Annotated in this window: 108 protein-coding genes, 4 tRNA genes and 1 pseudogene (2 of these 113 only partly in view); 53 read left to right on the top strand and 60 right to left on the bottom strand. The window is 58.9% G+C overall.

Annotation, left to right across the window (positions count from 1 at the left end):
* Both H8B20_RS25465 and H8B20_RS25460 read left to right on the top strand, forming a co-directional pair.
* Positions 1-2,673: the 3' portion of a DUF748 domain-containing protein gene (locus H8B20_RS25465; RefSeq protein ID WP_210624954.1), read on the top strand. It extends 279 nt beyond the left edge of the window; 2,673 of the gene's 2,952 nt are visible here — the last part of the coding sequence; its start codon lies off the left edge, out of view; its stop codon occupies positions 2,671-2,673.
* Positions 2,670-2,969: a DUF2845 domain-containing protein gene (locus tag H8B20_RS25460; protein ID WP_210624935.1), complete on the top strand. Its 300-nt coding sequence runs from the start codon at positions 2,670-2,672 to the stop codon at positions 2,967-2,969. The genes H8B20_RS25465 and H8B20_RS25460 overlap by 4 nt, the downstream gene beginning before the upstream one ends.
* 265 nt (positions 2,970-3,234) lie before the next feature.
* Here H8B20_RS25460 and H8B20_RS25455 read toward each other — a convergent pair whose 3' ends face one another.
* Both H8B20_RS25455 and H8B20_RS25450 read right to left on the bottom strand, forming a co-directional pair.
* Positions 3,235-3,591, bottom strand: a complete 357-nt coding sequence (locus H8B20_RS25455; protein ID WP_042561109.1) for a BON domain-containing protein — start codon at positions 3,589-3,591, stop codon at positions 3,235-3,237.
* 298 nt (positions 3,592-3,889) lie between these two features.
* Positions 3,890-4,330, bottom strand: coding sequence for a pilin (locus tag H8B20_RS25450; RefSeq protein WP_210624934.1), 441 nt, complete (start codon positions 4,328-4,330; stop codon positions 3,890-3,892).
* 226 nt (positions 4,331-4,556) lie between these two features.
* Here H8B20_RS25450 and pilB point away from each other — a divergent pair, with 226 nt between their 5' ends.
* The 5 genes from pilB to yacG are packed head-to-tail and all read left to right on the top strand — an operon-like array spanning position 4,557 to position 9,168.
* Complete coding sequence (pilB, locus tag H8B20_RS25445) at positions 4,557-6,257, top strand: type IV-A pilus assembly ATPase PilB (RefSeq protein ID WP_210624933.1); 1,701 nt, start codon at positions 4,557-4,559, stop codon at positions 6,255-6,257.
* 2 nt (positions 6,258-6,259) lie between these two features.
* The gene (locus tag H8B20_RS25440; RefSeq protein WP_115146559.1) at positions 6,260-7,477 is read left to right on the top strand and encodes a type II secretion system F family protein; all 1,218 of its coding nucleotides are present in this window, start codon (positions 6,260-6,262) and stop codon (positions 7,475-7,477) included.
* Position 7,478: 1 nt separating this feature from the next.
* A complete protein-coding gene (locus tag H8B20_RS25435; RefSeq protein ID WP_210624932.1) occupies positions 7,479-8,351 on the top strand; it encodes a prepilin peptidase in 873 nt (290 codons plus the stop codon).
* Positions 8,348-8,971 carry a dephospho-CoA kinase gene (coaE, locus tag H8B20_RS25430; RefSeq protein WP_210624931.1) on the top strand — a complete coding sequence of 208 codons (624 nt, stop codon included), beginning with the start codon at positions 8,348-8,350 and terminating at the stop codon, positions 8,969-8,971. Before H8B20_RS25435 ends, coaE begins: the two co-directional genes overlap by 4 nt.
* Entirely contained in the window at positions 8,968-9,168 is a 201-nt protein-coding gene (yacG, locus tag H8B20_RS25425) for a DNA gyrase inhibitor YacG (RefSeq protein ID WP_042561115.1), read from the top strand. Before coaE ends, yacG begins: the two co-directional genes overlap by 4 nt.
* Before the next feature lie 5 nt (positions 9,169-9,173).
* Here yacG and H8B20_RS25420 read toward each other — a convergent pair whose 3' ends face one another.
* Entirely contained in the window at positions 9,174-9,389 is a 216-nt protein-coding gene (locus H8B20_RS25420; RefSeq protein WP_042561116.1) for a hypothetical protein, read from the bottom strand.
* A 65-nt stretch (positions 9,390-9,454) separates the two neighbouring features.
* Positions 9,455-10,144 carry an energy-coupling factor ABC transporter permease gene (locus tag H8B20_RS25415; protein ID WP_042561117.1) on the bottom strand — a complete coding sequence of 230 codons (690 nt, stop codon included), beginning with the start codon at positions 10,142-10,144 and terminating at the stop codon, positions 9,455-9,457.
* A gap of 176 nt (positions 10,145-10,320) precedes the next feature.
* Between H8B20_RS25415 and H8B20_RS25410 the strand changes: the two are divergent.
* From H8B20_RS25410 to H8B20_RS25370, 9 genes and pseudogenes are all read left to right on the top strand, one after another.
* Positions 10,321-10,493: pseudogene (locus H8B20_RS25410) on the top strand (potassium transporter TrkH); the annotation flags it as partial.
* 107 nt (positions 10,494-10,600) lie between these two features.
* Entirely contained in the window at positions 10,601-11,596 is a 996-nt protein-coding gene (locus H8B20_RS25405; RefSeq protein WP_150597108.1) for a TRAP transporter substrate-binding protein, read from the top strand.
* Positions 11,597-11,669: 73 nt separating this feature from the next.
* Positions 11,670-12,302, top strand: coding sequence for a TRAP transporter small permease (locus H8B20_RS25400; protein ID WP_150602215.1), 633 nt, complete (start codon positions 11,670-11,672; stop codon positions 12,300-12,302).
* Complete coding sequence (gene dctM / locus H8B20_RS25395) at positions 12,299-13,582, top strand: C4-dicarboxylate TRAP transporter large permease protein DctM (protein WP_042561121.1); 1,284 nt, start codon at positions 12,299-12,301, stop codon at positions 13,580-13,582. The genes H8B20_RS25400 and dctM overlap by 4 nt, the downstream gene beginning before the upstream one ends.
* A gap of 58 nt (positions 13,583-13,640) precedes the next feature.
* Positions 13,641-14,267 carry a DUF1780 domain-containing protein gene (locus H8B20_RS25390; protein WP_007909887.1) on the top strand — a complete coding sequence of 209 codons (627 nt, stop codon included), beginning with the start codon at positions 13,641-13,643 and terminating at the stop codon, positions 14,265-14,267.
* Positions 14,264-14,791 (top strand): MOSC domain-containing protein, encoded by a 528-nt coding sequence (locus tag H8B20_RS25385; RefSeq protein WP_042561122.1) that lies wholly within the window; start codon positions 14,264-14,266, stop codon positions 14,789-14,791. Before H8B20_RS25390 ends, H8B20_RS25385 begins: the two co-directional genes overlap by 4 nt.
* A gap of 51 nt (positions 14,792-14,842) precedes the next feature.
* Positions 14,843-15,016, top strand: coding sequence for a DUF3094 family protein (locus tag H8B20_RS25380; protein WP_042561123.1), 174 nt, complete (start codon positions 14,843-14,845; stop codon positions 15,014-15,016).
* Positions 15,017-15,079: 63 nt separating this feature from the next.
* Complete coding sequence (locus H8B20_RS25375) at positions 15,080-16,378, top strand: NAD(P)/FAD-dependent oxidoreductase (protein WP_042561124.1); 1,299 nt, start codon at positions 15,080-15,082, stop codon at positions 16,376-16,378.
* A 294-nt stretch (positions 16,379-16,672) separates the two neighbouring features.
* Positions 16,673-17,080, top strand: a complete 408-nt coding sequence (locus tag H8B20_RS25370) for an HvfA family oxazolone/thioamide-modified RiPP metallophore (protein ID WP_042561125.1) — start codon at positions 16,673-16,675, stop codon at positions 17,078-17,080.
* Between the two features lie 136 nt (positions 17,081-17,216).
* On the opposite strand, the gene H8B20_RS25365 is transcribed toward H8B20_RS25370, so the two are convergent.
* From H8B20_RS25365 to rluD, 7 genes are all read right to left on the bottom strand, one after another.
* A tRNA-Pro gene (locus H8B20_RS25365) sits at positions 17,217-17,293 on the bottom strand.
* A 94-nt stretch (positions 17,294-17,387) separates the two neighbouring features.
* Positions 17,388-17,463, bottom strand: a tRNA-Lys gene (locus H8B20_RS25360).
* 5 nt (positions 17,464-17,468) lie between these two features.
* Positions 17,469-17,545 (bottom strand) — tRNA-Pro (locus H8B20_RS25355).
* A 9-nt stretch (positions 17,546-17,554) separates the two neighbouring features.
* Positions 17,555-17,630, bottom strand: a tRNA-Asn gene (locus tag H8B20_RS25350).
* Positions 17,631-17,926: 296 nt separating this feature from the next.
* Complete coding sequence (gene clpB / locus H8B20_RS25345; protein ID WP_042561126.1) at positions 17,927-20,491, bottom strand: ATP-dependent chaperone ClpB; 2,565 nt, start codon at positions 20,489-20,491, stop codon at positions 17,927-17,929.
* A gap of 130 nt (positions 20,492-20,621) precedes the next feature.
* Positions 20,622-21,344, bottom strand: a complete 723-nt coding sequence (gene pgeF / locus H8B20_RS25340) for a peptidoglycan editing factor PgeF (RefSeq protein WP_210624930.1) — start codon at positions 21,342-21,344, stop codon at positions 20,622-20,624.
* A complete protein-coding gene (gene rluD / locus H8B20_RS25335) occupies positions 21,341-22,303 on the bottom strand; it encodes a 23S rRNA pseudouridine(1911/1915/1917) synthase RluD (RefSeq protein WP_042561128.1) in 963 nt (320 codons plus the stop codon). Before rluD ends, pgeF begins: the two co-directional genes overlap by 4 nt.
* 151 nt (positions 22,304-22,454) lie before the next feature.
* Here rluD and H8B20_RS25330 point away from each other — a divergent pair, with 151 nt between their 5' ends.
* The 4 genes from H8B20_RS25330 (at position 22,455) to H8B20_RS25315 (ending at position 26,753) form a co-directional block, all read left to right on the top strand.
* Positions 22,455-23,471, top strand: a complete 1,017-nt coding sequence (locus H8B20_RS25330) for an outer membrane protein assembly factor BamD (RefSeq protein ID WP_042561129.1) — start codon at positions 22,455-22,457, stop codon at positions 23,469-23,471.
* 126 nt (positions 23,472-23,597) lie between these two features.
* Positions 23,598-23,831, top strand: coding sequence for a PP0621 family protein (locus tag H8B20_RS25325; protein ID WP_042561130.1), 234 nt, complete (start codon positions 23,598-23,600; stop codon positions 23,829-23,831).
* Complete coding sequence (locus tag H8B20_RS25320) at positions 23,821-25,410, top strand: sensor histidine kinase (protein WP_210624929.1); 1,590 nt, start codon at positions 23,821-23,823, stop codon at positions 25,408-25,410. Before H8B20_RS25325 ends, H8B20_RS25320 begins: the two co-directional genes overlap by 11 nt.
* Positions 25,407-26,753, top strand: coding sequence for a sigma-54-dependent transcriptional regulator (locus H8B20_RS25315; protein WP_210624928.1), 1,347 nt, complete (start codon positions 25,407-25,409; stop codon positions 26,751-26,753). The genes H8B20_RS25320 and H8B20_RS25315 overlap by 4 nt, the downstream gene beginning before the upstream one ends.
* A 91-nt stretch (positions 26,754-26,844) precedes the next feature.
* Here H8B20_RS25315 and thiO read toward each other — a convergent pair whose 3' ends face one another.
* The 7 genes from thiO to H8B20_RS25280 are packed head-to-tail and all read right to left on the bottom strand — an operon-like array spanning position 26,845 to position 33,616.
* Entirely contained in the window at positions 26,845-27,945 is a 1,101-nt protein-coding gene (gene thiO / locus H8B20_RS25310; RefSeq protein WP_210624927.1) for a glycine oxidase ThiO, read from the bottom strand.
* Between the two features lie 57 nt (positions 27,946-28,002).
* Positions 28,003-28,404, bottom strand: a complete 402-nt coding sequence (locus tag H8B20_RS25305) for a type IV pilin protein (RefSeq protein ID WP_210624926.1) — start codon at positions 28,402-28,404, stop codon at positions 28,003-28,005.
* Between the two features lie 18 nt (positions 28,405-28,422).
* Positions 28,423-31,509 (bottom strand): pilus assembly protein, encoded by a 3,087-nt coding sequence (locus H8B20_RS25300; protein ID WP_210624925.1) that lies wholly within the window; start codon positions 31,507-31,509, stop codon positions 28,423-28,425.
* Positions 31,496-31,975: a pilus assembly PilX family protein gene (locus H8B20_RS25295; protein ID WP_042561136.1), complete on the bottom strand. Its 480-nt coding sequence runs from the start codon at positions 31,973-31,975 to the stop codon at positions 31,496-31,498. Before H8B20_RS25295 ends, H8B20_RS25300 begins: the two co-directional genes overlap by 14 nt.
* 11 nt (positions 31,976-31,986) lie before the next feature.
* Positions 31,987-32,700 (bottom strand): PilW family protein, encoded by a 714-nt coding sequence (locus H8B20_RS25290; RefSeq protein WP_210624924.1) that lies wholly within the window; start codon positions 32,698-32,700, stop codon positions 31,987-31,989.
* The gene (gene pilV / locus H8B20_RS25285; protein WP_115146547.1) at positions 32,697-33,146 is read right to left on the bottom strand and encodes a type IV pilus modification protein PilV; all 450 of its coding nucleotides are present in this window, start codon (positions 33,144-33,146) and stop codon (positions 32,697-32,699) included. Before pilV ends, H8B20_RS25290 begins: the two co-directional genes overlap by 4 nt.
* Complete coding sequence (locus H8B20_RS25280) at positions 33,143-33,616, bottom strand: GspH/FimT family pseudopilin (protein ID WP_210624923.1); 474 nt, start codon at positions 33,614-33,616, stop codon at positions 33,143-33,145. The genes pilV and H8B20_RS25280 overlap by 4 nt, the downstream gene beginning before the upstream one ends.
* Before the next feature lie 130 nt (positions 33,617-33,746).
* Between H8B20_RS25280 and H8B20_RS25275 the strand changes: the two genes are divergently transcribed.
* A complete protein-coding gene (locus tag H8B20_RS25275; protein ID WP_210624922.1) occupies positions 33,747-34,301 on the top strand; it encodes a GspH/FimT family pseudopilin in 555 nt (184 codons plus the stop codon).
* On the opposite strand, the gene ispH is transcribed toward H8B20_RS25275, so the two are convergent.
* From ispH to murJ, 6 genes are all read right to left on the bottom strand, one after another.
* Complete coding sequence (ispH, locus tag H8B20_RS25270; protein WP_210624921.1) at positions 34,273-35,217, bottom strand: 4-hydroxy-3-methylbut-2-enyl diphosphate reductase; 945 nt, start codon at positions 35,215-35,217, stop codon at positions 34,273-34,275. The genes H8B20_RS25275 and ispH overlap by 29 nt on opposite strands.
* Before the next feature lie 138 nt (positions 35,218-35,355).
* Positions 35,356-35,793: an FKBP-type peptidyl-prolyl cis-trans isomerase gene (fkpB, locus tag H8B20_RS25265; protein WP_181818467.1), complete on the bottom strand. Its 438-nt coding sequence runs from the start codon at positions 35,791-35,793 to the stop codon at positions 35,356-35,358.
* A 7-nt stretch (positions 35,794-35,800) separates the two neighbouring features.
* A complete protein-coding gene (gene lspA, locus H8B20_RS25260; RefSeq protein ID WP_210624920.1) occupies positions 35,801-36,313 on the bottom strand; it encodes a signal peptidase II in 513 nt (170 codons plus the stop codon).
* Positions 36,306-39,137, bottom strand: coding sequence for an isoleucine--tRNA ligase (ileS, locus tag H8B20_RS25255; RefSeq protein ID WP_047303307.1), 2,832 nt, complete (start codon positions 39,135-39,137; stop codon positions 36,306-36,308). Before ileS ends, lspA begins: the two co-directional genes overlap by 8 nt.
* Before the next feature lie 13 nt (positions 39,138-39,150).
* Positions 39,151-40,089: a bifunctional riboflavin kinase/FAD synthetase gene (gene ribF / locus H8B20_RS25250; RefSeq protein WP_200613099.1), complete on the bottom strand. Its 939-nt coding sequence runs from the start codon at positions 40,087-40,089 to the stop codon at positions 39,151-39,153.
* A gap of 129 nt (positions 40,090-40,218) precedes the next feature.
* Complete coding sequence (gene murJ, locus H8B20_RS25245; protein ID WP_042561146.1) at positions 40,219-41,757, bottom strand: murein biosynthesis integral membrane protein MurJ; 1,539 nt, start codon at positions 41,755-41,757, stop codon at positions 40,219-40,221.
* Between the two features lie 252 nt (positions 41,758-42,009).
* Between murJ and rpsT the strand changes: the two genes are divergently transcribed.
* Entirely contained in the window at positions 42,010-42,282 is a 273-nt protein-coding gene (gene rpsT, locus H8B20_RS25240) for a 30S ribosomal protein S20 (RefSeq protein WP_003228351.1), read from the top strand.
* Between the two features lie 127 nt (positions 42,283-42,409).
* Here the strand turns inward: rpsT and H8B20_RS25235 are convergent, their stop codons facing one another.
* From H8B20_RS25235 to rplU, 6 genes are all read right to left on the bottom strand, one after another.
* Entirely contained in the window at positions 42,410-44,449 is a 2,040-nt protein-coding gene (locus H8B20_RS25235; RefSeq protein WP_210624919.1) for a toxin-antitoxin system YwqK family antitoxin, read from the bottom strand.
* Between the two features lie 129 nt (positions 44,450-44,578).
* Positions 44,579-45,046, bottom strand: coding sequence for a CreA family protein (locus H8B20_RS25230; protein ID WP_042561148.1), 468 nt, complete (start codon positions 45,044-45,046; stop codon positions 44,579-44,581).
* A 10-nt stretch (positions 45,047-45,056) separates the two neighbouring features.
* On the bottom strand, positions 45,057-46,175 hold the full coding sequence (proB, locus tag H8B20_RS25225) for a glutamate 5-kinase (RefSeq protein ID WP_042561149.1): 1,119 nt from the start codon (positions 46,173-46,175) through the stop codon (positions 45,057-45,059).
* Positions 46,176-46,312: 137 nt separating this feature from the next.
* On the bottom strand, positions 46,313-47,536 hold the full coding sequence (gene cgtA, locus H8B20_RS25220; protein ID WP_115146542.1) for an Obg family GTPase CgtA: 1,224 nt from the start codon (positions 47,534-47,536) through the stop codon (positions 46,313-46,315).
* Between the two features lie 193 nt (positions 47,537-47,729).
* Positions 47,730-47,987 (bottom strand): 50S ribosomal protein L27, encoded by a 258-nt coding sequence (gene rpmA, locus H8B20_RS25215; protein ID WP_003176049.1) that lies wholly within the window; start codon positions 47,985-47,987, stop codon positions 47,730-47,732.
* Positions 47,988-48,022: 35 nt separating this feature from the next.
* Positions 48,023-48,337 (bottom strand): 50S ribosomal protein L21, encoded by a 315-nt coding sequence (gene rplU / locus H8B20_RS25210; protein WP_003230856.1) that lies wholly within the window; start codon positions 48,335-48,337, stop codon positions 48,023-48,025.
* Between the two features lie 240 nt (positions 48,338-48,577).
* Here rplU and H8B20_RS25205 point away from each other — a divergent pair, with 240 nt between their 5' ends.
* From H8B20_RS25205 to H8B20_RS25195, 3 genes are all read left to right on the top strand, one after another.
* The gene (locus H8B20_RS25205) at positions 48,578-49,546 is read left to right on the top strand and encodes a polyprenyl synthetase family protein (RefSeq protein WP_007909817.1); all 969 of its coding nucleotides are present in this window, start codon (positions 48,578-48,580) and stop codon (positions 49,544-49,546) included.
* A 144-nt stretch (positions 49,547-49,690) separates the two neighbouring features.
* Complete coding sequence (locus H8B20_RS25200) at positions 49,691-50,032, top strand: zinc ribbon domain-containing protein YjdM (RefSeq protein WP_042561151.1); 342 nt, start codon at positions 49,691-49,693, stop codon at positions 50,030-50,032.
* Between the two features lie 206 nt (positions 50,033-50,238).
* Positions 50,239-50,496, top strand: coding sequence for a PA4570 family protein (locus H8B20_RS25195; RefSeq protein ID WP_150602192.1), 258 nt, complete (start codon positions 50,239-50,241; stop codon positions 50,494-50,496).
* A 130-nt stretch (positions 50,497-50,626) separates the two neighbouring features.
* Here H8B20_RS25195 and H8B20_RS25190 read toward each other — a convergent pair whose 3' ends face one another.
* From H8B20_RS25190 to H8B20_RS25180, 3 genes are all read right to left on the bottom strand, one after another.
* Entirely contained in the window at positions 50,627-51,244 is a 618-nt protein-coding gene (locus H8B20_RS25190; RefSeq protein ID WP_042561153.1) for a BamJ family beta-barrel-assembly machinery protein, read from the bottom strand.
* A gap of 123 nt (positions 51,245-51,367) precedes the next feature.
* Complete coding sequence (locus tag H8B20_RS25185; RefSeq protein ID WP_042561154.1) at positions 51,368-51,673, bottom strand: DUF6482 family protein; 306 nt, start codon at positions 51,671-51,673, stop codon at positions 51,368-51,370.
* A gap of 131 nt (positions 51,674-51,804) precedes the next feature.
* Complete coding sequence (locus tag H8B20_RS25180; protein WP_042561155.1) at positions 51,805-52,293, bottom strand: TIGR00645 family protein; 489 nt, start codon at positions 52,291-52,293, stop codon at positions 51,805-51,807.
* Positions 52,294-52,456: 163 nt separating this feature from the next.
* Here H8B20_RS25180 and H8B20_RS25175 point away from each other — a divergent pair, with 163 nt between their 5' ends.
* The gene (locus tag H8B20_RS25175) at positions 52,457-54,286 is read left to right on the top strand and encodes a hypothetical protein (protein ID WP_210624918.1); all 1,830 of its coding nucleotides are present in this window, start codon (positions 52,457-52,459) and stop codon (positions 54,284-54,286) included.
* On the opposite strand, the gene H8B20_RS25170 is transcribed toward H8B20_RS25175, so the two are convergent.
* Together H8B20_RS25170 and H8B20_RS25165 are read right to left on the bottom strand one after the other, a co-directional pair.
* Positions 54,283-54,603 carry a PA4575 family protein gene (locus tag H8B20_RS25170; protein ID WP_042561157.1) on the bottom strand — a complete coding sequence of 107 codons (321 nt, stop codon included), beginning with the start codon at positions 54,601-54,603 and terminating at the stop codon, positions 54,283-54,285. The two genes, H8B20_RS25175 and H8B20_RS25170, sit on opposite strands and share 4 nt — an antisense overlap.
* A 324-nt stretch (positions 54,604-54,927) precedes the next feature.
* The gene (locus H8B20_RS25165) at positions 54,928-57,366 is read right to left on the bottom strand and encodes a Lon protease family protein (protein WP_047303324.1); all 2,439 of its coding nucleotides are present in this window, start codon (positions 57,364-57,366) and stop codon (positions 54,928-54,930) included.
* A 277-nt stretch (positions 57,367-57,643) separates the two neighbouring features.
* Between H8B20_RS25165 and H8B20_RS25160 the strand changes: the two genes are divergently transcribed.
* From H8B20_RS25160 to H8B20_RS25145, 4 genes are all read left to right on the top strand, one after another.
* A complete protein-coding gene (locus H8B20_RS25160) occupies positions 57,644-58,132 on the top strand; it encodes a DUF3015 domain-containing protein (protein ID WP_042561159.1) in 489 nt (162 codons plus the stop codon).
* A gap of 96 nt (positions 58,133-58,228) precedes the next feature.
* Complete coding sequence (locus tag H8B20_RS25155; protein ID WP_210624917.1) at positions 58,229-60,082, top strand: Lnb N-terminal periplasmic domain-containing protein; 1,854 nt, start codon at positions 58,229-58,231, stop codon at positions 60,080-60,082.
* Positions 60,083-60,237: 155 nt separating this feature from the next.
* On the top strand, positions 60,238-60,594 hold the full coding sequence (locus H8B20_RS25150; protein ID WP_042561161.1) for a hypothetical protein: 357 nt from the start codon (positions 60,238-60,240) through the stop codon (positions 60,592-60,594).
* 70 nt (positions 60,595-60,664) lie between these two features.
* Complete coding sequence (locus H8B20_RS25145) at positions 60,665-61,171, top strand: GreA/GreB family elongation factor (protein ID WP_210624916.1); 507 nt, start codon at positions 60,665-60,667, stop codon at positions 61,169-61,171.
* Here the strand turns inward: H8B20_RS25145 and gdhA are convergent.
* Positions 61,156-62,493 carry an NADP-specific glutamate dehydrogenase gene (gene gdhA / locus H8B20_RS25140; RefSeq protein WP_210624915.1) on the bottom strand — a complete coding sequence of 446 codons (1,338 nt, stop codon included), beginning with the start codon at positions 62,491-62,493 and terminating at the stop codon, positions 61,156-61,158. The two genes, H8B20_RS25145 and gdhA, sit on opposite strands and share 16 nt — an antisense overlap.
* Positions 62,494-62,865: 372 nt before the next feature.
* The gene (gene ettA / locus H8B20_RS25135) at positions 62,866-64,530 is read right to left on the bottom strand and encodes an energy-dependent translational throttle protein EttA (RefSeq protein ID WP_042561164.1); all 1,665 of its coding nucleotides are present in this window, start codon (positions 64,528-64,530) and stop codon (positions 62,866-62,868) included.
* A 286-nt stretch (positions 64,531-64,816) separates the two neighbouring features.
* Between ettA and morA the strand changes: the two genes are divergently transcribed.
* The 5 genes from morA (at position 64,817) to H8B20_RS25110 (ending at position 73,282) form a co-directional block, all read left to right on the top strand.
* On the top strand, positions 64,817-68,665 hold the full coding sequence (gene morA, locus H8B20_RS25130) for a cyclic di-GMP receptor MorA (protein ID WP_115146539.1): 3,849 nt from the start codon (positions 64,817-64,819) through the stop codon (positions 68,663-68,665).
* A gap of 248 nt (positions 68,666-68,913) precedes the next feature.
* Positions 68,914-70,167 (top strand): serine hydroxymethyltransferase, encoded by a 1,254-nt coding sequence (gene glyA / locus H8B20_RS25125; protein ID WP_210624914.1) that lies wholly within the window; start codon positions 68,914-68,916, stop codon positions 70,165-70,167.
* Between the two features lie 277 nt (positions 70,168-70,444).
* The gene (locus H8B20_RS25120; protein WP_150602183.1) at positions 70,445-71,758 is read left to right on the top strand and encodes a C4-dicarboxylate transporter DctA; all 1,314 of its coding nucleotides are present in this window, start codon (positions 70,445-70,447) and stop codon (positions 71,756-71,758) included.
* 84 nt (positions 71,759-71,842) lie between these two features.
* Positions 71,843-72,547, top strand: a complete 705-nt coding sequence (locus H8B20_RS25115; RefSeq protein WP_150688161.1) for a FadR/GntR family transcriptional regulator — start codon at positions 71,843-71,845, stop codon at positions 72,545-72,547.
* A gap of 24 nt (positions 72,548-72,571) precedes the next feature.
* On the top strand, positions 72,572-73,282 hold the full coding sequence (locus tag H8B20_RS25110; RefSeq protein WP_210624913.1) for a GntR family transcriptional regulator: 711 nt from the start codon (positions 72,572-72,574) through the stop codon (positions 73,280-73,282).
* Between the two features lie 122 nt (positions 73,283-73,404).
* On the opposite strand, the gene yjiA is transcribed toward H8B20_RS25110, so the two are convergent.
* The 3 genes from yjiA to H8B20_RS25095 all read right to left on the bottom strand — a co-directional run bounded on the left by yjiA (position 73,405) and on the right by H8B20_RS25095 (position 76,819).
* Positions 73,405-74,376: a GTPase gene (gene yjiA / locus H8B20_RS25105; RefSeq protein ID WP_210624912.1), complete on the bottom strand. Its 972-nt coding sequence runs from the start codon at positions 74,374-74,376 to the stop codon at positions 73,405-73,407.
* A 163-nt stretch (positions 74,377-74,539) separates the two neighbouring features.
* Positions 74,540-74,737, bottom strand: coding sequence for a YbdD/YjiX family protein (locus tag H8B20_RS25100; RefSeq protein WP_042561171.1), 198 nt, complete (start codon positions 74,735-74,737; stop codon positions 74,540-74,542).
* 15 nt (positions 74,738-74,752) lie between these two features.
* On the bottom strand, positions 74,753-76,819 hold the full coding sequence (locus H8B20_RS25095) for a carbon starvation CstA family protein (RefSeq protein WP_042561172.1): 2,067 nt from the start codon (positions 76,817-76,819) through the stop codon (positions 74,753-74,755).
* Between the two features lie 159 nt (positions 76,820-76,978).
* Here H8B20_RS25095 and H8B20_RS25090 point away from each other — a divergent pair, with 159 nt between their 5' ends.
* Entirely contained in the window at positions 76,979-77,347 is a 369-nt protein-coding gene (locus H8B20_RS25090) for a PilZ domain-containing protein (RefSeq protein ID WP_115146536.1), read from the top strand.
* A gap of 53 nt (positions 77,348-77,400) precedes the next feature.
* Here H8B20_RS25090 and radA read toward each other — a convergent pair whose 3' ends face one another.
* From radA to H8B20_RS25075, 3 genes are read right to left on the bottom strand one after another with little or no spacing between them, the layout of a single operon-like run.
* On the bottom strand, positions 77,401-78,768 hold the full coding sequence (radA, locus tag H8B20_RS25085) for a DNA repair protein RadA (protein WP_008084632.1): 1,368 nt from the start codon (positions 78,766-78,768) through the stop codon (positions 77,401-77,403).
* Positions 78,769-78,813: 45 nt separating this feature from the next.
* Positions 78,814-79,359, bottom strand: coding sequence for an ankyrin repeat domain-containing protein (locus tag H8B20_RS25080; RefSeq protein ID WP_210624911.1), 546 nt, complete (start codon positions 79,357-79,359; stop codon positions 78,814-78,816).
* Between the two features lie 59 nt (positions 79,360-79,418).
* Positions 79,419-80,960 (bottom strand): catalase, encoded by a 1,542-nt coding sequence (locus H8B20_RS25075; RefSeq protein ID WP_210624910.1) that lies wholly within the window; start codon positions 80,958-80,960, stop codon positions 79,419-79,421.
* Positions 80,961-81,245: 285 nt separating this feature from the next.
* Between H8B20_RS25075 and mscL the strand changes: the two genes are divergently transcribed.
* Positions 81,246-81,659, top strand: a complete 414-nt coding sequence (gene mscL / locus H8B20_RS25070) for a large-conductance mechanosensitive channel protein MscL (protein ID WP_042561176.1) — start codon at positions 81,246-81,248, stop codon at positions 81,657-81,659.
* A gap of 45 nt (positions 81,660-81,704) precedes the next feature.
* On the opposite strand, the gene H8B20_RS25065 is transcribed toward mscL, so the two are convergent.
* Positions 81,705-82,481 (bottom strand): ferredoxin--NADP reductase, encoded by a 777-nt coding sequence (locus tag H8B20_RS25065; protein WP_210624909.1) that lies wholly within the window; start codon positions 82,479-82,481, stop codon positions 81,705-81,707.
* Positions 82,482-82,868: 387 nt separating this feature from the next.
* Between H8B20_RS25065 and H8B20_RS25060 the strand changes: the two genes are divergently transcribed.
* The gene (locus tag H8B20_RS25060; protein WP_342345724.1) at positions 82,869-83,432 is read left to right on the top strand and encodes a helix-turn-helix transcriptional regulator; all 564 of its coding nucleotides are present in this window, start codon (positions 82,869-82,871) and stop codon (positions 83,430-83,432) included.
* 174 nt (positions 83,433-83,606) lie between these two features.
* Positions 83,607-84,731 (top strand): methyltransferase, encoded by a 1,125-nt coding sequence (locus H8B20_RS25055; RefSeq protein ID WP_210624908.1) that lies wholly within the window; start codon positions 83,607-83,609, stop codon positions 84,729-84,731.
* Positions 84,732-84,799: 68 nt separating this feature from the next.
* Here the strand turns inward: H8B20_RS25055 and H8B20_RS25050 are convergent, their stop codons facing one another.
* The 3 genes from H8B20_RS25050 to H8B20_RS25040 form a co-directional block, all read right to left on the bottom strand.
* On the bottom strand, positions 84,800-84,967 hold the full coding sequence (locus H8B20_RS25050) for a DUF2474 domain-containing protein (protein ID WP_080896061.1): 168 nt from the start codon (positions 84,965-84,967) through the stop codon (positions 84,800-84,802).
* 81 nt (positions 84,968-85,048) lie between these two features.
* Positions 85,049-86,056 (bottom strand): cytochrome d ubiquinol oxidase subunit II, encoded by a 1,008-nt coding sequence (gene cydB, locus H8B20_RS25045; protein WP_210624907.1) that lies wholly within the window; start codon positions 86,054-86,056, stop codon positions 85,049-85,051.
* Positions 86,057-86,059: 3 nt separating this feature from the next.
* Positions 86,060-87,505 (bottom strand): cytochrome ubiquinol oxidase subunit I, encoded by a 1,446-nt coding sequence (locus H8B20_RS25040; protein WP_210624906.1) that lies wholly within the window; start codon positions 87,503-87,505, stop codon positions 86,060-86,062.
* 407 nt (positions 87,506-87,912) lie between these two features.
* On the opposite strand from H8B20_RS25040, the gene H8B20_RS25035 reads away from it, so the two are divergent.
* Together H8B20_RS25035 and H8B20_RS25030 are read left to right on the top strand one after the other, a co-directional pair.
* Positions 87,913-89,151, top strand: coding sequence for an MFS transporter (locus tag H8B20_RS25035; protein ID WP_210624905.1), 1,239 nt, complete (start codon positions 87,913-87,915; stop codon positions 89,149-89,151).
* A gap of 120 nt (positions 89,152-89,271) precedes the next feature.
* Entirely contained in the window at positions 89,272-89,559 is a 288-nt protein-coding gene (locus H8B20_RS25030; RefSeq protein WP_047303344.1) for a HigA family addiction module antitoxin, read from the top strand.
* Positions 89,560-89,564: 5 nt separating this feature from the next.
* Here H8B20_RS25030 and H8B20_RS25025 read toward each other — a convergent pair whose 3' ends face one another.
* Positions 89,565-90,116 carry a DJ-1 family glyoxalase III gene (locus H8B20_RS25025; protein ID WP_047303489.1) on the bottom strand — a complete coding sequence of 184 codons (552 nt, stop codon included), beginning with the start codon at positions 90,114-90,116 and terminating at the stop codon, positions 89,565-89,567.
* Positions 90,117-90,182: 66 nt separating this feature from the next.
* Complete coding sequence (locus tag H8B20_RS25020) at positions 90,183-90,632, bottom strand: DUF4879 domain-containing protein (RefSeq protein ID WP_210624953.1); 450 nt, start codon at positions 90,630-90,632, stop codon at positions 90,183-90,185.
* Positions 90,633-90,854: 222 nt separating this feature from the next.
* Between H8B20_RS25020 and H8B20_RS25015 the strand changes: the two genes are divergently transcribed.
* The 4 genes from H8B20_RS25015 to H8B20_RS25000 all read left to right on the top strand — a co-directional run bounded on the left by H8B20_RS25015 (position 90,855) and on the right by H8B20_RS25000 (position 94,796).
* On the top strand, positions 90,855-92,150 hold the full coding sequence (locus H8B20_RS25015) for an NCS2 family permease (protein WP_150597074.1): 1,296 nt from the start codon (positions 90,855-90,857) through the stop codon (positions 92,148-92,150).
* Positions 92,147-93,226 (top strand): tRNA (uridine(54)-C5)-methyltransferase TrmA, encoded by a 1,080-nt coding sequence (trmA, locus tag H8B20_RS25010; RefSeq protein WP_150595279.1) that lies wholly within the window; start codon positions 92,147-92,149, stop codon positions 93,224-93,226. The genes H8B20_RS25015 and trmA overlap by 4 nt, the downstream gene beginning before the upstream one ends.
* Positions 93,227-93,495: 269 nt before the next feature.
* A complete protein-coding gene (gene aroQ / locus H8B20_RS25005) occupies positions 93,496-93,945 on the top strand; it encodes a type II 3-dehydroquinate dehydratase (RefSeq protein ID WP_042561186.1) in 450 nt (149 codons plus the stop codon).
* Positions 93,942-94,796 (top strand): shikimate dehydrogenase, encoded by an 855-nt coding sequence (locus tag H8B20_RS25000; protein ID WP_210624904.1) that lies wholly within the window; start codon positions 93,942-93,944, stop codon positions 94,794-94,796. The genes aroQ and H8B20_RS25000 overlap by 4 nt, the downstream gene beginning before the upstream one ends.
* Before the next feature lie 77 nt (positions 94,797-94,873).
* Here the strand turns inward: H8B20_RS25000 and H8B20_RS24995 are convergent, their stop codons facing one another.
* Complete coding sequence (locus H8B20_RS24995) at positions 94,874-95,551, bottom strand: TetR/AcrR family transcriptional regulator (protein ID WP_042561187.1); 678 nt, start codon at positions 95,549-95,551, stop codon at positions 94,874-94,876.
* A 102-nt stretch (positions 95,552-95,653) separates the two neighbouring features.
* A complete protein-coding gene (gene quiC, locus H8B20_RS24990; protein WP_047303351.1) occupies positions 95,654-97,555 on the bottom strand; it encodes a 3-dehydroshikimate dehydratase QuiC in 1,902 nt (633 codons plus the stop codon).
* 269 nt (positions 97,556-97,824) lie between these two features.
* Between quiC and H8B20_RS24985 the strand changes: the two genes are divergently transcribed.
* The gene (locus tag H8B20_RS24985; protein ID WP_042561188.1) at positions 97,825-99,162 is read left to right on the top strand and encodes an MFS transporter; all 1,338 of its coding nucleotides are present in this window, start codon (positions 97,825-97,827) and stop codon (positions 99,160-99,162) included.
* Positions 99,163-99,263: 101 nt separating this feature from the next.
* Here the strand turns inward: H8B20_RS24985 and H8B20_RS24980 are convergent, their stop codons facing one another.
* On the bottom strand, positions 99,264-100,142 hold the full coding sequence (locus H8B20_RS24980) for a DMT family transporter (RefSeq protein ID WP_047303516.1): 879 nt from the start codon (positions 100,140-100,142) through the stop codon (positions 99,264-99,266).
* A gap of 294 nt (positions 100,143-100,436) precedes the next feature.
* Between H8B20_RS24980 and ypfJ the strand changes: the two genes are divergently transcribed.
* Positions 100,437-101,324: a KPN_02809 family neutral zinc metallopeptidase gene (ypfJ, locus tag H8B20_RS24975; protein WP_042561190.1), complete on the top strand. Its 888-nt coding sequence runs from the start codon at positions 100,437-100,439 to the stop codon at positions 101,322-101,324.
* On the top strand, positions 101,325-102,275 hold the full coding sequence (locus tag H8B20_RS24970) for an alpha/beta hydrolase family protein (RefSeq protein ID WP_210624903.1): 951 nt from the start codon (positions 101,325-101,327) through the stop codon (positions 102,273-102,275).
* Positions 102,276-102,412: 137 nt separating this feature from the next.
* Here the strand turns inward: H8B20_RS24970 and H8B20_RS24965 are convergent, their stop codons facing one another.
* The 3 genes from H8B20_RS24965 to H8B20_RS24955 all read right to left on the bottom strand — a co-directional run bounded on the left by H8B20_RS24965 (position 102,413) and on the right by H8B20_RS24955 (position 104,551).
* Positions 102,413-103,006 carry an HAD family hydrolase gene (locus H8B20_RS24965; protein WP_210624902.1) on the bottom strand — a complete coding sequence of 198 codons (594 nt, stop codon included), beginning with the start codon at positions 103,004-103,006 and terminating at the stop codon, positions 102,413-102,415.
* Positions 103,003-103,872: an acyl-CoA thioesterase II gene (gene tesB / locus H8B20_RS24960; RefSeq protein WP_047303520.1), complete on the bottom strand. Its 870-nt coding sequence runs from the start codon at positions 103,870-103,872 to the stop codon at positions 103,003-103,005. Before tesB ends, H8B20_RS24965 begins: the two co-directional genes overlap by 4 nt.
* 109 nt (positions 103,873-103,981) lie before the next feature.
* Positions 103,982-104,551 (bottom strand): GNAT family N-acetyltransferase, encoded by a 570-nt coding sequence (locus tag H8B20_RS24955; RefSeq protein WP_210624901.1) that lies wholly within the window; start codon positions 104,549-104,551, stop codon positions 103,982-103,984.
* 82 nt (positions 104,552-104,633) lie between these two features.
* Between H8B20_RS24955 and H8B20_RS24950 the strand changes: the two genes are divergently transcribed.
* Entirely contained in the window at positions 104,634-105,554 is a 921-nt protein-coding gene (locus tag H8B20_RS24950; protein WP_210624900.1) for a histone deacetylase family protein, read from the top strand.
* A gap of 295 nt (positions 105,555-105,849) precedes the next feature.
* Complete coding sequence (locus tag H8B20_RS24945) at positions 105,850-107,097, top strand: TIGR03862 family flavoprotein (protein ID WP_210624899.1); 1,248 nt, start codon at positions 105,850-105,852, stop codon at positions 107,095-107,097.
* Between the two features lie 69 nt (positions 107,098-107,166).
* Here H8B20_RS24945 and H8B20_RS24940 read toward each other — a convergent pair whose 3' ends face one another.
* A complete protein-coding gene (locus H8B20_RS24940; RefSeq protein WP_210624898.1) occupies positions 107,167-108,504 on the bottom strand; it encodes an RNA helicase RhlE1 in 1,338 nt (445 codons plus the stop codon).
* 65 nt (positions 108,505-108,569) lie between these two features.
* Positions 108,570-109,529 (bottom strand): drug/metabolite exporter YedA, encoded by a 960-nt coding sequence (yedA, locus tag H8B20_RS24935; protein ID WP_210624897.1) that lies wholly within the window; start codon positions 109,527-109,529, stop codon positions 108,570-108,572.
* Between the two features lie 163 nt (positions 109,530-109,692).
* Here yedA and H8B20_RS24930 point away from each other — a divergent pair, with 163 nt between their 5' ends.
* On the top strand, positions 109,693-110,145 hold the full coding sequence (locus H8B20_RS24930) for an Lrp/AsnC family transcriptional regulator (protein ID WP_042561199.1): 453 nt from the start codon (positions 109,693-109,695) through the stop codon (positions 110,143-110,145).
* A gap of 123 nt (positions 110,146-110,268) precedes the next feature.
* Here the strand turns inward: H8B20_RS24930 and H8B20_RS24925 are convergent, their stop codons facing one another.
* From H8B20_RS24925 to H8B20_RS24915, 3 genes are all read right to left on the bottom strand, one after another.
* Positions 110,269-110,874 (bottom strand): 3'-5' exonuclease, encoded by a 606-nt coding sequence (locus H8B20_RS24925; RefSeq protein ID WP_042561200.1) that lies wholly within the window; start codon positions 110,872-110,874, stop codon positions 110,269-110,271.
* Positions 110,875-110,915: 41 nt separating this feature from the next.
* The gene (locus tag H8B20_RS24920) at positions 110,916-111,395 is read right to left on the bottom strand and encodes a LabA-like NYN domain-containing protein (protein ID WP_042561201.1); all 480 of its coding nucleotides are present in this window, start codon (positions 111,393-111,395) and stop codon (positions 110,916-110,918) included.
* Between the two features lie 138 nt (positions 111,396-111,533).
* Complete coding sequence (locus tag H8B20_RS24915; protein WP_115146585.1) at positions 111,534-112,271, bottom strand: DUF2076 domain-containing protein; 738 nt, start codon at positions 112,269-112,271, stop codon at positions 111,534-111,536.
* 178 nt (positions 112,272-112,449) lie between these two features.
* Here H8B20_RS24915 and H8B20_RS24910 point away from each other — a divergent pair, with 178 nt between their 5' ends.
* Both H8B20_RS24910 and H8B20_RS24905 read left to right on the top strand, forming a co-directional pair.
* Positions 112,450-113,124, top strand: coding sequence for a YciC family protein (locus H8B20_RS24910; RefSeq protein ID WP_210624896.1), 675 nt, complete (start codon positions 112,450-112,452; stop codon positions 113,122-113,124).
* A 75-nt stretch (positions 113,125-113,199) separates the two neighbouring features.
* Positions 113,200-113,220, top strand: partial view of an endonuclease/exonuclease/phosphatase family protein gene (locus tag H8B20_RS24905; RefSeq protein ID WP_210624895.1) — the beginning only. Its footprint extends 1,059 nt past the window's final position; 21 of the gene's 1,080 nt are visible here — the first part of the coding sequence; it begins with the start codon at positions 113,200-113,202; its stop codon lies off the right edge, out of view.

Here is a 113,220-nt window from a genome sequence, read left to right as displayed (position 1 = left end):
CTTTGGACGAAAGCAGTCCATCTGTCCAACATCGAACTGGACAAACCGAAGACCGAAATCCTCTTCGCCAAAGACGGCAAGCTCAACCTGCTCGGTCTGTTCAACATACCCGCCAGTGAACCGACACCCGCCGATCCCGATGCCAAACCGTTTCCTCTGCGCATCGACCAGATCAAACTCGCCAACGGTGTCGTGCACTTTGAGGATGTGCGCCCGAGCGAACCCATCGAATTCCTCTACGACGATCTCAACTTCGAGCTGAAAAATCTCAGCACCCTGCCCGAAGACAGCGCCGACATGACGCTGGTCGCGATCGGTCCCAACGGTGGCCGAATCGACTGGAGCGGCAATTTCAGCCTGATCCCGATCACCTCCGAAGGCACGCTGAAAATCACCGACGGCAATATGAAAGCGTTTTGGCCTTACGTGCGAGACGCAGTGCCCCTGGTTCTTGAAAACGGCGTGATGAACCTCAGCACCGAATACAAACTCAATCTGTCGAAACAAACCGAGCTGCAACTGAACAACATTGCACTGAGCATCGCGCCGTTCGCGATCAAGGCACCCGACGGGCGCCCACTGGCGAAACTTGAACGCCTTGATGTCAGCGAGACCTCGGTGGACCTGGCGAAACAGCAAGTGGTGGTTGGCAAGATTCGTAGCCAGAAACTGGAAACCTGGGCCGCCCTTGAGGCTGACGGGCAACTGGACTGGCAGAAACTGTTCGCCAGCCAACCGTCGAAACCTGCCGCCAAAGCCGCCGCCGAACCGGCCAGCACGCCTGCGACCGCCGACTCGCCAAAACCTGAACCGAGTGCGCCGGACAAGCCATGGCAAGTACTGCTCAAAGATGTGCAGCTGCGCAACTACACCGTCCACGTGGCTGACCGGTCGGCCAATCCACCGGTGACACTGGATGTCACCCCGCTGAACGTCGACCTGCAGGATTTTGACAGCCTCAACGGATCACCCTTCAAGCTCAAACTCGATACCGGGTTAGGCAAGCAGGGCAAGATCCTCGCCGATGGCACGGTCAATCTGGCACCGGTCAACGCCCAGCTCAACGTTAAAACCCAGGACATCGACCTGCGTGTCGCGCAGTCCTACATCAATCCGTTCATTCGTCTCGAATTGCGTAGCGGCATGCTCGGCAGTGACCTCAAGGTCAACCTCAAGAGCACCGAACCGCTGGCGCTCAGCGTGACCGGCCGCGCGCAGATCGATCAACTGCACACCCTCGACACCCTGAAAACCCGCGACTTCCTCAAGTGGCAGCAAGTGGTCGTGGAAGGCCTGAACTACCAGCACGGCGACAGCCTGTCGATCGACAAGGTCAACCTGTTTCAGCCGTACGTGCGCTTCATGATCAACGATGACCGCACCACCAACATCGATGATCTGCTGATTCCGCAGCCTGCCGACAGCGGCACGAAAACCGCCGCCGCCAAACCGGCCAGCAAAGACAAACCATTGGGCATTCGCATCGGCGGTATCGCCATCAACGACGGCTCGGCCAACTTCGCCGATTTCAGCCTGACGCCGAATTTCGCCACCGCCGTCCAGCAACTCAACGGCCAGATCGGCACCATCGACAGTCGACAGTCGAAACCGGCCACTGTCGACATCAAAGGCAAGGTTGACCGCTATGCACCGGTGACCATCAAGGGCGCGGTCAATCCTTTCGACCCGATGGCCAGCCTCGACATCACCACCAGTTTCAAACGGGTCGAGCTGACCACCCTGACGCCCTACTCCGGCAAATTCGCCGGATACCGCATCCGCAAGGGCCGGCTCAACCTAGACCTGCATTACCTGATCACCAAGGGCCAACTGAAGGCCGAGAACAAAGTGGTGGTCGAGCAATTGCAGCTGGGTGAGAGAGTCGACAGTCCGGATGCGACAAGCCTGCCGTTGAAACTGGCGATCGCGTTGCTCAAGGACGTCGACGGCAAAATCTCCATCGAGTTACCCGTGACGGGCGACTTGAACAATCCGCAATTCAGCGTGATGCCGATTGTCTGGCAGACCCTGCGCAATCTGATCGTCAAAGCCGCTGCGGCACCATTCAAAATGATTGGCGGTTTGGTCAGCGGTGGCGGCTCCCAGGATCTCGGCACGGTGTCCTTCGCGCCGGGCTCCAGCGAGTTGAACAAGGATGCCGAGGGGGCGCTGATCAAGCTGTCCCAAGCACTCAAGGAGCGTCCGGCCCTGCGCCTGGAAATCGAGGGCGTCGCCGCCAAAAGCAGCGACGGCCCATTGCTTGCCGAACAGCGCCTGGAACGTGAATACCAATACAACTACTACAAGATGCTCCAGCGCCGCGGCGATAAAGTCCCGGCTCAGGCGTCCTTGATTGACGTGCCGGACAGCGAGAAAGGCCCACTGCTCGAAGGCATCTATCGCACTCGTCTGAAGACTCAGCCGCCGGCCGAATGGAAGGATCTGGGCAAGGAAGAACGCACAGCGAAAATGCGCGAAGGCGTGATCCAGTTCTGGAGTTCCAGCGATGTGCTGCTGCGTCAGTTGGGCCAGGACCGTGCCAGCAGCATCAAGGATTTTCTGGTGGACAAGGGCCAACTGGCTGACGACCGCGTGTACTTCATCGACACCAATCTGGGCGAGGCTGAAAGCGACGGTAGGGTGGTGACGCAAATGCACCTGGATGCCGAATGAGCAATGGTAAATGGCTGGCAGCGATGGCACTGACATTCGTTGTTGGCCAGGCGTCAGCCTCCGATACGTTGCGTTGCGGCAGGCAACTGATCAGCCTTGGCGACCGCGCAAGCGAGGTGCTGAACAAGTGTGGCGAGCCTGTGAGCCGCGATGCACTGGGTTACAAGCGCAGCGCCAATCGGCGGGAAGAGTTTCAGGTCGAGGAATGGACCTACGGCCCGAACAACGGCATGTATCAATATCTGCGCTTTGAAGGCAATCGTCTGAAGCAGATCAATAGCAAACGCGGTAACTGACCCGACACCAAACTCATGTGGGAGCGAGCCTGCTCGCGAATGCATTGCGTCAGTCGACATCTTCGTCGGCTGACAGAGCACTTCGCGAGCAGGCTCGCTCCCACATTGTTTGTTGCGTGCCAAATAAAACGGGCCCCGACACAAAGTGTCGGGGCCCGTAATGATCACATCCGTGTGATCGTTCGCATGAACTCTAAAGTTGCGGCAGACGTATTGCTCGGCCCGTCTGTCGCCCCTTCTCCCGGTCCAGGCGAGAAGTCATGCCTTACTCGGCTTTCAGGCCGTCAGCGGAGACCGCTTTGACGCCTTTGATTTTCTTGGCGATGGCAACAGCTACGTCTTTCTGCGATTCGGTTACAGCAGTAGTCGACGACAGCGACACAACGCCTTTGTTGGTTTCTACTTTGATGTCGGTACCTGGAATGCCTTTTTCGGTGACCAGGTCGGCTTTGACCTTAGTGGTGATCCAGGTATCGGAAGTATCTTGTTTCATCTCGGTGACTTCACCGGCTGCCAGAGTCATTGGAGCCTGAGTAGCCTGAGCCGATTGTGCAAATGCACCGGAAGCCATGGTCAGGGTCAGCGCGGTTGCAGCAGCGGCAGTGATAGCGAACTTCTTCATACGAGTAACTCCTGTTTTTCTGGAAAGTCTGCTGGATGTCTTGTCAGCAGGGTTACCGTAGATATTGCGAACGCTGTGCCAACTTTTCAGATGACATAAAACCTATATAAATCAATAACTTATAAATAAGGCAAATTTCCGGATTCATGCAAAATGCATGAGTGGCTGAATATTCACATGCAAGTTGCGGCTTTTTGAAAAGTTCCTAAGGCGCTGAAATTATTGAAGCTTTTATGAAGCGCTGCGCAATGAAAAATGCCCCGCATTGCGGGGCATTCATTGGACGAAGGCTTTCGGATTACGCACCGCTGGCCGTGCAGCCTCTAGGGGAATATTCCGCATTAACCGTCGTAGCGCACGTCCACACGCCGGATGTTGCACCGGTGGCCGAGCCTGAGCGGCTGAGCGTGATCGTTTTGCCCAACACAGGACCCGGGGCATTGACCAGTGTGCAAGTGATCGAACCGGCACCCGAAGAGGCTGTGCCCGTAGCCGCCAGTGTGCAGTTGGACGTCGTCGCCGCGGCACCACCGGCCACCAACGTCAGCGTCGGATCTGTCCCCTGATTGATGGTGTCTTCAAACGGCACTTTCAGAGCGCTGATCTCTGCCAAACCCGCCGTCACCTTGGATCGCGCTTGATATTTCGAATACTGCGGCAGGGCGATAGTCGCCAGAATCCCGATGATCGCCACAACGATCAGCAACTCGATCAGCGTAAAACCTTGTTGTTTTTTCATAGAAACGCTCCATGCATGAGTCGAAATCTCATGATCTGAGAAGAACAGAGCATAGCCCATGCCAAGCGCCTGAAAGCCCTGCCCACGAAGCGCGAGCAGCGCTCTACGCAGTTTCCTACAGCCCGCAACCGCACTATCTGACACTTTTTGTCACCTGCACCGACCGTGTTTGGCGCTGTCACTTGACTAGGCTATAAGTCATGAACTGCAAGCGTGCGGAATCCCCATGAATGACATCGCTTTGAGCGGTCTGGCCAAGCAATTGGTGCAGGCCGAACTGCTCACGGAAAAAAGTGCCCAGCAGGCCTGGCAACAGGCCCAGCGCAATCGGCTGTCGCTGGTCAGTTATCTGGTGCAGAACAAGCTGGTAAAGAGCGCGCAGGTCGCCGAGATCGCCTCCGAGCACTTCGGCATGGCGTTCCTCGACCTTAATTGCCTGGACAAGGAAACCCAGCCCAAAGGCCTGGTCAGTGAAAAACTGGTGCGCCAGCATCACGCCCTGCCCTTGTGGCGACGCGGCAACAAGCTGTTCGTGGGGATTTCCGACCCGAGCAATCACCAGGCAATCAACGACATCCAGTTCAGCACCGGGTTGAGCACCGAAGCCATCCTGGTGGAGGACGACAAGCTCAGCGATGCCATCGAAAAATTCTTCGACACTCACGGCACCGGTCTCGAAGACATGGCCGACGTCGATCTCGACGGCCTCGATGTCGAATCGATCGACGACAACAAGCAGGACGCCATCGGCGGACAAGACGCCGACGATGCGCCGGTGGTGCGTTTCGTCCACAAGATGCTGCTCGATGCGATCAAAAGCGGCTCCTCCGACCTGCATTTCGAGCCTTACGAAAAAAACTACCGGGTACGGGTGCGCACCGACGGCATTCTGCGCGAGGTGGCCAAGCCGCCGATCCAACTGGCCGGGCGCATCGCCGCACGTTTGAAAGTCATGGCCAGCCTCGACATCTCGGAACGGCGCAAACCGCAGGACGGGCGGATCAAGATGCGCCTGTCCAAAAGCAAGTCGATCGACTTCCGGGTCAATACCCTGCCAACCCTGTGGGGCGAGAAAGTGGTGATCCGGATTCTCGATCCCTCCAGCGCGCAAATGGGCATCGACGCCCTCGGCTATGAGCCTGAGCAGAAAGTCCTGTATTTGGCAGCCCTCAAGCAGCCACAAGGGATGATTCTGGTCACCGGCCCCACTGGCTCGGGCAAAACGGTGTCGCTGTACACCGGGCTGAATATTCTCAACACGGTCGACATCAACATATCCACTGCCGAAGACCCGGTGGAGATCAATATGGAAGGCATCAACCAGGTCAACGTCAACCCCAGACAGGGGCTCGATTTTGCCCAGGCCTTGCGCTCGTTCCTGCGTCAGGATCCGGACGTGATCATGGTCGGCGAGATCCGCGATCTGGAAACCGCCGAGATCGCGATCAAGGCTGCGCAGACCGGCCACCTCGTGCTTTCGACACTGCACACCAACAGTGCGGCGGAAACCCTGACGCGACTGCATAACATGGGCATCCCCGGCTTCAACATCGCCACTTCGGTCAGCCTGATCATCGCCCAGCGGCTGGCGCGCAAGCTGTGCAGCCACTGCAAGAGAGCCATCGAGATTCCGCGCGAAACCCTGATCAAGGAAGGTTTCCCCGAGGAACGCATCGGCAGTTTCACGATCTACGAGCCAGTCGGTTGCGATCACTGCAATGGCGGTTACAAGGGTCGCGTGGGGATTTATGAAGTGGTGAAGAACACAGCAGACCTGCAACGACTGATCATGGCCGAGGGCAACTCGCTGGAAATCGACATCCAGATGCGCCGCGACGGCTTCGACGACCTGCGTACCTCAGGCCTGCGCAAAGCCATGCAAGGCATTACCAGCCTGGAAGAAATCAACCGGGTCACCAAGGACTGAACATGGCGGTCAAGGCAGCGAAAATCAGCGTCTACGCCTGGGAAGGCACGGACAGGAAAGGCAGCAAACTCAGCGGTGAATTAAGCGGGCAGAACCCGGCACTGATCAAGGCTCAACTGCGCAAGCAAGGGATCAATCCGGGCAAGGTGCGTAAAAAAACTGCCTCGCTTTTTAGCTTCGGCAAACGCATCAAGCCCCGGGACATCGCCCTGTTCACGCGGCAGATGGCGACCATGATGAAGGCTGGCGTGCCGCTGCTGCAGTCGTTCGACATCATCGGTGAGGGCTTCGAAAACCCGGCCATGCGCAAACTGGTCGACGAGGTGAAACAGGAGATCGCCGCCGGTAACAGTTTCGCCAACGCCCTGCGCAAGAAGCCGCAGTATTTCGATGAGTTGTATTGCAACCTCGTGGATGCCGGCGAACAGTCCGGCGCCCTCGACACGTTGCTGGAACGGGTCGCGACCTACAAGGAAAAAAGCGAAGCCCTCAAGGCCAAAATCAAGAAAGCCATGACTTACCCCACCGCCGTGGTGCTGGTTGCAGCCGTGGTGACCGGGATTCTGCTGGTGAAAGTGGTGCCGCAATTCGAGTCGGTTTTTTCCGGTTTTGGCGCCGAGTTGCCGGCCTTCACCCTGCTGGTCATCAGCCTCTCGGAATTCATGCAGCAATGGTGGTGGGCGATACTCGTTGCGCTGGTGGCCGCTTTTTTCGGCACCCGCCGTGCGCTGAAAACATCCCAGGCCATGCGCGATCGCAAAGACACCTGGCTATTGAAGCTGCCGTTGGTGGGCACGCTGATGTACAAATCTGCCGTTGCACGCTTCGCCCGGACCCTGTCGACCACATTTGCTGCCGGCGTGCCGTTGGTGGAAGCGCTCGACTCGGTGGCCGGCGCCACGGGCAACGTGGTGTTCAAGCGCGCGGTATTGCGCATCCGCCAGGATGTTTCCACGGGTATGCAGCTGAATTTTTCCATGCGCGCCACCGGGGTTTTTCCCAACATGGCGGTGCAGATGACCGCCATCGGCGAAGAGTCCGGCGCGCTGGACGAGATGCTCGACAAGGTCGCCGGGTTTTACGAGGACGAAGTGGATAATATGGTCGACAACCTCACCAGCCTCATGGAGCCGTTCATCATGGTTGTCCTGGGGGTGATTGTCGGCGGTCTGGTGGTGGCGATGTACCTGCCGATCTTCCAACTCGGCTCAGCGATCTGACATGCCTATCGACGAACTCTTTGCCGTTTACCCACTGGCCTTCGTCTGCACGGCGTTGCTGCTCGGTCTTATCGTCGGCAGCTTTCTCAATGTGCTGGTCTGGCGCCTGCCGAAAATGCTCGAGCGCGACTGGCGCCAGCAGGCGCAGGACGTGCTCGGTCTGCCCGGCGAAACGCCGCTGCCGACCTACAACCTGATGCTGCCGCACTCCGAGTGCCCGCACTGCGCACATCGAATTCGTGCGTGGGAAAACATCCCGCTGCTCAGTTATCTGTGCCTGCGCGGACGCTGCTCCGCGTGCGCAGCGCCGATCAGCAAACGCTATCCACTGACCGAACTGAGTTGTGGACTGCTTTCGGCGTTTATCGCCTGGCAGGTGGGTTTTGGCTGGCCGGCCTGTCTGTTGATCTTCCTCACCTGGGGCTTGCTGGCGATGAGTCTGATCGACACCGAGCATCAATTGCTGCCCGATGTGCTGGTGCTGCCGTTGTTGTGGCTGGGGCTGATCGTCAACAGTTTCGGGCTGTTCGTGCCGCTGCACGATGCAATGTGGGGCGCGGTGGCCGGTTACATGGCGCTGTGGTCGGTTTTCTGGCTGTTCAAACTGCTGACCGGCAAGGACGGCATCGGTCACGGTGATTTCAAGCTGCTGGCGCTGCTCGGCGCCTGGGGTGGCTGGCAGATTCTGCCGCTGACGATCCTGCTGTCTTCGCTGGTGGGAGCGATTATCGGGGTGATTTTGCTGCGTGTGCGCGAGCAGAAAACCTCGACGCCGATCCCCTTCGGCCCCTATCTGGCAATTGCCGGCTGGATTGCCTTGCTCTGGGGTGGTCAAATAACCGACTTCTATTGGCAGTTTGTCGGTTTGAAATGAATACCCCTGTGGAAAAACCCTGGATTCTCGGCCTGACCGGCGGCATCGGCAGCGGCAAAAGCGCCGCGGCCCAGCACTTCATCGACCTTGGCGTCCATGTGGTCGACGCTGATCACGCAGCACGCTGGGTAGTCGAACCGGGTCGCCCGGCGCTGGCCAGGATTGCCGAGCACTTCGGCGCCGGCGTGTTACGGGCTGACGGCACGCTGGATCGCGCCGCCCTGCGCAAGCTGATCTTCGAAGTCCCGGAGCAGCGCCGCTGGCTCGAAGCCCTGCTGCATCCGTTGATCGCCGAGGAAATCGCCCATCATCTGGCGCAGGCAAAATCGCCCTATGCGATTCTGGTTTCGCCGCTGTTGATCGAATCCGGGCAATACGCGATGACCCAGCGAATCCTGGTGATCGACGCTCCGCAACAACTGCAGATCGAACGCACCTTGCAGCGTGACCAGACCAGCGAACAGCAGGTTCAGGCGATCCTCAAAGCCCAGTCGAGCCGTGAAGACCGCGTGAGCCGTGCCGACGACGTGGTGGTTAACGACCGCGACCTCGCCTGGCTGCACAGCGAGGTCGAGCGCCTGCATGACTTTTACCTGACTTTAAGTGGAGGCCAATCATGAGCCAGATCCCGACCGTAGAATGCCCAACGTGTGGCGCCCCCGTGGAATTCACTCCGGATAACAAATTCCGGCCGTTCTGCTCCGATCGCTGCAAACTGATCGACTTGGGCGCCTGGGCCTCGGAAGAGCACAAGATCCCGGTCGCACCGGACGCCGAGGATGAACTGTTTTCCGGCGATTTCGATCCGCGCCACTGATCCCTTCAGGGCCGCATGAAGCCGTAGTCCTGATCGTCGTCGAGGTTTTCCGCCAGAAAGCGCAACTCGTCGGCCAGGTCTTCGGCGTTGCGCACGGTCTTGCTCTGTTGCACCACCGCACTGAGCAAGGCCCGCAGGCTCAACCCCGGATCGAACCCCACCTCTTGCGCCATCTCCAGACTCTTGCGGGTTTCCTGCCGCGCCCACTCGTACACACTCATGCTGCCGCTCCTGAAGGAATTTGGCCGAGCATGAAATGCCGCGCGCGTGGCGGGTTTGATGTGGATCAAGACTTGGGATCGTCGTCCTTCCAGGGTGCCGAAAGGTAGCGCGTGCGATTGAAGGTCTCCAGCCATTCCGGGCTGAACACCACCAGTGCGCTGACCACCATGCCGTTGATGAACGCCTCGGGGAATATGATCAGCCACAGGTAGCCGATAAAGTCTTCCAGCCATTCGGGCATGGCAAACAGGCCGTCGTACCAGAGCAATGTCAGGCTCAGCAGCAGACACAACAGCGCTGACAGCGCGGCGGCGAGAAACCCGGAGCAGAAGATGTACACAAAGGGATTGCGTGGCTGGGCGCGCTCGACGAGGATCGCCACGCACTCGGTAACCAGCACCGGCAGCAGAATAAACAGTGCACCGTTGACCCCCAGTGCCGCGAGATCCTGGCGCCCGAGCAGCACCAGGCCAACTTGCGCCACCAGCCCGCCGAGAATCGCCAGCGGCCAGTCGAGCAGCAATGTCACCGCCGTCATGCCGATGAAGTGATAAGCGACCCCGGTATCGAAATCCCGGCGCACCAGCCACAACAGAAACAGCGCGAACACCGTGCCGAACAACAGATGCTGGCGACGGCTATCACTGAACAACTCGACCCAAGGAGCACGAACAATCGCCCAGAACAGCACCGGCAGATAGATCAGCCATCCGAGCGTCAGACTTGTGGATGACAGCAATTCGGCGCCGATCATAGGTGAGCCTTCGCTGACGCCTGGGGCCGCGCCAGCCAAAGATCGAGCAGCGACACTGTTATATTTTTCACGCGGTTCTCCCGTCGAGACAGTTCTCAGTCTATACCGCCGTTTGCGACTCGCCGTATCACGCTACTGCGCGTGGCGGCTGGACGCGGCATCTCCAGGATTGCTCCGCCATGGGGTTGGCGCTCATCGGCCTGGACTGGACAACTGCATTGAGCGGCCCGGCGGGAAACCTTTCCACACTACCCGATGCTGCCAATGGCTGCTGACTGTCGGCATGCTGTTGGGAAGACTGGAGATCCTCACCGTCCTGGTGCTGCTCACACCAGTTTTCTGGAAATACCAGTCTCGACAACCAATTGCGATTTATTGCCTAGACTCCTCTTGTCCACCGTGCAAACGCTTTTGAGTCACGAGCCGCACGAGAACTAAAACAAGAGGAACATCTCAATGCTTAAATCATTGCGCAACGCAGTCGTCTGCGCACTTGCGCTGGGCGTATCGGGCCTGGCGCTGGCGGCCGATCCAATCGTTATCAAGTTTTCCCATGTAGTCGCCGAGCAAACGCCCAAGGGCCAAGGCGCCCTGCTATTCAAGAAACTCGTCGAAGAACGCCTGAAGGACAAGGTCAAGGTTGAGGTCTACCCGAACTCTTCATTGTTTGGCGACGGCAAGGAAATGGAGGCACTGCTGTTGGGCGATGTGCAACTCATTGCTCCGTCGCTGGCAAAGTTCGAACAATACACACCGAAATTGCAGCTATTCGACTTGCCGTTCCTGTTCAACGACATCTCGGCCGTCGACCGTTTCCAGCGCAGCCCTCAAGGCCAGGAACTGCTCAAGTCGATGGAAAGCAAGAACATTACAGGCCTCGCTTATTGGCACAACGGCATGAAGCAGCTGTCCGCCAACAAGAAGCTGGTTGTACCGGGCGATGCCCGGGGTCTGAAATTCCGTGTACAGGCGTCGGCCGTACTGGATGAACAATTCAAAGCAGTGAAAGCCAACCCGCGCAAGTTGAGCTTCGCCGAGGTGTATCAGAGCTTGCAGACCGGTGTCGTGAATGGCGCGGAAAACCCTTACTCGAACATCTTCAGTCAGAAAATGCACGAGGTGCAAAAGTTCATCACTGAATCCGACCATGGCTTGCTCGACTACATGCTGATCACCAACACCAAGTTCTGGAATGGCCTGCCGCCGGATGTGAGAACCGAACTGGACAAAATAATCGTCGAGGTTACCGCCCAGGTAAACAAAGACGCGGAGAAGCTCAACCAGGACGCCAAACAGCATATCGTCGACGCCAAAACCACTGAAATCATCCTGCTGACTCCGGAACAACGTGGCGAGTGGCGTGAAAAAATGAAGCCGGTCTGGGCGAAGTTCGAAGGTGCTATCGGCGCCGACCTGATCAAGGCCGCCGACGCCTCGAACCAGGCTCAGTAAACCTGCCCGCGTGTGCCGCCTCAAAGCGGCGGCACCTGTTTCATTGTCGTCACTCGATCGGGAGCAGCCATTCATGAATGCCTTGCGGCGTATCTGGGACCACTTCGAGGAAGGCTTCATTGTTTTCCTGTTGGCGGCAATGACGCTGGTGACGTTCGTTTACGTCATCCTGAACAACCTCTATAGCGTTTTCTACAGCTTCGCCGAGCAATGGCAAGGCGCCAGTGAATCGTTATTCGCAATTGGCGACAGCATCATGGGAATGGCCCAGGCCATGACTTGGAGCATCGCGTTGACCAAAGCCCTGTTTGCCTGGCTGATCTTTTTTGGCTTGTCCTATGGCGTGCGCACTGCCGGGCATATCGGTGTCGATGCCTTGGTGAAGCTGGCCAGCAAACCGGCTCAGCGCATCATCGCCATCATTGCCTGCCTGTGCTGTCTCGGCTATGCGGGGCTGCTCAGTGTCAGCAGTTTCGAATGGATTCAAACGTTGTTCATCGCCGGTATCGGCGCCGAGGATCTCGGTCACTACGGCATCATGCAGTGGCACATCGGACTGATCGTGCCTGTCGGTTTCGCTCTGGTGTTCATCCGCTTTGCCGAAATCCTCGTGCGCATCGTGCAGAACCGTCAAACCGGCCTGGGCCTGGCCGATGAAGCCGCAGATGCGCTGAAACTGACCGACCATGAGGATGACAAGAAATGACCATTCTGTTCCTCTTCGTCGCCCTGTTCGTGCTGATGTTCATCGGCGTACCGATCGCCATTTCCCTGGGTTTGGCCGGCTCGATGACGATCATTCTGTTCAGCCCCGACTCCGTGCGCTCACTGGCCATCAAATTATTCGAGACATCCGAGCACTACACCTTACTGGCAATCCCGTTCTTTTTGCTGGCCGGCGCGTTCATGACCACGGGCGGCGTGGCGCGGCGCCTGATCGACTTCGCCAATGCGTGTGTCGGACATATTCGCGGCGGCCTGGCCATCGCAGCCGTCCTCGCGTGCATGTTGTTCGCCGCGCTGTCCGGCTCAAGCCCTGCAACGGTCGCGGCCGTGGGTTCCATCGCAATTGCGGGCATGGTCCGCTCCGGTTATCCACAGGCGTTCGGTGCCGGCATCGTGTGCAATGCCGGCACGCTGGGCATTCTCATTCCACCCTCCATCGTCATGGTGGTGTATGCCGCTGCGACGGAAACCTCGGTCGGCAAGCTGTTCATGGCCGGAGTCATACCGGGTTTGCTGCTGGGTACCGCGCTGATGGTGGCTATCTATGTCGTCGCCGTGAGGAAAAACCTGCCCGCCATGCCTCGTGCCACCGTTCGTGAATGGTTTACGGCAGCACGCAAAGCCATCTGGGGCCTGTTGCTGATGGTCATCATCCTGGGCGGCATCTACTCAGGAATGTTCACCCCGACCGAGGCGGCGGCAGTGGCGGCGGTCTACTCGGCATTCATTGCACTGTTCGTCTACAAGGACATGACGTTCCGTGAGACACCGAAAGTGCTGCTGGAATCCGCCAAGCTGAGCATCATGCTGATGTTCATCATCGCCAATGCCATGCTGTTCGCTCATGTGTTGACCACCGAGCAAATCCCGCAACAAATCACCGCCTGGGTCATCGGCGCGGGGCTGACGCCGGTGACGTTCCTGCTGGTGGTGAACATCGTATTACTGGTGGCGGGGGCGTTCATGGAGCCTTCGGCAATCATCCTGATCCTGGCGCCGATCCTGTTTCCGATTGCCGTGCAGTTGGGGATCGACCCGATCCACCTGGGCATCATCATGGTGGTGAACCTGGAGATCGGGCTGATTACTCCGCCCGTGGGGCTGAACCTGTTCGTCACGTCGGCGGTGACAGGCATGTCGCTGGGTGCCACCATCCGTGCGGCGATGCCTTGGCTGATTATCCTGTTACTGTTCCTGATATTGATAACCTATGTACCGTGGATTTCGCTGGCCCTGCCCAACTGGCTGGGGATGACGTAACCGGGAAGAGTTGTTCCTGGCCACTACTTCGATCACATTTGAACGCTAAGCTTGGCCTATGGATGACTCAGATTACTTACGCCTGCTGACCATCGCGGCCGAGCAGGCCAACGCATTCCTGTCCAATGCCCGCAAATGGGAGCGTGAGCGTTGGGTCTGCCAGCGCCTGCTGCAAGGCCTGAACATTCCTTATCGCGCCGACGAGTTCGCGCCTGCCGGCGAGCCGCCGGACGTGCTGTTTCGCGACGCCAACTTCGAAGTATTCTTCGTCCTCGACGAGGGGCGCAGGCTTAACGACGAATGGCGCGATGAACTGCAACGTCGGCGCAGCGCGTTTTCCCTCAGTCAACTGGTGCGCCGCGAAGCCAAGCCAAAGCGGATTCCGGCCAATGAATTCCTCTTGCGCCTCGCGCCGACGCTGCGCAAAAAAGCCCACAACTACAAGGAGCGCGGCATGGATCTGGGCGAGCTGGACATCATCGCGTTCGCCAGCCTCAAGCGCGAAGTGCTGGACCTCAACAGCCACTTTCCGCCGCCGACCGAATATTTGCGTCAGGGCTGGCGTTCGCTGTCCCTCGTCGGCCCGACGTTCGCCCGCGTGCTGTTTGCGCACCCCGATGCACCGGACTTTCTGCGCAGTAACTTGGGGCGCAGCATCGTCTTCGATGTAGGGATAAGCCTGTGACACCACTTCAGCAATTGATCGCCGATGTCCCGCAAACCGGCACCGTGCGCTGGATCGGCGTGCGCCCCGAATCCCGTGGACCGATGATCGAACTCGATGCCGTTGAAGCACGCCTTGAAGCCGGACTGACCGGCGACCACGCCCGCCCCGGGGTGCGCAACGCGCGGCAAGTGACGCTGATTCAGTGGGAACATCTGGCCGTGATCAGCGCATTGATGGGACGCCCGCACGACCAACCGGTAAAACCTGAAGATCTGCGGCGCAATCTCGTTATAAGCGGGATCAACCTGTTCAGCCTCAAGGGCAGGCGCTTTCGTATCGGTCAGGCGATTTTCGAAACCACCGGCTGGTGCCAGCCCTGCGCACGCCTGCAGAACAACCTCGGCCCCGGCACCTTTCAAGCGGTGCGCGGACATGGCGGAATCACCGCACGGGTGTTACAAAGCGGCATCATTCGCCTCGACGATAGCCTCTGTGTCGAACCGGTTCCGGACAGCGGCTATGCTGCGTTCAACCCCGGTTGAAAACCGCTGTAGCTTCTGCACATCCAGCAACGTCTACCTGACGAGGCCTTTATGACCAGCCGCCTGAAACCCGAAGACCAAAAGCATGTCGAAGAGTACCTGCAACTGTCCCAACACCGTGTCGAGCGCCGGCCTTTCCGGCCGTGGATGCTCCTGGTGCTGGTGCTGGCAGTGACCATTGGTCTGGGCCTGTTGAGCCGATTTATAAGTTACCTGACGCTATGAGCTGCATCGCGCTCGCTCGGGTAATCGCACCGATTTCTTTTAAAAACCTTGCGAGTTATCCCTATGTCCCATCGTATTGTTATTGTCGGCGGCGGCGCCGGCGGTCTGGAGTTGGCTACCCGCCTGGGTAAGACTCTGGGCAAGCGCGGCACGGCCAGTGTGATGCTGGTCGACGCGAACCTGACGCACATCTGGAAACCGCTGTTGCACGAAGTGGCGGCTGGATCGCTGAACTCCTCCGAAGACGAACTCAACTATGTTGCCCAGGCAAAATGGAACCACTTCGAGTTCCAGCTGGGGCGCATGAGCGGGCTTGATCGTGCCGCGAAGAAAATCCAGCTGGCCGCCACCTACGACGAAAACGGCGTCGAACTGGTGCCCGCCCGCGAAGTGGCTTATGACTCGCTGGTGATCGCAGTCGGCAGTACCACCAACGATTTCGGCACTCAGGGCGCCGCGCAGCACTGCCTGTTCCTCGACACCCGCAAACAGGCCGAGCGTTTCCACCAGCAACTGCTCAACCACTATCTGCGTGCCCATGCCGGGCAAACCGATGTGGTCCAGCAGATCAGCGTGGCCATCGTCGGCGCCGGTGCTACTGGCGTCGAGCTGGCGGCAGAACTGCACAACGCGGCGCATGAACTGGCGGCGTACGGCCTCGACCGCATCAAACCGGAAAACATGCACATCACCCTCATCGAAGCCGGGCCACGGGTGCTGCCTGCCCTGCCGGAGCGCATCAGCGGGCCGGTGCACAAGACGCTGGAGAAACTCGGGGTCAACGTGATGACCAACGCGTCAGTCAGCGAAGTGACGGCCGACAGCCTGATTACCGCCGATGGCAACGAGATCAAGGCCAGCCTGAAGGTCTGGGCGGCGGGCATTCGCGCACCGGGTTTCCTCAAGGATCTCGATGGCCTGGAAAGCAACCGCATCAATCAACTGCAAGTGCTACCCACCCTGCAAACCACCCGCGACGAAAACATCTTCGCGTTCGGCGATTGCGCCGCATGCCCGCAACCTGGCTCCGACCGCAACGTGCCGCCGCGTGCGCAAGCCGCGCACCAACAGGCGTCACTGCTGGCCAAGTCGCTGAAACTGCGCATCGAAGGCAAAACCCTGCCGGAGTACAAATACACCGACTACGGCTCGCTGATTTCGCTGTCGCGCTTCTCGGCTGTGGGTAACCTGATGGGCAACCTGACCGGCAGCGTGATGCTCGAAGGCTGGCTGGCGCGGATGTTTTACGTGTCGCTGTATCGCATGCACCAGATGGCGCTGTACGGGCCTTTCCGCACGGCAATGCTGATGCTGGGCAGCAAGATCGGTCGCGGGACTGAGCCGCGTCTGAAGCTGCATTGATGCAATATCTGTAGGAGCTGCGGCACGCTGCGATCTTTTGATCTGGCTTTTAAAGATCAAGATCAAAAGACCGCAGCCTCGTTTCACTCGAATGCTCCTACAGGGTTTGAGGGTGATCTGCAGAGATGTGTCTGACTGTATCCCGCCCCGCTCTCCCCACCTTCGCTTACAAACGCCCCGCTCCACGACACAGACGCGATACACCGCCACCGCCTAATGGCCCCACCTGAGCACACCTGCTCCGGCTGATCGTCCTTAACGTGTGGTTGCGCTGTGCAACCGTAGGAGAATGCAATGTCCCATCACTCGACTCTCGGCAAAAAATCCATTGGCCTGTTCGGCGCTGCACTGGCGGGAGGTCTGATGCTATCCGGCTCGGTATTCGCCGCGCAGCCGCTGGCTCAGGGCTACATGGTCGCGTCAGCAGAAACCTCGGTAAAAACCCCGGAAGGCAAATGCGGTGAGGGCAAATGCGGCGACGCCTCGATGGCCAAGACTGACAGCGATGGCGACGGCAAAGTCTCGCGCGCCGAGTTCATCAAAGTCGCGCCGAAATCCGACTTCGACAAGATCGACACCAACCATGACGGCTTCATCGATGAGCAAGAGGCGTATGACAACGTGAAAGCCAACTTCGAAGCCAACGGCAAGAAAATGCCCAAGGGTCTGTTCGAACACCTGAAAGATCAAGACGGCGCCTGAGTCGGCTGTAGACAAAGCCGCGTCTTCCTTTGGAAAACGCGGCTTTTTTACGCCCCAAACAAGCACTGTTGCTGTGGGGCTTATAAATGCCGGACAAAAAAAATCCCCGTATCTTTCGATACGAGGATTTTTAATATGGTCGGGGTAAGGGGATTCGAACTCCTGACATCCTGCTCCCAAAGCAGGCGCGCTACCGGACTGCGCTATACCCCGGTAAAAAAAAGGCGACCTTTCGATCGCCTTCTTCGATCAGCGCTTTTGGCCTCTGATCTTAAGATTCGATCCCAGCGTTAACTGGTTTCAAAAATGGTGGGTCGTGTGGGATTCGAACCTACGACCAATTGGTTAAAAGCCAACTGCTCTACCAACTGAGCTAACGACCCAAAAATGGTCGGGGTAAGGGGATTCGAACTCCTGACATCCTGCTCCCAAAGCAGGCGCGCTACCGGACTGCGCTATACCCCGGTTTGAAATTGGCTCCGTGACCAGGACTCGAACCTGGGACCCAATGATTAACAGTCATTTGCTCTACCGACTGAGCTATCACGGAACTACATATTTCAATTTACAACGGTGAAACTTGAAGCTTTCAGACTCTGTTCGCATCGCTGCGTTCGTGTGTCTGAGGCGCGCTATTCTACAACCTAGAACACCTCTGTCAACCCCCTAAATCGCTTTCAAGTTAATGATTTGCAACTTATTTCAGATTTCCGCTCAGTGAGCTGAAACCCTTGTGGGTGACTGACTGCGGGGCGCACTTTACAAGCCTTTTCCTTTCAGTTCAACAGCCTGGCGAAAAAAAGGCCTCGCAATGCGAGGCCTTCCTTATTTTATTGACGCTGCGGATCAGTTGAAAACGATTTCGTCGTTCTCCACTGCACCTGTTGCTGTCGCGCCAGGCAGGAAATGCCCCGACAGGATCAGTTGCGCCAGCGGGTTTTCGATCCAGCGCTGGATCGCCCGCTTCAGAGGACGTGCGCCATAGACCGGGTCGTAGCCGACGGCAATCAGCTTGTCCATCGCCTCCGGACTCAGTTCCAGCTTCAGCTCGCGCTCGGCCAGACGGCTGCGCAGGCGGCCCAACTGGATCTCGGTGATACCCGCGATCTGATCCCGCGCCAAAGGCTCGAAGATCACCACCTCGTCGACCCGGTTGATGAACTCCGGACGGAAGTGGGAAGTCAGCGCGTCCATGACGGCCGCACGTTGTGCCTCATGATCACCGACCAGCTCCTGGATCTGCGACGAGCCGAGGTTAGAGGTCATGACAATCACGGTATTGCGGAAATCGACCGTACGGCCATGACTGTCGGTCAAACGGCCATCCTCAAGCACTTGCAGCAGAATGTTGAACACATCCGGATGCGCCTTCTCGACTTCGTCCAAGAGGATCACCGAGTAAGGCTTGCGCCGTACCGCTTCGGTCAGGTAACCGCCCTCTTCGTAACCGACGTATCCCGGTGGCGCACCGATCAGCCGTGCCACGGAATGTTTCTCCATGAACTCGGACATGTCGATCCGCACCATCGCCTCTTCAGTATCAAAGAGGAACTCGGCGAGAGCCTTGCACAGCTCGGTTTTACCGACACCGGTCGGGCCGAGAAACATGAACGAGCCGCTCGGACGATTCGGGTCGGACAACCCGGCGCGCGAACGACGCACTGCATTGGAGACCGCCACGACCGCCTCTTCCTGACCGATCACGCGCTTGTGCAACAGGCTTTCCATCTTCATCAGCTTGTCGCGCTCGCCTTCGAGCATTTTCGACACCGGGATGCCGGTCCACTTCGACACGACCTCCGCGATTTCTTCCTCAGTCACCTTGCTGCGCAGCAACTGGTTTTCGCTCTTGCCGTGCTGGTCGACCATTTGCAGGCTGCGCTCCAGATCCGGGATGACCCCGTACTGCAACTCCGCCATGCGGTTCAGATCGCCTTTGCGGCGCGCGGCTTCCAGTTCCTGACGGGACTGTTCGATCTTCTGCTGAATCTGTGCAGAGCCCTGCACCTCGGCTTTTTCCGAGTTCCAGATTTCTTCCAGGTCCGAGTACTCGCGCTCAAGACGGACGATTTCTTCCTGAAGTTTTTCCAGGCGCTTCATCGCCGCTTCATCGCTTTCTTTCTTCAGTGCCTGAGATTCAACTTTCAGCTGAATCAAACGGCGCTCCAGACGATCCAGCACTTCCGGCTTGGAATCGATCTCCATGCGGATGCGGCTGGCGGCCTCGTCGATCAGGTCGATGGCCTTGTCCGGCAACTGCCGATCAGTGATGTAACGGTGGCTGAGCTTGGCCGCCGCAATGATCGCGCCGTCGGTGATCGCGACTTTATGGTGAACCTCGTAACGCTCTTTGAGGCCACGCAGGATCGCGATGGTGTCTTCTTCGCTCGGCTCTTCCACCAAAACTTTCTGGAAGCGCCGTTCGAGGGCCGCATCCTTCTCTATATATTGGCGGTACTCGTTGAGCGTGGTTGCGCCAACGCAATGCAACTCGCCGCGAGCCAGCGCAGGCTTGAGCATGTTGCCCGCATCCATGGAGCCTTCGCCCTTACCGGCGCCGACCATGGTGTGCAGTTCGTCAATGAACAGAATGATCTGCCCTTCCTGCTTCGACAGCTCATTGAGCAGTGATTTCAGGCGCTCTTCGAACTCACCGCGATACTTGGCACCGGCAATCAGTGCGCCCATATCGAGGGACAGCAGACGCTTGCCCTTGAGGCCGTCCGGCACTTCGCCGTTGATGATGCGCTGGGCCAGACCTTCGGCAATCGCGGTTTTACCCACGCCAGGCTCACCGATCAACACCGGGTTGTTCTTGGTGCGACGCTGCAGAACCTGGATGGTGCGACGGATTTCGTCGTCACGGCCGATCACCGGATCAAGCTTGCCGTCTTCGGCGCGCTTGGTCAGGTCGACGGTGTATTTATCCAGCGCCTGACGCGACTCTTCGTGGTTGGCGTCGTTAACGGCTTCGCCACCGCGCAGGTTGTTGATCGCGTTTTCCAGAGCTTTCTTGCTCACGCCCTGGCCGAGCAACAGTTTGCCGAGCTTGCTGTTTTCGTCCATCGCAGCGAGCAACACCAGTTCGCTGGAAATGAACTGATCGCCCTTCTGCTGGGCCAGACGATCAGCCTGGTTGAGCAGGCGCGCCAGATCCTGCGACATATTCACGTCGCCAGTCGGGTTCTGGATTTTTGGTAATTGATCGAGCTCTTTGGTCAGCTCTTTTCGCAGACTGTTGACGTCAAAGCCTACTTGCATCAGCAGAGGTTTGATCGAACCACCCTGCTGTTCAAGCATGGCCTGCATCAAGTGCGCCGGCTCGATGGCCGGATGATCGTGGCCGACAGCCAACGACTGGGCGTCGGACAAGGCCAACTGTAATTTGCTGGTTAAACGGTCTATACGCATGGGTCACCTTCCTTTTGAGCAGGCCGGACCTAAGAAACCATCCTGAATAAAGAAACCTGCCAGATACCACTGTAGATGCGGTCGATTCTGGGAGATTCAAGCGTCGGAGAGTTGATGCAGATCAGAGAGTTTAGCGGGTGAGCCAAACAAGGGAGGCGAAACGACCGGTGCGCGCCGCACGGCGGTAAGAAAAGAAGCGCGGATCGGTCACGGTGCAGAAACCGCCACCATAAACAGCCGTGACACCCCGTTCAGCCAGACGCAGGCGCGCCAGCAAATAGATGTCAGCCATGAACTTGCCGGCATTGTCGCTCGGTACGAACGCTTCTGCTGCTTCAGGCAGTTGATTGATGAAGACTTCCCGTACTTCCGGACCGACTTCAAAGGCTTTGGGGCCAATGGCCGGACCGAGCCAGACCAGCACGTCTTCGGCCGGGACATCGATCGTGTCGAGCGTGGCTTCGAGTACGCCCGCCGCCAGACCTCGCCAACCGGCATGGGCTGCCGCAACACGAGTGCCCGCGCGATTGCAGAACAGAGCCGGCAAACAGTCCGCCGTCATCGCCGCGCAGGCGATACCGGGCGTTGCAGTCCAGCTGGCATCGGCAGTCGCAACAATGCCTGGATCAGCATGAACCACGGCAATCCCGTGAACTTGCTGCAACCAGGCAGGCTTTATAGAGAAGTGATCGGTCAGTCGCCGACGATTCTCGGCAACAGCCTCGGGACGATCATCAACATGATCACCCAGATTGAGGCTGTCGAACGGCGCCTCGCTGACACCGCCCTCGCGGGTGGTGACACAGGCCCTGACGCTGGCCGGCGCTGGCCAGTCCGGCGTCAGCCAGTTCATCCTATGAACGCCTCGCGATCCTGTTTGAGCAGGGTCAGCAGCCAGACGAAATCTTCCGGCAACGGCGATTCCCAGCTCATGCGCTGACCGGTCGTCGGATGATCCAGCTCAAGGAAACGCGCGTGCAGTGCCTGACGCGGGAACTGCTTGAGGGTTTCGACCATGTTCACGTTCGCGGCTGGCGGAATGCGGAAGCGACCGCCGTACGCCGGATCGCCGACCAACGGGAAGTTGATGTGCGCCATGTGCACGCGAATCTGGTGAGTACGACCGGTTTCCAGTTTTACCCGCACATGAGTGTGGGAACGGAAACGCTCCAGCACGCGATAGTGGCTGACGGCAGGCTTGCCGCCCTCCATCACCGCCATGCGCTGGCGCTGCTGGCCGTGACGACCGATCGGGGCGTTGATCTTGCCCCCGGCGGTGACCACGCCAATCACGATGCACTCGTAGATCCGGCTGACGCTGCGACTCTGCAATTGAGTAACAAGCTTTGTCTGCGCCTGAATGGTCTTGGCCACCACCATCAGACCGGTGGTGTCCTTGTCCAGACGATGCACGATACCGGCGCGCGGGACATTGATGATGTCCGGCACATGGTGCAGCAAGGCGTTGAGCAGCGTGCCATCAGCGTGACCGGCAGCCGGGTGCACCACCAGGCCCGCAGGCTTGTTGATCACCAGGATGTCGTCATCTTCGTAGACGATATCGAGTTCGATGTCCTGGGCGATCCACTCACCCTGAGCTTCCTGCTCGGCAGTCAGTTCAAGGATGGCACCGCCATGAACGATGTCGCGCGGGCGGATGACCGCCCCGTCCACAGTCAGGCGACCTTCTTTGATCCAGGCGGAAAGGCGCGAGCGTGAGTGCTCAGCGAAGAGTTGGGCAGCGACTTGATCGAGGCGTTGGCCGCCCAATTCGGACGGCACCTCTGCGCGAAGTTCAATTTTATCGGACATGCTCTGACTGTGCGTCGGCACAGCTTTTGGTTTCGGCTGCGCGCTTGTGGTTAAATACGGCGTCTTTTGCCCCGAGGCTTTTCAACGGGGCGCTCATCATAACAGGACGGCCCCGCCCAAGACAGCGGCCGTCATAGGGACGCAAGCCGCCATGCAAGTGAAACACCTGCTGCTGATCGCCATCCTCGCATTGACCGCTGCTTGCTCATCGAAGGAAGTCGTTGACGAAAACCTGAGTGAAGCCGAGCTGTATCAGCAGGCTCAGCAGGACCTGGACAACAATAGCTACACCAGCGCCACAGCCAAGCTGAAGGCCCTGGAGTCGCGTTATCCGTTCGGTCGCTATGCTGATCAGGCACAACTCGAACTGATCTACGCCAACTACAAGAACGCTGAGCCGGAGGCTGCAAAGTCTGCCGCCGAGCGTTTCATTCGTTTGCATCCGCAGCATCCGAACGTGGATTACGCGTATTACCTCAAGGGTCTGACTTCCTTTGACCAGGACGTCGGCCTGCTGGCGCGCTTCCTGCCGCTGGACATGACCAAGCGTGACCCGGGCGCTGCCCGCGACTCCTACAACGAGTTCGCGCAGCTGACCAGCCGCTACCCGAACAGCCGCTACGCGCCGGACGCCAAGCAGCGCATGATTTACCTGCGCAACCTGCTGGCCGCCTACGAAATCCACGTAGCCGACTATTACCTGACCCGTCAGGCTTACGTCGCCGCCGCCAACCGTGGCCGTTATGTAGTGGAAAACTTCCAGGAAACCCCATCGGTCGGCGACGGCCTGGCGGTGATGACCGAGGCTTACCAGCGTCTGCACCTGGACGAACTGGCCAACACCAGCCTGGAAACCCTGAAGCTCAACTACCCGGATCACCCGACCCTGCAAGACGGCCAGTTCGTGCCAAGGGTTGCAGAAGCCGACAACCGTTCGTTCCTGAGCAAGGCGACCCTCGGTCTGATCGAGTCGCGTCCGCCGCTGCCGCCGGGAGAGACCCGCGCCAACCAGGACGTGCAGAAGCAGTACCAGGACGCGAAAGACTCGATCCCGAACGAGCTCAAGCCTAAAGACGAGAACGGCGACGTGATCGAAGAGCCGGAGCCGGAATCTGCCGACACCGACCGCTCGTGGTTCAGCTACATGACTTTCGGCGTGTTCGACTGATCACACCGGATGCAAAGAAAAGGGAGATCTTCGGATCTCCCTTTTTCATTACCGCCTTTAATAGCGCTGTGCGCTTGTCAGGACCTTGGCTAAACTGCCGAATCATCCGTCGAAAAGCCGCTCATCATGCTTCGTTTATTGTTCTGGATTGCCCTGATATTTGCCGCGATTTGGTTGTGGCGCAAGTTCAAGGCCCCTGCTTCGTCCGCCCAGTCTCCTCGCGAGCAAGATGCTGCGCCGATGGTGCGCTGCGCCCATTGCGGCGTGCATCTGCCCCGCGACCGCGCGCTGAGCCTTCAACAACAGTGGTATTGCAGCCAGGCTCACCTCGAGCAAGGCCCAGGTTCCAGTGATCGCTGAGGCCTCCCACGCCGACAGCAAACAGGCTCAGCGTCTGCTGCGCCTTTATCATCTTTACCGTTTAAGTGTCGGCATCACCTTGGTGCTGCTGATCTCCAGCAACATGGACAACCGCCTGCTGACGTCGGCCAACGACGATCTGCTGCGCAACGGCAGCTGGCTGTACCTGGTGCTGAACATTTTGCTGGTGGTGTTCCTGGAGAACACCCGACGCCCCGCGCAATTGTTCAGCTTGGCGCTGGTCGACGTTGTGATGCTGTGCGGCTTGTTCTACGCGGCTGGCGGTGTGGCCAGCGCGCTCGGCAACTTGCTGATCGTTTCTGTGGCGATCAGCAATACCTTGCTGCGCCGCCGCATCGGTCTGCTGATCGCCGCCATCGGCGCCATCGGCATCGTCGGCTTAAGCTTTCTGCTGAGTTTCAGCCATCCCCTGAGCGCCAACGAATACCTGCAGGCCGGCACCCTTGGTGCATTGTGTTTTGCAGCGTCGTTGCTGGTGCAAGGGCTGGTCCGGCGTCTGGAGGTCAGCGAAACCCTGGCCGAGCAAACCGCCAGCAAAGTGGTCGGCCTGGAGGCTCTCAATGCGCTGATCCTGCAACGCATGCGCACCGGGATCCTGGTGCTCGACGAACAACGCCGGGTACAGCTGGCCAATCACAGCGCGCAGACCCTGCTCGCGCAATCGCACCTTCAGGGCCATTTGATCGACGATTATTCGACCGCGCTGGTCGAACGCCTGCAACTGTGGCTGAACAACCCGACACTGCGCCCACAAAGTCTGAAAATCCCCGGCAACGGTCTGGAACTGCAGCCTAGCTTCATCGCCCTCGAACAAAGCCCCAATCAACAAACCCTGGTGTTTCTCGAAGACCTCGCGCAGATCGCTCAACAAGCCCAGCAACTGAAACTTGCCGCGCTCGGGCGTTTGACGGCCGGCATTTCCCACGAGATTCGCAATCCGCTGGGCGCCATCAGTCATGCCGCGCAGTTGTTGGCGGAGTCCGAGGAACTCGATAGCGCGGATCGGCGTCTGACCCAGATTATTCAAGACCACTCCCAGCGCATGAACCGAGTTATCGAAAACGTCCTGCAACTGTCCCGCCGTCAACAGAGCGCTCCACAACGGCTGGACCTCAAGCCGTGGCTGGAAAACTTCGTCACTGAGAGCCGCATGCAGGCTACCGAGCGGCAGAAGATTCATCTGCGCATCAACTCGGGCGACTTCGCCACCTTGATGGATCCCAACCAGCTCACACAAATTCTCGACAATCTTTTACGCAACGGCTGGCGTCACAGCGCCATGCTGCATGATCAGGCCGAGGTCTGGCTGGCCCTGTTCATCGAACCCGAGAGCCAACTGGCGGTGCTCGAGGTTCAGGACAACGGCCCCGGCGTACCGCTTGATCAGCAAGCGCATCTGTTCGAACCGTTCTTCACCACCAGCAGCCAAGGCACCGGCCTTGGGCTTTATCTGTCCCGTGAGCTGTGCGAAAGCAACCAAGCGCGCCTAGACTTCAATCCACGCCAAGGCGGCGGCTGCTTTCGCATCACCTTTGCTCACGGACGGAAACAAAGTTGAACACGAGCCCACGGCAAAAAATCCTCATCGTCGACGACGAACCCGATATCCGCGAACTCCTGGAAATCACCCTGGGACGGATGAAACTCAACAGCTACAGCGCACGCAATCTGGGGGAGGCCCAGGCGCTGTTGCAGCGCGAGACCTTCGACCTGTGCCTGACAGACATGCGCCTGCCCGATGGCACGGGGCTGGAACTGGTGCAGCATATTCAGCAACGTTATCCACAACTGCCGGTGGCGATGATCACCGCATACGGCAGCCTGGAAACGGCAATCAATGCGTTGAAGGCGGGAGCTTTCGACTTTCTGACCAAACCGGTAGATCTCACCCGACTGCGGGAATTGGTCGCGACAGCACTGCGCATGCCCGCCGCTGGTGACGCAAGCACCTCAATTGATCGACGCTTGCTGGGTGATTCGCCGCCGATGCGCAGCCTGCGCAAACAAGTCGACAAACTCGCTCGCAGCCAGGCCCCGGTGTACATCAGCGGCGAATCCGGCAGCGGCAAAGAGCTGGTCGCACGACTGATCCACGAACAAGGGCCTCGCGCCGGCAAGCCGTTCGTGCCGGTGAACTGCGGGGCAATACCCTCGGAACTGATGGAAAGCGAGTTTTTCGGCCATCGCAAAGGCAGTTTTACCGGCGCGGTCGGGGACAAACCGGGCCTGTTCCAGGCAGCACAGGGCGGGACATTGTTTCTCGATGAAGTGGCGGACTTGCCACTGTCGATGCAGGTGAAGCTGCTGCGGGCGATTCAGGAAAAAGCCGTACGCAGTGTGGGCGGTCAGCAGGAAACCGTGGTCGATGTGCGCATTCTCTGCGCGACGCACAAGGACCTCGACGCAGAAGTCGCCGCCGAGCGCTTTCGTCAGGATCTTTATTACCGGCTAAACGTGATCGAATTGCGTGTGCCGCCCCTGCGCGAGCGACGGGATGACATTGAAGTGCTGGCGGCGCACATGCTTCAGCGCCTGGCCAAAGACACCGGCCAACCAGCGGCATGCCTGCATCTGCACGCTTTGGAGGCTCTGAAAAACTATCGGTTTCCGGGGAATGTGCGGGAACTGGAGAACGTGCTCGAACGGGCGCATACCTTGTGCGAGAACCGTACGATCGAGGCTGCAGATTTGCGCTTGAGCGAAGGCAACTGTGCAGCGGATGGCGCGATTGCCGATCTGACGCAGATCGACAATCTGGAGGATTATCTGGAGAACGTCGAACGGAAACTGATTTTGCAGGCGCTGGAGGAGACCCGCTGGAATCGGACTGCGGCGGCGCAGCGGTTGAGCCTTTCGTTCCGCTCGATGCGTTATCGCCTGAAGAAACTCGGTCTGGACTGATTCTTTACAAGATCGCAGCCTTCGGCAGCTCCTACAGGAAACGCAGTCCAATGTGGGAGCTGCCGAAGGCTGCGATCTTTTGACCCTGGCTTTAAATCCGCCCGGCCGGTGCATACGCCGCCGGATCAATAATCGGCGCTCGCCCCAGCATCACATCGGCAAACAACTGACACGACGCCGGCGCCAACACCAAACCGTTGCGGTAATGCCCGCAATTGAGCCACAAACCCTCAAACCCTGGCACTCGGCCAATGTAGGGAATCCCCTCCGGCGAACCCGGACGCAACCCTGCCCAATGCCCCACCACTTCGGCATCCGCCAGTGCCGGCAACAGCTCAACCGCCGAAGCCTTGAGGCTTTGCAGCGCCACATCGGTCGGGGTCTTGTCGAAGCCTTCATGTTCCAGCGTGCTGCCAATCAGTATGTGCCCGTCACGACGCGGAATCGCATAGCGCCCCTTGGCCAGCACCATGCTCGGCAGAAAGTCAGCCGCACACTTGTAGAGAATCATCTGGCCTTTGACTGGCTCGACGGGCAGCGTCAGATCCAGCGTCTTGAGCAGATCACCGCTCCACGCGCCAGCCGTCAGCACGACCTGATCCCCAGTGATCACGCCGCTGGAAGTCTGCACGCCAACAACCCGCTCGCCCTCGCGAACAAAACCGCTGACTTCGCACTGCTCGTGAATAGTCACGTTCGGCAGCGCCAGCAAGGCTGCTTTCAGGGATTTCACCAGGCGTGGATTTCTCACGTTGGCCACATCGGCCATGTAGATAGCCCGCGAGAATCCGGCACCGAGCACCGGCACGGCATCATGCGCTGCAGAGATATCCACAGCCCGTAACGGACGGTTTTCCCGCTCAGCCCACGCCAGCGCGTCGGCTTCGTCGTCCAGATCCAGCCAGTACAAACCCGTGGTGTGGACTTCAGGATCAACGCCGGTATCGGCAAACAAACGCTCGCCGAGCTGTGGATAAAAATCTTGCGACCAATGCGCCAGGGCGGTGACCGCCGGGCTATAGCGCCACGGATACAGCGGCGAAACGATACCGCCGCCCGCCCAGGACGATTCCCGGCCGACATTCGAGCGGTCCAGCAGCACCACGCTGCGCACTTCGGAGGCGAGATTGTAGGCCGTCAGCAGGCCAATCACCCCGCCACCGACAACCACCACTTGCTGTTGCCTGGTCATGTTTGATCCAACCGTAAAAAAGACAGTGGGCGCAAAAGGCGCCCGAAGATAAGCGCCTCAGCGGCCCCAGCAATCCTTGGTAGTCAGCCCGGTGGTCGCGTTGTTCATGCTTCTGACACCGGTATTGGTCAGGGTGAAATCCCCGCACTTGTCGGTGGCCATGGCCGTGCCCGTTTTACGCGCGGCAATCAGCAGGAAGGTCTGATCAGTGATCGTCGGCGTAAGGGTGTAGAAATCATTGCCCGCGCTCAAACCGGTGATACCGGTGTAGACATTGTTCTTGGTGTAGAAACGCTCGAGGCTCTGTGCCTGCTCCGAAAGCAGCGCCACCACTTCGGCGCGGCGGCCTTTCTTCACGTATTCGTTGTAGCTTGGAATGCTGATGGTGAGCACAATCCCGATGATCGCAATCACGATCATGATTTCGATCAGGGTGAAACCTCGGTTGGATCTGCGCATGCCTCGAACTCTCACTTACTATATTTGTCGCCACATGATACGACGACTGCCGCCGCCGCCCTTTTCAACAATGATGGTGATGGTGCCGCTGGTGTCGGTCATGCCTTTGCGTTTGCCGTCACTGGAGATGAAGTTCAGCGTCGGAATGCCGCCAGTGAATATCACGCCACTGGAGATCGTGTCATTGCTGTCGACCAGGTTGTCGGAATTGGTGTCGAGCACGGCATAGTTGAGCATCTTACCGCTGAACGCATCGAGTTCGACCAGTTTGCCGGTACCGAAACTCGCACAGGGATCGGTGGTATCGACGTTGGCCGTGGTGAAGACGATACGGCCCAGCACGATACTCGCTTGATTGATGACTCGCTCGCCGGTCAGCACGTTGTTATACACCAGCGGCAAGTACCAGCCCTTCTCCCCCGGATACGTCGTGTCGTTCTGCGTGGTGGTCAGGAATTGTCCGGAACTGCCAGAGAACGAGCCGGTAATCGCCTGCGGCTGCAAGTTGCTGACAGTGAGCTGCCCGGACCCGCCATCGGCATCCCACACTGAATAGAACGCCTGCAAATCCTTGTTGGTCTTGTCGGCGGTTTCGTTGAATTTACCGGTACCGACGAAGATCTGTTTACCGCCCGATGCGTTGTCCGCCAGTAAAGGTTGCGCCGTGATCGGCTGCGTCGCCCCGCCCGCCGTGGTGAACAGCGGCTTGCCGGAAAACGCCACGCCCCAGCTGTCGGGCGCAGTGGCGCTGAGGTCGAATTTCCACAACCGCCCTTTCAAGTCACCGCCATAGGCAGCCTGCACCACATTTTGCGAGTTGACCTTGAGCTTCACCGAGGACAAACCGTTACTGGTATCCGTACTGTCGACAACGATTTTTTTGATCAGCGAACCATCGCGTACATCCAGCACATACAGCGCTGCCAGCCCCGAATTGCTGCCATAACCATTGGAGATAAACGCCGCCCAGCGACCATCGGCCAAGCGTGCCACTTCCGGTCGCGCATAGGCATAACCCAGATCATTAAAAACGTTGCCGGTGTTGGCGATGGCCGGTGCGCTGACTTCCCACAACGCACGCATGACGTTGCCTGCGGAGGCATCGAACAGTTGCAATGCGTAGAAGGTTTTGCCACCCGCTCCGGTACCGCCAATGGCCAAGGTTTTCCAGGCGTTGCTGAATTGCGCGTCATACACGCCTACCTGGCCGTCGACCAGAAACTTGTGGCTGACGCCATTGATGTAGTTCGGGTCGGCGATCAAGCGCAACGACGGCAACACACTGGATGGCATGTATGCGTAACGCCGGGTGCCATTGGAAGAATTGATGACGTTGACGAAACCATCGTTGGCATTCACCACCAGGCTGGCGCTCATGTTCGCCGCTTTGGTCGTCAGATAAGTGCTGTAAGTGGTGTCGCCCGACAGGTCGGAGGCGGTTTTGTCCGCAGGCGAGGCTAGCACCAATGGCGAGTTGATGATGTCGCCGAGCAATACGCTGCGCACCTTGAGCCCGCTTTTGTTAGTGCCCTTGCTCCATTCCACCAGATCAATGCCGGTGATACCGGTGGGCAGGCCCTGACTGAGCGTCGTCTGCTGCGCGGCGGAAAAATTACCGTAGGCCAGCGTGACGGCGGCGTTACTGGAGGTGTTCCAGGATTGGTAAGTCGGCGCCGTGGCCCCGGGGACAATTGTGGTGTCGGTGTTCCAGAGTGCCGTCGAAGTATTAACGGTTCCGGCCGATGTGAAGCCGAATGCCTTGATCGTGCCGCGCCAGTCCTTGGGGTCATAGGTGGTTTGATAGAAACTGCTGTTACTGCTGAGGGTGGTTCCGCTAACGGCACCAGCACCGCCCGAACCGGCCTTGGAGGTGATGTCGCTCAGCGCCGATGACAACGCCGCATTGAGGCCAGTGCTGTCGGTTGCCTGATAGTACCGGCCCTGCCCGTAACTCGCTGCGTCCGAGAGCATGTCGTTGTCAGCGGCGAAGCCAACGGTGTAGGTGTTCATGTTCTGCCTGGGGAAATCCACTGCGTTCCAGCTCTTGCCTGCCGCGTCAGTGCCGGTGGAGCGCATGTCGATGTCGTAGGCAAATTTGGCGATGTCATCCAGATACAACGTGTCGCCCTCACCGTCGCCGTTGAGATTGTCGCCGTCATTGTTGACGCCGTCCCAGTTCGGCAAACGGTTTGTACCCAGCGGATCATTGGTCGGGAAGGTACGGTCGAAAGTCGGCAAGCCGTCAGTAATCACCACGCCGTAGTTTTTCTGGCAGCGGTACTGAATCGGGCTAGTGTAGGTACTCGGCGTACTGTTATAGAACGGTGCCATGCCGCGCATGTAGCGAGTGACTTCGTAATAGGTTTCCGCCAACGGCGTGTTGGCCACGGCGCTCAAGTTATTGATCGAGGAGATCAACACGTTGTAATTGGAGTCAGCCTGGGCTTGGGTCACGCTGCCGGCGACCGGAGACAGATCAGCAATGGAACGGGCAATGTAACCTCCATTGCCAGAGTTGCTGCTGGTCGCCGGGTTGAACGTCGACAGGCCCATGCGCAAAGTGCGGTTACTGCTGACCAGTGCCGTGGATACGTTGCGTGCGACATTGATTCGGTAATCGTTGGGGATCGCCCCGGTGGTGAAGTCGCGGGTGCCATTGTTGATGGCAAGACCGACTACGTATGAAATGTAATCCCCTGAGTAGCGGGTATTACCGCCACCCACCGGGTCTGGCAGTTTCAGGCAAAGCGGCGCAAGGCTGTTGTTGTAAAACGCATAGGCACCGCCAGAGCAACCTGAGGTCGGCAGACTCGACAAGAACACTGTATCGCCCGTAATCGTTGGCGCATTCAGGCCTGAGCACACCCCCAGGAACGCATTGCACTCCCGGGCGGGCGTGCGGTTGAGCGTCGGATCGAATCCCGCCGCATAGATGATGCTGTTCATGCTCCCCGAATCGTCGATCAGCAACATAACGTTCGGTGGCACCGCCGCCGCACTCAGCAATGGCGAGTCAGACGGCGTGAACGCATAAGCCGGCGCGGCCAGATAGAAAGTCAGCAGCATGCCGGTCAGCAGAGATACGCAGCGTTCAAAACTTCGCATAGATGCTCTCCACAACGCTACGCGAAGTACCGGCAATACCGACAGCGGTCACCCGATAAAGCGTCGCCGAGGTGTTACTCGGCACATTCACGGCGGTCAGCGTCGTACCGATGTTCTGCACGCCATAGAAACCGTTGCCTGCGGCAATCCAGAGTACCCCCGAGGTAGAATTGAGCCCCGCCGTACTCACCACCGACGACTCGGCCGGCGGCGCACATTGCGTGGTGCCGCTGCACACTGCCAACGCAAAACTGTCCAGTTGCACCGCGCTCTCGCCCACACGCAACGCCGCTTCGGCGGTCTGAAATGATTGATTGCGCAGGCCTACGCTCCCGGCCATTTTTTCCTGCAGGTTGGCACTCTGCATCGATGACAGGCCGATCATCGTCATCAGCAACAGAAACACCAGACTGACCAGCAGCACCATGCCCCTCTGCGCCTGACGCTGATGGAGAGAAATCCTCATCGCCCTGACCCTCACTGCAAGCGGTTGCGCAAAGCGGCAACCACGTTGAAGGTTTGATTGCGCACCCGGTTGTTGGGGTCGGCCAAGGTCAGGCTCAGGCGCACGCTGCGAATACGTGCCGGATCGCCCGGATTGGTGCTGTAGGTCGAGGCTGCGACATCCGTCGCGGAACTCGCCAGACCGAATGTCACGTTGAAAGCACTGACGTTATTCACCAGCACCTGTTGCGCCGGATTGCCGCTGCCAGTACCCATCAATATCTGGTTATTGCTGAAGCTGTAGATCAAACGTCTGACAGGAAAAGAAATTTGCCCGGTCGCCGGGCTTCGTAACCCGGTATAGGCCGTCGCGCTGTTGCGGCAATCGGACAGCACCGTCCAGGTGGGGGTGCCGCCGCCACCGCCAATATCCGCCGTGACCAGCGTCAACTTGAGATTGGCGTTATCCCAATTGATCGGCGTGATCTGCGCCGCATTGAAGTCCCCGGCATTGCTTGAATCGGTGATGGTGCCAAGGCAGCCGAACATTCCGACCATGCGGATTTCCTGAATCATTTTGCTCAACACGAAGCGCGCGTCTTCCTGCATGGCAGCAGCGCTGTTCTGGCTGACATAGGTGTTTTTTGCGGCGATGAAAATCTGCACCACGCCCAACACCACGATCAGCCCCAGCCCCAAAGCGACCAGTAATTCGATAAGACCGAAACCGCGATTTTGGCGCTTCATGGCGTGACCACCGGATCAACGGCGGCGCGACTGCTCAGGACGAAACTGCGTTGAGCGTTGGCCGTGTTGGCGGCCCGGGCGTCACTCCAGGTGATGGTGATGGTGTAAACCCGCTGGTTGAGGGTGATGCTGCCCGTCGCGGTCGGCCCGCCGAAGTTGACGATACTGGTGGTGAAATCGTAGAGATCCTGATCCCGGGCGTTGCCAGGGTTGGCCGAGGTCGGTGGCGTAACGGTGTAATTCGCACCGGAGTTGGCACGAATGCGGTCCATCATGTCGTAGGCGATGAAGCTGGCCTGGCTGGTCATGCGTGAACTGTCGGTGTATTTCAGTGCATTGATTTGCACCGCCGCCGCCCCTAGCAGCCCGACCGTCAGAATCAGCAACGCGACCAGCACTTCGATCAGCGTCATGCCCTGCTGTACGCCTTTGCTCCCTGCCCTCATCCGCAACTTCCACCCAGTTGAATTCGTCCGTTCAAACACACGTTAAGCGTCCTGCTCTGCGTTCCCAGCGTGTAACTGATGACCACTGCCGTTGAGGGTGCGGCCAGACCGCCGAGGTTGTTGAAATCCAGCGCGGTCACTCCTGAGGTTAGCGTCAGAGTTGCGCCGCTGCTCATCGCCGGAACAACCCGCAACACATTGGCCGCAGTGCCAGTACTGTCGTAGACAGCCAACTCACCGGTCCAGACGCCGCCCCCGGCGGTCGGACGCAGACGCAGCGTCGCGCCGCGGTCAATCGCTTCAAGCCTGGCGAAATTGATCGCCCGCTGCAGATCGCCCATTTCGGTATCGGCCTTGCTGCTTTGTATCGATCGGGTGAAAGCGGGCACCGCCAGTGTGACCAGGACCAAAAAAATCGCGATGGCGACCAGCAACTCGATCAGCGTGAAACCTTTTGTACGATGATCCATCGATGCCCTCCGTTGCCGTCGGCTATACCTGCTTCTACACGCTAGAACATTCAATCGATACATGTCGGTTGATTTACTCGCAGCGGCGCAGGGAACGCGTCGCTGATCACACTCCAAGGAGGGCGTTTTCATGTCGCAACAAGGCTACAGCCTGATCGAACTGCTTATGGGACTGGCGATTGGCGCAATTGTTCTGCTGCTGGTCAGTCCGGCGTTTGCCACGCTCACCGAATCGAACCAGCGCGACCAGGCAGCGCAGTCATTGATCGAGGGTATTCGTAACGCCCGCACAACAGCCATCACGCGCAATCAGACCACGGTGATTCATGGCATCAACGGCGATTGGAGTCAGGGTTGGCGGATCATTCTGGATATCAGCGGCAAGGGCGCGGAGGACAGCAACAACCCGCTGCTGATGGAGCATGCGAGCGATGCGAAGGTGCCGATTATCGGCAATTGGCTGGTGAATCGTTATGTGCGGTTCAGCAATCTGGGGCAACCGCTGATGCCCGGGCGCAAATTTCAGGCCGGGACGTTACATATCTGCTCGACTCGCGAGGCGGTCAGCCAGCGCCAGATAGTGCTGGCAGCGACCGGTCGCGTGCGCCTGAGCAGCGAAAAGACTGAACAGGCGCTGTGTCAAAAAGCCAAAAGCGTCAGATCGAGCGGACGCGCAGCTCTTTAGGCATGGAGAAGGTGATGTTTTCTTCGCGCCCGGCCAGCTCATCGGCGCCGGTAGCGCCCCAGGCGTGCAACTGCTGAATCACGCCGCGCACCAGCACTTCCGGCGCCGAAGCACCGGCCGTGATGCCGATACGTTCGACGCCATCGAACCAGCTCTTTTGCAGGTCTTCGGCGCCGTCGATCAGGTAGGCCGGGGTGGCCATACGCTCTGCCAGTTCACGCAAGCGGTTGGAGTTGGAGCTGTTCGGGCTGCCGACTACCAGCACCACGTCACACTCGTCAGCCAGTTGTTTGACGGCGTCCTGACGGTTTTGTGTGGCGTAGCAGATGTCGTCCTTGCGCGGCCCACCGATGGCCGGGAAGCGCGTACGCAGCGCATCAATGACACGACTGGTATCGTCCATCGACAAGGTTGTCTGGGTGACAAAGGCCAGTTTCTCCGGGTTGCGCACTTGCAATTCGGCGACGTCTTTTTCGTCTTCGACGAGGTAGATCGCGCCGCCATTGCTGGCGTCGTACTGACCCATGGTGCCTTCGACTTCCGGGTGACCGGCGTGGCCGATCAGGATGCATTCACGACCGTCGCGGCTGTATTTCGCGACTTCGATGTGCACCTTGGTGACCAGCGGGCAGGTAGCGTCGAACACTTTCAGGCCACGACCAGCGGCCTCGGTACGCACGGCTTGCGATACGCCATGAGCACTGAAGATCACGATGACGTCGTCCGGCACCTGATCCAGTTCTTCAACGAAGATCGCACCACGGCTGCGCAGGTCTTCGACGACGAACTTGTTGTGCACCACTTCATGACGCACGTAGATCGGTGGCCCGAAGACTTCCAGGGCGCGGTTGACGATTTCGATCGCCCGGTCCACACCGGCGCAGAAGCCACGGGGATTGGCGAGTTTGATTTGCATGCTATGCCTCGTGTCTTGCGCGCGAAAACAATGAATTACCAACTGGGTGGGAGCGAGCCTGCTCGCGAAAGCTGACTGACATTCGACATCGATGTCGCCTGACACACCGCTTTCGCGAGCAGGCTCGCTCCCACATTTTTACAGCGCTTTGACGGAAATGATTTCCACGTCGAAGGTCAACGTCTTGCCCGCCAGCGGGTGGTTGAAGTCGATGGTCACTTGCGCGTCATCGAACTCTTTCACCACGCCCGGCAGCTCAGTATTGGCCGCATCGTTGAAGATCACCAGCAAACCGGGAGACAGTTCCATATCGGCAAACTGCGAGCGCGGGATGATCTGCACGTTCTGCGGGTTCGGTTGACCGAAAGCGTTTTCCGGCTCGACGGTCAGGGTGCGCTTGTCACCCGCCTTGAAGCCGAACAGCGCCGCTTCAAAACCCGGCAGCAAGTTGCCGTCGCCGACCTTGAAGGTCGCCGGAGCCTTGTCGAACGTGCTGTCGACGGTGTCGCCGTTCTCCAGGCGCAATGCAAAGTGCAAAGTGACTTCCGTGTTCTGGCCAATGCGTTGCTCAGCCAATACTTGTTCAGTCATGAGCGGCCTCTTCGGTTTTCTTGGATTTGAACATATCCAGTGCCAGCATCACCGCGCCAACGCTGATAGCGCTGTCGGCGATGTTGAACGCCGGGAAGTACCAGCGGTTCTGCCAGTGCACCAGAATGAAATCGATCACATGGCCCAGGGCCACGCGGTCATACAGATTGCCCAACGCGCCACCCAGTACCAGCGCCAAGGCGATGGCCAGCCAGGTTTCGTTGCGACCCAGACGCTTGAGCCAGACCACCAGCACCGCACTGACCACAATCGCGATCAGCGCGAACAGCCAGCGCTGCCAGCCGGAGCTGTCAGCCAAAAAGCTGAAGGCAGCGCCGGTGTTGTACGCCAGGGTCCAACTGAAGTAATCGGGAATGATCACGATCTGCTGGAACATTTCGAGCTTGTTTTCAAAGTAGAACTTGCTGGCCTGGTCGATGACCAGCACCAGCAAGCTCAACCAGAGCCAGCTCAACCGTCCGAAACGGCCAATGGCATTAGGCATAGTGACGAACCTCGCCAGCGCCGCTGATGTTGTCGACGCAACGACCGCAGATTTCCGGATGCTCCGGGTTCACGCCGACGTCTTCGCGGCAGTGCCAGCAGCGAGCGCACTTGGCGAATGCCGATTTGACGATCTTCAGCTTCAGGCCGCTGACTTCGGTAGCCACCGCGTCGGCCGGAGCCTGCACGAATGGTGCAACGCTGGCGGTCGAAGTGATCAATACAAAGCGCAGTTCGTTGCTCAGCTTGGCCAGGTCGGCAGTCAGAGCCTCTTCGGCAAACAGCGTCACTTCGGCTTGCAGGTTGCCACCGACAGCTTTCGCTGCACGCTGGATTTCCATCTCTTTGTTGACCGCGACTTTCACTTCCATGATGCGATCCCAGTACTCACGGCCCAGCTCGAAGCCTTCCGGCAGTTCGGTCAGACCTTCGTACCAGGTGTTGAGCATGACGGATTCATTACGCTCGCCCGGCAGGTATTGCCACAGTTCGTCGGCAGTGAAGGCGAGGATCGGCGCGATCCAGCGCACCAGCGCTTCAGAGATGTGGAACAGCGCAGTCTGGCACGAGCGACGTGCCTTGCTGTCGGCGCCGGTGGTGTACTGGCGATCCTTGATGATGTCGAGGTAGAAACCACCCAGCTCCTGCACGCAGAAGTTGTGGATCTTGGAGTAGACGTTCCAGAAACGGTACTCACCATAGTTCTCTTGCAGCTCGCGTTGCAGCAGCAAGGTGCGATCCACCGCCCAACGATCCAGCGCGAGCATTTCTTCAGCCGGCAGGATGTCGGTGGCCGGGTTGAAACCGGTCAGGTTGGAAAGCAGGAAGCGCGCGGTGTTACGGATCCGGCGGTAGGCATCGGCACTGCGAGCAAGGATCTGCTCGGACACGGCGATTTCGCCGGAGTAATCGGTCGAAGCCACCCACAGACGCATGATGTCGGCGCCCAGGGTGTCGTTGACTTTCTGCGGTGCGATCACGTTGCCCAGGGATTTGGACATCTTGCGTCCCGCTTCGTCGACAGTGAAGCCGTGGGTCAGCAGTTCGCGGTACGGCGCGTGGTTGTCGATAGCGCAACCGGTCAGCAGCGACGAGTGGAACCAGCCACGGTGTTGGTCGGAACCTTCCAGGTACAGGTCGGCGCGTGGACCGGTCTCGTGGCCCATCGGGTGCGAACCGCGCAGGACGTGCCAGTGCGTGGTACCCGAATCGAACCAGACGTCGAGGGTGTCGCTGATCTTGTCGTACTGCGGCGCTTCATCACCCAGCAGTTCGGCAGCGTCCATCTTGAACCAGGCTTCGATGCCTTCGACTTCAACGCGCTTAGCCACTTCTTCCATCAGCTCAACGGTGCGTGGGTGCAGCTCGCCGCTTTCCTTGTTGAGGAAGAACGGGATCGGCACGCCCCAGTTGCGCTGACGCGAGATGCACCAGTCGGGACGGTTAGCGATCATCGAATGCAGGCGCGCCTGGCCCCAGGCCGGAACGAACCTGGTTTCTTCGATGGCTTTGAGCGAGCGAATACGCAGGGTGTCGCCGCTGACCGGCTCTTTGTCCATGCCGATGAACCACTGCGCGGTGGCGCGGTAGATCAGCGGAGTCTTGTGACGCCAGCAGTGCATGTAGCTGTGTTCGATGACGGTGGTGTGCATCAGCGCACCGACTTCGGTCAGTTTTTCAACGATGGCCGGGTTGGCCTTCCAGATGAACTGGCCGCCGAAGTATTCCAGCGTGGGCACGTAAACGCCGTTGCTCTGAACCGGGTTGAGGATGTCATCGTTGACCATGCCGTACTTCTTGCAGGTCACGAAGTCGTCTACGCCATAAGCCGGGGCGGAGTGAACCACACCGGTGCCAGCGCCCAGTTCGACGTAGTCGGCCAGATATACCGGCGACAGACGGTCATAGAACGGGTGACGGAAGTTGATCAGCTCCAGTTCTTTACCGGTGGTGGTCGCAACCACCGAGCCTTCCAGGCTGTAACGAGCCAGACAGGCTTCGACCAGCTCTTCAGCCAGCACCAGCAACTTGTCGCCGACATCAACCAGCGCGTAGTTGAATTCCGGGTGAACGTTCAGCGCCTGGTTGGCCGGGATGGTCCACGGGGTGGTGGTCCAGATCACGATCGAGGCAGGCTTGGCCAGCGACGGCAAGCCGAACGCGGCAGCCAGTTTGGCCTCGTCAGCGATCGGGAATGCCACGTCGATGGTCGACGACTTCTTGTTTTCGTACTCGACTTCCGCCTCGGCCAAAGCCGAACCACAGTCGAAGCACCAGTTCACAGGCTTGAGGCCCTTGAACACGAAACCACCCTTGACGATTTCGGCGAGAGCGCGGATTTCACCGGCCTCGTTCTGGAAATTCATGGTCTTGTACGGGTTGGCGAAGTCGCCCAGCACGCCAAGGCGGATGAATTCGGACTTCTGCCCTTCGATCTGCTCGGTGGCGTAGGCACGGCACAGTTCGCGGGTCTTGTCCGCGCCCAGGTTCTTGCCGTGGGTCACTTCAACCTTGTGCTCGATCGGCAGGCCGTGGCAGTCCCAGCCAGGCACGTACGGCGCATCGAAACCCGACAGGGTTTTCGAGCGGATGATCATGTCCTTGAGAATCTTGTTCAGAGCGTGACCGATGTGGATCGTGCCGTTGGCGTACGGAGGGCCGTCGTGCAGGACGAACTTCGGACGATCCTTGCCAATCTCGCGCAACTTTCCGTACAGGCCAATACTGTCCCAGCGCTGCAGAATCTGCGGTTCGCGCTGTGGCAGGCCGGCCTTCATTGGGAAGGCGGTGTCCGGAAGGTTTAACGTGGCTTTATAGTCGGTCATTTAAGGCTCTTCATTAGCGATGGGCGCTAGGTGCGGCTAGTGCACGGGCGGTGGCGACATCCGCATTGATCGCCGTTTTCAGCGCCTCCAGAGAGGCAAATCGCTGCTCTTCACGCAGCTTCTGGTGGAAAACCACCGTCAAACGCCGGTCATACAGATCGCCGGCAAAATCTAAAAGATGGACTTCAAGGTGGGCCTTGCCATCACCTTGCACCGTGGGCCGTACGCCAATATTGGCGACGCCGGGCCAGGTCTTGCCGTCGATGTCGACATCCACCAGATACACCCCGGTGAACGGCACGCGACGACGCTTGAGTTGAATATTGGCAGTGGGCGTACCCAATTGCCGAGCCAGCTTCTGGCCATGCAGCACACGACCGGCGATGCGGTACGGGCGACCGAGCAAACGTTCGGCCAAGGCAAAATCAGCGGCGGCCAAGGCGTTACGCACCTGAGTGCTGCTGACGCGAATGCCATCCAGCTCGACGGTTTGCGCGGCTTCGACGGTAAACCCGTGAACCTGCCCGGCCTGCAACAGGAAATCGAAATCGCCGAGGCGGTCGCAGCCAAAGCGGAAATCGTCACCGACTTCCAGATGCTGCACGCCGAGCCCGACCACCAGGATGGTGTCGACGAACTCACTGGCGCTGAGCTTGCTAAGACGCTGGTTGAAGGCCAGGCACAGGACCCGGTCGACACCTTCAGCGGCCAGTAGCTGCAGTTTGTCGCGCAACCGGGCCAGACGTGCCGGCGCGGTCTCGGGGGCGAAAAACTCCCGTGGCTGCGGCTCGAAAATCACCACGCAGCTGGGTACGCCCAACTCGAGCGCACGCTCACGCAGTCGGGCCAGGATAGCCTGGTGACCACGGTGAACACCGTCAAAGTTGCCAATAGTGGCGACGCAGCCCCGATGCTGGGGGCGCAAGTTGTGGAGGCCTCGAACCAGCTGCATAACGCGCTTCTTGCTCATAAAGTGGTCGATTATAACCACACCCGACGGTCGACGACAGGCAACACCGTAACGCAAAGTGATCGAGCCGACAAAACTGCCGGCCCGCGCCCATTCATAAAGGGTAAAACCTCAGCTCAAGGCCTTGCGATTGAAGTCGCGCAGACGGAAACCGAGCAGCAGCAACATACCGAAATACGCAACCACGCCAGCCACCACCAATGCCCCCAGACGCAGGAAGCGCTCAAGCATGTGGCCTTGATCCCACGCCGGCATGAAATGCATGCCGATCAGCAACACCACCGACATCACCGCGACTGCCACGATCAGCTTGAAACCGAACTTGGCCCAACCCGGTTGCGGCTGGTACATCTGTTGTTTGCGCAACTGATAGAACAGCAGCCCGGCATTGAGGCACGCGCCGGCACTGATCGCCAGGGCCAGCCCGGCGTGGGCGAGCGGACCAATCAATACCAGGTTGAACAACTGAGTACACACCAGCGTGAAGATTGCGATTTTTACCGGTGTACGGATGTTCTGTTGCGCATAGAAGCCCGGCGCGAGCACTTTGATCACGATAATCCCGAGCAGACCGACAGAATAGGCAATCAATGCTCGCTGAGTCATTTCGGCATCGAAGCCAGTGAACTGACCATACTGGAACAACGAAACGGTCAACGGCTCGGCGAGGATCCCCAGCGCCAATGAGCACGGCAGCACCAGCACAAAGCACAGGCGCAGACCCCAGTCGAGAATCCGCGAATATTCGTGGCGATCCTTGCTGGCGTAGGTTTTGGCCAGTGTCGGCAGCAGAATCGTGCCCAACGCAACGCCCAGCACCCCCGATGGCAACTCCATCAAACGGTCGGCGTAATACATCCAGGACACTGATCCGGCAACCAGAAAGGAAGCAAAAATGGTGTTGATGATCAGCGAAATCTGGCTGACCGATACGCCAAGGATCGCCGGCAGCATCTGTTTCATCACCCGCCATACACCGGTATCACGCAGATTCAGGCGCGGCAGCACCAGCATGCCAATCTTTTTCAGGTGCGGCAGTTGAAACAGCAACTGCGCCAGCCCCCCGACCAATACCGCCCAGCCAAGCGCCATGACCGGCGGATCGAAGTACGGCGTGAGGAACAGCGAAAATACGATCATGCTGACGTTGAGCAAGGTCGGCACAAAGGCCGGCACCGAAAAGCGGTTCCAGGTATTGAGGATCGCACCGGCCAGCGAGGACAGGGAGATCAGCAATATATAAGGGAACGTCACCCGCAAGAGGTCAGAGGTGAGCTGGAATTTTTCCGGGGTATCGGTGAACCCCGGGGCGGTCGCCCAGATGACCCACGGCGCGGCGATCATGCCCAGCGCAGTGACCAGCGCCAGCACCAGCGTCAGCAAACCCGACACGTAGGCGATAAAGGTGCGGGTCGCTTCTTCGCCCTTCTGGCTTTTGTATTCCGCAAGAATGGGCACGAACGCTTGGGAAAAAGCCCCTTCGGCGAAGATCCGCCGCAACAGATTGGGCAATTTGAAGGCGATAAAGAAGGCATCTGTCGCCATTCCGGCGCCGAATATTCGAGCAATCAGCGTATCGCGAACAAACCCGAGAACCCGGGAAATCATCGTGATAGAGCTGACGGCGGCCAACGATTTGAGCAGATTCATTGAAGGAGTTTGTGCCTGTCGATAAACAGCAGGCGAATAAAGCGCCTACTTGTGCGATACTCCGCGCCGCAGCAGCACAGAGCCAAAGCTCGCGAGTTTACAGGTCAAGCGCCGGAAATAAATATCCCGCCTCTTTATACCTACCACTTAGCGGAACGATTCAAGTGCCCTTGACAAGACTTCTCTTCATCGGCATGATTCGCGGCCTATTTTGTTTGCTATTTCCTAAAAAGTCTTTCGAGGAGCTCGACGGTGGCCAACTCACCTTCCGCCAAAAAACGTGCAAAACAGGCTGAGAAGCGTCGCAGCCACAACGCCAGCCTGCGTTCCATGGTTCGTACCTACATCAAGAATGTAGTTAAGGCCATCGACGCAAAAGACGCTGAAAAAGCTCAAGCTGCATACGTTCTGGCTGTGCCAGTTATCGACCGTATGGCCGATAAAGGCATCATCCACAAGAACAAGGCTGCTCGTCATAAGAGCCGTCTGAATGGCCACGTCAAGGCACTGAAAGAAGCTGCCTAAGCGACGTAGTCATTAGAAAACCGACCTTCGGGTCGGTTTTTTATTGCCTGCGATTTGGCGCCCCTCTCATCACAACCCCGCAAACAGGCACGCACCCGGTCAAGGGTACGCACCCGACTCACAGAGTCTACTCACCAAAATTGAACATGACCGGCTTTGGTGGAGGACACCCTTCTGGCGGCGGAAAGTTCTGCACGCCCAACTCATCGTACCCGGTGTAACAGCCGACCAGCTCGCCACCCTTAAAGTTGAAGCGACGCTCAACGACGCCGGTCGAGTAGTAGCAGACCATTTCACCTTCACGCTTCGCATAGGAATAGTCTTTGTATTCCCGCCCCTCAACGGTGATCAGACGATATCCCTGCATGGGCTCGGAGCACTTCAATTGCCCATTGGGGTAGTAATCGTTGTGTATCACACGATCATCCGCACCCAACAGCAACTCCTCGACCTTTCGCCCCTCGTAAGACTCGTGACGCACACTTTGCCTGACCCCGAACAGGTAAACAGCCTCGAAGTAGGCAACCCCATCACCGCGAAAACTACGCTGCAGGCCACATGGCTTTATTCTTGTGTACTTGCCATCGACCACATGGCAGTAATTTCTTTCTGAAACCAACGCCCCAGCCTCATTAAACGATTGGTCGTTGCCGATGGGCTCATCCGACTCATAAATGGCCACCCGGTCTAAATGACCATTTGAGTGATAGGTACGAAAGGGCCCCTCTCTATTTCCATGAAGCCAGGTGATGTCAGACAGCAGCACCGAACCATCATCGGTATAGGTCAGCGCACGCCCCTTGATCTGCCCCGCCACGTAGGTCGCCGAATAGGTCAGCTTACCGTTTGCAGAATAGATTTCCCTCAAGCCATCCAGCGCACCAACCCTGTAGTGCTCAAGCAGTCGCAGCACACCCGCAGCATCAACCTCGCGCAGCTCTCCATCCTTTTTACCCGCGACAAACGACAAGGTTTGAATGCGGTCGCCGTCCACTTTGAGAGTCCAGGCGCCCTCCCTGACACCCGACACGTAACCGCCCTCACCCTCACCACTGAGCCAATGACCGCTCTGCCGACCATTCCGGTACTCGCCGCGCGAGACAACCTCACTTCCCCTGACTCGCTCTGTCGGACCGTCCAGAACATCGTGCTTATACGTATCGAACCCGGAAATATCTTCGTCTTTATCGTACGCAGTGATCGTCCAGCGCCCCTCACGCAAACCATCGACGAACAAACCCTCGGAAACACTATGGCGCTCGTTGATCACCCAGGTGCCCTGCCTCAAACCATTCGCATAAGCTCCCGAGGCCTCGGAAACCGCTGCATCAAACTCAATCCAGTCACCCGTCTTCTTGCCACGAACCATCACGCCTCGCTCCAGCACACGATCACCCCACAACTTAACGAGAGGGCCGTCCTCCGAACCCACATAACGTTTCGGGTCAGACTCCCACGCTATTTGCGTTACACGAAAGGCCGGAGCGAGCTCACCCTCCTCCATCGGCGTGCGCTCGTAGGTCAGCGTCAACCAACGCCCTTCGCGCTGCAGAAAGGTTTTTTTGTAGGCGTCATAGACACCATCTTCTGACGGCTCACCGCCCTCCGAGGCCGGAACGCCACCAACACCGAATTCGCCCACTAACGTGCCAGCCGTGGGATCGAGCGCATCGAACTCGGAGATGCCAGTTGTCGCCATCTCATAACCGTAGTCATAGGGCAGCAACTTGTTCAGCTCGCTTACTACCCGTGCGGCATTGAGCTTCTTCTGATTGCTCGCAATGCGATCCAGAACCGGCTGCAGACTGTTCAGCTTGCGATATTTGCCCGATCGCTCACTGAATCGATAGCCATGGAGCCCATTTCGCCCACCCGCTCGGGACAGGACAATCAAGGTCTGTATATCGCTATCGAGACTGGCGTAGAACACTGACTCGATGCTCGAATCACCGAAATTGTCGAGCATCTGCGGCACCACTGTCGGCGCATCACACATGCACGCATACCCCACAATGCCCGACGGCTCGCGAACAAACGCCAACGTCGCGCCACTCTCCTGAGACTGAATCACCGGGTGCGCCAATGACTTTCCGGCATAAAACGGTTCGGCCTGCACTTGCATGGACAGCGAGCAACACACCATCAGCGACATAAAAAAAGAACGCATACGAATCCCTTCGCGCCTGAAGCACATCAATTCAACAAGGAGAAACAAAAAGGCGAGCCAAACGGCTCGCCCTCAATCATTCAACCAATGGGCCTGGAAACAAACTCGACCCTGTAATGGTTTCCAGCCTTATGGCTGAACCGGCACCCACGGCAAAATCGGAATGGCCGTCACCGCATTCTGTGGACTACCCTCGATCACGCGATCGCTATAGACCAGATACACCAGCGTATTGCGTTTCTTGTCGAGGAAACGCACCACCTGCATGGTCTTGAACACCAACGATGTGCGCTCCTTGAACACCTCATCGCCGTCCTTCAGCTCGCCCCTGAACTTGATCGGACCGACCTGACGACAGGCAATCGAAGCTTCGGCGCGATCTTCCGCCAACCCCAGACTCCCCTTTACGCCGCCCGTTTTGGCACGCGACAGGTAGCAGGTCACACCTTCGACCTTGGGGTCGTCGAACGCCTCGACCACGATCCGGTCGTTCGGACCGACAAATTTGAACACCGTCGACACCTGACCGATTTCCTCGGCCGAGGCCAGCAATGGCAGCGCCATCAACAGACCCAACAATCCTTTTGCTACGCGCATTGAATTTTCCTTACACCAGAATCAGGTTGTCACGGTGAACCAGTTCCGGCTCAGCCATGTAACCCAGCAAACCGACAATCGCATCCGACGACTGACCGATGATTTTTTGAGCTTCCAGCGCGCTGTAGTTGGCCAGGCCGCGGGCAATTTCACGACCGTCCGGTGCCACACAGACCACCATCTCACCACGACGGAAACTGCCTTGCACCAGCTTGACGCCAACCGGCAGCAGGCTCTTGTTACCTTGAGACAGCGCCGACACAGCACCATCATCCAGGACCAGCGTGCCACGGGTTTGCAGATGCCCTGCCAGCCATTGCTTGCGCGCCGCCAGCATGCCGCGCTCGGGCGACAGCAACGTACCGATTCGCTCGCCCGCTTTCAGCCGATCCAGCACACGCTCGAGACGACCACCCACAATGATGGTGTGCGCACCGGAGCGCGCCGCCAGTCGTGCTGCGCGCAACTTGGTTTGCATGCCGCCGCGCCCCAGCGCACCACCGGTGCCACCCGCCACCGCATCCAGGCTCGGATCATCGGCGCGCGCTTCATAAATCAGCTGCGCCTCTGGATTGTTGCGCGGATCGGCATCGAACATACCGTCGCGATCGGTCAGGATCACCAGCAGATCAGCCTCAACCAGGTTGGCCACCAGCGCCGCCAGCGTGTCGTTGTCGCCGAAACGAATTTCGTCGGTAACCACCGTGTCGTTTTCGTTGATCACCGGGATGACTTTCAGCTCGACCAGCGCTCGCAGGGTGCTGCGGGCATTCAGGTAGCGCTTGCGATCGGACAGGTCGTCGTGGGTCAGGAGAATCTGCGCGGTGTGCCGGCCATGCTCGGCGAAGCTTGATTCCCAGGCTTGCACCAGACCCATCTGACCGATAGCCGCGGCAGCCTGAAGTTCGTGCATCGCACTGGGTCGTGCGGTCCAGCCCAAGCGACTCATGCCGGCCGCTACCGCCCCGGAGGACACCAGCACCAACTCGACACCCGCCTCATGCAAGGCCACCATCTGCTCGACCCAGACACTCATTGCCGCACGATCCAGCCCTTTGCCATCAGCCGTCAGCAAAGCGCTGCCGATCTTCACGACCCAACGCTGCGCACCTGTCACCTTGCTCCGCATCATTTTCAACCTTAGCTTGAGGGCGGCGCGACCTGGCACCACCCGTGACGTTAATCGTGGCTATTCCTGACCAACTACTGATTTCCAGATACTAAAACGCCGCTCGATTGAGCGGCGTTCAAGTTTATCGCAACGGATCAGTCACGCACGTAAATGATTTCCGGACCGTCTTCGTCATCCACATCTTCTTCGTCCCAATCATCGTCGCCGATGTCGTGGACCGACTTCACGCCACTGCGACGCAGGGCACGCTTGTCATCCAGCGCCTGCAGTTGCGCACGCGCTTCGTCTTCGATGCGCTGATCGAGATCTGCCAGCTCTTCCTTGTAGGCAGGGTCGTTGGCCAGGCGGTCGGCACGATCTTCCATGTAACGCATGATGTCGTGGCACAGACGCTCGGTACCCAGCTTGGAGATGGCCGAGATCACGTAGACCGGACCAGTCCACTCCAGGCGATCAACGATCTCCTTGACGCGCTCCTCGTGCTCTTCTTCAAGGATCTGGTCGCACTTGTTCAGCACCAACCAACGATCGCGTTCAGCCAGGGACGGGCTGAACTTGATGAGCTCATTGACGATCACTTCAGCGGCATCCGGCGCGCTGGCGTCATCCAGCGGCGCCATGTCGACGAGGTGCAGCAGCAGACGCGTACGCGCCAGGTGCTTGAGGAAGCGGATACCCAGGCCGGCGCCATCGGAAGCACCTTCGATCAGGCCCGGAATATCGGCAACGACGAAGCTCTTCCAGCGATCGACGCTGACTACGCCCAGGTTTGGCACCAGCGTGGTGAACGGATAATCGGCAACTTTCGGCTTGGCTGCCGAGACCGAACGGATAAAGGTACTTTTACCGGCGTTCGGCAAGCCCAGCAGACCTACGTCGGCGAGCACTTTCATTTCCAGTTTCAGGTCGCGCTGCTCACCCGGCTTACCCGGAGTGGTCTGGCGCGGCGCACGGTTGGTACTGGATTTGAAACGGGTGTTACCCAGACCGTGCCAGCCGCCCTGCACTACCATCAGTTTCTGACCAGCCTTGGTCAGGTCACCGATGACTTCCTGAGTCGCGGAGTCGATCACGGTGGTGCCGACTGGAACGCGCAGGATCAGGTCTTCACCTTTTTTACCGGTGCAGTCGGTGCTGCCGCCGTTGGAACCACGCTCGGCATCGAAGTGCCGGGTGTAACGGTAGTCGACCAGGGTGTTGAGGTTTTCGTCGGCCATCATGTAGATGGAACCGCCGTCACCGCCATCACCACCGTTCGGGCCACCGTTCTCGATGAATTTTTCCCGACGGAAACTCATGGCGCCATTGCCGCCATCACCAGCTTTTACTCGAATCGATACTTCATCAACAAACTTCATAACCAACGCCTCTCGCCATACGGACGAGCCGAAAAACAATCAAGACATAAGACTCTTGCAAAAATGAGCGCAGCGACCCCAAAACACGACCTGTATCGCACGCCGACAGCCCATACAAACAGTTTTGCAAGAGACTCACCCCACAAACGAAAAAGCCCCGTCGCAAGACAGGGCTCTTCCAGCGATCTCGCGATTAAGCCGCGACAACGCTCACGTAACGGCGGTTGAACGCGCCTTTTACTTCAAACTTGATCACGCCTTCGATTTTCGCGAAGAGGGTGTGATCTTTACCCATGCCAACGCCGTAACCAGCGTGGAATTGGGTGCCGCGCTGACGCACGATGATGTTGCCCGGAATGATCTTCTGGCCGCCATACATCTTCACGCCAAGGCGTTTGGCTTCTGAGTCGCGACCGTTACGGGTACTACCACCAGCTTTTTTGTGTGCCATGAGTTCAATTCTCCTAGTGAGGAATTAGGCTGAAATTAAGCCTGAATACCGGTGATTTTGATCTCGGTGTACCACTGGCGGTGGCCCATACGCTTCATGTGGTGCTTACGACGACGGAACTTGATGATGCGGATTTTATCGTGACGACCTTGGGAGATCACTTCAGCCACAACAGTAGCGCCAGCAACAACTGGAGCGCCGATGTTTACGTCGTCGCCATTGGCAACCAACAGAACGCGATCAAAGGTAACGGATTCGCCGGTAGCGATTTCCAGTTTTTCGATCTTCAGGTATTCACCTGGGGCGACTTTGTACTGCTTGCCGCCAGTAACGATTACTGCATAAGACATGGTGTTTCTCCGATAATCCTGCTCACCCAGCTCTTTATAAGAAGAGGTATTGGCTGGCATGGCTGCATGGGGCTGGAAGGCCCGCTAGCAATTGCGTAAGGCAGGTGCTGCCCAGGAAGTTCAGGGTGCGCGATTGTACGCAAGCTATCGCAGGCTTGCAAGTAGCCGTCCATCGCGCCTTGACAGGTCTGGACGGGGGTCCTAGCATGCCGCGCAACCCTTCTGGAGCGACTCTCGCTGATGCAACCCCAAGCTTTCTACCGCGCGGTGGCGGACGATTTTAGCGCCGTCGACGGCATCATCAAGAAGCAGCTGACTTCCCGAGTGCCGCTGGTATCGAAAATCGGCGATTACATCACCTCGGCCGGCGGCAAACGCCTGCGTCCTTTATTAGTGTTGCTGTGTGGCAAGGCCTTGGGTCGCGAAGGCGATGACATGCGCCTGCTCGCCGCCACCATCGAATTCCTGCACACCGCGACTTTGCTGCATGACGACGTGGTCGACATGTCCGGCATGCGCCGTGGCCGTTCGACTGCCAACGCCATGTGGGGCAACGCACCAAGTGTACTGGTGGGCGATTTCCTGTACTCGCGCTCGTTCGAAATGATGGTCGAACTGGGCTCGATGCCGGTGATGAAGATTCTCTCGCAGGCCACGCGCATCATCGCTGAAGGCGAAGTGCTGCAACTGTCCAAGGTCCGTGACGCGAGCACCACCGAAGAAACCTACATGGAAGTCATCCGCGGCAAGACCGCGATGCTCTTCGAAGCCTCGACCCACAGCGCCGCCGCGCTGGCCGGTGCAACCGCCGAGCAGAGCGAAGCCCTGCGCACCTTTGGCGATCACCTGGGCGTGGCATTCCAATTGGTCGACGATCTGCTCGACTACAAGGGCGACGCTGAAACCCTGGGCAAGAACGTCGGTGACGATCTGGCCGAAGGCAAGCCGACCCTGCCGCTGATCTACACCATGCGCGAAGGCACGCCTGAACAGGCTGCACTGGTGCGTCAGGCGATCCAGAAAGGCGGGATCGAAGACCTGGAAAGCATCCGCATCGCCGTGGAAGCTTCCGGTTCGCTTGAGTACACCGCGCAATTGGCTCGCGATTATGTGGCCCGTGCGATCAAGTGCCTCGAAGCGCTGCCGGCCAGCGAATACCGTGATGCATTGGTTGAATTGAGTGAGTTTGCGGTCGCCCGCACACACTGAAATAGCTGAAAAAAAATCAAAAAATCGCAGCTTTCGGCAGCTCCTACAGGGCTGTCGGAGCTGCGATTTTTTGCTTTTGGCGCCATCAGCGGAGAAACCCTATACAATGTGCGACTTTTAGCGACCCACTCTCAAGGAGCCCTAGTGAGCACGTTGCCACCCTGCCCGAAATGCAATTCCGAATACAGCTACGAAGACGGCACCCAACTGGTGTGCCCGGAGTGCGCCCACGAGTGGTCTGCCAATGGCGAAGCCGAAGCAGCCTCCGATGATGCGGTGAAGAAAGATTCGGTCGGCAACGTCCTGCAGGACGGCGACACCATCACAGTGATCAAGGACCTCAAGGTCAAAGGCACGTCGCTGGTGGTCAAGGTCGGCACCAAGGTCAAGAACATCCGTCTGTGCGATGGCGACCACGACATCGACTGCAAGATCGACGGCATAGGCCCGATGAAGCTCAAATCCGAGTTCGTCAGAAAAGTCTGAACCTGCTGTCATCCATCCCACGCCCGCCGTGGGATGGAGCTTCACACTCCCCAGCTCCCTCGTTACATCCACGCAATAGCCAAACGCCAGCCGTTTTGACCTTACGCAATCTTTACCCTGAAAAATCTACAATCCGCCAATAGGCGCTTGCTATTTGATGAATAAGAATTATTCTCATTGAAACCCTTTCAATGGAGATGAGAACCATGACTTATTTGATCGACGCCTGGCTGGATCGCCCACACCCCTACCTCAGGATCTTGCATCGTGAAACCGGGGAAGTCTGTGCGGTGCTTGAAGAAGAAGCCCTGCATGAGCTGCAGGATCAGGGTGATCTGGATGTGAGCAGCCTGAATTCCAGCGAGCCGCTGGTGCTCAAGGAGCTGGTGCGCAATCTGTTCCTGTTCTGCTACGCCCGGGCCTTGCGCCCGACGAATGAACTGCATCACAAGATAGAACTATGAAAGTCATGGAAAAAACTGTGGGAGCCAGCCTGCTGGCGATGGCATCAAAGCTATCTTGAACAAAAACCGCTCGACCCTTTCGCCAGCAGACTGGCTCCCACATTAGCCTGTCATGCAGACAGGCCAGGTCTTACAGAACGTCCAGCAGCTCGACGTCGAATACCAGAACGCTGTGCGGCGGGATGCTGCCGACGCCTTGAGCGCCGTAAGCCAGTTCGCTCGGCACGTACAGGCGCCATTTGCTGCCGGCATTCATCAGTTGCAGGGCTTCGGTCCAGCCGGCGATTACGCCGCCAACCGGGAATTCTGCTGGCTGGCCACGCTCGTAGGAGCTGTCGAACACAGTGCCGTCGATCAGGGTGCCGTGGTAGTGAGTACGCACTTGATCTTCACGGCTTGGCTTGGCGCCTTCGCCCTGCGTCAGCACTTCGAATTGCAGGCCGGAAGCCAGAGTGGTGATGCCGTCACGCTTGGCGTTTTCAGCCAGGAATGCCAGACCTTCGCCAGCCGCTGCTTCAGCCTTGGCAGCTGCTTCGGCTTGCATGATCTCGCGGATCACTTTGAAGCTGGCGGACATTTCTTCCTGACCCACACGGCTTTCCTTACCGGCGAAAGCGTCGGTCAGACCGGCCAGAATGGCGTCAAGGCTGACACCTGGTGGCGGGTTGTCGCGCAGCTGGTCACCCAGCTGACGGCCGATACCGTAGCTGACGCGAGTTTCGTCGGTGGACAGATTTACTTCGGACATGACACTGCTCCGCTGTGCGGACGACCAACAGACGTGCCGTGCGTACACAGCGCGTCCCGGCGCGCCCGGAACCAAAAGGGCGAGCAGACTAGCACAGATGCCTTGGCGTTTGGGGCGCCGGGTCTACAGTGCGGACCGCCAGGCGAGCGGCACTTTCAGACTTTCCTCGCCACTGGCGCCGAGGCCACACATTTCATCATGTACCGAGGTGTGTACGAGGTTGAATGGCAACACCGGGAAGCTATGCAGCACATCCCGGGCATGTTCGACCGAGCGTAGCGTCAACATCTGCCCTTGCGGATTGCTGAGCGGATACGCCGCTCCACGCATACGCGCTTCGAGCAGGTAAATGCCACCTTCCATGGAGATCAGGTTCAGCTCATCGACCTTGCCGGCGATGGCATACGCGTTCAACTCTTGCAGGTTCATGAACACACCTCACGCAGGGCGAGCCAGTAGGTCTACAGGGATATGCCTGCGGGCAAAAAAGCACAAGCCACAAACGACACCGCCCGTCTGTTTCGCAACAGACGGGCGGTTTTGTTGCAGTCAAGGACTGATCAGTGCTTGGTGAGCTTATCCAGATAACCCATGGCAAATGCCGAAATCACAAACGTCATGTGGATGATCACGTACCACATCAGGTGCTCGGGATCGACGTTCTTGGCGTCCATGAAAATGCGCAGCAAGTGGATCGAGGAAATCGCCACGATCGAGGCTGCCACTTTCATCTTCAGCGACGAGGAGTCCATGGTGCCCAGCCAGCTGAGCTTCTCTTTGCCCTCGTCGATGTCCAGTTGCGAGACGAAGTTCTCGTAGCCGGAAATCATCACCATCACCAGCAGGCCGCCGACCAGCGCCATGTCGATCAGCGACAGCAGGACCAGAATCAGATCCGACTCGGCCATCGAGAAGACGTTGGGGAGGATGTGGAAAACTTCCTGGAAAAATTTCAGTGCCAACGCCAGGAGTCCGAGAGACAGCCCGATGTAGATCGGCGCCAGCAGCCAGCGCGTGGCATACATTGCATTTTCGATAAAGCGTTCCATTGAATCTCACACAAGGGGGGTTGTAATGGGTGGCGAGTATACCAGCCCGCTGTGACAGCCAGAAACCGCCTGAAAATCCGCGACCCGCGCGCCTGTGCGGCATTTTTTTCTGCTAGTGTCCAAACCATTGACGGCCCAGCGAAAGCGGACAGGAAAAGTGGAAATGGATGTGCGATTGCCGATAACGATTGCCGGAATTTGCTTCACCCTGCTCCTTGGCGGCTGCTCGCAAGGTGACGAAAAGCGCACCGTCAGCCTTGAAGAAAAAACCGCAAAATTCGAACAGTCACTGGACGCCATCACCGATCCGAAGCTCAAGGACGCCGTCACCGAACTCGGCGGTTCGCTGCTGTTGCTCGAACGCGCACAGCTCAAGCTCGACAGCAATCCGGCACAAACCGAATACGGCGAAGACGCCCTCGGCGTGCTCAAGCACTACCCTACCCCGCAAGCGCTGGTTGATACGTTCATCAAGGGTCTGTTCGTGCTGCACAAAGATGCCAGCTCCGATTACCTCACCGATCTGCAACCGGTTTTTCCTTTCAACCTGAACATCCCCGGTGGTTTCCTGTTCCCGCATGGCGTGGAATGGCAGTCGGTAACGTTGAGCAACAAGCGCGTCATTGCTTATCAGCCGGAATGGTCGGAAACCGATCCGGGCATCCAGCTCAGCCCGTCCAGCTCCAACGTTACCAATCCCGATGACCTGACCGTGACCTACCCGTTCATCGATGGTCTTGGGGTGGACAAAAAAACCTTGCCGCAACCGGTGAGCCTGCAAGGCCAGGTCGAAGTCATCGCGCCGCGCCGCTTGTACAGTTTCGACCTGACGCAGAAAGATGTCGGTCAGACCCGCACCAACGACAATCTCAGCGTCAAACTGCTCAAGCTTGAAAAGAACTACGCCGAAGTCGAATTCAGCAACAACCTGCCCCTGGCCCCGGAAGTCGCTGACGCCCAGCTCAATCCGCTGATCGTTCAAGCACGTGATGGCACTGGTCAATACCTGGTGCGTGCCGGTTCGATCAACGAAAGTCCTGAGCAGGTTAACTTTTACCAAAAGCAACTGACGCACCTGCAACAGCAAAAAACCTGGAGCGACGCGCTGGAAAAGCAGCTCAGTGCCGACCAACTGGCGTTCGAGCAACAACACCCGCGCCGCTACAACAAGGTCTACTTCAATGGCCCGATCGAGACGCTGGAAGTCAGCCTGCTGGATTTTTCCTCGGTAACCGTGACACGCAAAGCGCTGGATCTGCCAATTCGCACCTTCAGCCCACACACTATGGAAAAAACAATCCAGCCATTGGACTTGCCGATTGTGGTGTATGACGATCTGGCCGCGAACTGGCTCAAAGGCGCGAGCCTGACCGAGGATCAGTTGAAGGCAGGCGTGCGTATTCAACAATCGGTGGAGGACTCGAGCGCTGCGCGCATCGAGTTTTCTCACCGCCGCACCTTCAACGACGAACTGCTCGGGGACGACTTCAGCCCTGGGGTCAGCCCGGTGACGTTCTTCACCGAAAAGCGCAGCGGCAAACTCGATGAACCGATCGAGTTACCGCCCGAGGCTTATCAGGTCGATCCACTGCGAGCGACGATCACCTACGATTTGAACCTGTTCCCGGATACGCCGGCGATTGCCGTCGGCTCAATGCCGCTGTTTCTAGCCTCGGTCGAGAAAAAAACCTACGACGCCAAGTCTTTGCCCAAAGGTCTGGAGATCAGGAACAACACGCTGGTGGTCGACTTGAAGCTATTTCCTGCCGATGAATGGCGGTTCTTCGTCAAGGACGACAGCGGCAAATACCTCAAGCAGATTCTCTCGGTCAGCCACGATGCGAGCGCAGAAGGCCCGGCGCTGTTTGGCGTGCACTACTTCTATGGCCGTCCTACCCACGTGGAAACCTATCAGCGAACCAACCTCTCCACCGTGCAATACGGCTTTGAGGTCAAGCTCGACAAGGCGCAGATGCCTGACACCGCGCCCTAACCGTTGAGGCTACGGCCGCGCCCGCCGTTGATCTGCCGAAGCTGGGCCTGCAGGTGCAGGCTCCAGATCTGCGGGTCGTCGGCCAGTTCATAGCCATGCAACGTCAGACTTTCAACGATGGTGTCGAGAATCGACTCGGCGGCAATCGGGCCGTGGAACGGACCCTGGGCTTTGATGGCGGAAGGTTGTTCGCCGGCCATGCCGGCAGCGAAGAGCAGCGTCCACATGCCGTTATCGCCGGCCAACGGTTTGATGGCACATTCGATACGGGTCACGAGACCCAGGCATTGACGGGTGAGGCAGAGGTTGCGCGACATGGCGGCGACCCTCGGTGAAGCCGGTATTCAGCCCTCTCGGGAGGACTGGCTCGATCCAGTGATACTGTCGATATCCTTGAGCTGAGAATAGAAGAAAAGTCCGCCGCGCAAGCCTTATGAAACCAGAATGCGCCGAATGGTCATTGTGTGAATATTGGCGTCAGAGTGATGGCACTTTTCACGAAGATCAGCGCAAAAATCAATCTGGAAAAACACTGTGGGAGCGAGCCCGCTCGCGAATGCGAAGTGTCAGGCAACTTAATCGTCGTCTGATACAGCGCTTTCGCGAGCAGGCTCGCTCCCACAGATTTACTGCATGAAGGCTCAGGCAGGTTTGGCTTCTACCAATGCCTCCTGCGCCAATTCCTTCTCGGCTTCCTTGAGGTCGTCTTCGCTGATCATCTCGGCAATATCGCGCAGGCGTTCCACCACTCGCGCATTGATGCTGCCCTCAGGGAATTCACCATCGGCATTCGGCTCACCGGCCGGTTCACCGACCAGCAGGCTCAACGCTTCGTCGGCCTGACGCACCGCGTACACGTGGAATTGCCCTGCGCGCACTGCCGCCAGCACTTTCTCATCGAGCATCAACGTAGCGACGTTGGCCTGCGGAATGATCGCGCCCTGCTCGCCGGTCAGGCCGCGCGCTTCGCAGAGGCGGAAGAAGCCTTCGATCTTCTCGTTGACCCCGCCCACCGCCTGCACTTCACCGAACTGGTTGATCGAACCGGTGATCGCGAAGCATTGCTTGAGCGGGGTTTTCGACAACGCCGAAATCAGCGTGCACGCCTCGCCCAGCGACGCACTGTCGCCGTCGACGTAACCATAGGATTGCTCCAGTGCGATGCTCGCGGAAATCGCCAGCGGGAATTCCTGGGCGTAACGGCTGCCCAGATACCCGGTGAGGATCATCACGCCTTTGGAGTGGATCGGCTGACCAAGGTTGACCTCACGCTCGATGTCGACGATACCGCTGCCGCCCGGGTACACCGTGGCGGAAATCCGCGCCGGCACACCGAATGCCGAGTCACCGACTTCAAGCACGGTCAGCCCGTTGCACTTGCCGACCGCCGCGCCATCGGTGTCGATCAGGATGATCCCGGCGAGCATGTCATCGAGAATCCGCGCCGACACGCGCCCGGTGCGGGTGGCCTTGGCTTTCAGGGCGCGCTCGATGTGACCGGCATCGGTCATTTCATCACCGGCCAGATGCCGGATGAAATCAGCCTCGCTGACCAGTTGGAACAGATCACCGATGCGCGCCGACAAACGTCCCTGGTGTTCGGCCAGACGTGCACTGTAAGTTGCCAGACGCGCGACCGCATCGGCCGTCAGCGGCGCCATGCCTTCTTCCGAAGTACGGGTTTTCAGCAGCTGGGCGAATTGCTCCAGGCTTTCGTCGACCATCGGGATGTCTTCATCGAAGTCGACCAGAACGCGGAACATCTCCTGGAAGTCCGGATCAAGGTCCTGCAGCGTGTAGTACAGCGACCGCGCGCCGATGATGATGACTTTGACCTGCAACGGGATGTGCTGCGGGTTGAGGGTCACGGTGGCGAAGCGGCCCATCTCGCCCAGCGGCGATTCCATTTTCAGCTTGCGCGATTGCAGGGCGCGTTTGAGCGCATCCCACACGAACGGCTCGCTGAGCATTTTTTCCGCTTCAAGAATCAGGAAACCACCGTTGGCGCGGTGCAAGGCACCCGGACGCAACTGGCGATAGGTGGTGTAAAGCGCGCCTTGATCAGTGGTGTACTCGATGCGACCGAACAGGTTTTCGTACGTCGGGTGCGGTTCGAAAACCACCGGCGCGCCACCGCTGACCGGATGACCGACCACCAGACTCGGCGCGTATTGTTCTTCCAGCAGTTTGCGGGCGACGGCGTCGGTCTTGCTGTCGTCGACCAGTTGCTCGACCACGGTTTTCAGCAGGTACACCTGCATCGCTTGCAGGTAACCGCAGACCGCTGCGTTCTCCGCGTACTTCTCGGACAACGGCGACAGCAATGGCTGCAAGGCCAGGGTGATGGTTTCTTCATTGAGCGAACGCAGCTGATTGTTCGACTCGCGCTTCCACTGCGGCAGGCTGGCGAGTTCTTCGTTCAGGCGCTCTTCGAGACCGGAAATGTCTTCGTGGAAACGCTCGCGATCGGCTTCCGGCAACTGGGCGAATTCAGCTTCATCCAGCGCTTTGCCGTCGAGCATCGGTGTGAAGGCGATGTTGCTGCTGTCGCGATACAAGGCAACGTCTTTTTCCAGGGCCAGACGCTCGATGATGTCGAGGGCCTTGTCGTAGCGCTGGTTGAAGGCGCGGTCGATGGCGCTTTTCTTTTGCTGGTAGGACGGGTGCTCGAAGACCGCCGGAAAAGTCGCCAGCAGGTTGTCGATCAAGCCGTTGATGTCACCGATGAACGCGCCGGCAGTGCCCGATGGCAACTCCAGTGCGCGCGGTTCGCGCGGTTCATCGAAATTATTCACATAGACCCAGTCCGCCGGGGTCTGCAGGCGCTTGCCTTCGGCCTTCAGGTAGCGTTTGACGAACGAGAAGCGACCGGTACCGGGCTCGCCCATGACAAAGACGTTGTAACCGGGGCGTGGCATGGCCACACCGAACTGCAAGGCTTCGACCGCACGTTCCTGGCCGAGCACACCGCGAAAGGGCTCCAGATCATTGGTGGTAGTGAAGCTGAACTGTTCAGCGGAAAACGGACGGGTCAGCGCTTCGGGCGCTAGACGCAAGCTGGCAGCAACAGGATCAGGCATCGGGCTTCCTTAACAATCAGGCGGGGCAGATAGCGGCATTCTGGCGCTGCCTGTACCCCACTGGCAAGGCGCGCCATGTGACAAAGCATAGACAAACGCCCGTCCCGTGACCCGCCCCCTTGAAACCGGGGTTTATTCCAAATATTTTGCAAAAACTCACGGAACCCCAGGAACGTGCCTAAACTCCAAACTGCGCGGCTGGAACTAATACCGGCCCACTGGCACCGTCAGGAGCCAGAACCCTGTCCATTGGTATGCACATAAAGAGATAAAAGCTATGAAACGGATTCTTCTCGGTACTCTCTTCACCGCTGTATCCATCAACGCAATGGCGCAAGCTCCAGGCGGCCCGGATTGCGGTTGGGGCAACATGCTGTTCGAAGGTCAGCGTGGCACCCCGGCTCACTTCCTGGCATCCACCACCAACGGCACTTCCGGTAACGCCACGTTTGGTATGACCTCCGGCACCAACGGTTGCTCGACCAACGCGTCGCTGACCTATGGCGGCAAATCCTGGTTTGCCATGAATGGCATGATGAACGAGCTGTCTGAAGACATGGCCAAGGGCAACGGCGAAGCGCTGACGACCTATGCCGTGGTACTGGGCGTGGCGCCGGAAGACCGTGCGCACTTCGCTGCGGTGACTCACGAGCACTTCCAGCAGATCTTCAGCAAGGCTGACGTGACCGCTGAAGACGTGCATACCAACACCCTGTCCGTGCTGAAATCAGACCCACGTCTGGCCAAGTACGCAACGCAGGCTTAAGCTCGACCCTGCCCGCTTCCTTCGGGGAGCGGGTTTTTATTTTTTCGGCCCGTCCCTCCTTGGGCTTTTGTTTTTTTCCTGTTTAAGTTGCCGACTATGCTCAAACGTCTTGCCTGGCTGGCGCTCTGTGTCTGCGCCCCGCTGTCCGCCGCGCCAAACATCGACCCTCAACGTTTGCAGCAACTGGCCAATGACCGTTTCTGGATTTCCCTCGGTCATTACGAAACCGCCAAGCTTGGCGGCTGGCGCAGCTATGTCAGCGACAAGAAATTCTTTCTCGCGCCCGATGGCAATGAACACCCCGACCGTGAGCTGGCCGCCACCGTGCAAGCGTTGTACGCCCCGGCCAGTCTCGGTGAGCAGCACGCGCAATGCGTTTATCCGGCCCGCACCCGTTGGTTGAAAACGCAGCTCAACCTGAGCGACCTGCCGATGCCGGCGTGCGCCGAATACAAAAAGTGGTTCAAGGACGTCTCGCCGCACAGCGCGGTGATGATCTTCCCGGCAGCGTATCTCAACAGCCCGTCGTCGATGTTCGGCCACACCCTGCTGCGTATCGATCAGGCTGACGTGCAAAGCGACAAGACCTCGCTGCTCAGTTACGCGATCAACTTCGGCGCCTACATCGAAGGTTCGGACAACAGCATTCTTTACGCCTGGAAAGGCTTGATGGGCGGCTATCCGGGGCTGTTTGCGCTGGTGCCGTATCAGGAAAAACTCTCCGAATACCGCAGCCTGGAAAACCGCGACTTGTGGGAGTACCGGCTCAACCTGACGCAAGAAGAAACCGCGCGCATGGTCGAGCATGTGTGGGAGTTGAAGCAGATCCAGTTCGACTATTTCTTCTTCGACGAAAACTGCTCCTACCGTCTGCTCGAACTGCTGCAAGTGGCCCGGCCGAGCCTGCGCCTGACCGAACAATTCCCGCTGACCGCAATCCCTACTGACACGGTCAAAGCCGTTAAAGAAGCGGGTCTGGTAGAAAGCATCGAATACCGCCCGTCCCGTGAACGCGAATTGCTCAGCCGCGCCGAACCGTTGACTGACGAAGAACAGCAATGGGTGCTGAAAGTCAGCGCCGAGCAGCAGGTGTTGCAGGAACCGGCCTTCAAGGCCCTGCCCCGCGCCCGGCAAGCGCTGATCATCGACGCCGCGTATCGACTGGAGCGCTACCGCGCCAACGGTCAGGAACGTGATCCGCAACGGGCGCAGCGCAGCTTTGAACTGCTTCGGGCGATCAACAAGAACCCGGCACCGGAGCTGGAAATTCCTCGTCCCGGTCTGCCGGAGGATGGCCACGAGTCGCGCACCTGGCAGGCCGGCCTCGGTACTCGCGGCGACCGTGCGTTCGCCGAGTACGGCTTGCGCATGGCGTATCACGACCTCAACGACAACGCCGAAAGTTTCCCGCTCGGTGCGCAAATCGAAATCCTGCAGATGAAGCTGCGCCAGTACGAAGGCAATCACTGGCAGTTCCAGCAACTGGATCTGGCGACCATTCGCTCACTGACGCCACGTAACGAGTTGCTGCAGCCGCTGTCGTGGCAAGTCACGGGCGGACTTGAGCGCGTGCCGGGCAAGCATGATGACGAAACCCTGGTCAGCCACGTCAATGGCGGCGGTGGCGGTACGTGGCAATTGGGTGAAGATGTGCTCGGTTTTGCCCTCGGCACGGTGCGCGTCGAACACAACAATGACTTCGCCGAGTTCGTTTCCCCCGCCGGCGGTTTCAATACCGGCGTACTGTGGAAAAACCCGCTGGGCAACCTGAGCCTGGAGGCCAAGGGTGATTACTTCATCAATGGCGAAGTGCGTCGCAGCCTCAGCCTGAATCAGCAGTGGGAGCTGTCGCGTAACCTGGGTTTACGCCTGAGTGCGCAGCGCGAGTTCAGTCATGTGGCAACACCTGAGACAGAGGTGATGCTTGAGGTGAAGTGGTATCACTACTAAAAGATCGCAGCCTGCGGCAGCTCCTACAGGGGCAAATGCATTCCAAGTGTAGGAGCTGCCGCAGGCTGCGATCTTTTGATCTTTCTTTCACACCCCATCAACGAATCCCCTTCTAGACTCACCCCATAAGCCGTGTGACGGCTCGGGAGAGTGCGATGTGGCGGTGTGTGGTTTCGCTGGGTGTTTTGTTATTGCTGAGCGGTTGCCAGACCACTCACGAGGATTTGATCGCCAAGGGTTATCCACCGGCCTTTGCCGACGGGTTTGATGACGGTTGCGTCAGCGGCCGACAAGCCGCCGGATCGATCAGCGGCGAGTTTCGCAAGAATGTGCCGCGCTATCTCAAGGACAAGCAATACGCCGAGGGCTGGACCGACGGTTTCCGCCAGTGTCAGGCGATGCTGGAAAACAAGGATCGCAACGACTATCGCAACGAGCACTGGGACGAGCGCGAGCGCGCCTGGCAGCAGCAGAAGGATCAGGGCGCCGCGCGGGCCTATCGCTCGCAATAGGTCGTTTGCAGACATCCGATGAAACCAAATCCCTGCGAGCATGGCCCAACCCATTAACGGGGAGGACACCATGAGCCGTGCTTTCGTCAACGAAGACAACGCCGCCGCGCAAGCCGATCAGCCAGTCGAACGGCAGGTCAGCGCGCAGCCCAATTACGTCACACAGCAAGGTCTGCAACAGTTGCAGGTGAAAGTCGCCGAGCTGCAAGCCTTGCACGCCGAGCAAACGGCAAAAGGTGAACAGGCCGACAAACAACGTCAGGCCGATCTCGAACGAGACTTGCGTTATTTCAATCAGCGCCTCGGCAGCGCACAAGTCGCCGTCGCCGCGACGTCTACCGACAAAGTGCAAATCGGCAGTTGGGTGACCTACGCCGACGAACACGACACCGAACGCCGCGTGCAACTGGTCGGTGAGGATCAGGCCGACGCAGCCAAAGGCCTGATCAATTGGGGCTCCCCGTTGGGCCGGGCCCTGCTTGGCGCCCGGCTCAATGACGAGGTGCTATGGCAGCGCCCCGCCGGCGATCAAATGATTGAAGTGATTCGCATCGAGCCGAATCAGACCACACCCTGAGCGAGCATCGCGTCGGCGACTTTGACGAAACCTGCGATGTTCGCGCCTTTGACGTAGTTGATCCGCCCGTTCTCTTCGCCGTAATGCACACAGGCGTGGTGGATCGACTGCATGATCGCGTGCAACTTGCTGTCCACCTCGCCCGCCGTCCACAACAGGCGCATGGCGTTCTGCGACATTTCCAGACCGCTGACGGCCACGCCGCCCGCATTGGATGCCTTGCCCGGCGCGAACAGAATCCCCGCCTCGATGAAGATATCCACAGCCTCCAGAGTGGTCGGCATGTTCGCGCCTTCGGCCACACACACGCAGCCGTTGCGCAGCAGCAAGCGGGCGGATTCGGCGTCGAGTTCGTTTTGCGTGGCGCACGGTAGCGCTATGTCGCAGGCCAGCGACCAAGGCAACTGACCGGCGCGGAACTCCAGGTTGTAGGCTGCCGCCAATTCGCTGATCCGTCCGCGTTTGACGTTTTTCAGTTCCAGCAGCGCCAGCCACTGTTCTTCGCTCAACCCGCCTTCGCAATACAACGTGCCTTCGGAGTCGGACAGGGAAATCACCTTGCCGCCCAGATCCATGACCTTGCGCGCGGCGTATTGCGCAACATTGCCGGAACCGGAGATCGCCACGCGTTTGCCTTCAACGGTCTGCTGGCGGCGCTTGAGCATCTCTTCAGCGAAATACACGCAGCCAAAACCGGTGGCTTCCGGGCGAATCAGGCTGCCGCCGTACGTCATGCCCTTACCGGTCAGCACGCTGGTGAACTGGTTGCTCAGGCGCTTGTACTGACCGAACAGGAATCCGATCTCCCGCGCACCGACGCCGATGTCGCCGGCCGGCACGTCAACATCAGCACCGATATGGCGATACAGCTCGCTCATGAACGCCTGGCAGAACCGCATGACTTCGGCGTCGCTCTTGCCCTTCGGATTGAAGTCCGAGCCGCCCTTGCCGCCGCCCATTGGCAACGAGGTGAGCGAGTTCTTGAAAGTCTGCTCGAAGGCGAGAAACTTCAGCACGCCCATGTTCACCGATGGGTGGAAACGCAAGCCACCCTTGTACGGTCCGATGGCGCTGTTCATCTGGATACGGAAACCGCGATTGACCTGGACCTTGCCCTGATCGTCGACCCACGACACGCGAAACACCACCGCCCGCTCCGGCTCACAGATGCGCTCCAGAATCCCCGAGGTGAGGTAACGCGGATTGGCCTCAAGAAACGGCCACAGACTGCGCAGGACTTCTTCGACAGCCTGGTGGAATTCGGGTTGATCCGGGTCGCGTTGTTTCAGGCGTGCGAGGAAGGATTCGACGGATTCGATCATGGAAAAAGTCTCGGCAAATTTATTATCGTTGGAAGAAATTGAGCCGGACTGTAGCAAACGAAATGCGCACAGGAACAGCGCAAGATGTCGCAGATATGAAATTAAATGGTGCACAGGATATAAATCAGAGCGTTTTTGAACCGTTTTTGCCCCCGAATGGGGAGGCGAAATCCAAGTGATGCACCAACAGTTACACCCCAATCGCTGGCAAGCCAGCTCCCACAGTTTCAGCAGTGCTCACCTATTCCGGGCACATCACAAATCCTGTGGGAGCTGGCTTGCCAGCGATGAATCCACCTCGGTACCCTCGAAAAAATCAAAGCAAAAAAAACGGAGCCCGAAGGCTCCGCTTTTTCATGCAACCAACCCGAATCAGGCCAGTTTTTTGTGGCGTACCCGGTGTGGCTGGGCCGCTGCTTCGCCGAGGCGCTTTTTGCGGTCGGCTTCGTACTCGGTGTAGTTACCTTCGAAGAAGATCGCTTGCGAGTCGTCTTCGTACGCCAGGATGTGGGTCGCGACGCGGTCAAGGAACCACCGATCGTGAGAGATCACAATCGCGGCGCCCGGGAAGTCCAGCAGGGCCTCTTCCAGCGAACGCAGGGTTTCAACGTCGAGGTCGTTGGACGGTTCGTCGAGCAGCAGGACGTTGCCGCCCTCTTTCAGAGTCAGCGCCAGGTGCAGGCGACCGCGCTCACCGCCGGACAGGTCCTTGACGAACTTCTGCTGATCGCCACCCTTGAAGTTGAAGCGACCGACATAGGTACGCGACGGGATCTCGTAGTTGCCGATGCGGATCTGGTCAGAACCGTCGGAGATCTGCTGGAACACGGTTTTGCTGCCATCGAGGTCTTCGCGGCTCTGGTCGACGCACGCCAGTTGCACGGTTTCGCCGACTTCGATGCTGCCCGAATCCGGTGTCTCCTTGCCCATAAGCATGCGGAACAGGGTCGATTTACCGGCACCGTTACCGCCGATTACGCCGACAATGGCGCCCTTCGGCATCGAGAACGACAGGTTGTCGATCAACACGCGATCGCCGTAGCCCTTGGAAACGTTCTTGAATTCGATGACCTTGTCGCCCAGACGCGGGCCGGCCGGGATGTAGATCTCGTTGGTTTCCGAACGCTTCTGGAATTCCTGCGATTGCATTTCTTCGAAGCGTTGCAGACGAGCCTTGGATTTCGACTGGCGGGCCTTGGCGCCTTTGCGCACCCACTCCAGTTCTTCTTTCATGGCTTTTTCGTGAGCCGACTGCTGTTTGGATTCGGCAGCCAGACGATCGGACTTGGCTTCAAGCCAACCCGAATAGTTGCCTTCGTAAGGAATGCCCGCGCCGCGGTCGAGTTCCAGAATCCAGCCAGCAACGTTGTCCAGGAAGTAACGGTCGTGCGTGATCGCAACCACGGTACCCGGGAAGTCGTGCAGGAAGTGCTCCAGCCACGCCACGGAGTCAGCGTCCAGGTGGTTGGTCGGTTCGTCGAGCAGCAACATGTCCGGAGCGGACAGCAGCAGACGACACAGGGCCACACGACGTTTTTCACCACCGGAGAGGAATTCGACCTTGGCGTCCCAGGCCGGCAGACGCAGCGCGTCGGCGGCGACTTCCAGTTGACGGTCCAGGTTATGGCCGTCGCTGGCTTGCAGGATCGCTTCGAGCTTGGCCTGTTCGGCAGCCAGTTTGTCGAAGTCGGCATCTTCTTCAGCGTAAGCCGCGTAGACCTCGTCCAGGCGTGCCTGGGCGTTCTTGATCACGCTGACCGCTTCCTCGACCACTTCACGCACGGTCTTGGTCGGATCAAGTTGCGGCTCTTGCGGCAGATAACCGATATTCAGGTCCGGCATCGGACGGGCTTCGCCTTCAAACTCGGTGTCGACGCCTGCCATGATTTTCAGCAGCGTGGACTTACCCGAACCGTTGAGGCCGAGCACGCCGATCTTGGCGCCGGGGAAGAAGGACAGCGAAATGTTTTTGAGGATTTCCCGCTTCGGCGGAACAACTTTGCCCAGCCGATGCATGGTGAAGACGTATTGAGCCATGGAGAACCTTGGGTCAGTGACAGATGAATGATTGGAGCGCAGGCGATGCCCGGCCAGACCGATGCGCGTCGTTCACTTGATAGTCATCAATGCGTGCGCGCAGAAAAAGTCTGATTGTAGGAGCTGGAACGCTCCCGCGTAACCGGCAAAGCTACCTTAATGATAGAAGGCAGTCCACCCGTTAGGGGCTGGCACTTCGCCACAACTCAAGGCATGCTAGCCGCCCTTCGGGCGTCCGGCTTATAGTGCATGTCGCGCCAGTCCAGCCAGACCGCAGGATTACAGCTTGTCCAATGTCACTCCGCCAGCCTCTGTGAGCAGCACCCAACCGGCGCCAGGCTCGCCCCTGCGCGGAACATTAAAGGGTGCGCTGGCGACACTCGTGCTTTTGCTGTTGGCATTGCTGTTCTGGCAATTGCTCGACCAATTGCGCGAAACCCAGAAAAACCAGCGCCAGTACACCATCGATTACACCGCCGACCTCGCCTCGCAGGTTAGCCTGAACATGGCGCTGAACGCGCAAATCGCGCTCAATCTGCTACCGATCGTCGAACAGCCGCAGTCAGCCGACGAACAGCAGGCGTTGCTGCGCAAGCTCCAGCAATCGCTGCCCGGTCTGCGCAGCATGGCGCTGCTCAGTCCGTCCGGCAGAATCATCAGTGACAGCGCAGCGGACAGTTCCGACGCCGACTACCTGACTGAACTGGTGCGCCGAAGCCGCTCCCAGGCGCATTACTTCAGCAACGCGGACGACGGTTCTCTGGTGCATTTGCTGCTGCATCAGGCCAGCGGCAACACGCGCGGCTACTGGGTCTTGCGCCTGGCGCCGATCTTCTTCGACTCGCTGACCAAACAAAGTGAAACCGGCCTGCGTCCACTGTGGCTGGTGGAAAACCGTCTCAACCATCAGATCATCAGCCGCGATGAGGCACCGTCGTCGGCCAGGCCTGGCGTGCTGAGCCCGGATGATCTGGCCAACACCGTGCTCACTGTGCCGCTGAGCAGCAGCGACTGGCAGTTGCGCGGCCTGTTCGACCGTCGACGTGTGCTTGAAGAGTTGCTGCCGGCGTTCATCGGCAAATGCTTGCTGGGCCTGGCCTTCTCGATGCTGCCGGTGATTGCGCTGCTGAACATGCGCCGCCGTCAGCGCCAACTGCATGAGGGTCGTCGCCGGTATCAGGACATTTTCGAGGGCACCGGCGTGGCCCTCTGCGTGCTCGACCTGTCCGGTCTCAAGCAATTTTTCGACAAGGTGCAGATCCAGACCAGCGACCAGCTCAAGGCCTGGCTCGATCAGCCGCAACAGCGCCAGCAATTGCTCCAGGAACTGCGCGTCACCGAGGTCAATCAGGTGGCGCTGCAACTGCTCAACGTCAATTCCTGTGACGACGCCTGGCAACTGTTGATCGACGGCCATCCGCACCGTCACTGCGCGATCGGCCATCAGATTCTGGATGCCGTGCTGCAGCAGCAAAAGCAGCTGGAACTGGAAATCAAACTGCCCGACATCAATGGTCGTGACCAGCATCTGTGGATGGTGCTGCGCCTCCCCACCGAGCAGCATGACTACAAAGCCGTGATCCTCAGCATCAACGACATCACTAGCCGCAAACTGATCGAACTGTCGCTGCTGGAACGCGAAGGTTTCTGGTCCGACGTGGTGCGTACTGTGCCGGATCACCTGTACGTGCAGGATGTGATCAGCCAGCGGATGATTTTCAGCAACCACCACCTCGGCCAGACACTCGGTTACAACCGCAGCGAACTGCATCAGATGGGCGAGTATTTCTGGGAAATCCTGCTGCACCCCGAAGATGCCGACTATTACCACCGCTCGCGGCAGATGCAGCGCCACGCCGGTTACAGCCAGTTGCTGCAATGTCAGTTGCGCTTCCGCCATCGCGACGGCGAATGGCGGCGCTTCGATATCCGTGAACAGGCACTGGCCCGCGACAAGCACGATCAGGTCACGCGGATCATCGGGGTGGCCAAGGACATCACCGAGCAGATCGAGGCCAGCGAATCCCTGCGCGACAGCGAGCAGCGCTATCGCATGCTCGCCGAAAGCATCAGCGACGTGATCTTCTCCACCGACAGCAAGCTGTCGCTGAACTACGTCAGCCCCTCGGTGCAAGCGGTGCTGGGTTATGACGTCGAGTGGATTTTTCAGAACGGCTGGCAATCGACCATCGCCAACCCGCAGCAACTGAATGGCATCCACGCCCTGATGGATCGGGTCAGCAAGGCTTTGGACAAACCCGAGCAACTGGCGCTGTTGCGCAATCAGGTCCAGACCCAGCTGTTCCTGTTCGACTGCCTGCGCGCCGACGGCCGCAAGATCCCGATCGAGTTGCGCCTGGTGCTGGTGTGGGACGAACACGGTGCGTTCGAAGGCGTGCTTGGCGTAGGACGCGACATCAGCCAGCAGCGCCGCGCCGAAAAAGACCTGCGCATGGCCGCCACGGTTTTCGAACATTCGACTTCGGCGATCCTGATCACCGATCCGGCCGGTTACATCGTCCAGGCCAACGAAGCCTTCAGCCGGGTCAGCGGTTACGCGGTGGCCGAAGTCCTCGACCAGTTGCCGAACATGCTCACCGTCGACGAACAACAGGACGCACACCTGCGTTACGTGCTCAAGCAATTGCATCAGCACAGCACGTGGGAAGGCGAGGTCTGGCTCAAGCGCCGAAACGGCGAGCATTACCCGGCGTGGGTCGGCATCACCGCGGTGCTCGATGACGAGGGCGATCTGGCCAGTTACGTGTGCTTCTTCAGTGACATTAGCGAGCGCAAGGCCAGCGAGCAGCGGATTCACCGCCTCGCCTACTACGACGCCCTGACCCATCTGCCGAACCGCACGCTGTTCCAGGATCGTCTGCACACCGCGCTGCAATCGGCCGACCGGCAGAAGTCGTGGGTGGTGCTGATGTTCCTCGACCTCGACCGTTTCAAGCCGATCAACGACTCCCTCGGCCACGCGGCCGGCGACCGCATGCTGAAAGACATGGCCACACGTCTGCTGGCCTGCGTCGACGATGACGACACCGTGGCGCGCATGGGCGGCGATGAATTCACCTTGCTGCTGCAACATCGTTCCAGCCGCGAACTGGCGCTGAACCGGGCGATTCATGTCGCCGAGCAGATTCTCGCCAGTCTGGTGCGGCCGTTCGTGCTCGAAGGTCGTGAGTTCTTTGTCACCGCCAGTATCGGCATCGCCCTCAGCCCGCAGGACGGCAACGAACTGAGCCAGTTGATGAAGAACGCCGACACCGCGATGTACCACGCCAAGGAGCGTGGCAAAAACAACTTCCAGTTCTATCAGGCCGACATGAACGCCAGTGCACTGGAGCGTCTGGAGCTGGAAAGCGACCTGCGCCATGCCTTGGAACAAGACGAATTTGTCCTGTATTACCAACCGCAATTCAGCGGCGACGGCAAACGTCTGACCGGTGCCGAAGCCCTGCTGCGCTGGCGTCATCCGCGTCGCGGACTGGTGCCGCCGGGAGATTTCATTCCGGTGCTGGAAGAGCTCGGGCTGGTGGTCGATGTCGGCGACTGGGTGATCAGCGAGGCGTGCCGTCAGCTCAAGACCTGGCACCAGAACCGTGTGCGCGTGCCGAAGGTGTCGGTGAACATCTCGGCGCGGCAGTTCTCCGACGGCCAGCTCGGTACGCGGATCGCCACGATCCTGCGCGAAACCGGTCTGCCACCGGCCTGTCTGGAGCTGGAATTGACCGAAAGCATTCTGATGCGTGAAGTCAGCGAAGCGATGCAGATCCTCGCCGGCCTGAAAAACCTCGGCCTGAGCATCGCGGTCGATGACTTCGGCACCGGTTACTCATCGCTGAACTACCTCAAGCAGTTCCCGATCGACGTGCTGAAAATCGACCGTACCTTCGTCGATGGCCTGCCGTCAGGCGAGCAAGACGCGCAGATCGCCCGTGCGATCATCGCCATGGCTCACAGCCTAAATCTGGCGGTGATTGCCGAGGGCGTGGAAACCCATGAACAACTGGACTTCCTGCGTGAGCATGGCTGCGATGAGGTTCAGGGGTATCTGTTCGGGCGACCAATGCCGGCGGGACGGTTTGAGGCGCAGTTCAGCAATGATGCGCTGTTCATGTTCGACTGAGTTTTTGGGGTGAGGCTCCTGGCCTCATCGCTGGCAAGCCAGCTCCCACAGCGATTGATATCGATCACACAACCCAGCGGCCACCCCGGTTACTGTGGGAGCTGGCTTGCCAGCGATGGGGCCAGCAAAAGCACCGCACATCTGTGATGAGCGCCACTTGTCTGCGACATGATGTCGTTTCATATGCCATCCAAAAGCGGTTGGGTTAGAATGCCCCCCTTTTCTGCCCCCGATCCTTGAGGACCGCCATGTTCAGCCGTGATTTGACTATTGCCAAGTACGACGCCGATCTCTTTGCCGCCATGGAGCAAGAAGCCGTGCGCCAGGAAGAGCACATCGAGCTGATCGCTTCGGAAAACTACACCAGCCCAGCGGTGATGGAAGCTCAAGGCTCGGTATTGACCAACAAGTACGCCGAAGGTTATCCGGGCAAGCGCTACTACGGTGGTTGCGAGTACGTCGATATCGTTGAGCAACTGGCCATCGACCGCGCCAAAGAACTGTTCGGTGCCGACTACGCCAACGTTCAGCCGCACGCCGGTTCGCAAGCCAACAGCGCCGTTTACCTGGCCCTGCTGTCGGCCGGTGACACCATTCTGGGCATGAGCCTGGCCCATGGTGGTCACCTGACCCACGGCGCCAGCGTTTCCTCCTCCGGCAAGCTGTACAACGCTATCCAGTACGGCATCGACGCCAACGGCCTGATCGACTACGACGAAGTCGAGCGTCTGGCGGTTGAGCACAAGCCGAAAATGATCGTGGCCGGTTTCTCTGCCTACTCGCAGATCCTGGACTTCCCGCGTTTCCGCGAAATCGCTGACAAGGTTGGCGCTTACCTGTTCGTCGACATGGCTCACGTGGCCGGTCTGGTTGCCGCGGGCGTTTACCCGAACCCGGTGCCTTTCGCTGACGTCGTGACCACCACCACGCACAAGACCCTGCGCGGTCCACGTGGCGGCCTGATACTGGCTCGCGCCAACGCCGACATCGAGAAGAAGCTCAACTCCGCCGTATTCCCGGGCGCCCAGGGTGGCCCGCTGGAGCACGTGATTGCCGCCAAAGCGATCTGCTTCAAGGAAGCGCTGCAGCCTGAGTTCAAGACTTACCAGCAACAAGTGGTGAAAAACGCCCAGGCCATGGCCAGCGTGTTCATCGAGCGCGGTTTCGACGTGGTTTCCGGCGGTACTGAAAACCACCTGTTCCTGCTGTCGCTGATCAAGCAGGAAATCTCCGGTAAAGACGCCGACGCCGCTCTGGGCAAAGCGTTCATCACCGTGAACAAGAACTCCGTGCCAAACGATCCACGCTCGCCGTTCGTAACTTCCGGCCTGCGCTTCGGTACTCCGGCTGTGACCACTCGTGGCTTCAAGGAAGCAGAGTGCAAAGAGCTGGCCGGCTGGATCTGCGACATCCTGGCAGATCTTTCCAATGAAGCGGTGATCGACGCCGTTCGTGAGAAAGTCAAAGCCATCTGCAAGAAACTGCCGGTATACGGCGCTTAATTGCGACGCTAAACCCGCAGCATGAAAAACCGGCCAAGTGATTGGCCGGTTTTTTTTCGCCTGAAATATTTTCAAACGCCTGAACCGCTCAAGAATGGGACTCACCGCTCAACTGGTCAGACCGGTCATGCCAATTCGTCATTTTTCACTTGCGATTGATAAAAAACAGCGCCTAGACTGCACTCGCACTGGACATACCGGTAAGACCACAATAATTAAGTCCTGAATCTGATACGCCCCGCGTACGGCAGCCAGGACACCGACCAGGATTTCTCCCATGCTCAGATGGTGCTCGCGTTCAATCTTCCTCCAAGTGGTTCTCGGACTGGTGCTCGGCATCGTCTGTGGGCTGACCCTTCCGGAATACTCGGCCCAGCTCAAACCGCTCGGCGACGGTTTCATCAAACTGATCAAGATGCTCATCGGCCTGATCGTGTTCTGCGTAGTGGTCAGCGGCATCAGTGGCGCGGGCGACCTGAAGAAGGTCGGCCGGATTGGTCTCAAGTCGGTTATTTACTTTGAAGTGCTGACCACCATCGCGCTGGTGATCGGTCTGGTATTCGCCTTCAGCACCGGCATCGGCAGCGGTGCGAATATCCACCTGGAGCAATTGTCCACGGCCGACATGGGCGATCTGGCCGAGCGCGGCCAGCACATGCACACCACCACGCAGTTCCTCATGGACCTGATCCCGACATCGGTGATCGGCGCCTTTGCCGAGAACAACATTCTGCAAGTGCTGCTGTTCTCGGTACTGTTCGGCAGCGCTTTGAATCTGGTCGGCGAAGCGGCCTCCGGCATATCGCGACTGATCAACGAACTGAGCCATGTGATCTTCCGGATCATGGGCATGATCGTGCGTCTGGCACCGATCGGCGTGTTCGGCGCCATCGCCTTCACCACCAGCAAATACGGCATCGATTCCCTGCAACATCTGGGCAGCCTGGTCGGCTTGTTCTACCTGACCTGCATCGCGTTCGTCAGCGTGATTCTGGGCCTGGTGATGCGTGCGTCCGGCCTGCGGATGTGGCCGCTGCTCAAGTACCTGCGCGAAGAACTGCTGATCGTCATGGGCACCGCGTCCTCGGATGCCGTGTTGCCACAGATCATGCGCAAACTTGAACACCTGGGCATCGGCAGTTCGACCGTCGGGCTGGTGATCCCCACCGGTTATTCGTTCAACCTCGACGGCTTCTCGATCTACCTGACGCTGGCCATCGTCTTCATCGCCAACGCCACCGGCACGCCTTTGGCCATGACTGATTTGCTGACGATTCTGCTGGTGTCGCTGATTACCTCCAAAGGCGCCCACGGTATTCCCGGTTCGGCCTTGGTGATTCTCGCGGCGACGCTGACGGCAATCCCGGCGATTCCGGTGGTCGGCCTGGTGTTGGTGCTGGCGGTGGACTGGTTCATGGGCATCGGCCGCGCGCTGACCAACCTGATCGGCAATTGCGTCGCCACCGTGGCCATTGCCCGTTGGGAAAAGGACATTGATGTGCAGCGAGCCAATAAAGTACTCAGCGGTCAGCAGGGCTACACCTTTCAACCGCGTAAAACAGCAACTCCGGCGCACCAGCAGGAGTTCTGATTTCAACCCTGTGGGAGGTGCCGCAGGCGTCGATCCTTTGTTCGTCGTCTGCGGCCGCCCTCACAGGCACATGGAGCAAGACAAGTGATTACCACATCCACCGTCGTCAACTCAGTCGTAGAAAAACTCCGCGCCGCACTCGCCCGTGGTCAGTGGCGCTCCGGCGACATGTTGCCGGGCCAGCGCGAACTGGCCGAACAACTGGGTATCAGCCGCCCAAGCCTGCGCGAAGCAGTGATCGTCCTGGAAACCCTCGGCCTCGTCCGCTCAATGCCCGGCAAAGGTGTGGTGGTGCTCGACGCGCAACTCAGCGACAGCCAGAGCCACGACAGCGCGGTGGCCGGCGCCAGTCTCGAAGACGTGCTGCAACTGCGCTACACCCTTGAACCGTTCATTGTCGGCCTGGTGGCGCAGTCGATCAGCAGCAAGGAAGTCGGCCAGTTGCGCCTGACCCTGATGGACATGCGCGAAGCCCTTGAAGCCGGCGACAGCGAAGCCGGAGTCAGCGCCTACGTTGCCTTCCATGAAGAGCTGTTCACCCTGACTTCAAACCCGATTTTCCAGAGTGTGGTGCAGCAGACCAGCAACGCCCTCAAGCAAAGCGCCGAGGTGCTGCGCAACTCCCCGGAACATCTGGCCGAACGGCTGGAAGAAAACGAAGCCGTGGTCCGTGCGATCCGCAGTAAGAACAGCGCGCAGGCCAGCGCTGAAATGCGCCGGCACATTCTGCGTGAGGCGCAGCGGATGGGCATCGAGATGAACATTCCGGACGACCACTTGAGCAACTGAAATATTTCACACTGGAGACCGGCCATGAACAGCCTTGCCTCGCCGTCGCACCCTCGCCAGATGTCTGCCGCCCTGCCCTTCTCCCGCCTGCGCGCGCCGGATGATGATCTGTATCCGCGACTGTTCGACGCGATTCTGGAGCAGCGCATCGACCCGAGCAGCCGCTTCACCGAAGACAGTCTCAAGCAGATGTTCGGCGCCAGCCGCGCAGATGTTCGCCGGGTGCTGACGCAGCTGTGCAACGAACACGTCATCGTATTGCGCACCAATCATCGGCCACGGGTGGCCGAGCCGGACGCGGAACAGAATCGACAGACGTTGCATGCGCGGCGACTGGCTGAAAACACGCTCGTGCGCCTGGCGTGCCAGCGCCCACAGGCTGACGGCTTGAAACGTCTACGAGCGCTGATCGAGCGTGAACGGCAGGCTGTGGAGCAGGATCGGCGGGGCGCGGCGATTCGCTTGTCCGGGGAGTTTCATCTGCAATTGGCGCGGATGGCGGGGAATGCACCGTTGGCGCATTTTCTTGGCAGTCTGGTGCCGCTGACGTCACTGGCCATTGCGCGGTGTGGCGGGACTACGCACAACTGTTGCGCGTGGCAGGAGCATTTGGCACTGGTTGAGGCGGTGGAGTGTGGGGATGCTTGCAGAGCCAGCATGCTGATGAATCAACATCTGGATCATCTGGAGGACACCCTCCTGTATTCCGTCAATGACCGCTGCGTCGTCGGCTAGATCGCCATCGCGGGCAAGCCCGCTCCCACAGTGGTCAAGATGCCGACAGCATTCATGACCGACGCTTGACCTGTAGGAGCGGGCTTGCCCGCGATAGCGTCATCACTGACGCTGAAGATCCATCAGCTCGCCACCACTTTGGCAAACCCCGCCCGAATCTTCCCTTCCGGCAAATCATCGGCAATAAACACAATCACACTCTCGCGTTTCTCACCCTCGCCCCATTCGGTGTCCCAGTCGAAACCGTAGAGTTTCAGCACGCCCTGAAACACCAACCGGCGATCCTCCCCGGCAATGTTCAGCACGCCTTTGTAACGCAGCAATTGCTTGCCATGTTCTTCCAGCAGTTCATTCATGAACTCACTGAGCTGATCGATATCCAGCGGCTGATCGGTGCGCAGTACCAGGCTTGAGATGCGATCGATCGAAGGTGCTTTGCTCACCGGGCGCAGACTCAGGCCACCACCGAGATCGGCATTGAGGTTGAAGCCGCGCACATCCAGCAGTTCGGCCAGATCGATGTTGCCATGCTCGACCACGCGGATCGGCGCACGCCGGTTGATTCGGGTCAGACGTTCGCTCAGCGCGGTGAACGCGGCTTCGTCCACCAGATCGGTCTTGCTCACCAGCAAACGGTCGGCAAAACCGATTTGCGCCTGGGCGATGGTCTGGGTCAGGTGCACGTCGGCGTGAGCTGCGTCGACCAGGGTGATGATGCCGTCGAGCAAGTAACGCTCGCGCAATTCTTCGTCGATGAAAAAGGTCTGCGCGACCGGTGCCGGATCGGCCAGACCGGTACACTCGATGACCAGACGATCGAAGGCGATCTCGCCGCTGTCCAGGCGTTCAAGCAGCAGGTACAGAGCCTTGGTCAGATCAGTGTGGATGGTGCAGCAGACGCAGCCATTGGCCAGGGTCATGACCTGCACCGGCTCGTCGCCCAGCAACTGGGTGTCGATACCGGCATCGCTGAATTCGTTCTCGATGACGGCGATTTTCAGGCCGTGCTCGGCTTTCAGGATATGGCGCAGCAACGTGGTCTTGCCGGCGCCGAGAAAACCGCTGAGCACCGTGACAGGAATGGGAGAGGACAAACGCTTTCTCCTTCACAAAATGAATGAACAACACAAAAACAAATGTGGGAGCGAGCCTGCTCGCGATAGCGGTGTGTCAGTCAAATTATTCATCGACTGATACTCCGCACTCGCGAGAAAGCTCGCTCCCACCGGGGGCTTGCTTCAACCTCAGGCTGTCAGATCAACAGCACTTCGGCCCACCCTTGCCACCGTAACGGGCTTCTTGACGTTCGCGAAAGAACATCTCGTAGCTCATCACCGGTTTGTCCGGGTGTTTGTTTTGCATGTGCTCGACGTAAGTGTCGTAGTCGGGCATGCCGACCATCAGGCGCGCGGCCTGACCGAGGTATTTACCGAGGCGACTCAGGTCATTGAACATGCTGCAATCCTCTGGTTACGCATCCGGCAGGGCCTGGAATGGCGATTCTTTATCCGTACGCTCTTTTTTGCCCCAGGCAGCGATGCCGACCTTGAGCGCATAGAACAGGATGCTGAATACCACGAACAGGAACAGCACAGTCAGCGTGGCGTTGGTGTAAGCGTTGAAGATCACGTGCTGCATCTGCTCGACGCTTTTCGCGGGAGCAAGCACCTGACCATTGGCCAGTGCATCGCTGTACTTCCTAGCCAGCGACAGGAAGCCGATCGCCGGGTTGGCGTCGAACAGCTTGATGAAGCCTGCGGTCGTGGTGCAGATCAACAGCCACGTTGCCGGCAACAGCGTGACCCAGATGTAGCGCTGACGCTTCATCTTGATCAGGACCACGGTGCCGAGCATCAGCGCGATACCGGCCAGCATCTGGTTGGAGATACCGAACAGCGGCCACAAGGTGTTGATGCCGCCCAGTGGATCGATCACGCCCTGATACAGCAACCAGCCCCACATCGCCACACAACCGGCAGTGGCGATCAGGTTGGCGGTCCAGGATTCGGTACGCTTGAGCGCCGGAACGAAGGAGCCGAGCAGATCCTGCAGCATGAAACGCCCGGCACGAGTACCGGCGTCGACTGCGGTCAGGATGAACAGCGCTTCGAACAGGATCGCGAAGTGGTACCAGAACGCCATGGTGTTTTCACCCGGCAGGACACTGTGCAGGATCTGCGCAATACCCACCGCCAGGGTCGGTGCACCGCCGGCACGGGCGAGGATGGTGGTTTCGCCAATGTCATTCGCCACGGCTTGCAGCGCCTCAGGCGTGATCGCAAAACCCCAACTGGTGACCACTTGCGCAACCGACACCACGTCACTGCCGACGACAGCCGCCGGGCTGTTCATGGCGAAGTACACGCCTGGCTCGATCACCGATGCAGCGACCATGGCCATGATCGCCACGAATGACTCCATCAGCATGCCGCCGTAACCGATGTAACGGGCGTTGGTTTCGTTATCCAGCAGCTTGGGCGTGGTGCCCGAAGAAATCAGCGCGTGGAAACCGGAGACCGCACCGCAAGCAATGGTAATGAACAGGAACGGGAACAGACCGCCCTTCCACACCGGGCCGGTGCCGTCGACGAACTGGGTCAGCGCCGGCATTTTCAGCTCGGGCATGGTTACCAGAATGCCAATCGCCAACGCGACAATGGTACCGATCTTGAGGAAAGTGGAGAGGTAGTCACGCGGCGCCAGAATCAGCCAGACCGGTAGCGAAGCAGCGACAAAACCGTAGCCGACCAGCATCCAGGTAATCTGCACACCCGTGAAGGTAAACGCCTTGGCCCACACCGGATCAGCGGCAATCTGCCCACCCAGCCAGATCGAACCCAGCAGCAGCAATACGCCGACCACGGAGATTTCGCCGATGCGGCCCGGGCGGATGTAGCGCATGTAGATGCCCATGAACATCGCGATCGGGATGGTCGCCATCACGGTGAAAATGCCCCACGGGCTTTCGGCGAGTGCTTTCACCACGATCAGCGCCAGCACCGCAAGGATGATGATCATGATCAGGAAGCAGCCGAACAGCGCAATGGTGCCGGGAACACGGCCCATTTCTTCACGCACCATGTCACCCAGGGAACGGCCGTTGCGTCGGGTCGACATGAACAGAACCATGAAGTCCTGCACCGCGCCCGCCAGCACCACACCGGCAATCAGCCAGAGTGTGCCAGGCAGATACCCCATCTGCGCCGCCAGCACCGGGCCGACCAGAGGCCCCGCGCCAGCAATCGCCGCGAAGTGGTGACCGAAAAGAATGTGTTTGTTGGTTGGAACAAAGTCCAGACCGTCGTTGTTGAGCACGGCGGGGGTGGCCCGACGCGGATCGAGTTGCATCACATGGGTTGCGATGAACAGGCTGTAGTAACGATACGCAACCAGATAAATGGCCACGGCAGCGACCACAATCCACAAGGCGTTAATGGCCTCGCCTCGGCGCAATGCCACTACGCCCAGGGCGCACGCTCCTACTATTGCCAGCACTAGCCAGGGTAAGTGGCGTAGCAGGCTATTATTGTTTTTCATTTTATTATTCCAGCCAGGGTGGACAAGAAAGACAGCCACCCCGAGTTTAGCGCTTACGACGACAAAGGCCATACCCCGACATAGGTCTAGACGCCTTGATCGTTGGCTGCACCCGGCTGGTCGGGTCTATAGTCAGCAAACCTTCGAGAGGATTGCGCCATGAGCGAGCACCCAGCAGAGCGTCGCCGATTCAAACGTATCGCGTTCGATGCCCGAACTGAATTGAGTCAGGGCGAGTACATCTGGCAAGTCAAGTTGATCGATCTCTCGCTCAAGGGGCTGTTGATCGAAAAACCCGAGCCGTGGCTGGGTGATCGGGAACGGCATTTCCTCGTGGAGATTCATCTCAATGATGAGGTCGGCATCAAGATGGATGTGCAACTGACCCACGATGACCGCGGCCAACTGGGCTTTGTCTGCAAGCACATCAGCCTGGAGTCGATCGAACGCCTGCGGCGTTTGATTGAGTTCAATCTGGGCGATCCGCAGGAGCTGGAGCGGGAGTTGGGCGCACTGATCGAAATCTGATAAAGCCTGGCCGTGCAGGAGCTGCCGAAGGCTGCTCCTACAGGGGGGTGTAGTTATTCGAAAAGCGCGTCGAGGGCCTGTTCCAGTCGGGTCACGGCAATGATCTGCAGCCCCGGCGGTGATTCCTTCGGCGCATTGCCCTTCGGCACAATGGCGCGTTTGAAGCCATGCTTGGCCGCTTCCTTCAACCGCTCCTGACCGCTTGGTACCGGACGCACTTCGCCGGACAACCCGACTTCGCCAAACACCAGCAGGTCATGGGGCAACGGCCGATTGCGCAGGCTCGACATCACGGCCGCCATCAGCGCCAGGTCGGATGCGGTTTCCAGCACCTTCACCCCGCCGACCACGTTGAGGAACACATCCTGATCGTGAGTCGGTATGCCGCCATGGCGATGCAAAACGGCCAGTAGCATCGCCAATCGGTTCTGATCCAGCCCCAACGTCACACGGCGCGGGTTGGCCAGATGACTGTCATCGACCAGCGCCTGCACTTCCACCAGCATCGGCCGGGTGCCTTCCCACGTCGCCATCACGACACTGCCCGGGACTTCTTCCTGAGCGCGCGTGAGAAAAATCGCCGAAGGGTTGGAGACCTCTTTCAAACCCTTGTCGGTCATGCCGAACACGCCCAACTCGTTGACGGCGCCGAAGCGGTTCTTCACCGCCCGCAGCAAACGCAGTCGACCATCGGATTCGCCTTCGAAATACAGCACGGTGTCGACCATGTGCTCAAGCACGCGCGGGCCGGCCAGTGCGCCTTCCTTAGTCACGTGGCCGACGAGGAAAATCGCCGTGCCGCTTTGCTTGGCATAGCGCACCAGCAACGCCGCACTCTCGCGCACCTGAGACACGCCGCCGGGCGCCGATTGCAGTTGTTCGGTGAAGATCGTCTGGATCGAGTCGATCACCATCACCTTGGGCTTTTCCTGACGTGCCGTGGCGATGATGGTCTCGATGCAGGTTTCGGTCATCACCCGTAGCTGATCCTGAGGCAAACCGAGGCGGCGGGCGCGCATGGCCACTTGCTGTTGGGATTCCTCGCCGGTGACGTACAGCGCCGGCATGCTCTTGGCGAGGTTGCACAGGGTCTGCAACAGAATCGTCGACTTGCCGATACCCGGGTCGCCGCCGATCAACACCACCGAGCCATCGACCAGGCCGCCGCCCAGTACACGATCCAGCTCACTGGAGGCAGTGGAAAACCGTGGTATCTCTTCGACGCTGACTTCGGCCAGGGTTTTGATCTGCGCCTGCTGCCCGGTCCAACCGGTGCGTCCGGAGGGCGCCGTCGCGCCGCCGCTCTCGATCATGGTTTCGGTCAGCGTATTCCAGGCACCGCACTCGCCACACTGGCCGGCCCACTTGGGAAAGGTTGCGCCGCACTCGGTGCAGCCGTACATGCGCTTGGCCTTGGCCATCAGAACCCCCGACAAAAACCGCGATGATAACGCACGCGCCGCCGATCAGCGCGGCGCCGCGGTACGGATCTCGCCGCTGGCCAGACGTGCGGCGCTATTACCCAGCGGATCTTCGGCATTCAGGTCGGCGCCTTTGGCTTTCAGCGCGTCGAGCAATTCAAGGCGTTTGAACAAACCCGCATACATCGCCGCCGTCTGACCGGCACCGTTACGTTGATCGGGGCTGCAATCGGTGGCCATTAACCGACGGGCGATCTGTAACTCACCCTTGAAGATCGCACCCATCAACGCCGTGTTGCCGCGCTGGTCCTGGGCACAGGCATCCGCACCAGCGGCAAGCAAGCGCTCCACTGCGGGTGCCTGACCGTGATAAGCCGCCAGAATCAGCGCGGTGTAACCCTTGCCGTCGCGGGTGTCGAGTGAATAACCGGACTCGATAAAGGTATCGAGCATTGGTACATCACCGCGCCGGGCGGCGTCGAAATAGTAATCCTGTAGTTGTTCTTTGAGCGCATCAGGGCTTTGCACGGCCGGTGCTGCCAGCGCACCACAGGACATAAACCCGAACAATAGAACCAGATAAACACGCATCAGCAGTCTCCCTCAGCGAAACGGGGCCTGACTCAGGCCCCGCGTGACGTTGTGTGGAATCAGTCGACCAGTTTGGCTGCCAGTGCCTTGACCCGGCTCAAGTCACCCTTGGCCACTTCGGTGACACCAGTGCCGTACTCGGGATCAGCCTTATAAAGGAAGGACAGGATGATGTGCTTGCTCTCGTCATCGGTGGTGGCCAGCGAGCCGCCAAAGCTGTCGATCAGATCGCGACGCTCTTTCTTGCTGAACGAGCGGTACAGATCGCCTGCCTGCTTGAAGTTCTGCTCACGCTGGATCTTCGCCTGCTGCGTGCTGCCCGACAGCGCCATCTGGCTGTAGCGCGCGGTTTGTGTTTCTTCACGCGGCTGCAGACGGCTCGGTTGATAATTCACTCCGGAAGCGCTGGCACCGAAGTTCATCGCACCATCCTGGTTGCCATTGTTCACCGCAACTTTCGGTGCATTGATCGGCAATTGCAGGGCATTGGCACCGAGGCGGTACATTTGTGTATCGGCATAAGAGAACACTCGACCTTGCAACAAGCGGTCTTCCGAAGGCTCGATACCAGGAACAATATTGGCCGGCGCCATGGCTACTTGTTCAGTTTCCTGAAACACATTTGCCGGATTACGATTAAGGACCATTTGTCCAACTTTTCGCTCCGCGATACCTGGCCAGATCTTCGTTGCATCCAATGGATCAAAATCAAACTTGGACAAATCTTGTGGTTTTAGCACTTGAATGTACAAGTCCCACTTCGGGAAGTTGCCCTTGTTTATATTCGTAACCAAATCGTTAGTCATGTGACTGTAGTCTTGGCCCTGAACTTTGCCGACTTGCTTGGGCGTCAGATTGTTGATGCCCTGCAAACTCTTCCAGTGAAACTTGACGTAATGCACTTCGCCTTTGGCATTGACCAACTTATAGGCATGCACACCGTTGCCATCCATCTCTCGATAACTGGCCGGAGTACCCGAGTTGGAATACAACTCGGTCAGCGTACGCGTGGCTTCCGGTACATGGGAGAAGAAATCGAACCGGCGCGAATCGTCATCAAGGTTGGTGCGTGGGTCAGGCTTGAACGCGTGCACCATGTCCGGGAATTTGATTGCATCGCGGATGAAGAAGGTCGGGAAATTGTTGCCAACCAGGTCCCAGTTACCGTCAGCCGTGTAGAACTTGGTGGCGAAACCGCGCGGATCACGCAAGGTTTCCGGGGAGTGATTACCGTGAACCACAGCGGAGAAACGCACAAATACCGGGGTAGTCTGGCCGGCAGCGAACACCTTGGCCTTGCTCAAGTCGCTGAGATCGTTGGTCACCGTAAAGGTGCCGTGGGCACCGGTGCCCCGTGCATGTACCACGCGCTCGGGAATGCGCTCGCGGTCAAAGCGCTGCAGTTTCTGGATCAGTTGCACATCCTGCAACAGCACCGGGCCATTGGCTCCTGCAGTCTGCGAGTTCTGGTTGTCACCTACCGCGGCACCGTTGTCGCGAGTCAGCGGGGCGGCATGCACGGAAAAGGTCAGCAGGCTGGCGGTGATGACCCCAAGCGTGCGGCGATGGGGAAAAGCCCCTAATCCAATAGCGGAATTCATATCAGGATCCTCTGTTTTTTTGAGCGCATCCAGGTGCGCCAACACAAGGCTAGAGGCCCGCAACGCTGAACATAAATAGAAAGAACGTAACGCAATGATTGAAAAAAATTCCTTCCAAGTCATGTGGTTATGGCGTAAATCGCGCGCGATTAGTGGCACTTTGAAAACTAATCGTCTATTCATGTGTCGATAAAAATGTGCATTGTAAGAAGGTGTTTCGCGCAGTAAGCGTTTTACTGATTTACACTGCCAACACCAAACTCATCTGTAACAAGGAAATAACCTATGGGCGTGCTTAACGAGTTCAAGGCCTTCGCGGTCAAAGGCAATGTGGTCGACATGGCCGTCGGTATCATCATCGGTGCCGCATTCGGCAAAATCGTTTCATCCTTTGTCGGTGACGTAATCATGCCGCCAATCGGCCTGCTGATCGGCGGAGTGGACTTCAGTGATCTGGCCATTACGTTGAAAGCGGCTCAGGGCGATGCGCCTGCGGTGATGCTCGCGTACGGCAAGTTCCTCCAAACCGTTTTGGACTTCGTGATCGTTGCTTTCGCGATTTTCATGGGTGTCAAAGCCATCAACCGTCTGAAGCGCGAAGAAGCCGTTGCGCCTAGCCTGCCGCCGGTTCCGACCAAAGAAGAGGAATTGCTGGGCGAGATCCGCGATTTGCTCAAGGCTCAGAACAATCAGCCCTGAATCAGCCACACCCAAAAAAAACGGCGCCTGCGAGGCGCCGTTTGTTTACCAGTAGTTTTCCACTGCCACCTGGCCAGGCCGCCGAGCAAGGCTCAGGCTCATGTGCCGCTGTTTGAGCAAGGCACGCGTGTCGTCGATCATCTGCGGATTGCCACACAGCATGACGCGCGAGTGTTCGGCAGAAAGTTCCACACCCGCGGCGCGTTCCAGCTCACCGTTCTCGATCAGCGTCGTGATCCGCCCGTTCAGCGCACCGGGATGCGTCTGGCGAGTGACAGTGGGAATGTACTGCAGCTTGTGGATGTGCTCCGCCAGATAATCACGCTGTGCCAGTTCGGCGATCAACGACTGGTAAGCCAGTTCGCGCGCTTCCCTGACGCTGTACACAAGAATGATCCTCTCGAATTTTTCCCAGACCTCGAAATCCTGAAGGATCGACAGGAAAGGTGCCACCCCAGTACCTGTCGACAACAGCCACAAATCGCGTCCGTCGACGAAACGATCAAGGGTCAGATAGCCATAGGCCTGACGTTCAACCATCAAGGTGTCGCCAACCTCCAGTCGACTCAGCTCACTGGTGAACTCGCCTCCGGGTACCACGATAGAAAAGAACTCAAGAAACTCGTCAAACGGTGAAGAGACCATGGAGTAGGCGCGCCACACTGTGCTGCCATCGGCCTTGATCACACCGAGTCGCGCGAACTGACCGGCACGAAAGCGAAAACCCGCATCACGGGTGGTACGCAGAGTGAACAGATTGGGCGTCAACGGTTGCACGTCAAGCAAGGTCTGATGGGTGAATTTGTCTGTGTTGGCAGTCATTGGGCACTCCATTCAACGGTTAACCAACAGTCTCGCGCAAAGTCGCCTGCTTAAATACCTCTGATTTGTAGTGATATCAGGATGCCTGCCCTTAGGATAATGTGCGTGCACTTTTCCATTACGTGTGGGAGAGGAAAATTCCGCAACAATGATAAGTCATATATAAAACACTCTGTACTTAATAACCGGCCATTCAAATAATCACTCGTTCCAAGAGCAAAATAATCGGAGCATCACGTGGGAAACGTCCTACGCTCGTCTTCGTGCGGATCAGATTAGATCCAAGAAGCACCCCGGAAATTGCACGGAGCATTTTTAATGGAAACGTGGAAGGAGTCGCAGTTGAAGCAGCTGACTTTCGCCAAGGGCATCGATACTGCGTAGCCGATACTGCTCAGATTTGCCGAAAATCTTGGCTTTAACTTTTGTGCAGTAACCGTTGCAATGCCGCAACAGGTTACGTCAATAAACACCTTGCAAATCAATAACTACCCCGACGAATGGAACAGGCAGTATGAACAAAGGAAATTCAGTTCAATTGATCCGATAACGGCACACTGCAATCAGTCGATGATGCCGATTGTCTGGAATGAAACACTGTATGAGAAGGCTCCACATGTGTGGCAAGCGTTGCAGGAACAAGGCCAGATCAGCCCACTCGAACTGTATGAGCATTTTGGCTACATCTTTTATGCAGCCAGTCATTTGAGCGAACTGTTTGCTCGTACGCTGCCAAAGCAGTCGATGAAGCCCGACCAGCCGCATCTTTCGCCACGAGAACTGGAGGTTCTGCAATTGTCGGCTGGCGGAAAAACAGCCTATGAAATTTCAAAAACCCTCCGCCTGAGCGAGCGCACCGTTAACTATCACGTACAAAACGTGATTGAGAAACTCAACGTCTGCAACAAGATTTCTGCGGTTATCGCCGCTGCGAGAGCCGGCATTATTTGACACCGCCGCTTGGCGTCCTTCAAAACTTACGGGTATTGCGCTGGAAAAAAACGTACCATTCAGGCCCTTCCCGAGTGATGACGCTGTCTGTCAGAGTCGCTGTCCACTGGGTCGGGTTCCGCCGCAAGAGACCCAGCCGCGGAACACACCTTGATCACCCTGAGTCCCCGTCCCATGCCCTTGCTTGACACGCCCTTCGCCCAACTCGACCTGATTCGCCAGCCCGAACAGCAAAATGAACCGCTGCAAGCTTTTGACGCGGCCGATGAATATTTGCTCAATTACCTGGCGGCGCAGCAACCGGTGGCCGGCACACGGGTATTGGTGCTCAACGACAGCTTCGGCGCGTTGGCCGCCAGTTTGCTGGGCAAGGTTGAAGTCAGCAGCAGCGGCGATTCATTTCTGGGTTTTCAGGGCCTGGAAAAGAATCTGCTGCGCAACGGCCAGGCCTTCGATGCGATCCAGGGGATTCCGGCGAGCGAGCCCTTGGTCGGGCCGTTCGACCGAGTACTGATCCGCGTACCGAAAACCCTGGCCTTGCTGGAAGAACAACTGATCCGCCTGCAAGGGCAACTGGCGCCCGGCGCAGAAGTGATCGCCGCCGCCATGATTAAACATCTGCCACGCGCTGCAGGCGATTTGCTGGAACGCTACATCGGCCCGGTACAGGCGTCACTGGCAGTGAAAAAAGCACGGCTGTTGATTGCCACCCCTGAAGCGAAAGAACCGGCGGTGTCGCCCTACCCATCGCGTTATCGTCTCGACACGCCGGCCATCGAACTGATCAACCATGCCAACGTATTCTGCCGAGAAGGCTTGGACATCGGCACCCGCGCCTTTCTCCCGCATCTGCCCAAGAACCTTGGCGGTGCACGGGTCGCCGACCTTGGCTGCGGCAACGGTGTGCTGGCAATTGCCAGCGCCCTGCACAACCCCGACGCGCACTACACGCTGGTCGACGAATCGTTCATGGCGGTGCAGTCGGCTGCCGAGAACTGGCGCGCAGCGCTCGGTGATCGCGACGTGATCGTGCGTGCCGGCGATGGTCTGGCCGGCCAGGAAGCGCAATCGCTGGACGTGGTGCTGTGTAATCCGCCGTTCCATCAGCAGCAAGTGGTCGGTGATTTCCTGGCCTGGCGCATGTTTCAGCAAGCGCGCGAAGCGTTGGTGGTAGGCGGTGCGTTGTATATCGTCGGCAATCGCCATCTGGGCTATCACAGCAAACTGGCGCGACTGTTCCGCGGTGTCGAACAAGTGGCGAACACACCGAAATTCGTGATTCTCAAAGCCCGCAAGTAAAACGCCAGGCATAAAAAACCCTCCGTTCGGAGGGTTTCAAAACGTGCCTTTGAAAGCGACTGGATATTTCAGTGGGTGGTCAGACCTGCAGCATTCATGAACATGCGCATCAGGCTCGCGACGATAAACAGTGCGCCGACGCTACCAATCCAGATCATGGCCAACCAGCCGAGCCGCTGCCACAGCGGCTTTTTTTCGGCTTCTTTAATGTCGTGCAGGGAATGTTTGCCAGTCATTGCATCGATCCTCCGTTAGCTCAATAACGCCGCCGACGCCATCGTCGGAACGCCGCCCGGAACAAGCCCGCTCCTACAGTTCTAGTGATAACCGTCTTCATGGGTAACCTTGCCGCGGAACACGTAGTAGCTCCAGAAGGTGTAACCCAGGATGAACGGGATGATGAACAGCGTGCCGACCAGCATGAAGCCCTGACTTTGCGGCGGTGCGGAGGCGTCCCAGATCGAGATCGACGGCGGCACGATGTTCGGCCACAGGCTGATACCGAGACCGCTGTAGCCGAGGAAAATCAGCACCAGCGTCAGCAGGAACGGCATGTAGTTGGCGTTACGCGCCACGGCGCGGATCAAGCCGTACATCGTCACCAGGACCAGAATCGGCACCGGCATGAACCAGAACACGTTCGGCATGCTGAACCAGCGCGTCGCGATGTCCGGGTGGGCCAGCGGCGTCCAGATACTGACAATACCGATCACCGCCAACAGCACGAAGGCCAGTGGTCGCGCGAGGTTATGCATCTGCTCTTGCAGCTTGCCTTCGGTCTTCATGATCAGCCACGTACAGCCGAGCAATGCGTAAGCCACCACCAGTGCCGCGCCGCAGAACATCGTGAACGGCGTCAGCCAATCCAGTGAACCACCGGCAAACTGCCGATTGACCACCGGCAACCCATCAATGAACGCCCCAAGCGCCACGCCTTGAAAGAACGTCGCGGCCACCGAACCACCGATGAATGCCTTGTCCCACAGGTGACGCTTGTCGTCCTTGGCCTTGAAGCGAAACTCGAACGCCACGCCGCGGAAAATCAAACCGATCAGCATGAAGATCAGCGGCAGGTACAACGCCGACAACACCACCGAATACGCCAGCGGGAAGGCGCCAAACAGCGCCGCACCGCCGAGCACCAGCCAGGTTTCGTTACCGTCCCAGACCGGGGCGACGGTGTTCATCATCACGTCACGGTCGACCTTGCCCGGGATGAACGGGAAGAGGATCCCGATGCCCAGGTCGAAGCCGTCCATGACCACGTACATCATGATGCCGAAGATGATGATCACGGCCCAGATCAGCGGAAGATCAATACCCATGAGTCAAATCTCCTTGGTCAGGGTGACGTCGTCGCCGTGGTCGGCATCGGACGAATCGTCGGCTGCGGACAACGGACGGGCCGGTGTGCGTTTCTTGCCAGGCCCACCCTCCGGTGTTTCCTGGCCCTCGCTGATCTTCGGCCCCTTGCGCACCAGGCGCATCATGTAGCCGAGACCGGCACCGAACAGCGCGAAATACACCACCACAAACATGATCAGCGTGATGCTCATCTGCGCGAAGCTGTGATTGGAAGACGCATCAGCCGTGCGCATCAGCCCGTAAACCACCCACGGCTGGCGGCCGATTTCAGTGGTAAACCAGCCTGCGAGGATCGCAATCAGACCAGACGGCCCCATCCACAGCGCCAGATATAGAAACGGACGCGAGGTGTAGAGCGTGTCGCGCTTGCGCAGCCACAGACTCCACAGGCCAGTGAAAATCATCAGGAATCCAAGGCCAACCATGATCCGGAACGACCAGAACACGATGGTCGAATTCGGCCGGTCTTCGGGCGGGAAGTCCTTGAGCGCCGGTACTTGCTTATCCAGCGAGTGCGTGAGGATCAGGCTGCCGAGATACGGAATCTCCACGGCAAACTTGGTTCTCTCTTCCTTCATGTCCGGCCAGCCGAACAGGATCAGGGGTGTTGCTTCGTCACCCTTGTTTTCCCAGTGGCCTTCAATCGCGGCGATTTTTGCCGGTTGATGCTTGAGGGTGTTGAGACCGTGGAAATCACCGATGACAGCCTGGATCGGCGCCACAATCAGCGCCATCCACATCGCCATCGACAGCATGGTGCGGATCGCCGGATTGTCCTTGCCGCGCAGCAAGTGCCAGGCCGCTGAGGAGCCGACGAAAAATGCCGTCGCAACAAACGCCGCGGTCGCCATGTGCATCAGACGGTAAGGGAATGACGGGTTGAAAATGATTGCAAACCAGTCGGTTGGAATCACCTGACCGTTGATGATTTCGAAACCCTGCGGGGTCTGCATCCAGCTGTTGGAGGCCAGAATCCAGAAGGTCGAAATCAACGTACCGACCGCCACCATCACCGTGGAGAAGAAGTGCAAGCCGCGGCCGACCTTGTTCCAGCCGAACAGCATCACGCCCAGGAAACCGGCTTCAAGGAAGAATGCCGTGAGCACTTCATAGGTCAGCAGCGGTCCCGTGACAGCACCGGCGAAGTCCGAAAAGCGGCTCCAGTTGGTGCCAAACTGATAGGCCATGACCAGCCCGGAAACCACGCCCATGCCGAAGTTGACCGCAAAGATCTTCGACCAGAAGTGGTAAAGGTCACGGTAGGTGTCGTTATGGGTTTTCAGCCACAAGCCTTCGAGCACCGCGAGGTAACTCGCCAGGCCGATGGTGATGGCCGGGAACAGGATGTGGAACGAGATGGTGAACGCGAACTGAATTCGGGCGAGATCGAGTGCCTCTAAACCGAACATAAGTCTTCCTCTGTCAGGTAATACCGGCGTCGGGGCTTGTGGCCCCTGCACCTACTGCCCCCACGGATATGGAGTGCGGCGAATTCCGATTCGTTCTTTTTTTACAACCATCGCAACGCAGGGAGTCTGGCCAACGGGCCACCAGAGCATGGCCCGGGAGGGTCTTGATCTGGATCAAGCAACGTTGAAAGAGTAGTCCCATTTCCGACGAAGAACTGCGTGGTCGTTTGCCGCGTGACAAGTTGCCTCACTGCAGCAGCAACCCTTTGCCACGCCTTCCCTCGCCACACGCCGTCAGGCAGCGGGTCAAGATCGATGTCTGGCTAACTAAATTTTTTATAACAGCAACTTCCTGTTACAGACTGGTGATAATCTCGCGGTTCCCCTCGAGCCAGACCTGCCTTCAGATGCCCAGCCAAGAGCCCCTGCTGTTACGTCACCATCGACCGTTCCTGGCGTTCTGGTTCGCACGGATTTTCACCGCCAGCGGTTTCCAGATGCTCACCGTGGCCATCGGCTGGAACCTCTATCAACTGACCGGCAACGTCCTCGATCTGGGTCTGGTCGGCCTGGTCGAATTCGCCCCGCGCGTACTGTTCATGCTGCACACCGGGCACGTCGCCGACCGCTACGATCGACGCAAGGTCGCGGCCATCTGTCAGTCGTTGCAGGCGTTGATTGCCCTTGCGCTGGCGATTGGCAGTGCCACCGATCACGTCACCCGCGAACTGATCTTCATCCTCGCCTTCCTGCTCGGCGCGGCGCGCTCGTTCGAGATGCCGACCACTCAGGCGCTGTTGCCGAGCATCGTGCCCAGTGCGCTGTTCCCGCGGGCCGTCGCGGCGGCGCAATCGGCACAACAGTCGGCAACCATCGTTGCCCCGGCCATTGGCGGTCTGCTCTACGCATTCGGCAGCGTCTGGGTCTATGGCCCGACCGTGCTCCTGTACGTGATTGCCTGCACGTTGATGCTCAACCTGCCGGCCCGTCAGACACCGTTGAACAAAGGCAAAGCCACGCTGGATTCATTGCTGGCGGGAATTCGTTTCATCCGTAGTCGCCCGGACATTCTCGGTGCGATTTCTCTGGATCTGTTCGCGGTGCTGCTTGGTGGCGCCACGGCGCTGCTGCCGGTGTTCGCCAAGGATATTTTGCTGACCGGCCCGTGGGGCCTGGGCCTGCTGCGTTCGGCGCCGGCAGTCGGCGCGCTGGGGATGTCGCTGTTCCTCGCGCGCTTTGCCGTGGAGCGTAACGTCGGCCGCGTGATGTTCACCGCGGTGGGCATCTTCGGCGTCGCGACCATTGCCTTCGGCCTGTCGACCTCGTTCTGGTTCTCGCTGGCCGTGCTGGTGGTACTCGGCGCGGCGGACATGATCAGCATGGTGATCCGCGCCTCCTTCGTGCAACTGGAAACCCCGGACGAAATGCGCGGCCGGGTCAGCGCGGTCAACGGCCTGTTCATCGGCGCCTCGAACCAGTTGGGCGAATTCGAATCCGGCGTCACCGCCCACTGGTTCGGCACCGTGCCGGCGGTGGTCATGGGCGGCATCGGCACGCTGGTGGTGACCGGGACGTGGATCAAACTGTTCCCGACGCTGGCTAACCGCGACCGGATGCATGTGCCGGTGGAAGAGGTGAAGGTTTGACGTTCGCTTTAGAACTCAGCACGACGAGCACAAATTAATCGCGAAGGTGCGGTACATGGATACCGCACAGAGTGTAATGTATCGCCTTACACTCGCCGCCATGATCGTCCTCTCAGGCTCATGCCCATGCACAACCCGCCACATCCCGGTGAAACATTGTTGATGGACGTCTTGCCCGAACTTGGCATCAGCGTTACTGAACTGGCACGACACCTTGGCTTCGCTCGACCGCATCTCTCCCGCGTATTGCACGGCCATGCACCCATTAGTCCGGACTTGGCGGTACGGCTGGAGCGAGCGGGCATTGGCAAGGCGCGCGTGTGGCTGGGTGTACAAACAGATTACGATCTGTGGCAGGCGGAACATCGCGAGCAGCCAGCGATTGAACCTCTCGCTGCACACGCCTGATCACTTCAAACCACCAACTCCCCCGCCACTTTCACCCGTAACGCCTTGCCGCCCAATTGCTCGACCAGCGTCAGTGCAAACTCCAGAGCGGCGCCGGAGCCTTGGGCGGTGATGCAGTTGCCGTCGACGACAACGGGTTGATCAACAAAGGTGCAACCCGACAGTTGATGGCTGGCGCTCGGCAGGCAGGTCATGCGTCGCTGGCGTAAGACACCGAAGGCTTGCAGGGCGACAGCCGGGGCTTCGGCGATGGCGGCGAACAGGCGCCCGGCACTGGCCTGATCCTTGAGCAATTGTTGCAGCGGTTGATGCGCCGCCAGGTGTTGTGAACCGACGGCACCGCCGGGCAGGACGATCAGGTCGAAGGTCTGCGCCAGCACATCAACCAACATGCCGTCAGCGGTGAGGCGCGTGCCACGGGCGCAGGTCAGCATGCGGCGGCCCTCGATGCTGGCCGCCATCACTTCGATGCCGGCGCGACGCAGTACGTCGATCAGGGTCACGCTGTGCAAATCATCGATGCCCTCGGCGAGGGTAATCAGGGCTCTAAAGGTCATGGGCGCTTTCCGCTGGGTGATCTTCAAAGCGTAGTCAGCTTCGCCCGGATCGCGCAGCAACAGCCGTTACTTGATGTAAAGCTGCGTCGACATTGTGTTGCGCGGAGCGTTGATCGAGGTGTTGCTGAAGGTGAAGGTGCCTTCCTGCTTGCCCGCCAGATCGAAGGTATAAAGAGAGCCGACGGTTTTGCTGCCGGGCGTGCATTCGGTCAGATTGCCGGTATCAAAGGCACAGACCGGGGCCCGAGTGCCGTTCACTTCGAAACCGTCCAGCGCAGCCTGCGGTTGGTTCTGGCCATAACCGACTTCCAACACGTAGACCTTGATGCTCGCGCCGTTGTGATTGCACTGGGTTTGCGCCTGACCATCGGCAATGTCTTCAAGGCCGCACGCCGAAGATTGCACCTTGATGACTTTGACTTGCGACAAGGGCGCCGCCGAGGCGGCCCACACTGTCGACGTCCCGACCATCAGGCCTGCGATCAATCCAAAAGCTTTAAACCGACACTTGCTCATGCTTCCCCCCATCACCAAAAAACTGCGCGCAGTATGGCGCAGTTGACCACAGCGCAAAACTTCGCCGACGATCGACACCAACATCCGCCATATTCCTCACGCTGCTGGTATGATGCGCGGCTTTTTCCGGCCCACCACAATTTCCCAGGCGCTTGCGACGGTCTGTGCTTTGCTGTTGAGGTCGATACATTCACGGCGCCACGCGCGCCACGGGGAGCGGACATGCTGGAAAGGCTGTTTCAACTCAAGGCACACAACACCAACGTGCGGACCGAGATTCTGGCGGGCATCACGACTTTCCTGGCCATGGCCTACATTCTGTTCGTCAACCCGAGCATCCTCGGCGAGACCGGTATGGACAAGGGCGCGCTGTTCGTCGCCACCTGTCTGGCAGCCGCCATCGGCTCGGCGGTGATGGGTCTGATCGCCAACTACCCGATCGCCCTCGCACCGGGCATGGGTCTGAACGCCTTCTTCACCTACACCGTCGTCCTGCACATGGGCCACACCTGGCAAGTCGCGCTGGGTGCGGTGTTCATTTCCGCAGTGCTGTTCTTCCTGTTGTCGATCTTCCGCATTCGCGAATGGATCATCAACAGCATCCCGCTGCCCCTGCGTTCAGCAATTGCTGCCGGTATCGGCCTGTTCCTGGCGCTGATCGCCCTGCACAACGCCGGCATCGTGGTCAGCAACCCGGCGACCATGGTGGGCCTCGGTGACCTGAAACAACCTGCACCCATCCTCGCCACCCTCGGCTTCGCCCTGATCGTCGCCCTTGAAGCGCTGAAAGTGCGCGGCGCCGTGCTGATCGGCATCCTGGCGGTGACCATCACCTCGATCGCCATGGGCTTCACCCCGTTCGGCGGCATTACCTCGATGCCGCCTTCGCTGGCGCCGACCTTTCTGCAACTGGACATCAAAGGCGCACTGGACATCGGTCTGGTCAGCGTGATCTTCGCCTTCCTGTTCGTCGACCTGTTCGACAACTCCGGCACCCTGATCGGCGTTGCCAAGCGCGCCGGCCTGATGGGCAAGGACGGCCACATGCCGAAAATGGGTCGCGCACTGATCGCCGACAGCACCGCGGCCATGGCCGGTTCGCTGCTGGGCACCTCGACCACCACCAGTTACATCGAATCCGCTGCTGGCGTAAGTGCTGGTGGCCGTACCGGTCTGACGGCCATCGTCGTGGCGATCCTGTTCCTGCTGGCGTTGTTCTTCTCGCCACTGGCGTCCAGCGTTCCGGCTTTCGCCACCGCACCGGCGCTGCTGTTCGTCGCCGTGTTGATGACTTCTGGCCTGGCGGAAATAGACTGGGATGACATCACCGTCGCCGCGCCGGTCGTCGTGACTGCGCTGGCCATGCCATTCACTTACTCGATCGCCAACGGCATCGCGTTTGGCTTCATCTCATGGACCGCGATCAAACTGCTGTCGGGCCGCGCTCGTGAGCTGAACCCGGCGCTGGTAATTCTGTCGATTCTGTTCGTGATCAAGTTGGGTTGGTTCAACGCATGACTTTCGATTCCAAAGCTTACGCCGAACAACTGGAAGCCAAGGTCACGCGCCTGCGTGATCTGCTGGCGCCGTTCGATGCGCCCGAGCCGACCGTGTTCGACTCGCCGCTTGCGAACTTCCGCCTGCGCGCTGAGTTCCGCCTGTGGCGCGAGGGCGGTGAGCGGCATTACGCGATGTTCTCCCAGGATGACAAGCGCACGCCGATCCTCATCGAAGAGTTCCCGATTGCCAGCCTGCGCATCAACCAGTTGATGCCGCAATTGAAGGCGGCGTGGCAGGCGAGTTCGGCGTTGAGTCACAAGCTGTTTCAGGTGGAGTTCCTGACCACGCTGGCCGGCGACGCGATGATCACCCTGTGCTACCACCGTCCGCTGGACGAGCATTGGCACGCGGCAGCGACCCAGTTATCGGCGGACCTGGGCGTCAGCATCATCGGTCGCTCCAAGGGCAAACGTGAAGTTATCGGCCAGGATTATGTGGTCGAGCAACTTGAAGTCGGCGGCCGCACCTTCAGCTACCGCCAGCCGGAAGGCGCGTTCACCCAGCCTAACGGCACGGTGAACCAGAAGATGTTGAACTGGGCATACGAAGCGCTGGGCGATCGCCCTGACGATCTGCTGGAGCTGTATTGCGGCAACGGCAACTTCACCCTGCCGTTGGCGACCCGCGTACGTAAAGTACTGGCCACCGAAATCAGCAAGACGTCGGTCAATGCGGCGTTGAGCAACCTCAGCGAAAACGCTGTGGATAACGTCACACTGGTGCGCTTGTCCGCCGAAGAGCTCACCGAAGCGCTCAACGAAGTGCGTCCGTTCCGTCGCCTGCACGGTATCGACCTGAAAAGCTACGAGTTCGGTAGCGTATTCGTCGATCCACCGCGCGCCGGCATGGACCCGGACACCTGTGAACTGACCCGGCGTTTCGACAACATCCTTTATATCTCCTGCAACCCGGAAACCCTGGCGGCCAACATCGCCCAGTTGCACGACACGCACCGCATCACCCAGTGCGCGTTGTTCGACCAGTTCCCGTGGACGCATCACATGGAATCGGGTGTGCTGCTGACCCGGCGCTGATTGCAGATGCTGGATACAAAAAAGCCGTCGTGATGACGGCTTTTTTGTGGGTGCCTTAAAAGATCGCAGCTGCGGCAGCTTCTACAGGGGGAGCGCGTTCCCAATGTAGGAGCTGCCGCAGGCTGCGATCTTTTGATCTGTGCGATCACCGAACAAAAAAACCCAAGCACCCAAGCGTTCAATTGACCCATGTAACCATCTAGTACATTTTATCTCCACAGGCTGAAACCCTTGGCCAAAGCCAAAAACAATAAGTGGAGTCTCCTCTCATGCCCCCTATCGTTCTGGTGCTCAACGGCCCGAACCTGAATCTGCTCGGCACTCGTGAGCCCGCAACTTACGGTCACGAAACCCTCGCTGACATCTCTGCCTTGTGCGGTCGTGCCGGTGAAGAGTTCGGCCTGACCGTGGAGTTTCGCCAGACCAATCACGAAGGCGAACTGCTCGACTGGATTCACGCCGCCCGTGGCCGTTGCGCCGGGATCGTGATCAATCCAGCGGCCTGGACGCACACCTCCGTGGCGATTCGTGATGCATTGGTGGCCAGCGAACTGCCGGTGATCGAAGTGCACCTGTCCAATGTCCACGCACGCGAGGCATTCCGGCACCACTCCTTCGTTTCAGCCATCGCCACGGCGGTAATGTGCGGGTTTGGCAGCCACGGCTATCGTCTGGCCCTGGAACATTTCAGCCAGCGGCTGAAGGGATGCGCGGCATGATTCGCAAAAACGTAATACTGGCCGGGCTGATCGGGGCCGGCATTCAGGCCTCGCGCACGCCAGCGCTGCATGAGCACGAAGGCGACGCACAGGGCCTGCGTTATCTGTATCGGTTGATCGACCTCGACCAACTGCACATGGATAGCAGCGCCCTCCCCGACTTGCTACTGGCCGCCGAACGGATGAACTACACCGGGTTGAACATTACCTTCCCGTGCAAGCAAGCGATCATCCCGCTGCTCGACGAACTGTCTGACGAAGCGCGCGGCATCGGCGCGGTGAATACCGTGGTGCTGAAGGATGGCAAACGTGTCGGCCACAACACCGATTGCCTCGGGTTTGCCGAAGGTTTTCGCCGTGGCTTGAAGGACGCTGCACGCGAGCGCGTGGTCCAGATGGGTGCAGGTGGCGCTGGCGCGGCAGTGGCCCACGCGCTGTTGAGCGAAGGCGTACGGCACTTGAGTATTTTCGACGTAGACCGTGAACGCGCCGAGCACCTGGCGAACAACCTCAACCAGCATTTCGGTGGGGGACGAGCAGTGGCCGGGCATGAGCTGTCGAGTACCCTGAACCTGGCCGACGGCCTGGTGAATACCACGCCAATGGGCATGGCCAAACTGCCGGGCATGCCGGTGCCTGTGGAGCTGTTGCGCAAGGAATTGTGGGTGGCGGAAATCGTCTATTTCCCGCTGGAAACCGAATTGTTGCGTAACGCCCGCGCACTGGGTTGCCGGACGCTGGATGGCGGCAACATGGCGGTGTTTCAAGCGGTGAAGGCGTTTGAGTTGTTCAGCGGCGTGGTGCCGGATGCGCAGCGGATGCTGGCGCATTTTCAAAGTATGGACATTTAGAGATCAAAAGATCGCAGCCTGCGGCAGCTCCTGCAGGGTTTTTCAGGAGCTGCCGCAGGCTGCGATCTTTTGATGTGTCAGGCTTGCAGATAGCGCAACACCGAATCGCAAATCATCTCGCGATGACGCTGCTTGATGCTTTCGTCCGGCAGATCAATCTGAAAAATCTCACTGAACGTATGGCGGTTCGACACGCGATAGAAACAGAACGAACTGATCAACAAATGCACATCCAGCGCATTAAGCCCGGCGCGGAATACACCCTCCTCGGCACCCCGACGCAGTATCTCGCCCAGTGAATCGAGGATGGTGTTGTTCATCGCCTTGATCGCGTCGGATCGCTTCACGAACTCCGCGTTGTGGATGTTTTCGATGCACACGATGCGCACGAAATCGACGTTACGGTCGTGATGATCGAAGGTGAACTCTACCAGTCGCCGAATCGCCACCACGGGCGGCAACTCAGCCAGGTGCAAGCGGTTTTCGGTGTTGCGGATATCGCCGTAAAGTTTCTCCAGCACCTCGACGTACAACTGCTCCTTGCTGCCGAAGTAGTAATAGATCATGCGTTTGGAGGTGTGGATGCGCTCGGCAATCGCGTCGACGCGGGCACCGGACAATCCCTGCTGGACGAACTCGACGATCGCCTCCTGCAAGATGTTCTCACGGGTCTTTTCCGGGTTGTTCTTGCGACTTTTGCGCGGCTCTGCGACGGACTCGACGGGAGCTGCGGAAAGTTCTGAATTTATTGTCATTGCGGGCTCACGGCCTTCACTGCACAGGCTGGCGATTATGGGCCGAGCCGCACAGTGAAGGAAGCCGCGCGACCCGTGTTTAATCCCGCGTTTACGAATTTCCTACAACTTCGCCTGGCGCACCGCGCCACTGCGTGATTTGGCCATCGCGGCCAAACGCACTGCAACGTTCGCCGCGCCATAACCGGCATAGCCATTTTTGCGCTGGATGATCTCGAAGAAGAAGCGCCCTTCAAACGGCTCGGTGTAGACGTGAAACAGCTCGCCACCCTGCGCATCGCGGTCATACAGCACGTTGTAATACGCCAGCTCACTGAGGAATTCGTCGTCGAAATCAAAACGCGCGGCGAGATCGTCGTAATAGTTGAGCGGAATATCCAGCAACGGCACCCCCGCCTCTTTGGCTCGACTGACTTCGGCGAAGATGTCATCACAATCGAAGGCGATGTGATGCACACCGGAGCCGCGATAGCTCGACAGTGCGTGGGAGATCGCCGTGTTGCGGTTCTCGGAAATATTCAACGGCAAACGGATCGAGCTATCGCGACTGCGCAGCGCACGGCTCTTCACCAGACCATACGGGTCGGGCAGGACCACTTCGTCGTCGGCCTCGAAATCCAGCAGGCTTTTATAGAACAGCACCCAACTGTCGAGGCTGTCCGCCGGCAATGCCATGGCCATGTGATCGATGCGCTTGAGGCCGCCACGTCCCGGTGCGTCGGGCAGCAGATTGAAGTCGGTGCCGTAGACATCCGCCTGTTCATCCACCAGATAAATCAGGCTGCCGTCCGGCGCGCGTACCGCCGCCAATTCCAGCTCGTTCGGCCCGACCAACCCGCGATAGGGCTGACCTTTATAAGCAACAGCACGGGCCAGCGCGCTGGCGCTGTCCTTGACTCGCACAGCGGTGGCGCACAGCGATGGGCCGTGGGCCTCGAAGAAACTGTGAGCAAACGAGTACGGTTCAGAATTGAGAATCAGGTTGATATCACCTTGGCGCAGCAGGCTCACACTCTTGGATCGGTGCTGCCCAGCCTTGACGAAACCGAGTCGTTCCAGCCAGTTCGATAGCTTGGCGCCGAGGCTTTCATCGACAGCAAACTCAAGAAACTCGACGCCGTTGTACTCGCTGGCCTTGGGCGTTTCGAAGAGAATTTCGCGATTGGCAACGGGGGTCGCGTCTTGCTCCAGGCGCAGCCGAGTCTTCTCCTCCAGGTACAGCAATGAACGCAACCCGTCGGCCGCGTTAGCCCGTGGCGGCGCGGCACGGAAACCATCGTTGAAGATTTCCAGCGACAGCGGCCCGGTGTAACCGCTCTGGATGATCGGCGCGAGGAAGCCCGGCAGATCGAATTCACCCTGCCCCGGAAAACAGCGGAAATGCCGGCTCCACTCCAGCACATCCATTGCCAGGATCGGTGCGTCAGCCATTTGTACGAAAAAGATCTTGTCGCCGGGAATGTCGGCGATGGCAGACGGATCGCCTTTCAACGACAAGGTATGGAAGCTGTCGAGCAACACGCCAAGGCTTGGGTGGTCGGCCTGACGCACAATGTCCCAGACCTGTTGATAAGTGTTTACGTGGCGACCCCACGCCAGCGCTTCATAACCGATGCGTAAACCGCGTGCCCCGGCGCGCTCCGCCAGAAGCCGCAGGTCATCTATCAGAATTTGCTGATCGCCAACGCTGTCGGCCGAGGCGTTACTGCACACCAGCACCAGATCGGTACCCAATTCCTGCATCAGATCGAACTTGCGCTCCGCCCGCTCCAGATTGCGCGCCAGCCGATCGCGGCGGCAGCCTTCGAAATCACGGAACGGCTGGAACAGGGTGATGGCGATGCCGAGATCGGCGCACATCTGTTTAATTTCCCGCGGACTGCCGTCGTAGTACAGGAGGTCGTTTTCGAAGATTTCCACCCCGTCGAACCCGGCGGCGGCGATGGCTTCGAGTTTTTCCGGCAGGGTGCCGCTCAAGGAAACCGTGGCAATGGAACGCTGCATACTTCAACTCCTGGACTGCGCCGTTTGTGACGGGTGATCATTTTTATCGTGGTGAAATTATTGGCTGCATCCCCTCGCGCAGCAATTTAAAGTGTACTACCCGGTTAGTTTTGCGGGCGATTATCGAACACAATGGCGGTTTGACGAATTGACGATTTTTCGTCCACTGCCCAACATCGACTGCACATTGAGTCCGGACATGAACCACCGGTCGCAGTGTTCGACAACAAAAGAACACCAAATAAAAAATCCAAAAACGGGTGGAACACATGATTCCTTCACAGACTTCCCGCATGGCCCCGGCCATGAGCACTGCCACCGGTGGCATCGGCGACAAGATCCGCGGCGCCATGGCGGTCGGCAAAACCCGTTGGGGCATGCTGGCGCTGGTGTTTTTCGCCACCACCCTGAACTACATCGACCGCGCCGCCCTCGGCGTCATGCAGCCGATCCTCGCCAAGGAAATGAGCTGGACGGCGATGGATTACGCCAACATCAACTTCTGGTTTCAGGTCGGCTACGCCATCGGTTTTGTCCTGCAAGGGCGGTTGATAGACCGGGTCGGCGTCAAGCGCGTGTTCTTCTGCGCCGTGCTGCTCTGGAGCCTGGCCACCGGCGCTCACGGTCTGGCCACTTCAGCGGTCGGCTTCATGGTCTGCCGGTTTATCCTTGGCCTGACGGAAGCGGCGAATTACCCGGCCTGCGTGAAAACCACGCGCCTGTGGTTTCCCGCCGGTGAACGCGCCGTCGCCACCGGCATCTTCAACGCCGGCACCAACGTCGGCGCCATGTTCACGCCGATGCTGTTGCCACTGGTCCTTCACGTATGGGGCTGGCAGGCGGCGTTTCTGTGCATGGCGGCACTGGGCGGGATCTGGCTGTTGTTCTGGGGTTTGAAGTACTTCAACCCGGAAGATCACCCGAGCGTGAAACAGTCCGAACTCGACTACATCCAGCAGGAAGTCGAACCGGAACAGGCTCGCGTGCCGTTCTCGAAAATCCTGCGCATGCGCGGCACCTGGGCCTTCGCCCTCGCCTACTCGCTGACCGCGCCGGTGTTCTGGTTCTACCTGTACTGGTTGCCGCCGTTTCTCAATCAGCAATACAACCTGGGCATCAACGTGACCCAGATGGGTATCCCGTTGATCATCATCTACGTCACCGCCGACTTCGGCAGTGTCGGTGGCGGCATTCTGTCCTCGTTCCTGATCGGTCGCGGCATGAACGCGATCAAGGCGCGGTTGCTGTCGATGTTGCTGTTCGCCTGCTGCATCATCGGGGTGGTCATGGCCGCCGGCTCCGCCAACTTGTGGGTCGCGGTGGCGGCGATCTCGCTGGCCATCGGTGCGCACCAGGCCTGGACCGCGAACATCTGGAGCCTGGTGATGGACTACACGCCCAAGCACATGATGAGTACGGTGTTCGGTTTCGGCGGCATGTGCGCAGCGATCGGCGGGATGTTCATGACCCAGATCGTCGGCCACATCCTCACCGTCACCAACAACAACTACACCGTGCTGTTCACCCTGATTCCGGCGATGTACTTCCTCGCGCTGACGTGGATGTACTTCATGGCGCCGCGCAAGATTCCAGCCATCACCGAGTGATCCACCCCCTGTAAGAGTTGCGGCACGCGGCGATCTGTTGATCTTGTTGTTAAAGATCAAAAGATCGCCGCGTGCCGCAGCGCCTACGGGGGTTTGTGTCGCTACTTGCGGCTCTGCTGCCACGCCGCCGCCAGGCCGCTGCAACAGATCACCGCAATACCGATCACCGTCAACCCGCTCGGCGTGTGATTGAACAGCAGCCAGCCCAACAGCCCCGCAAACACAATCTGGCAATACCCGAACGGCGCCAGCAACGCCGGCGCGGCATGGCGGAACGCCTGGGTCAGGAACAAGTGCGCGGTCATCCCGCAACTGCCCAGCGCCAGCATCAGCCCGGCATGGGTCAACGTTGGCACCTGCCAGAAGAACGGCACCAGCGCACTCATCACCAACGTGTTGCACAACCCGGCGAAAAAATTGCTGGTGGTCGGGCTGTCGACTTCGGCGAGCTTGCGAGTGAGCAATTGGTAGAAGCAGAAAAACAGCGCCGAGCACAGCGGCAGCAAAACAGCCGGCGTGAACAGTTCGCCACCGGGATGGACGATGATCAGCACGCCGATAAAACCGCAAATCACCGCGATCCATTGACCACGGGTCACTCGCTCCTTGAGCAGTGGCACCGACAACGCGGTCACCAGCACCGGCGCCAGGAAGTTCACTGCCGTGGCTTCCGCCAGCGGGATGTACATCAGCGCCGTGGTGAAGAACAGGCTGGTGCCGAGCAGGCAAAGTGCGCGGATCAACTGCCACAAAGGCTTCTTGGTGCGCAGGACGCGCAACCCGGATTGCGGCAGAAAAATGCCCGCCATCAGCAGGGTGTGCACCACGTAGCGCGCCCACACCACCATCACGATCGGATAAAACCCGGAGAGGTATTTCGACAATGCGTCATGACTGGAGAACAGGAAGGTCGCCACGACAATCAGCATGATCCCTTTGAAGGGTTGGTTGACGCCGGACAACGGTGTACTGACGGTCATGGGCACTCCTTTGTAAACACTGCCAAACAATCTAGAGCCAGGCGTCAGACTCTCACAGAGAATATTCATAATAGTGGGCGAACAGCGCACCAAATGGTTCAACACCGGCTTCAATGATAACGAGCAAGACAGCAGAACTTTTGATGACGCGAAGTTATAGTCCTGATCCTGCACGTGAACCCGGATTCACGCGCCAATAGAACCGCCGGGCGAACCCGGGTGTCTGACGACCGGACTGGCGCCATACTCACGCACCAGCAACACTCATCATCACGTTCAATAGAGGATTCCCACATGCTATGGAAAAAAGGCCGACGCAGTGACAACGTCGTCGATGCCCGTGGTGATGACGCCGGCGGTGGCGGTGGCATGCGCTTTGGCGGCGGCAAGGGCCTGAGTCTTGGGGCGATTCTACTGATCGTCGGCATCGGCTGGATCACCGGGCAAGACCCGATGCAGATCCTCGGCCAGCTCACCGGGCAAATGTCCGAGCAACCGGCAGCCACTTCGCAGACCCGCCAGGCACCGCCGGCGAACGATGAACAGGCAGAGTTCGTCCGCTCGATCCTCGGCGATACCGAAGACACCTGGGGCACGATTTTCCAGCAGGCCGGCCGGCAATATAAAGATCCTACCCTGGTGCTGTTCAGCAACCGGGTCAACTCCGCGTGCGGTATGGCCACATCGGCCACTGGTCCGTTCTACTGCCCGGCAGACCAGAAGGTCTATCTGGACATGGCGTTTTTCCAGGAAATGTCGCAACGCTTCAAGGCGTCCGGAGACTTCGCACAAGCCTACGTGATCGCTCACGAAGTCGGACATCACGTGCAGACGCTTCTCGGTGTCTCGGCGAAAATTCAGACAGCCCGCCAGCAAGGTCGGCAGATGGAGGGCGACGGTGGCTTGCTGGTGCGCCAGGAACTGCAGGCCGATTGCCTGGCCGGCGTCTGGGCCTACAGCGCGCAGAAGCGCCTGAACTGGCTGGAACCGGGCGACATTGAAGAGGCCATGAATGCGGCCAACGCCATCGGTGATGATCGCTTGCAACAACAGGGTCAGGGTCGTGTGGTGCCAGACTCGTTCACTCACGGTACGTCGGCGCAAAGGGTGCGCTGGTTCAAAACCGGATTCGCGCAGGGCCAGGTAAGCCAGTGCGACACCTTTGCGGCGAAAAACCTGTAAATGCACAAATGGCTTTTGGCTTTACTGATCATTGGCAGCACCGCGCAGGCGGCTGGCGTCGACGCAATCAGCCCCGGGCGATTGCAACTGAAGGCCGGGGAAATGGCGGTGGGTATCGGCCCTGCGCCGGAGAAAATCGAGCGCGTGCTGATCGTCATTCATGGTCGCCTGCGCAACGCCGAGACCTATCGCAAGAGCGCCGAAAGCGCGGCAGAACTGGCGGGGCAAACCGCGCACACGCTGGTGATCGCCCCGCAGTTTCTCAATGAAAGTGACGTGCCGTTGTACTCATTGCCCGCGACGGTGTTGCGCTGGAAAGGCAACGATTGGATGGGCGGCGGTTTCTCCACAGGTCCGAATCCATTGAGTTCCTATGCGGCGCTGGATGAAATCGTCGCCCGTATCACCGATCGCAAACAGTTTCCGGACGTCAAGCAGATCGTGATTTTTGGCCACTCCGGCGGAGGCCAGGTGGTGCAGCGTTATGCCCTGCTCGCCAAGGATCAGCCTGCGCTCAAGGCCAACGGCATTCGCCTGCGTTACGTGGTAGCGAACCCTTCCTCGTACGCCTATTTCAACGAACAGCGGCCCGTGGCATTCGATCACGCGCAATGTCCGGGCTTTAATCGCTGGAAGTACGGTCTGTCAGACATGCCGGTGTATGCCGGTGGGCAAACGCCGCTGCAGCTTGAAAGCAGTTACATCAAACGCGAGGTGATTTATCTGCTCGGGCAGCAGGACATCGACCCACAGCATCCGGCGCTGGACAAGAGTTGCTCGGCAAAAGCGCAGGGGGCGTATCGCCTGGAGCGAGGCAAGATGTTTTTCGGTTACTTGCTGCGCCGCCATCCGGAAGGCGTGAATCAGCGTTTGGTTGAGGTGCCGGGGGTTGGGCATAACGGCGACGAGATGCTGACGTCGCCGGAGGGGCAGAAGGCTTTGTTCGAATAAGTCCTGTAAATGATCTGGCGCCATCGCTGGCAAGCCAGCTCCCACAATGATTTGTGTCAGGCACATTTCTGCATCCACTGAAAATCCCTGTGGGAGCTGGCTTGCCAGCGATGAGGCCAGTTCAAACAACCGGGATATCAGGTGAACAACATCCGCCGCAAATCGACACAATCCTGCGCATGCCAATCCGTCAGCTCCGGCCACGGGTTATCCGGCAGATTCACCAACACCGTGCGCGCGCCCGCCGCACGGCCACAATCCAGATCAAAGCGGTAATCGCCGACCATCACCATCTCACTGGCCGACACGTTCCAGGCCTCGGCCAGTTTCAGCAAACCACCCGGGTGCGGCTTCGGTGGTGCTTCATCGCGGCCCAGCACATCGTCGACGGCAAAGCAGTCAGCCAGGCCGATTGCCTCCAGGGTCACATGCGCCAGTTCGCGCGCGTTGCGGGTCAGAATGCCGAGGCGATAACCGCGCGAGTACAGATCACGCACCAGCTCCACTGCACCCGTCGCCGGGGTCGAACCCAAGGCCAGGTCGCGCTCGTGTTCAAGCAGCCACGCATGCTTGGCCGCCGATTCATCGGCCGGCAATGCGGCGAGATGGGTGAGGATGTCGTCTTCGGGCGGAATCGCCAATGCCCCGCGAATCGCCGCGAAGTCATGCACCGCGACGGTCAGGGTGCCGTCCATGTCGAACACCCAATGGCGGACGTCAGCCAGGCTCATGCCCAATCCTTGCGATGCCGAATCAGGCCTTCCTGGGTGACCGAAGCCACCAGTTGCCCAGCGCGATTGAACACGCTGCCACGGGAGAAACCACGCGAGTTGCCGGCCCACGGACTGTCCATCGCGTAGAGCAACCAGTCATCGGCACGCAGGTCATTGTGGAACCACAGCGCGTGATCAAGGCTGGCAACCTGCATGTCTTTCTGCCAGACCGATTTGCCGTGAGGCAGCATCGAGGTGGTCAGCAGACCGAAGTCCGAGGCATAGGCCAGCAGGTATTTGTGCAGCGCCGGAATGTCGGCCAACGCACCGTCGGCGCGAAACCACACGTATTTCACCGGGTCCGCTGGCTGCGGGTTGTACGGATCTTTTTCGGTGACCGGGCGCACTTCGATCGGCTTCGGACACAGCAGTTTTTCGCGCATGTGCTCGGGGATCAGGTGCGCACGTTGCTGAGTCAGCTCCAGCTCCGACGGCAGGTTTTCCGGGCCGACCACAACCGGCATCGGGGTCTGGTGCTCGAAGCCTTCTTCGTCGTACTGAAACGAAGCGCTGCACGTGAAGATCGGATGGCCCTTCTGGATTGCCGTCACGCGACGAGTGCTGAAGCTGCCGCCATCGCGCACGCGATCAACCGAATAGACCACCGGCAACTTGGCATCGCCCGGACGCAGAAAATAACCGTGCATCGAATGCACATGGCGGGTTTCTTCAACGGTCTGACTGGCCGCCGACAGCGACTGGCCGAGCACCTGACCACCGAACAACTGACGGAAACCCAAGTCCTGGCTGCGGCCACGGAAGAGGTTTTCTTCGATCGGTTCCAGGGTCAGCAAATCGACCAGATCTTCCAACACTTGGCTCATTCAGGCTCTCCTCACACAAAGCTATACCGCGCAGTCTTGGCTACGGCGGTCGATTCAGATTCTGGCGCAGGCCAATGATTTGGCGGCCATTGTAAACGTCCGTGTCGGCTTATCCATGCAAGGTTTGCAGCCATTGTTCCCGGGTGATGCGATACAGCACATGCCTTCTTAACGGGTGATCGAAGGCGAGTTTCGGATGATCAAAGTCATCGGCCGGCGCGTGATGCATGCCGATCGCCTGCATGACTTTCTCCGAAGGCAAATTGCTTTGTGCGGTGAAAGACACGACCTCTTTCAAGGCCAAGCGATCAAAGCCGCAGCGCAGAGCGGTCCACGCCGCTTCACTGGCGTAACCCAGGCCCCAATGCTCCTTGGCCAGACGCCAGCCGATTTCCACTGCCGGCGTGAATGAGGCGTCGAAACCGACGACACCCAACCCGGTGAATCCGATGAACTCGCCGCTGTCCTTGCGCTCCAGCGCCCACAAACCATAGCCATGCTCGGCAAAATGTCCGCGTACCCGGCCGATCAACGCGGCACTTTCCAGTCGGCTCAAGGGTGCCGGAAAGTAACGCATGACCTGAGGATCGGCACACATCGCCGCAAATGCCGGCAAATCCTCGTCCTGCCACTGACGCATCAGCAGGCGTGCGCTTTCCAGTTGCAGTATCGGCTCCATCGTGCCCCTCCGTTTCCATGCCGCAAGTCTACATCGCTGGTAGGATCCTTCACTCTTTCCAACGTTCCCTCGCGAAAAAGCCATGCCATTGCCGCTGATCTACCACGAAGACTACAGCCCCGAGTTCCCAGCGGATCACCGCTTTCCCATGGACAAGTTTCGTCTGTTGCGTGATCACCTGGTCGACAGCGGCCTGACCCGTGACACCGATCTGTTGCGTCCGCAGATCTGTCCCAACGACATCCTCGCGTTGGCCCATGACCGTAGCTATATCGAACGCTACATGAGCGGCGAGTTGTCCCGCGAAGACCAGCGGCGCCTCGGCCTGCCGTGGAACGAAGCACTGGCGCGGCGCACGGTGCGGGCGGTCGGCGGTTCAATCCTCGCTGCGGAAAAAGCCCTGGAGCATGGCCTGGCCTGTCATCTGGCGGGCGGCACCCATCACGCGCATTACGACTACCCGGCCGGGTTCTGCATCTTCAATGACCTGGCGATCATCAGCCAATACCTGCTGCAAAGCGGCCGGGTCAATCGCGTGCTGGTCTTCGATTGCGACGTGCATCAGGGCGACGGCACCGCGCGCATCCTGCATGACACCCCGGAGGCGATTACCGTTTCCCTGCACTGCGAGAAGAATTTTCCTGCACGCAAAGCCGAAAGTGACTGGGACATTCCGCTGCCCAAAGGCATGGGCGATGGCGACTATTTGAAAGTGGTCGACGACACGCTCAACTATCTGCTGCCGCTGTATCAACCGGATCTGGTGTTGTATGACGCCGGCGTCGATGTGCACAAGGACGACGCCCTCGGTTATCTGCAACTCACCGACGAAGGTGTCGCCGCCCGCGATGAAAGCGTGATGCGCCATTGTCTGGGCCGTGACATCCCGGTGGTCGGCGTGATCGGCGGTGGTTACAGCAAGGATCGCCACGCCCTCGCCCGCCGTCACGGCATTCTTCATCACAGCGCGCAGCGCGTCTGGACGTCACACGGTTGTCATTGAGTTGTGCTGCGTTACCCACAATCGCTGTGGAACTGCCTGTGGATAACCTGAGTGAAAGGGACTACAGGCCACAGCGAACATGGCGTACAGCGCGGCGGTTGTTTTTTAACCAACATTTGAATTGCTCCACAAATCCCCTGTGGGAGCGAGCCTGCTCGCGAAGAAGTCGGTCCTTTCAACACCAAAAGTGACTGACCCACCGCTTTCGCGAGCAGGCTCGCTCCCACAGGGATCTCCCCCATTGGCCTGCGCTGTTAGAATGCGCGCCTTATCTCGCCATACCGCAGCGCACGCCATGACTCAGAACACCGCCTCCTCTCCCGCTCACGTCGCCATCATCGGCGGTGGCCCTGCCGGCCTGATGGCCGCCGAAGTGCTGAGCCAGGTGGGAGTACGCGTCGATCTGTACGACGGTATGCCCTCGGTGGGCCGCAAGTTTCTGCTGGCAGGCGTCGGCGGCATGAACATCACCCATTCCGAAGCCTACCCGGCGTTCCTTTCGCGCTACGCCGAACGCGCACCGCAAATCGCCCCGTTGCTTCGCAGCTTCGATGCCGATGCGTTGTGCCGCTGGATTCACGATCTGGGCATCGAAACCTTCATCGGCAGCTCCGGCCGTGTGTTCCCCACCGACATGAAAGCCGCGCCGTTGCTGCGCGCCTGGCTCAAGCGTCTGCGCGACAGCGGCGTGGTTATCCACACCCGCCATCGCTGGTTCGGTTGGGATGAACACGGCGCGCTGCGCATCGACAGCCCGGAAGGCGAGAAAACTCTCAAACCCGACGCCACGCTGCTCGCTCTCGGCGGCGGCAGTTGGTCGCGACTCGGTTCCGACGGCGCGTGGATGTTGCCGCTTGAGCAGCGTGGTGTAGGACTGGCGCCATTGCAGCCAAGTAACTGCGGCTTCGAAGTGCAGACCTGGAGCGAATTGCTTGTCAGCAAATTCGCCGGCGCGCCGCTGAAAAATATCGCCATTGGCTTGAACGACGACATTCCGCGCTTGGGCGAATGCGTGATCACCGCGACCGGCATTGAAGGCAGTCTGATTTATGCGCTGTCGGCGCCGATTCGTGAGGCGATCAACGCGCACGGCTCAGCGACCATTCACATCGATCTGTTGCCCGGCCGACCTGTGGATAAATTGCAGGCAGCGTTGAGCAAGCCACGCGGTTCGCGGTCGATGGCCAAGCATCTGCACAGTCAGGTCGGGATTGATGGGGTGAAAGCGGCGTTGTTGCGTGAATTGACTGATGCGGCGACGTTCGCTGATCCGGCGCTGTTGGCGCGGGCGATCAAAGCATTGCCGCTGACATTGATCAAAACCCGCCCGCTGGACGAAGCGATCAGCAGTGCCGGGGGCGTGACGTTCGAGGCGTTGGACGAGCGCTTGATGCTCAAGGCGTTGCCGGGGGTGTTCTGCGCAGGCGAGATGCTTGACTGGGAAGCGCCAACGGGCGGCTATTTGCTGACGGGATGTTTTGCCAGTGGGCGGGCCGCGGGGTTGGGGATTTTGCAGTGGCTTAAAAGCAGCGCCAGTTTTTAAGCCACAAGCTGCAAGCTAAAGCACAGCGCTTTTAACTTGCAGCTTGCAGCTATCCACTCGAAGCTGCTTTTACGGCTTGCGCTTGCGCGGCCCAGTATTAAACACCGGCACCTTGCGCACAGGTTTGATCGAAGGCTCTGGCGCCTGCGTCTCGCCGCTGTCGACCCATTTACCCAGGTTGCGCTTGCCGCCACCGCCGGAAGTTTTCGGCTTTTTCGGTTTCTTCGGCTTCTTGATCACCTGACCGCTGGCATCGGTATCCGGCACGCGGTGTTCAGGCTCGAAGTCCGGTTCGTTCTGACGCTTCAACGTCTGACGCGTGAGCATCTCGATCGCCGACAGCATGTTCACTTCATCGGCACATACCAGCGAAATCGCTTCGCCCGTCGCACCGGCACGGCCAGTACGGCCGATACGGTGAATGTAATCCTCGGCCACGATCGGCAGATCAAAGTTGACCACCAGCGGCAGGTCTTCGATGTCCAGACCACGGGCCGCGACATCGGTGGCCACCAGAATCTGCACTTCGCTGAGTTTGAAACGATCCAGCGCACGCTGACGGGTCGCCTGCGGTTTATCACCGTGGATGCCGTCCGCGTTGACGCCCAGGCCCTGGAGTTTTTCCACCAGCGCGTCCACGCCGTTGCGGGTCTTGGCGAACACCAGCACTTGCTTCCACTTGTTCTTGCGCATCAGATGCACGAACAGTTCGGCCTTGCGCTTCTTGTCCACCGTCACCAGCCACTGCTTGACGGTGTTGGCGGCGACGTTGCGCGGGCTGACTTCGACGCTCAGCGGGTCGTTGAGCATCTGCCCGGCCAGCAGGCGAATATCGTCGGAGAAGGTCGCGGAGAACAGCAGGGTCTGGCGCTTTTTCGGCAGCATGCGGTAGATGTTCGCCAGTTCTTCGGAGAAGCCCAGGTCGAGCATACGATCGGCTTCATCCAGCACCAGGGTTTGCAACTGATCGAGTTTCAGCGCGTTCTGGCGGAACAGGTCGATCAGGCGACCAGGCGTGGCGACCAGCACATCGACGCCGCCGCGCAGCTTCATCATTTGCGGGTTGATGCTGACGCCGCCGTAAACCGCATAAGTGCGCAGCGGCAGGTTTTCGGCGTACTGGCGCACAGACTCATGAACCTGCTCGGCCAGCTCGCGGGTCGGCACCAGAATCAGCGCACGCGCCGAGTTCGCGGTGACTTTTGGGCCTTCCATGGCCAGCAACTGCAACAGCGGCAAGGCAAAACCGGCCGTTTTGCCAGTGCCGGTCTGGGCCGCAGCCATCAGGTCGCGACCGGCCAGAACGGCCGGTATGGCTTGCGCCTGCACAGGCGTCGGGGTCTGGTAGCCGAGCTTCTCGAGAGAGCGCAGCAAAGGTTCGATCAGGCCAAGGGAGGCGAAAGTCATGGGAGTACCGTAGGAAAATTCAGCGCAATTGTGCGACACGAGTGTGCAATGCCACGCAGTTTACCCTAATTCGTACGCTGTTCCGCGGGAACGGCTGTCGGCGCTGCGACTGGCGGCAGTACTGGCCGGCGCCACTGCGGCAGTACTGGCCGGCGCCACTGCGGCAAGCCAATCAACACCACAGCGCTGATGATCACCAACATCGCCAGCGCCTCTTCGATACCAATCGTCTCGCCAACAAACACGATCCCCAGCAACACCGCCACCGCCGGGTTGACGTAGGCATAACTGGTCGCTGCGGCCGGGCGCACGTGCTTGAGCAGGTACATGTAGGAATTGAAGGCGATGATCGAGCCGAAGAAAATCAGATACGCCAGCGCCAGCCAGCCTTCAATCGGCGGCAGCGCTTGCAGATGTTCGCCGCTCAGCGTGCTACCGATCAGCAGCGCCACACCGCCGACCAGCATTTCCACGGCACTGGCCATCGCCCCCTGCGGCAGCGGCAGATGCCGGCTCCACACCGAACCGAAAGCCCACGCCGCCGCCGCAAAAATCAGCAACGCGGCACCCAGCGGACTCGATTGCAGGTTGGAGCCCATGTTGAGCATGGCGATGCCGACAATGCCCAAGCCTACCCCGGCCCACTCGAGACGGGTATTACGCGCGCCCCAGAAATAACCGCAGAGCAACGTGAACAGCGGCACCGTCGCCACCGCCAACGCAGCAACTCCCGAAGCCACCCCCGAGTGCTCGGCCACACTCACCGCGCCGTTACCAAAGCTGAGCAGCAAAATCCCGATGATCCCCGCCGCTTTCCACTGCGCCCACGTCGGCGCCGGTGCCCCGCGCCAGCGCAGGAAGCCGTACATCAACGCGCCGGCAATCACAAAGCGCACGCCGCCCAACATCAGCGGCGGCCAGTATTCGACGCCGATGCGAATCACCAGATAGGTCGATCCCCAAATCACATACAACGCAAAAAAAGCAGCGATCAGCGGCAAGGAAAAACGGCGCAGGGCAGACATGAGCAACTCGACAGTCAGCGTCAGGAGACTGGATATTCTAGAAAGGCCAGCCGGCAAAAATAAGTTACAAAACCTGTTTATCGCGCCGGTACACTTTGGAAAGCACGGAGATCAACGGCATAAACCACGATTTCGAAAGTCTGCCGATTTCAGGAGTTCACCCTTGGACAAATACGACCGCATGCTGCTCAGCGCCCTACTCGAAAACGGTCGAGCGTCCTACGCCGACCTGGCGCGCAAAGTGAACCTCTCCGCCCCCGCCGTCGCAGAGCGTGTGGCCAAGCTTGAAGCAGCGGGAGTGATCACCGGCTATGAGGCAAAAATCGATCTGGCGAAAATCGGCCTGCCGATTCAGTGCGTGATCGAATTGCGTCTGCACCAGAACGGCAGTCAGAAGGTCTACGACGAACTGGTGAAAATCCCCCAACTGACCGAGTGTTTTCGAGTGACGGGCGATCCGTGCGTGATCATGAAGGCCGCGGTGGGCTCGATGCCAGAGCTGGAGGAGTTGATCAATCGCGTGGCGAAATTCGGGTTCAGCAAGACGTCGATTGTGCTGTCGAGCGCGATCGAAAAGCGCGTGCCGCTCGGGCACATCGAAGGCAACGGCAAGTAGAGTTCTCCTGTAGGAGCTGCCGCAGGCTGCGATCTTTTGATCTTGCTCTTAAAAACAAGATCAAAAGATCGCAGCCTCGTTTCACTCGACAGCTCCTACAGGGAAGCTTCGGTGATTTTGGGATCAGCGATAGCGCTGCAGATGTTCGCTGACTTTGGCGGCCGGGACTTTCTGCAGTTTGCACAGCAGGTCATGGGATAACTCGCGCACGCCGTGCTTGCTGCGCAACTCATCCGCAAGGTGCGCCATCAAGTTCGCCGCCATCTCCGCATCCGCCATCGCCCGGTGAGCCTGACCCGTGTGCGGCAGGCGGGCGAACGTGGTGAGGGTGCCGAGTTTGTGATTCGGCGCTGCCGGCATCAAGCGACGAGCCAACAGTAGCGAACAGGCGAAGTTTTGCAGGCGTGTGCGCTTGATCCGCCCCAGTTCGAAGTCCCAGAACTTCTGGTCGAACGAAGCGTTGTGCGCGACCAGTGGCGTGCAGCCGACAAACTCGTTGACCTCGTTCATCACTTTTTCCGCCGGCGGCGCGGTGCGCAGCATGGCGTTGCTGATGCCGGTCAGTTGTTCGATGAACGCGGGGACGCGTACACCCGTGTTCATCAGGCTCTGGTAACGCTCGACGATGCGGCCGTTTTCCAGCATGACCACGGCAATTTCCGTGGCGCGACAGCTGCTGTTTGGCGAGAGACCAGTGGTTTCAAAGTCGATGACTGCAATGCGTTCCAAACCGGGTTCAACTCCGTACAAATCAATTCTTCAGTAACCGCTCAATTCTTCAGTAGCAGTGCGCCTTCGATTGGCACATAACGACTGGCGGCGCGGATCAGCGAGTTGGCGGTGAGGCCGGGAACACCGTAAGCGACCGCTTGAACCCCGTGTTTGCTGATGATGCGTTCCAGCAGCATGTCGAAATCGCCATCACCGGACGCCAGGACAACTTCGTCGACGTGGTCGGCGGCGTCCATGATGTCGAGGGTGATGCCCACGTCCCAGTCGCCCTTGGCCGAGCCGTCGCTGCGCTGGATGTACGGCTTGAGCTTCACGATGAAGCCAAGGTTGCGCAGGATCTGCTGGAACTGCTGCTGCTTGCTGTCGCCACGGTCGATCGCGTAGGCGTAGGCCTCGACGATCTGCCCGTCCTTGCTGATGTCTGCCCACAGCGCCGCGTAGTTGAAGTGGCAACCATAGGCCTGACGCACGGTGTAGTAGAGGTTCTGCACGTCGGCGAACACTGCGATTTTTTTCACCGGAGTTCCTGTGAGCGCGCAAGCGCACGAAGCGGGATCAGGCGCCAGGCCCGAAAATGGCGCTCAGTATGCCAGCCCGAAGGAAGGTGACGCGAATAATCGGTCCGGAGCCCTCAGGGGCTCCGGACGAATGGTGAGTCAGACGAAGGAATCGTCGTCATCGAAGAACGATGAGTTGTCATCGCTGTAGTCGGTATCGGCAACCCCACCCTGGTCGTTTCCGGCCATGCGCTGGTCATCGCCCCAACCGCTGTTGCTCTGGTCTGCAACCTGCGCCGGCTCTTCCTTGATCACTTCAACAATTTCTTCCGGCTGTTGATTGTGATGAAACAGGCTGCTGATGCCTTGCGCCAGCATCACACCACCGGCCACGCCAGCGGCGGTTTTCAATGCGCCACCGAGAAAGCTGTTGCCTGCCGCCGGAGCCGCTTGTTGCGCGTAGTTAGGCGACTGTGCGCCAAAGCTCTGTTGCGGCGCGGGCGCATTGAAGTTCTGCTGCGGTGCCGGCTCACGCCAGCCGCCAGTGGATGCCGGGGTGCTCTGGGCCGGTGCCGGACGCGAAGTGCCGCCGCCAAAGATGCTCGACAGAAAACCACCGCCACCACTCGGCGCCGCACCTTGGGCCTTGGCCGATTGCAGTTCGGCCTGCAACTGCTGGACTTGCCGGGTCAGTTGCTTGTTCTGTTCGTCGAGGCTCTTGAGCGCTGCCTCTTGCACCAGAATCGCCTGGGTCATGAAATAACCTGCCGCCGGTTGGCGTGTCAGGTGTTCCTTGATCCGCGCCTCGGCCTGGGCATCGCGCGGGGCTGCTTCCGTCTCGGCCTGTTGCAGCCGGGAAAACAATCCATCGATCAGGGTTTGCTCTTCGCTGTTCATGGCGACCTCGTAGATTGCCGGGGAAAACATTGCCCTCATCCACACTGGACGGGGTGCTCACCTGTAATGGCGACGGTGACAGGATGTTTCAACGACCTTTACCGAATGTTTACGTTTGTGCCGCGCCGCACATCATCGGTTAAAGTGAGCCACTGTTTTCGACCTGCGATACCGACTGATGAATGCCTTCGAAGTGCTGCGCGACTCTCTGTTTTTTTTCAAACGCCATTTGGTCAGCATCGTGCAGCTGTGCCTGCCGCTGGTGATCGTCGAAGCCTTTTTGCAGCAGGTGGTCGATCGCGCTTCCGGGCCGGAAAGCTTTGCGGCGAGCAGCATCATTGTCGGCCTGGTGATTTATCCGCTGTATACCGCCGCGCTGATTCTGTTTCTCGATGCCCGCAGTCGAGGCGAGTCGCCGCGCAACCGCGACCTGCTGGCGATGGCTGCCACCCTGTGGCCGCGCTTCGCCTTGCTGACGGCGCTGAACACATTGCTGATCCTGCTGGGCATTTCGCTGTATTTCCTGCCGGGTCTGATCCTCATGGTGATGCTGGCGTTCGGCGAATACCTGCTGGTCCTGCGCGGCCTCAATCCATTGCACGCCATGAAAGAAAGCCTGCGCCTGACCCGTGGGCATTTCTGGCGAATCCTGCTGTGCATTCTCTGCGTGATGACACCGCTGTGGTTGCTCAAAGGGGCGAGCCTGGCGGTTTATCCAGAGCCGCAAAACCCGGTGATCGCCGTACTGATCGACAGTGCCCACAGCTTCCTGCAACTGTTCACCAGCGTGGTGCTGTTTCGCCTGTTCATGCTGATCAGCGAACTGCCTGACAAACGTAGTGGCGCGGTCTGATCGCTTTGGCCTTGGGCGACGGGCGTGCACTCGGGTATGCTCGGGGCCACTTTCTGTAACGCTATAAGCCGAGCCATGACCCGTCTGCTGCGCTAC

The organism is Pseudomonas sp. P42, assembly GCF_017973755.1.
Taxonomy (GTDB): Bacteria; Pseudomonadota; Gammaproteobacteria; order Pseudomonadales; family Pseudomonadaceae; genus Aquipseudomonas; species Aquipseudomonas iridis.
The sequence above is the reverse complement of the archived record's forward strand: the minus strand, read 5'-3'. Positions and strand labels throughout refer to the sequence as shown.

What these genes read in the sequence shown, in the direction of transcription:
- yedA (WP_210624897.1), bottom strand. Translation starts at nt 109,529, where the DNA reads ATGTCTGCCCTGCGCCGTTTTTCCTTGCCGCTGATCGCTGCTTTTTTT.
- H8B20_RS25120 (WP_150602183.1), top strand. Translation starts at nt 70,445, where the DNA reads ATGCTCAGATGGTGCTCGCGTTCAATCTTCCTCCAAGTGGTTCTCGGA.
- H8B20_RS24955 (WP_210624901.1), bottom strand. Translation starts at nt 104,551, where the DNA reads ATGGAGCCGATACTGCAACTGGAAAGCGCACGCCTGCTGATGCGTCAG.
- tesB (WP_047303520.1), bottom strand. Translation starts at nt 103,872, where the DNA reads ATGAGCCAAGTGTTGGAAGATCTGGTCGATTTGCTGACCCTGGAACCG.
- H8B20_RS25380 (WP_042561123.1), top strand. Translation starts at nt 14,843, where the DNA reads ATGACCAGCCGCCTGAAACCCGAAGACCAAAAGCATGTCGAAGAGTAC.
- H8B20_RS25145 (WP_210624916.1), top strand. Translation starts at nt 60,665, where the DNA reads ATGAGCCGTGCTTTCGTCAACGAAGACAACGCCGCCGCGCAAGCCGAT.
- H8B20_RS25375 (WP_042561124.1), top strand. Translation starts at nt 15,080, where the DNA reads ATGTCCCATCGTATTGTTATTGTCGGCGGCGGCGCCGGCGGTCTGGAG.
- H8B20_RS24965 (WP_210624902.1), bottom strand. Translation starts at nt 103,006, where the DNA reads ATGAGCCTGGCTGACGTCCGCCATTGGGTGTTCGACATGGACGGCACC.
- H8B20_RS24940 (WP_210624898.1), bottom strand. Translation starts at nt 108,504, where the DNA reads ATGACTTTCGCCTCCCTTGGCCTGATCGAACCTTTGCTGCGCTCTCTC.
- H8B20_RS25165 (WP_047303324.1), bottom strand. Translation starts at nt 57,366, where the DNA reads ATGCCTGATCCTGTTGCTGCCAGCTTGCGTCTAGCGCCCGAAGCGCTG.
- H8B20_RS24945 (WP_210624899.1), top strand. Translation starts at nt 105,850, where the DNA reads ATGACTCAGAACACCGCCTCCTCTCCCGCTCACGTCGCCATCATCGGC.
- H8B20_RS25205 (WP_007909817.1), top strand. Translation starts at nt 48,578, where the DNA reads ATGCAACCCCAAGCTTTCTACCGCGCGGTGGCGGACGATTTTAGCGCC.
- trmA (WP_150595279.1), top strand. Translation starts at nt 92,147, where the DNA reads ATGACTTTCGATTCCAAAGCTTACGCCGAACAACTGGAAGCCAAGGTC.
- H8B20_RS25095 (WP_042561172.1), bottom strand. Translation starts at nt 76,819, where the DNA reads ATGAAAAACAATAATAGCCTGCTACGCCACTTACCCTGGCTAGTGCTG.
- H8B20_RS25075 (WP_210624910.1), bottom strand. Translation starts at nt 80,960, where the DNA reads ATGAATTCCGCTATTGGATTAGGGGCTTTTCCCCATCGCCGCACGCTT.
- H8B20_RS25190 (WP_042561153.1), bottom strand. Translation starts at nt 51,244, where the DNA reads ATGTCCGAAGTAAATCTGTCCACCGACGAAACTCGCGTCAGCTACGGT.
- H8B20_RS24995 (WP_042561187.1), bottom strand. Translation starts at nt 95,551, where the DNA reads ATGACAATAAATTCAGAACTTTCCGCAGCTCCCGTCGAGTCCGTCGCA.
- H8B20_RS25230 (WP_042561148.1), bottom strand. Translation starts at nt 45,046, where the DNA reads ATGCGCGTAGCAAAAGGATTGTTGGGTCTGTTGATGGCGCTGCCATTG.
- gdhA (WP_210624915.1), bottom strand. Translation starts at nt 62,493, where the DNA reads ATGATCGAATCCGTCGAATCCTTCCTCGCACGCCTGAAACAACGCGAC.
- thiO (WP_210624927.1), bottom strand. Translation starts at nt 27,945, where the DNA reads ATGACCAGGCAACAGCAAGTGGTGGTTGTCGGTGGCGGGGTGATTGGC.
- H8B20_RS25160 (WP_042561159.1), top strand. Translation starts at nt 57,644, where the DNA reads ATGAAACGGATTCTTCTCGGTACTCTCTTCACCGCTGTATCCATCAAC.
- H8B20_RS25015 (WP_150597074.1), top strand. Translation starts at nt 90,855, where the DNA reads ATGCTGGAAAGGCTGTTTCAACTCAAGGCACACAACACCAACGTGCGG.
- H8B20_RS25435 (WP_210624932.1), top strand. Translation starts at nt 7,479, where the DNA reads ATGCCTATCGACGAACTCTTTGCCGTTTACCCACTGGCCTTCGTCTGC.
- pilV (WP_115146547.1), bottom strand. Translation starts at nt 33,146, where the DNA reads ATGAGGGCAGGGAGCAAAGGCGTACAGCAGGGCATGACGCTGATCGAA.
- H8B20_RS25305 (WP_210624926.1), bottom strand. Translation starts at nt 28,404, where the DNA reads ATGCGCAGATCCAACCGAGGTTTCACCCTGATCGAAATCATGATCGTG.
- H8B20_RS25035 (WP_210624905.1), top strand. Translation starts at nt 87,913, where the DNA reads ATGCCCAGCCAAGAGCCCCTGCTGTTACGTCACCATCGACCGTTCCTG.
- ispH (WP_210624921.1), bottom strand. Translation starts at nt 35,217, where the DNA reads ATGCAAATCAAACTCGCCAATCCCCGTGGCTTCTGCGCCGGTGTGGAC.
- H8B20_RS25290 (WP_210624924.1), bottom strand. Translation starts at nt 32,700, where the DNA reads ATGAAGCGCCAAAATCGCGGTTTCGGTCTTATCGAATTACTGGTCGCT.
- H8B20_RS25150 (WP_042561161.1), top strand. Translation starts at nt 60,238, where the DNA reads ATGTGGCGGTGTGTGGTTTCGCTGGGTGTTTTGTTATTGCTGAGCGGT.
- rpmA (WP_003176049.1), bottom strand. Translation starts at nt 47,987, where the DNA reads ATGGCACACAAAAAAGCTGGTGGTAGTACCCGTAACGGTCGCGACTCA.
- H8B20_RS25050 (WP_080896061.1), bottom strand. Translation starts at nt 84,967, where the DNA reads ATGACTGGCAAACATTCCCTGCACGACATTAAAGAAGCCGAAAAAAAG.
- H8B20_RS25295 (WP_042561136.1), bottom strand. Translation starts at nt 31,975, where the DNA reads ATGAGGATTTCTCTCCATCAGCGTCAGGCGCAGAGGGGCATGGTGCTG.
- rluD (WP_042561128.1), bottom strand. Translation starts at nt 22,303, where the DNA reads ATGTCCGATAAAATTGAACTTCGCGCAGAGGTGCCGTCCGAATTGGGC.
- H8B20_RS24970 (WP_210624903.1), top strand. Translation starts at nt 101,325, where the DNA reads ATGCACAAATGGCTTTTGGCTTTACTGATCATTGGCAGCACCGCGCAG.
- H8B20_RS25030 (WP_047303344.1), top strand. Translation starts at nt 89,272, where the DNA reads ATGCCCATGCACAACCCGCCACATCCCGGTGAAACATTGTTGATGGAC.
- ribF (WP_200613099.1), bottom strand. Translation starts at nt 40,089, where the DNA reads ATGCAGCTGGTTCGAGGCCTCCACAACTTGCGCCCCCAGCATCGGGGC.
- H8B20_RS24985 (WP_042561188.1), top strand. Translation starts at nt 97,825, where the DNA reads ATGATTCCTTCACAGACTTCCCGCATGGCCCCGGCCATGAGCACTGCC.
- H8B20_RS25175 (WP_210624918.1), top strand. Translation starts at nt 52,457, where the DNA reads ATGGATGTGCGATTGCCGATAACGATTGCCGGAATTTGCTTCACCCTG.
- yacG (WP_042561115.1), top strand. Translation starts at nt 8,968, where the DNA reads ATGAGCCAGATCCCGACCGTAGAATGCCCAACGTGTGGCGCCCCCGTG.
- rplU (WP_003230856.1), bottom strand. Translation starts at nt 48,337, where the DNA reads ATGTCTTATGCAGTAATCGTTACTGGCGGCAAGCAGTACAAAGTCGCC.
- pilB (WP_210624933.1), top strand. Translation starts at nt 4,557, where the DNA reads ATGAATGACATCGCTTTGAGCGGTCTGGCCAAGCAATTGGTGCAGGCC.
- H8B20_RS25405 (WP_150597108.1), top strand. Translation starts at nt 10,601, where the DNA reads ATGCTTAAATCATTGCGCAACGCAGTCGTCTGCGCACTTGCGCTGGGC.
- H8B20_RS25390 (WP_007909887.1), top strand. Translation starts at nt 13,641, where the DNA reads ATGGATGACTCAGATTACTTACGCCTGCTGACCATCGCGGCCGAGCAG.
- H8B20_RS24915 (WP_115146585.1), bottom strand. Translation starts at nt 112,271, where the DNA reads ATGAACAGCGAAGAGCAAACCCTGATCGATGGATTGTTTTCCCGGCTG.
- glyA (WP_210624914.1), top strand. Translation starts at nt 68,914, where the DNA reads ATGTTCAGCCGTGATTTGACTATTGCCAAGTACGACGCCGATCTCTTT.
- H8B20_RS25370 (WP_042561125.1), top strand. Translation starts at nt 16,673, where the DNA reads ATGTCCCATCACTCGACTCTCGGCAAAAAATCCATTGGCCTGTTCGGC.
- cgtA (WP_115146542.1), bottom strand. Translation starts at nt 47,536, where the DNA reads ATGAAGTTTGTTGATGAAGTATCGATTCGAGTAAAAGCTGGTGATGGC.
- H8B20_RS25440 (WP_115146559.1), top strand. Translation starts at nt 6,260, where the DNA reads ATGGCGGTCAAGGCAGCGAAAATCAGCGTCTACGCCTGGGAAGGCACG.
- H8B20_RS25090 (WP_115146536.1), top strand. Translation starts at nt 76,979, where the DNA reads ATGAGCGAGCACCCAGCAGAGCGTCGCCGATTCAAACGTATCGCGTTC.
- H8B20_RS24910 (WP_210624896.1), top strand. Translation starts at nt 112,450, where the DNA reads ATGAATGCCTTCGAAGTGCTGCGCGACTCTCTGTTTTTTTTCAAACGC.
- H8B20_RS25300 (WP_210624925.1), bottom strand. Translation starts at nt 31,509, where the DNA reads ATGCGAAGTTTTGAACGCTGCGTATCTCTGCTGACCGGCATGCTGCTG.
- H8B20_RS24950 (WP_210624900.1), top strand. Translation starts at nt 104,634, where the DNA reads ATGCCATTGCCGCTGATCTACCACGAAGACTACAGCCCCGAGTTCCCA.
- coaE (WP_210624931.1), top strand. Translation starts at nt 8,348, where the DNA reads ATGAATACCCCTGTGGAAAAACCCTGGATTCTCGGCCTGACCGGCGGC.
- murJ (WP_042561146.1), bottom strand. Translation starts at nt 41,757, where the DNA reads ATGAATCTGCTCAAATCGTTGGCCGCCGTCAGCTCTATCACGATGATT.
- H8B20_RS25280 (WP_210624923.1), bottom strand. Translation starts at nt 33,616, where the DNA reads ATGGATCATCGTACAAAAGGTTTCACGCTGATCGAGTTGCTGGTCGCC.
- H8B20_RS24980 (WP_047303516.1), bottom strand. Translation starts at nt 100,142, where the DNA reads ATGACCGTCAGTACACCGTTGTCCGGCGTCAACCAACCCTTCAAAGGG.
- proB (WP_042561149.1), bottom strand. Translation starts at nt 46,175, where the DNA reads ATGCGGAGCAAGGTGACAGGTGCGCAGCGTTGGGTCGTGAAGATCGGC.
- pgeF (WP_210624930.1), bottom strand. Translation starts at nt 21,344, where the DNA reads ATGAACTGGCTGACGCCGGACTGGCCAGCGCCGGCCAGCGTCAGGGCC.
- H8B20_RS25415 (WP_042561117.1), bottom strand. Translation starts at nt 10,144, where the DNA reads ATGATCGGCGCCGAATTGCTGTCATCCACAAGTCTGACGCTCGGATGG.
- H8B20_RS25185 (WP_042561154.1), bottom strand. Translation starts at nt 51,673, where the DNA reads ATGAACCTGCAAGAGTTGAACGCGTATGCCATCGCCGGCAAGGTCGAT.
- H8B20_RS25235 (WP_210624919.1), bottom strand. Translation starts at nt 44,449, where the DNA reads ATGCGTTCTTTTTTTATGTCGCTGATGGTGTGTTGCTCGCTGTCCATG.
- dctM (WP_042561121.1), top strand. Translation starts at nt 12,299, where the DNA reads ATGACCATTCTGTTCCTCTTCGTCGCCCTGTTCGTGCTGATGTTCATC.
- H8B20_RS25080 (WP_210624911.1), bottom strand. Translation starts at nt 79,359, where the DNA reads ATGCGTGTTTATCTGGTTCTATTGTTCGGGTTTATGTCCTGTGGTGCG.
- H8B20_RS25170 (WP_042561157.1), bottom strand. Translation starts at nt 54,603, where the DNA reads ATGTCGCGCAACCTCTGCCTCACCCGTCAATGCCTGGGTCTCGTGACC.
- H8B20_RS25400 (WP_150602215.1), top strand. Translation starts at nt 11,670, where the DNA reads ATGAATGCCTTGCGGCGTATCTGGGACCACTTCGAGGAAGGCTTCATT.
- ileS (WP_047303307.1), bottom strand. Translation starts at nt 39,137, where the DNA reads ATGACCGACTATAAAGCCACGTTAAACCTTCCGGACACCGCCTTCCCA.
- H8B20_RS25180 (WP_042561155.1), bottom strand. Translation starts at nt 52,293, where the DNA reads ATGGAACGCTTTATCGAAAATGCAATGTATGCCACGCGCTGGCTGCTG.
- H8B20_RS25000 (WP_210624904.1), top strand. Translation starts at nt 93,942, where the DNA reads ATGATTCGCAAAAACGTAATACTGGCCGGGCTGATCGGGGCCGGCATT.
- H8B20_RS25055 (WP_210624908.1), top strand. Translation starts at nt 83,607, where the DNA reads ATGCCCTTGCTTGACACGCCCTTCGCCCAACTCGACCTGATTCGCCAG.
- H8B20_RS25155 (WP_210624917.1), top strand. Translation starts at nt 58,229, where the DNA reads ATGCTCAAACGTCTTGCCTGGCTGGCGCTCTGTGTCTGCGCCCCGCTG.
- H8B20_RS25110 (WP_210624913.1), top strand. Translation starts at nt 72,572, where the DNA reads ATGAACAGCCTTGCCTCGCCGTCGCACCCTCGCCAGATGTCTGCCGCC.
- H8B20_RS25025 (WP_047303489.1), bottom strand. Translation starts at nt 90,116, where the DNA reads ATGACCTTTAGAGCCCTGATTACCCTCGCCGAGGGCATCGATGATTTG.
- mscL (WP_042561176.1), top strand. Translation starts at nt 81,246, where the DNA reads ATGGGCGTGCTTAACGAGTTCAAGGCCTTCGCGGTCAAAGGCAATGTG.
- H8B20_RS25455 (WP_042561109.1), bottom strand. Translation starts at nt 3,591, where the DNA reads ATGAAGAAGTTCGCTATCACTGCCGCTGCTGCAACCGCGCTGACCCTG.
- clpB (WP_042561126.1), bottom strand. Translation starts at nt 20,491, where the DNA reads ATGCGTATAGACCGTTTAACCAGCAAATTACAGTTGGCCTTGTCCGAC.
- H8B20_RS25020 (WP_210624953.1), bottom strand. Translation starts at nt 90,632, where the DNA reads ATGAGCAAGTGTCGGTTTAAAGCTTTTGGATTGATCGCAGGCCTGATG.
- H8B20_RS25275 (WP_210624922.1), top strand. Translation starts at nt 33,747, where the DNA reads ATGTCGCAACAAGGCTACAGCCTGATCGAACTGCTTATGGGACTGGCG.
- H8B20_RS25040 (WP_210624906.1), bottom strand. Translation starts at nt 87,505, where the DNA reads ATGTTCGGTTTAGAGGCACTCGATCTCGCCCGAATTCAGTTCGCGTTC.
- ettA (WP_042561164.1), bottom strand. Translation starts at nt 64,530, where the DNA reads ATGGCTCAATACGTCTTCACCATGCATCGGCTGGGCAAAGTTGTTCCG.
- lspA (WP_210624920.1), bottom strand. Translation starts at nt 36,313, where the DNA reads ATGCCTAATGCCATTGGCCGTTTCGGACGGTTGAGCTGGCTCTGGTTG.
- H8B20_RS25450 (WP_210624934.1), bottom strand. Translation starts at nt 4,330, where the DNA reads ATGAAAAAACAACAAGGTTTTACGCTGATCGAGTTGCTGATCGTTGTG.
- ypfJ (WP_042561190.1), top strand. Translation starts at nt 100,437, where the DNA reads ATGCTATGGAAAAAAGGCCGACGCAGTGACAACGTCGTCGATGCCCGT.
- H8B20_RS25100 (WP_042561171.1), bottom strand. Translation starts at nt 74,737, where the DNA reads ATGTTCAATGACCTGAGTCGCCTCGGTAAATACCTCGGTCAGGCCGCG.
- H8B20_RS25420 (WP_042561116.1), bottom strand. Translation starts at nt 9,389, where the DNA reads ATGAGTGTGTACGAGTGGGCGCGGCAGGAAACCCGCAAGAGTCTGGAG.
- H8B20_RS25195 (WP_150602192.1), top strand. Translation starts at nt 50,239, where the DNA reads ATGACTTATTTGATCGACGCCTGGCTGGATCGCCCACACCCCTACCTC.
- quiC (WP_047303351.1), bottom strand. Translation starts at nt 97,555, where the DNA reads ATGCAGCGTTCCATTGCCACGGTTTCCTTGAGCGGCACCCTGCCGGAA.
- H8B20_RS25330 (WP_042561129.1), top strand. Translation starts at nt 22,455, where the DNA reads ATGCAAGTGAAACACCTGCTGCTGATCGCCATCCTCGCATTGACCGCT.
- radA (WP_008084632.1), bottom strand. Translation starts at nt 78,768, where the DNA reads ATGGCCAAGGCCAAGCGCATGTACGGCTGCACCGAGTGCGGCGCAACC.
- H8B20_RS25325 (WP_042561130.1), top strand. Translation starts at nt 23,598, where the DNA reads ATGCTTCGTTTATTGTTCTGGATTGCCCTGATATTTGCCGCGATTTGG.
- cydB (WP_210624907.1), bottom strand. Translation starts at nt 86,056, where the DNA reads ATGGGTATTGATCTTCCGCTGATCTGGGCCGTGATCATCATCTTCGGC.
- H8B20_RS25460 (WP_210624935.1), top strand. Translation starts at nt 2,670, where the DNA reads ATGAGCAATGGTAAATGGCTGGCAGCGATGGCACTGACATTCGTTGTT.
- aroQ (WP_042561186.1), top strand. Translation starts at nt 93,496, where the DNA reads ATGCCCCCTATCGTTCTGGTGCTCAACGGCCCGAACCTGAATCTGCTC.
- H8B20_RS25065 (WP_210624909.1), bottom strand. Translation starts at nt 82,481, where the DNA reads ATGACTGCCAACACAGACAAATTCACCCATCAGACCTTGCTTGACGTG.